This window comes from Methylibium sp. (assembly GCF_035762065.1).
GTDB lineage: Bacteria > Pseudomonadota > Gammaproteobacteria > Burkholderiales > Burkholderiaceae_C > Methylibium.
On the sequence record NZ_DASTPW010000050.1, the window covers coordinates 112,857 to 222,058 of the forward strand.

Annotated in this window: 107 protein-coding genes and 1 tRNA gene (2 of these 108 cut by a window edge); 50 read left to right on the forward strand and 58 right to left on the reverse strand. The window is 72.0% G+C overall.

The genetic code is table 11. From position 1 onward, the window contains the following. On the reverse strand, positions 1–188 hold the 5' end (the start) of the coding sequence (locus VFR90_RS15190) for a winged helix-turn-helix domain-containing protein (protein ID WP_326406991.1). The gene continues 214 nt to the left of window position 1, outside the view; 188 of the gene's 402 nt are visible here — the first part of the coding sequence; it begins with the start codon at positions 186–188; its stop codon lies off the left edge, out of view. Beyond that, positions 185–1,840: an FMN-binding glutamate synthase family protein gene (locus VFR90_RS15195; RefSeq protein ID WP_326406992.1), complete on the reverse strand. Its 1,656-nt coding sequence runs from the start codon at positions 1,838–1,840 to the stop codon at positions 185–187. Before VFR90_RS15195 ends, VFR90_RS15190 begins: the two co-directional genes overlap by 4 nt. Before the next feature lie 65 nt (positions 1,841–1,905). Here VFR90_RS15195 and VFR90_RS15200 point away from each other — a divergent pair, with 65 nt between their 5' ends. Then, positions 1,906–3,066, forward strand: a complete 1,161-nt coding sequence (locus VFR90_RS15200) for an RNA methyltransferase (protein ID WP_326406993.1) — start codon at positions 1,906–1,908, stop codon at positions 3,064–3,066. Here VFR90_RS15200 and VFR90_RS15205 read toward each other — a convergent pair. Continuing rightward, positions 3,039–4,304, reverse strand: coding sequence for a hypothetical protein (locus VFR90_RS15205; RefSeq protein ID WP_326406994.1), 1,266 nt, complete (start codon positions 4,302–4,304; stop codon positions 3,039–3,041). The two genes, VFR90_RS15200 and VFR90_RS15205, sit on opposite strands and share 28 nt — an antisense overlap. Before the next feature lie 280 nt (positions 4,305–4,584). Here VFR90_RS15205 and metX point away from each other — a divergent pair, with 280 nt between their 5' ends. The 3 genes from metX to VFR90_RS15220 all read left to right on the forward strand — a co-directional run bounded on the left by metX (position 4,585) and on the right by VFR90_RS15220 (position 7,759). Further along, positions 4,585–5,817, forward strand: a complete 1,233-nt coding sequence (gene metX / locus VFR90_RS15210) for a homoserine O-succinyltransferase MetX (protein ID WP_326406995.1) — start codon at positions 4,585–4,587, stop codon at positions 5,815–5,817. Next, on the forward strand, positions 5,814–6,404 hold the full coding sequence (gene metW / locus VFR90_RS15215) for a methionine biosynthesis protein MetW (protein WP_326406996.1): 591 nt from the start codon (positions 5,814–5,816) through the stop codon (positions 6,402–6,404). Before metX ends, metW begins: the two co-directional genes overlap by 4 nt. Positions 6,405–6,553: 149 nt before the next feature. Continuing rightward, on the forward strand, positions 6,554–7,759 hold the full coding sequence (locus VFR90_RS15220; protein WP_326406997.1) for a glycosyltransferase family 4 protein: 1,206 nt from the start codon (positions 6,554–6,556) through the stop codon (positions 7,757–7,759). A 3-nt stretch (positions 7,760–7,762) separates the two neighbouring features. Here VFR90_RS15220 and VFR90_RS15225 read toward each other — a convergent pair whose 3' ends face one another. Continuing rightward, positions 7,763–8,710: an AfsR/SARP family transcriptional regulator gene (locus tag VFR90_RS15225; RefSeq protein ID WP_326406998.1), complete on the reverse strand. Its 948-nt coding sequence runs from the start codon at positions 8,708–8,710 to the stop codon at positions 7,763–7,765. Positions 8,711–8,916: 206 nt separating this feature from the next. Between VFR90_RS15225 and VFR90_RS15230 the strand changes: the two genes are divergently transcribed. Further along, complete coding sequence (locus VFR90_RS15230; protein WP_326406999.1) at positions 8,917–12,507, forward strand: indolepyruvate ferredoxin oxidoreductase family protein; 3,591 nt, start codon at positions 8,917–8,919, stop codon at positions 12,505–12,507. Between the two features lie 10 nt (positions 12,508–12,517). Here the strand turns inward: VFR90_RS15230 and VFR90_RS15235 are convergent, their stop codons facing one another. Beyond that, positions 12,518–13,054, reverse strand: a complete 537-nt coding sequence (locus tag VFR90_RS15235; RefSeq protein ID WP_326407000.1) for an Lrp/AsnC family transcriptional regulator — start codon at positions 13,052–13,054, stop codon at positions 12,518–12,520. A gap of 129 nt (positions 13,055–13,183) precedes the next feature. Here VFR90_RS15235 and VFR90_RS15240 point away from each other — a divergent pair, with 129 nt between their 5' ends. Together VFR90_RS15240 and VFR90_RS15245 are read left to right on the forward strand one after the other, a co-directional pair. Continuing rightward, positions 13,184–14,035, forward strand: a complete 852-nt coding sequence (locus VFR90_RS15240) for an alpha/beta hydrolase (RefSeq protein WP_326407001.1) — start codon at positions 13,184–13,186, stop codon at positions 14,033–14,035. Positions 14,036–14,173: 138 nt separating this feature from the next. Continuing rightward, positions 14,174–14,986: an iron-containing redox enzyme family protein gene (locus VFR90_RS15245; RefSeq protein ID WP_326407002.1), complete on the forward strand. Its 813-nt coding sequence runs from the start codon at positions 14,174–14,176 to the stop codon at positions 14,984–14,986. A 39-nt stretch (positions 14,987–15,025) separates the two neighbouring features. Here the strand turns inward: VFR90_RS15245 and VFR90_RS15250 are convergent, their stop codons facing one another. The 3 genes from VFR90_RS15250 to VFR90_RS15260 all read right to left on the reverse strand — a co-directional run bounded on the left by VFR90_RS15250 (position 15,026) and on the right by VFR90_RS15260 (position 21,118). Beyond that, a complete protein-coding gene (locus tag VFR90_RS15250) occupies positions 15,026–16,489 on the reverse strand; it encodes an efflux transporter outer membrane subunit (protein ID WP_326407003.1) in 1,464 nt (487 codons plus the stop codon). Next, positions 16,482–19,763 (reverse strand): efflux RND transporter permease subunit, encoded by a 3,282-nt coding sequence (locus tag VFR90_RS15255; RefSeq protein WP_326407004.1) that lies wholly within the window; start codon positions 19,761–19,763, stop codon positions 16,482–16,484. The genes VFR90_RS15250 and VFR90_RS15255 overlap by 8 nt, the downstream gene beginning before the upstream one ends. A 140-nt stretch (positions 19,764–19,903) precedes the next feature. Beyond that, positions 19,904–21,118 (reverse strand): efflux RND transporter periplasmic adaptor subunit, encoded by a 1,215-nt coding sequence (locus VFR90_RS15260; protein ID WP_326407005.1) that lies wholly within the window; start codon positions 21,116–21,118, stop codon positions 19,904–19,906. 359 nt (positions 21,119–21,477) lie between these two features. On the opposite strand from VFR90_RS15260, the gene VFR90_RS15265 reads away from it, so the two are divergent. Beyond that, a complete protein-coding gene (locus tag VFR90_RS15265; RefSeq protein ID WP_326407006.1) occupies positions 21,478–23,016 on the forward strand; it encodes a M20 family metallopeptidase in 1,539 nt (512 codons plus the stop codon). 76 nt (positions 23,017–23,092) lie between these two features. Here the strand turns inward: VFR90_RS15265 and VFR90_RS15270 are convergent, their stop codons facing one another. From VFR90_RS15270 to VFR90_RS15310, 9 genes are all read right to left on the reverse strand, one after another. After that, positions 23,093–23,845, reverse strand: coding sequence for a 5'-methylthioadenosine/adenosylhomocysteine nucleosidase (locus VFR90_RS15270; RefSeq protein WP_326407007.1), 753 nt, complete (start codon positions 23,843–23,845; stop codon positions 23,093–23,095). Positions 23,846–23,897: 52 nt separating this feature from the next. Beyond that, positions 23,898–24,407: a hypothetical protein gene (locus VFR90_RS15275; RefSeq protein ID WP_326407008.1), complete on the reverse strand. Its 510-nt coding sequence runs from the start codon at positions 24,405–24,407 to the stop codon at positions 23,898–23,900. Between the two features lie 184 nt (positions 24,408–24,591). Beyond that, positions 24,592–26,271, reverse strand: a complete 1,680-nt coding sequence (locus VFR90_RS15280; protein WP_326407009.1) for a long-chain-fatty-acid--CoA ligase — start codon at positions 26,269–26,271, stop codon at positions 24,592–24,594. A gap of 96 nt (positions 26,272–26,367) precedes the next feature. Continuing rightward, a complete protein-coding gene (locus VFR90_RS15285; RefSeq protein ID WP_326407010.1) occupies positions 26,368–28,623 on the reverse strand; it encodes a TonB-dependent receptor in 2,256 nt (751 codons plus the stop codon). Positions 28,624–28,709: 86 nt separating this feature from the next. Beyond that, entirely contained in the window at positions 28,710–29,753 is a 1,044-nt protein-coding gene (locus VFR90_RS15290) for a purine-nucleoside phosphorylase (RefSeq protein ID WP_326407011.1), read from the reverse strand. Next, positions 29,750–30,817 (reverse strand): 5'-methylthioadenosine/S-adenosylhomocysteine nucleosidase, encoded by a 1,068-nt coding sequence (locus tag VFR90_RS15295; RefSeq protein WP_326407012.1) that lies wholly within the window; start codon positions 30,815–30,817, stop codon positions 29,750–29,752. Before VFR90_RS15295 ends, VFR90_RS15290 begins: the two co-directional genes overlap by 4 nt. A gap of 126 nt (positions 30,818–30,943) precedes the next feature. After that, on the reverse strand, positions 30,944–32,365 hold the full coding sequence (locus VFR90_RS15300) for an NAD(P)(+) transhydrogenase (Re/Si-specific) subunit beta (protein ID WP_326407013.1): 1,422 nt from the start codon (positions 32,363–32,365) through the stop codon (positions 30,944–30,946). Then, the gene (locus VFR90_RS15305; protein ID WP_326407014.1) at positions 32,365–32,685 is read right to left on the reverse strand and encodes an NAD(P) transhydrogenase subunit alpha part 2; all 321 of its coding nucleotides are present in this window, start codon (positions 32,683–32,685) and stop codon (positions 32,365–32,367) included. The genes VFR90_RS15300 and VFR90_RS15305 overlap by 1 nt, the downstream gene beginning before the upstream one ends. 67 nt (positions 32,686–32,752) lie before the next feature. Further along, entirely contained in the window at positions 32,753–33,871 is a 1,119-nt protein-coding gene (locus VFR90_RS15310; RefSeq protein ID WP_326407015.1) for a Re/Si-specific NAD(P)(+) transhydrogenase subunit alpha, read from the reverse strand. A 93-nt stretch (positions 33,872–33,964) separates the two neighbouring features. On the opposite strand from VFR90_RS15310, the gene VFR90_RS15315 reads away from it, so the two are divergent. Next, complete coding sequence (locus VFR90_RS15315; RefSeq protein WP_326407016.1) at positions 33,965–34,474, forward strand: NUDIX hydrolase; 510 nt, start codon at positions 33,965–33,967, stop codon at positions 34,472–34,474. Further along, positions 34,471–35,628 (forward strand): tRNA 2-thiouridine(34) synthase MnmA, encoded by a 1,158-nt coding sequence (gene mnmA, locus VFR90_RS15320; protein ID WP_326407017.1) that lies wholly within the window; start codon positions 34,471–34,473, stop codon positions 35,626–35,628. The genes VFR90_RS15315 and mnmA overlap by 4 nt, the downstream gene beginning before the upstream one ends. On the opposite strand, the gene VFR90_RS15325 is transcribed toward mnmA, so the two are convergent. From VFR90_RS15325 to lplT, 3 genes are all read right to left on the reverse strand, one after another. Then, a complete protein-coding gene (locus VFR90_RS15325; RefSeq protein WP_326407018.1) occupies positions 35,595–36,338 on the reverse strand; it encodes a CAP domain-containing protein in 744 nt (247 codons plus the stop codon). The genes mnmA and VFR90_RS15325 overlap by 34 nt on opposite strands. Before the next feature lie 91 nt (positions 36,339–36,429). After that, positions 36,430–37,335 (reverse strand): EamA family transporter, encoded by a 906-nt coding sequence (locus VFR90_RS15330; protein ID WP_326407019.1) that lies wholly within the window; start codon positions 37,333–37,335, stop codon positions 36,430–36,432. 132 nt (positions 37,336–37,467) lie between these two features. Then, positions 37,468–38,745: a lysophospholipid transporter LplT gene (lplT, locus tag VFR90_RS15335; RefSeq protein ID WP_326407020.1), complete on the reverse strand. Its 1,278-nt coding sequence runs from the start codon at positions 38,743–38,745 to the stop codon at positions 37,468–37,470. Between the two features lie 126 nt (positions 38,746–38,871). Between lplT and alr the strand changes: the two genes are divergently transcribed. From alr to VFR90_RS15375, 8 genes are read left to right on the forward strand one after another with little or no spacing between them, the layout of a single operon-like run. After that, positions 38,872–40,005, forward strand: a complete 1,134-nt coding sequence (gene alr, locus VFR90_RS15340) for an alanine racemase (protein ID WP_326407021.1) — start codon at positions 38,872–38,874, stop codon at positions 40,003–40,005. A 16-nt stretch (positions 40,006–40,021) separates the two neighbouring features. After that, complete coding sequence (locus VFR90_RS15345) at positions 40,022–40,423, forward strand: DUF2177 family protein (RefSeq protein WP_326407022.1); 402 nt, start codon at positions 40,022–40,024, stop codon at positions 40,421–40,423. Between the two features lie 10 nt (positions 40,424–40,433). Beyond that, positions 40,434–40,952, forward strand: a complete 519-nt coding sequence (locus tag VFR90_RS15350) for a hypothetical protein (RefSeq protein ID WP_326407023.1) — start codon at positions 40,434–40,436, stop codon at positions 40,950–40,952. 35 nt (positions 40,953–40,987) lie between these two features. Continuing rightward, entirely contained in the window at positions 40,988–41,479 is a 492-nt protein-coding gene (locus VFR90_RS15355) for an acyl-CoA thioesterase (protein ID WP_326407024.1), read from the forward strand. Then, positions 41,476–41,898: an alternative ribosome rescue aminoacyl-tRNA hydrolase ArfB gene (gene arfB / locus VFR90_RS15360; protein WP_326407025.1), complete on the forward strand. Its 423-nt coding sequence runs from the start codon at positions 41,476–41,478 to the stop codon at positions 41,896–41,898. The genes VFR90_RS15355 and arfB overlap by 4 nt, the downstream gene beginning before the upstream one ends. 48 nt (positions 41,899–41,946) lie before the next feature. Then, positions 41,947–43,317 carry a DNA repair protein RadA gene (gene radA, locus VFR90_RS15365; protein WP_326407026.1) on the forward strand — a complete coding sequence of 457 codons (1,371 nt, stop codon included), beginning with the start codon at positions 41,947–41,949 and terminating at the stop codon, positions 43,315–43,317. 1 nt (position 43,318) lies between these two features. Then, entirely contained in the window at positions 43,319–44,122 is an 804-nt protein-coding gene (locus VFR90_RS15370; protein ID WP_326407027.1) for a metallophosphoesterase family protein, read from the forward strand. A 2-nt stretch (positions 44,123–44,124) separates the two neighbouring features. Next, complete coding sequence (locus tag VFR90_RS15375) at positions 44,125–44,532, forward strand: hypothetical protein (protein ID WP_326407028.1); 408 nt, start codon at positions 44,125–44,127, stop codon at positions 44,530–44,532. A 36-nt stretch (positions 44,533–44,568) separates the two neighbouring features. Here the strand turns inward: VFR90_RS15375 and VFR90_RS15380 are convergent, their stop codons facing one another. From VFR90_RS15380 to VFR90_RS15420, 9 genes are all read right to left on the reverse strand, one after another. Further along, on the reverse strand, positions 44,569–44,952 hold the full coding sequence (locus tag VFR90_RS15380; RefSeq protein ID WP_326407029.1) for a hypothetical protein: 384 nt from the start codon (positions 44,950–44,952) through the stop codon (positions 44,569–44,571). A gap of 181 nt (positions 44,953–45,133) precedes the next feature. After that, a complete protein-coding gene (locus VFR90_RS15385) occupies positions 45,134–46,063 on the reverse strand; it encodes a vWA domain-containing protein (protein WP_326407030.1) in 930 nt (309 codons plus the stop codon). Beyond that, complete coding sequence (locus VFR90_RS15390; RefSeq protein WP_326407031.1) at positions 46,060–46,647, reverse strand: MxaK protein; 588 nt, start codon at positions 46,645–46,647, stop codon at positions 46,060–46,062. The genes VFR90_RS15385 and VFR90_RS15390 overlap by 4 nt, the downstream gene beginning before the upstream one ends. Continuing rightward, complete coding sequence (locus VFR90_RS15395) at positions 46,644–47,651, reverse strand: vWA domain-containing protein (protein WP_326407032.1); 1,008 nt, start codon at positions 47,649–47,651, stop codon at positions 46,644–46,646. Before VFR90_RS15395 ends, VFR90_RS15390 begins: the two co-directional genes overlap by 4 nt. A gap of 11 nt (positions 47,652–47,662) precedes the next feature. Beyond that, complete coding sequence (locus tag VFR90_RS15400; protein WP_326407033.1) at positions 47,663–48,511, reverse strand: calcium incorporation protein MxaA; 849 nt, start codon at positions 48,509–48,511, stop codon at positions 47,663–47,665. Continuing rightward, positions 48,508–49,389, reverse strand: a complete 882-nt coding sequence (locus VFR90_RS15405) for a DUF58 domain-containing protein (RefSeq protein WP_326407034.1) — start codon at positions 49,387–49,389, stop codon at positions 48,508–48,510. Before VFR90_RS15405 ends, VFR90_RS15400 begins: the two co-directional genes overlap by 4 nt. A 14-nt stretch (positions 49,390–49,403) precedes the next feature. Next, positions 49,404–50,423 carry an AAA family ATPase gene (locus VFR90_RS15410; RefSeq protein WP_326407035.1) on the reverse strand — a complete coding sequence of 340 codons (1,020 nt, stop codon included), beginning with the start codon at positions 50,421–50,423 and terminating at the stop codon, positions 49,404–49,406. A gap of 62 nt (positions 50,424–50,485) precedes the next feature. After that, a complete protein-coding gene (locus VFR90_RS15415) occupies positions 50,486–51,181 on the reverse strand; it encodes a response regulator (protein WP_326407036.1) in 696 nt (231 codons plus the stop codon). Continuing rightward, positions 51,178–52,584: a sensor histidine kinase gene (locus tag VFR90_RS15420; RefSeq protein ID WP_326407037.1), complete on the reverse strand. Its 1,407-nt coding sequence runs from the start codon at positions 52,582–52,584 to the stop codon at positions 51,178–51,180. Before VFR90_RS15420 ends, VFR90_RS15415 begins: the two co-directional genes overlap by 4 nt. 191 nt (positions 52,585–52,775) lie before the next feature. Between VFR90_RS15420 and VFR90_RS15425 the strand changes: the two genes are divergently transcribed. From VFR90_RS15425 to waaF, 3 genes are read left to right on the forward strand one after another with little or no spacing between them, the layout of a single operon-like run. Next, positions 52,776–53,705, forward strand: a complete 930-nt coding sequence (locus VFR90_RS15425; RefSeq protein ID WP_326407038.1) for a branched-chain amino acid transaminase — start codon at positions 52,776–52,778, stop codon at positions 53,703–53,705. 11 nt (positions 53,706–53,716) lie between these two features. After that, on the forward strand, positions 53,717–53,926 hold the full coding sequence (locus tag VFR90_RS15430) for a zinc-finger domain-containing protein (protein WP_326407039.1): 210 nt from the start codon (positions 53,717–53,719) through the stop codon (positions 53,924–53,926). Then, positions 53,923–55,047: a lipopolysaccharide heptosyltransferase II gene (gene waaF / locus VFR90_RS15435; RefSeq protein ID WP_326407040.1), complete on the forward strand. Its 1,125-nt coding sequence runs from the start codon at positions 53,923–53,925 to the stop codon at positions 55,045–55,047. The genes VFR90_RS15430 and waaF overlap by 4 nt, the downstream gene beginning before the upstream one ends. Here waaF and VFR90_RS15440 read toward each other — a convergent pair. From VFR90_RS15440 to VFR90_RS15450, 3 genes are all read right to left on the reverse strand, one after another. Further along, a complete protein-coding gene (locus VFR90_RS15440) occupies positions 55,035–55,592 on the reverse strand; it encodes a DUF3455 domain-containing protein (protein ID WP_326407041.1) in 558 nt (185 codons plus the stop codon). The two genes, waaF and VFR90_RS15440, sit on opposite strands and share 13 nt — an antisense overlap. Positions 55,593–55,690: 98 nt before the next feature. Further along, positions 55,691–56,401, reverse strand: coding sequence for an anti-sigma factor (locus tag VFR90_RS15445; RefSeq protein WP_326407042.1), 711 nt, complete (start codon positions 56,399–56,401; stop codon positions 55,691–55,693). A gap of 80 nt (positions 56,402–56,481) precedes the next feature. Continuing rightward, positions 56,482–57,105: a sigma-70 family RNA polymerase sigma factor gene (locus VFR90_RS15450; RefSeq protein WP_326407043.1), complete on the reverse strand. Its 624-nt coding sequence runs from the start codon at positions 57,103–57,105 to the stop codon at positions 56,482–56,484. A gap of 82 nt (positions 57,106–57,187) precedes the next feature. Between VFR90_RS15450 and VFR90_RS15455 the strand changes: the two genes are divergently transcribed. The 3 genes from VFR90_RS15455 to VFR90_RS15465 all read left to right on the forward strand — a co-directional run bounded on the left by VFR90_RS15455 (position 57,188) and on the right by VFR90_RS15465 (position 59,235). Then, positions 57,188–57,628, forward strand: a complete 441-nt coding sequence (locus VFR90_RS15455) for a YybH family protein (protein WP_326407044.1) — start codon at positions 57,188–57,190, stop codon at positions 57,626–57,628. Positions 57,629–57,694: 66 nt separating this feature from the next. After that, the gene (locus VFR90_RS15460; RefSeq protein WP_326407124.1) at positions 57,695–58,675 is read left to right on the forward strand and encodes a YheT family hydrolase; all 981 of its coding nucleotides are present in this window, start codon (positions 57,695–57,697) and stop codon (positions 58,673–58,675) included. Positions 58,676–58,710: 35 nt separating this feature from the next. After that, complete coding sequence (locus VFR90_RS15465; protein WP_326407045.1) at positions 58,711–59,235, forward strand: DUF2946 family protein; 525 nt, start codon at positions 58,711–58,713, stop codon at positions 59,233–59,235. Here VFR90_RS15465 and VFR90_RS15470 read toward each other — a convergent pair. Further along, the gene (locus VFR90_RS15470) at positions 59,232–59,798 is read right to left on the reverse strand and encodes a c-type cytochrome (protein WP_326407046.1); all 567 of its coding nucleotides are present in this window, start codon (positions 59,796–59,798) and stop codon (positions 59,232–59,234) included. The two genes, VFR90_RS15465 and VFR90_RS15470, sit on opposite strands and share 4 nt — an antisense overlap. Before the next feature lie 184 nt (positions 59,799–59,982). On the opposite strand from VFR90_RS15470, the gene VFR90_RS15475 reads away from it, so the two are divergent. Both VFR90_RS15475 and VFR90_RS15480 read left to right on the forward strand, forming a co-directional pair. Then, positions 59,983–60,058: transfer RNA gene (locus tag VFR90_RS15475), tRNA-Arg, on the forward strand. Positions 60,059–60,113: 55 nt separating this feature from the next. After that, positions 60,114–60,920 (forward strand): hydroxypyruvate isomerase family protein, encoded by an 807-nt coding sequence (locus tag VFR90_RS15480; RefSeq protein ID WP_326407047.1) that lies wholly within the window; start codon positions 60,114–60,116, stop codon positions 60,918–60,920. Here the strand turns inward: VFR90_RS15480 and VFR90_RS15485 are convergent. Further along, positions 60,905–61,447, reverse strand: a complete 543-nt coding sequence (locus VFR90_RS15485; RefSeq protein WP_326407048.1) for a DUF456 domain-containing protein — start codon at positions 61,445–61,447, stop codon at positions 60,905–60,907. The two genes, VFR90_RS15480 and VFR90_RS15485, sit on opposite strands and share 16 nt — an antisense overlap. A gap of 73 nt (positions 61,448–61,520) precedes the next feature. Next, positions 61,521–62,810 (reverse strand): bifunctional 4-carboxymuconolactone decarboxylase/3-oxoadipate enol-lactonase PcaCD, encoded by a 1,290-nt coding sequence (pcaCD, locus tag VFR90_RS15490; protein ID WP_326407049.1) that lies wholly within the window; start codon positions 62,808–62,810, stop codon positions 61,521–61,523. A 73-nt stretch (positions 62,811–62,883) separates the two neighbouring features. Here pcaCD and VFR90_RS15495 point away from each other — a divergent pair, with 73 nt between their 5' ends. Both VFR90_RS15495 and VFR90_RS15500 read left to right on the forward strand, forming a co-directional pair. Next, complete coding sequence (locus tag VFR90_RS15495) at positions 62,884–63,882, forward strand: septal ring lytic transglycosylase RlpA family protein (RefSeq protein WP_326407050.1); 999 nt, start codon at positions 62,884–62,886, stop codon at positions 63,880–63,882. Positions 63,883–63,884: 2 nt separating this feature from the next. Beyond that, positions 63,885–64,928 carry a metal-dependent hydrolase gene (locus VFR90_RS15500; RefSeq protein ID WP_326407051.1) on the forward strand — a complete coding sequence of 348 codons (1,044 nt, stop codon included), beginning with the start codon at positions 63,885–63,887 and terminating at the stop codon, positions 64,926–64,928. 164 nt (positions 64,929–65,092) lie between these two features. Here VFR90_RS15500 and VFR90_RS15505 read toward each other — a convergent pair whose 3' ends face one another. The 6 genes from VFR90_RS15505 to VFR90_RS15530 all read right to left on the reverse strand — a co-directional run bounded on the left by VFR90_RS15505 (position 65,093) and on the right by VFR90_RS15530 (position 70,964). After that, entirely contained in the window at positions 65,093–66,325 is a 1,233-nt protein-coding gene (locus VFR90_RS15505) for an ABC transporter permease (RefSeq protein WP_326407052.1), read from the reverse strand. A gap of 35 nt (positions 66,326–66,360) precedes the next feature. Further along, positions 66,361–67,092, reverse strand: coding sequence for an ABC transporter ATP-binding protein (locus tag VFR90_RS15510; RefSeq protein WP_326407053.1), 732 nt, complete (start codon positions 67,090–67,092; stop codon positions 66,361–66,363). After that, a complete protein-coding gene (locus VFR90_RS15515; RefSeq protein ID WP_326407054.1) occupies positions 67,085–68,458 on the reverse strand; it encodes an efflux RND transporter periplasmic adaptor subunit in 1,374 nt (457 codons plus the stop codon). The genes VFR90_RS15510 and VFR90_RS15515 overlap by 8 nt, the downstream gene beginning before the upstream one ends. After that, a complete protein-coding gene (locus VFR90_RS15520; protein WP_326407055.1) occupies positions 68,455–69,801 on the reverse strand; it encodes a TolC family protein in 1,347 nt (448 codons plus the stop codon). Before VFR90_RS15520 ends, VFR90_RS15515 begins: the two co-directional genes overlap by 4 nt. A 294-nt stretch (positions 69,802–70,095) precedes the next feature. Continuing rightward, positions 70,096–70,518, reverse strand: coding sequence for a hypothetical protein (locus VFR90_RS15525; protein WP_326407056.1), 423 nt, complete (start codon positions 70,516–70,518; stop codon positions 70,096–70,098). Beyond that, the gene (locus tag VFR90_RS15530) at positions 70,500–70,964 is read right to left on the reverse strand and encodes a hypothetical protein (protein WP_326407057.1); all 465 of its coding nucleotides are present in this window, start codon (positions 70,962–70,964) and stop codon (positions 70,500–70,502) included. Before VFR90_RS15530 ends, VFR90_RS15525 begins: the two co-directional genes overlap by 19 nt. A gap of 503 nt (positions 70,965–71,467) precedes the next feature. Here VFR90_RS15530 and VFR90_RS15535 point away from each other — a divergent pair. After that, positions 71,468–72,088 carry a hypothetical protein gene (locus VFR90_RS15535; protein WP_326407058.1) on the forward strand — a complete coding sequence of 207 codons (621 nt, stop codon included), beginning with the start codon at positions 71,468–71,470 and terminating at the stop codon, positions 72,086–72,088. A gap of 32 nt (positions 72,089–72,120) precedes the next feature. Here VFR90_RS15535 and VFR90_RS15540 read toward each other — a convergent pair whose 3' ends face one another. Beyond that, positions 72,121–72,582 (reverse strand): DUF3237 domain-containing protein, encoded by a 462-nt coding sequence (locus tag VFR90_RS15540; protein WP_326407059.1) that lies wholly within the window; start codon positions 72,580–72,582, stop codon positions 72,121–72,123. Between the two features lie 105 nt (positions 72,583–72,687). Between VFR90_RS15540 and VFR90_RS15545 the strand changes: the two genes are divergently transcribed. After that, entirely contained in the window at positions 72,688–73,491 is an 804-nt protein-coding gene (locus VFR90_RS15545; RefSeq protein WP_326407060.1) for a helix-turn-helix transcriptional regulator, read from the forward strand. Positions 73,492–73,580: 89 nt separating this feature from the next. Further along, positions 73,581–74,564, forward strand: coding sequence for a Bug family tripartite tricarboxylate transporter substrate binding protein (locus VFR90_RS15550; RefSeq protein ID WP_326407061.1), 984 nt, complete (start codon positions 73,581–73,583; stop codon positions 74,562–74,564). A gap of 105 nt (positions 74,565–74,669) precedes the next feature. On the opposite strand, the gene VFR90_RS15555 is transcribed toward VFR90_RS15550, so the two are convergent. Further along, on the reverse strand, positions 74,670–75,758 hold the full coding sequence (locus VFR90_RS15555; RefSeq protein ID WP_326407062.1) for an ATP-binding protein: 1,089 nt from the start codon (positions 75,756–75,758) through the stop codon (positions 74,670–74,672). 95 nt (positions 75,759–75,853) lie between these two features. Next, positions 75,854–77,416 (reverse strand): CoA-acylating methylmalonate-semialdehyde dehydrogenase, encoded by a 1,563-nt coding sequence (locus tag VFR90_RS15560; protein WP_414676544.1) that lies wholly within the window; start codon positions 77,414–77,416, stop codon positions 75,854–75,856. 107 nt (positions 77,417–77,523) lie between these two features. Between VFR90_RS15560 and VFR90_RS15565 the strand changes: the two genes are divergently transcribed. Further along, on the forward strand, positions 77,524–78,480 hold the full coding sequence (locus VFR90_RS15565; RefSeq protein WP_326407063.1) for a LysR family transcriptional regulator: 957 nt from the start codon (positions 77,524–77,526) through the stop codon (positions 78,478–78,480). 68 nt (positions 78,481–78,548) lie between these two features. Here the strand turns inward: VFR90_RS15565 and VFR90_RS15570 are convergent, their stop codons facing one another. The 4 genes from VFR90_RS15570 to VFR90_RS15585 are packed head-to-tail and all read right to left on the reverse strand — an operon-like array spanning position 78,549 to position 81,967. Beyond that, positions 78,549–79,640 (reverse strand): WD40/YVTN/BNR-like repeat-containing protein, encoded by a 1,092-nt coding sequence (locus VFR90_RS15570; protein WP_326407064.1) that lies wholly within the window; start codon positions 79,638–79,640, stop codon positions 78,549–78,551. A gap of 19 nt (positions 79,641–79,659) precedes the next feature. After that, a complete protein-coding gene (locus tag VFR90_RS15575) occupies positions 79,660–79,929 on the reverse strand; it encodes a MoaD/ThiS family protein (protein WP_326407065.1) in 270 nt (89 codons plus the stop codon). A 42-nt stretch (positions 79,930–79,971) separates the two neighbouring features. Next, the gene (locus VFR90_RS15580; protein ID WP_326407066.1) at positions 79,972–81,294 is read right to left on the reverse strand and encodes a D-amino acid dehydrogenase; all 1,323 of its coding nucleotides are present in this window, start codon (positions 81,292–81,294) and stop codon (positions 79,972–79,974) included. Between the two features lie 19 nt (positions 81,295–81,313). Further along, positions 81,314–81,967 carry a LysE/ArgO family amino acid transporter gene (locus tag VFR90_RS15585; protein ID WP_326407067.1) on the reverse strand — a complete coding sequence of 218 codons (654 nt, stop codon included), beginning with the start codon at positions 81,965–81,967 and terminating at the stop codon, positions 81,314–81,316. Positions 81,968–82,053: 86 nt separating this feature from the next. Between VFR90_RS15585 and VFR90_RS15590 the strand changes: the two genes are divergently transcribed. Together VFR90_RS15590 and VFR90_RS15595 are read left to right on the forward strand one after the other, a co-directional pair. Further along, positions 82,054–83,016, forward strand: coding sequence for a LysR family transcriptional regulator ArgP (locus VFR90_RS15590; RefSeq protein WP_326407068.1), 963 nt, complete (start codon positions 82,054–82,056; stop codon positions 83,014–83,016). Between the two features lie 23 nt (positions 83,017–83,039). After that, on the forward strand, positions 83,040–84,617 hold the full coding sequence (locus VFR90_RS15595) for an alkaline phosphatase D family protein (protein WP_326407069.1): 1,578 nt from the start codon (positions 83,040–83,042) through the stop codon (positions 84,615–84,617). Between the two features lie 379 nt (positions 84,618–84,996). Here the strand turns inward: VFR90_RS15595 and VFR90_RS15600 are convergent, their stop codons facing one another. Next, positions 84,997–85,941 carry an MBL fold metallo-hydrolase gene (locus VFR90_RS15600; RefSeq protein ID WP_326407070.1) on the reverse strand — a complete coding sequence of 315 codons (945 nt, stop codon included), beginning with the start codon at positions 85,939–85,941 and terminating at the stop codon, positions 84,997–84,999. Positions 85,942–86,020: 79 nt separating this feature from the next. Here VFR90_RS15600 and VFR90_RS15605 point away from each other — a divergent pair, with 79 nt between their 5' ends. From VFR90_RS15605 to VFR90_RS15645, 9 genes are all read left to right on the forward strand, one after another. After that, positions 86,021–86,578 carry an HNH endonuclease gene (locus VFR90_RS15605; protein WP_326407071.1) on the forward strand — a complete coding sequence of 186 codons (558 nt, stop codon included), beginning with the start codon at positions 86,021–86,023 and terminating at the stop codon, positions 86,576–86,578. A 66-nt stretch (positions 86,579–86,644) separates the two neighbouring features. Further along, positions 86,645–87,241, forward strand: a complete 597-nt coding sequence (locus VFR90_RS15610) for a DedA family protein (RefSeq protein WP_326407072.1) — start codon at positions 86,645–86,647, stop codon at positions 87,239–87,241. A gap of 198 nt (positions 87,242–87,439) precedes the next feature. Beyond that, a complete protein-coding gene (groES, locus tag VFR90_RS15615; RefSeq protein WP_326407073.1) occupies positions 87,440–87,730 on the forward strand; it encodes a co-chaperone GroES in 291 nt (96 codons plus the stop codon). Positions 87,731–87,855: 125 nt separating this feature from the next. After that, positions 87,856–89,502 carry a chaperonin GroEL gene (groL, locus tag VFR90_RS15620; protein ID WP_326407074.1) on the forward strand — a complete coding sequence of 549 codons (1,647 nt, stop codon included), beginning with the start codon at positions 87,856–87,858 and terminating at the stop codon, positions 89,500–89,502. Positions 89,503–89,770: 268 nt separating this feature from the next. Continuing rightward, entirely contained in the window at positions 89,771–91,330 is a 1,560-nt protein-coding gene (locus VFR90_RS15625; RefSeq protein ID WP_326407075.1) for a capsule assembly Wzi family protein, read from the forward strand. Between the two features lie 113 nt (positions 91,331–91,443). Beyond that, positions 91,444–92,301, forward strand: a complete 858-nt coding sequence (locus tag VFR90_RS15630) for a hypothetical protein (protein ID WP_326407076.1) — start codon at positions 91,444–91,446, stop codon at positions 92,299–92,301. A 173-nt stretch (positions 92,302–92,474) separates the two neighbouring features. After that, positions 92,475–94,643, forward strand: coding sequence for a TonB-dependent siderophore receptor (locus VFR90_RS15635; protein WP_326407077.1), 2,169 nt, complete (start codon positions 92,475–92,477; stop codon positions 94,641–94,643). Beyond that, the gene (locus VFR90_RS15640) at positions 94,631–95,185 is read left to right on the forward strand and encodes a sigma-70 family RNA polymerase sigma factor (RefSeq protein ID WP_326407078.1); all 555 of its coding nucleotides are present in this window, start codon (positions 94,631–94,633) and stop codon (positions 95,183–95,185) included. The genes VFR90_RS15635 and VFR90_RS15640 overlap by 13 nt, the downstream gene beginning before the upstream one ends. 39 nt (positions 95,186–95,224) lie before the next feature. Continuing rightward, positions 95,225–95,476 carry a FecR/PupR family sigma factor regulator gene (locus VFR90_RS15645; protein WP_326407079.1) on the forward strand — a complete coding sequence of 84 codons (252 nt, stop codon included), beginning with the start codon at positions 95,225–95,227 and terminating at the stop codon, positions 95,474–95,476. Between the two features lie 54 nt (positions 95,477–95,530). Here VFR90_RS15645 and VFR90_RS15650 read toward each other — a convergent pair whose 3' ends face one another. The 7 genes from VFR90_RS15650 to yihA all read right to left on the reverse strand — a co-directional run bounded on the left by VFR90_RS15650 (position 95,531) and on the right by yihA (position 102,887). Beyond that, positions 95,531–96,262, reverse strand: coding sequence for a (2Fe-2S)-binding protein (locus VFR90_RS15650; protein WP_326407080.1), 732 nt, complete (start codon positions 96,260–96,262; stop codon positions 95,531–95,533). Further along, complete coding sequence (locus VFR90_RS15655) at positions 96,259–98,115, reverse strand: IucA/IucC family protein (protein WP_326407081.1); 1,857 nt, start codon at positions 98,113–98,115, stop codon at positions 96,259–96,261. Before VFR90_RS15655 ends, VFR90_RS15650 begins: the two co-directional genes overlap by 4 nt. Then, complete coding sequence (locus VFR90_RS15660; protein ID WP_326407082.1) at positions 98,112–98,699, reverse strand: GNAT family N-acetyltransferase; 588 nt, start codon at positions 98,697–98,699, stop codon at positions 98,112–98,114. The genes VFR90_RS15655 and VFR90_RS15660 overlap by 4 nt, the downstream gene beginning before the upstream one ends. Then, positions 98,689–99,996, reverse strand: coding sequence for an MFS transporter (locus VFR90_RS15665; protein ID WP_326407126.1), 1,308 nt, complete (start codon positions 99,994–99,996; stop codon positions 98,689–98,691). Before VFR90_RS15665 ends, VFR90_RS15660 begins: the two co-directional genes overlap by 11 nt. Continuing rightward, the gene (locus tag VFR90_RS15670) at positions 99,885–101,189 is read right to left on the reverse strand and encodes a lysine N(6)-hydroxylase/L-ornithine N(5)-oxygenase family protein (protein WP_326407083.1); all 1,305 of its coding nucleotides are present in this window, start codon (positions 101,187–101,189) and stop codon (positions 99,885–99,887) included. Before VFR90_RS15670 ends, VFR90_RS15665 begins: the two co-directional genes overlap by 112 nt. A 100-nt stretch (positions 101,190–101,289) precedes the next feature. Further along, positions 101,290–102,183: an alpha/beta fold hydrolase gene (locus tag VFR90_RS15675; RefSeq protein ID WP_326407084.1), complete on the reverse strand. Its 894-nt coding sequence runs from the start codon at positions 102,181–102,183 to the stop codon at positions 101,290–101,292. Beyond that, positions 102,180–102,887 carry a ribosome biogenesis GTP-binding protein YihA/YsxC gene (yihA, locus tag VFR90_RS15680; RefSeq protein WP_414676545.1) on the reverse strand — a complete coding sequence of 236 codons (708 nt, stop codon included), beginning with the start codon at positions 102,885–102,887 and terminating at the stop codon, positions 102,180–102,182. Before yihA ends, VFR90_RS15675 begins: the two co-directional genes overlap by 4 nt. Before the next feature lie 54 nt (positions 102,888–102,941). Here yihA and VFR90_RS15685 point away from each other — a divergent pair, with 54 nt between their 5' ends. The 4 genes from VFR90_RS15685 to msrQ all read left to right on the forward strand — a co-directional run bounded on the left by VFR90_RS15685 (position 102,942) and on the right by msrQ (position 105,827). Next, positions 102,942–103,574 carry a c-type cytochrome gene (locus tag VFR90_RS15685; RefSeq protein ID WP_326407086.1) on the forward strand — a complete coding sequence of 211 codons (633 nt, stop codon included), beginning with the start codon at positions 102,942–102,944 and terminating at the stop codon, positions 103,572–103,574. 113 nt (positions 103,575–103,687) lie between these two features. After that, entirely contained in the window at positions 103,688–104,059 is a 372-nt protein-coding gene (locus VFR90_RS15690) for a hypothetical protein (protein WP_326407087.1), read from the forward strand. 110 nt (positions 104,060–104,169) lie between these two features. Next, positions 104,170–105,174 carry a protein-methionine-sulfoxide reductase catalytic subunit MsrP gene (msrP, locus tag VFR90_RS15695; RefSeq protein WP_326407088.1) on the forward strand — a complete coding sequence of 335 codons (1,005 nt, stop codon included), beginning with the start codon at positions 104,170–104,172 and terminating at the stop codon, positions 105,172–105,174. 65 nt (positions 105,175–105,239) lie between these two features. Next, complete coding sequence (gene msrQ, locus VFR90_RS15700; protein WP_326407127.1) at positions 105,240–105,827, forward strand: protein-methionine-sulfoxide reductase heme-binding subunit MsrQ; 588 nt, start codon at positions 105,240–105,242, stop codon at positions 105,825–105,827. Here msrQ and VFR90_RS15705 read toward each other — a convergent pair whose 3' ends face one another. Continuing rightward, positions 105,828–106,250, reverse strand: a complete 423-nt coding sequence (locus tag VFR90_RS15705; RefSeq protein ID WP_326407089.1) for an acyl-CoA thioesterase — start codon at positions 106,248–106,250, stop codon at positions 105,828–105,830. A gap of 48 nt (positions 106,251–106,298) precedes the next feature. Here VFR90_RS15705 and VFR90_RS15710 point away from each other — a divergent pair, with 48 nt between their 5' ends. Continuing rightward, positions 106,299–108,170 (forward strand): ABCB family ABC transporter ATP-binding protein/permease, encoded by a 1,872-nt coding sequence (locus tag VFR90_RS15710; RefSeq protein ID WP_326407090.1) that lies wholly within the window; start codon positions 106,299–106,301, stop codon positions 108,168–108,170. Positions 108,171–108,182: 12 nt separating this feature from the next. On the opposite strand, the gene VFR90_RS15715 is transcribed toward VFR90_RS15710, so the two are convergent. Next, positions 108,183–108,365, reverse strand: a complete 183-nt coding sequence (locus tag VFR90_RS15715; protein ID WP_326407091.1) for a hypothetical protein — start codon at positions 108,363–108,365, stop codon at positions 108,183–108,185. 180 nt (positions 108,366–108,545) lie between these two features. Between VFR90_RS15715 and VFR90_RS15720 the strand changes: the two genes are divergently transcribed. Together VFR90_RS15720 and VFR90_RS15725 are read left to right on the forward strand one after the other, a co-directional pair. Further along, a complete protein-coding gene (locus VFR90_RS15720; protein WP_326407092.1) occupies positions 108,546–109,103 on the forward strand; it encodes a YaeQ family protein in 558 nt (185 codons plus the stop codon). Positions 109,104–109,167: 64 nt separating this feature from the next. Next, positions 109,168–109,202, forward strand: the 5' end (the start) of a protein-coding gene (locus VFR90_RS15725) for a LysR family transcriptional regulator (protein ID WP_326407093.1). 928 nt of this gene lie beyond the right edge of the window; 35 of the gene's 963 nt are visible here — the first part of the coding sequence; its start codon is at positions 109,168–109,170; its stop codon lies off the right edge, out of view.

Below are 109,202 nucleotides of genomic sequence, written 5' to 3' on the forward strand. Positions count from 1 at the left end.
GCGCGCCGGTACGACATGCCCAGCGCGCGCGCCGCCCCGGCGATCGAGCCTTGCTCGCGCACGGCTTCGAGCAGATCGACCTTGCCGGGCCCGATCGGCACCACGTCGCCCAGGCTCACCCGCACCCGGAAGCGCAGCCGCGGCGGGCCGGCCTTCGCATGCGCGCCGGCGCGCGGCGGGGCGCTCACGGCGTCTGCAGCGCGAACGAGTGCGAGCTCGCGCGCGGCCAGTAGAGGCGGAAGACCTGCTGCGGCCAGTCGGCCGCGCCGCGCTCGGCGGCGAGCAGCTCGCCTTGCTCGACGAAGGGCAGCAGCGTCGACAGCAGCCGGACCTCGTGCTCGGCGGTGCGCTTGACGATGTGCGCCGCCGTGATGTCCTGCGGGTGCCCGAGCCCGGCGGCCTGCACCAGCTCCTTGAGCGCATGCAGCGTCTCGCGGTGGAACATGAAGACGCGGTCGGCCTTGGTCGGCACGACCAGCGCCTTCTGGCGCTGCGGGTCCTGCGTCGTCACGCCGGTCGGGCAGTGGCCGGTGTGGCAGGCCTGGGCCTGGATGCAGCCGAGCGCGAACATGAAGCCGCGCGCCGCGTTGCACCAGTCGGCGCCGAGCGCCATCAGCCGCGCGATGTCGAAGGCGCTGACCACCTTGCCGGCCGCGCCGAGCTTGACCCGTTCGCGCAGGCCCAGCCCGACCAGCGTGTTGTGCACCAGCAGCAGGCCCTCCTGCAGCGGCGCGCCGACATGGTCGGTGAATTCGAGCGGCGCGGCGCCGGTGCCGCCTTCGGTGCCGTCGATCACGATGAAGTCGGGCAGCAGCCGGGTCTCGCGCATCGCCTTCGCCAGCGCGAACCATTCCCAGGGGTGGCCGATGCACAGCTTGAAGCCGACCGGCTTGCCGCCCGAGAGCGTGCGCAGCTTCTCGATGAACTGCATCAGCTCGACGGGCGTGCGGAACGCCGAGTGGCTCGCCGGGCTCACGCAATCGACGCCGACCGGCACGCCGCGCGCCGCGGCGATCTCGGCGCTGACCTTCGGGCCGGGCAGCACGCCGCCGTGGCCGGGCTTCGCGCCCTGGCTCAGCTTGATCTCGATCATCTTCACTTGAGGGTCGCGCGCGTTGGCCGTGAAGCGCTCTTCGCTGAAGCTGCCGTCGAGGTTGCGACAGCCGAAGTAGCCCGAGCCGATCTCCCAGATCAGGTCGCCGCCGTGCTCGCGGTGGTGCGCGCTGATGCTGCCTTCGCCGGTGTCGTGCGCGAAATGGCCGCGCTGCGCGCCGAGGTTCAGCGCCCGGATCGCGTTGGCCGACAGCGCGCCGAAGCTCATCGCCGAGATGTTGAAGATCGACGCCGAGTACGGCTGGGTGCAGCTCGAATGCGTGCCGACGGTGATGCGGAAGTCGTGGTCGGCCAGCGTGGTGGGGGCGATCGAGTGGTTGAGCCATTCGAAGCCAACGGCGCCGACGTCGAGCTGCGTGCCGAAGGGGCGCTTGTCCGGCTCGCCCTTGGCGCGCTGGTAGACGAGGCTGCGTTGCTGGCGCGAGAACGGCGTGCGCTCCCGGTCGCTCTCGATGAAGTACTGGCGGATCTCGGGCCGGATGAACTCGAAGAAGAAGCGCAGGTGGCCGATCACCGGGTAGTTGCGCAGGATCGAGTGGCGGCTCTGGCGCAGATCGCGCACGCCGACGCCGACCAGCCCGGCGAACACGAACGTCGCGAGCGCGGCACCGAGGCCGCCGGCGATCGTCCAGACGAAGGCCGCGAGCAGCAGCCCCACCCCGGCGGCGAGCCAGGCGACGTAGCGCACCGGGAAGTGATCGTCCAGGCGCAGCAACCAGGCCTTCATCGTGCGCGTCCTTCTGCCGTACCGCGGCGGCGGCGATGCTAGTCGGCTGCCTACACTTTCGCGCGATGCCGTTCTCCATCGAAGCCCTGCGCCACCGCCTGCGCGCCCTCGGCGCCGGCCCGGGCCACGAAGCGAGCGTGCTGCGGCACTGGCTGCAGGCCAAGCCGCAGCTGCCGCGCAGCCCGCGCGAGGCGATCCTGCCGGCGCCGCTGCGGGCCGCCCTGCCGGCGATCGAAGCCGAGCTGGCCTCGCTTGCCCGCGTGCGCAGCGCACATCCGGCCGAGGACGGCGCCGAGCGCCTGCTGGTCCAGCTGGCCGACGGCGAGACGATTGAGAGCGTGCTGCTGCCCCCGACCGAGGGACGCGGCCCTGGCGGGCCGATGGGCGGGCTGTGCGTCTCCACACAGGTGGGCTGCGCGGTCGGCTGCGGCTTCTGCATGACCGGCCAGGGCGGCCTGCGCCGGCATCTGACGAGCGCCGAGATCGCCGCGCAGCTCGCCCTCGCGCGTGCGCGGCGCGCGGTGCGCAAGGTGGTGTTCATGGGCATGGGCGAGCCGGCGCACAACCTCGACGCGGTGCTCGAGGCGATCGAGGCGATGGGCACGGCCGGCGGCATCGGCCACAAGGAGCTGGTGTTCTCCACCGTCGGCGATCCGCGCGCGTTCGACCGGCTCGATGCGATCCCGCCCGGCCGTGTGCGGCCGGCGCTCGCGCTGTCGCTGCATTCGACGAACGCCGCGCGCCGCGCCGAGCTCCTGCCGCGCGCGCCGCAGCTCGAGCCGCAGGTGCTGGTCGATCGGGCCTGCGCCTATGCCGACGCGAGCGGCTACCCGCTGCAGGTTCAGTGGACGCTCATCGAGGGGGTGAACGACGGCGACGACGAGCTCGACGGCCTCGTGCGGCTGCTCGCGGGCCGCCGCGTGGTGCTGAACCTCATCCCGTACAACGCGGTGCCGGGCCTGGCTTTCGCGCGGCCACCGGCCGAGCGAGCCGCCGAGCTGGCGCGCCGTCTGCATCGCGCCGGCGTGCTGACCAAGCTGCGGCGCTCGGCCGGGCAGGACGTGGACGCCGGTTGCGGGCAGTTGCGCGCACGCAGCGACGTGGTGCGCATCGCGCGCACTGCGCGGCAAGCCGCCGCTGCGCACCCTGGCCGGCAGGACGGCCTCGCGCGCCCGGTGCACGAGGCTGCCGCCGACTCTCAGCGCGGCGGGGCCCGGTACCAGTAGCTCGCGTCGCTGGCGGCGGCGTAGTGCAGCGGGTTGCTGGTCGACGCCGCGGAGAAAGTGGCGGTGCAGCCGGCGATCGCGCCCGGGTTGCCGCGGAAGCTCCAGTACACCGGGCAGAACTGCTGCGCGACTTGCGCGCGGCAGGTGTCGAGGTCGGGCGGGCTGCTGTTCGCGTAGTGGTTGGAGACGAAGCTCCAGGCTTGCGCCTGCAGGCTCGCCGCGGCCGTCGCGCTCACGCCCGCGGGCACCGGCGCGCCGGCCGGCGAGCGCTGGTAGACGGCCGAGTAGGTCAGCAGCGCCGCGTAGTACATCGCGGTCGGCGTCAGGTGCACCGCGTCGCGGAACAGCCGGTTGACCGTCTCGCTGGTGTTCGCGCCGGTGATGCCGGCCACGTTGCCCTGCGTCGCGCGCTCGACCAGATCGGCCAGCGCCGCGCCAATCGGCAGCGCGGTGATGCGGTCGTTGCGGCGCTCGGCCGCCAGCGAGGTGTTGATCCGCGTCGCGATGCACTGCCAGGCCGGCGAGGCCGCGCGCTCATGGGCGATCCAGGCGCGCGGGTCGCTCTTGTCGTCGATCTCGGCCCAGGTCTCATAGAAGTAGGTACGCGCGGCGGCGTTGCCTTCGATCGCCCGCTCGTGGAAGTGCCGCAGGTTGCGCACCGTGTTCTCGTACTGCAGCGAGCCGAGCAGGTCGAAGCGTTCGGCGATCACCAGCGTGTCGTAGCGGTCGCCGCCGAGCGTCTGCGGGTTGCGCAGCTCGTCGATGACGTTCATGTTGCTGCCGTCGCGGTTCTTGCCGAGGCGGTAGCCGGAGAAGTCCCCCTGCGCCTCGGTGCGCACGCGGATCGGCGAGCCGAGCACGATCTGCTCGTTGTACTTGGCCGCGTTGCTGCCGATCAGGCCGTTGGCGATCAGCAGGACGTTGTCGCCGAGCGGGTTGTCGGCCAGGCTGTGGCCGGTGATGAAGAGGCGTGCGCTGCTCTTCGCGCTGCCCCAGGGCGCCGGCGCCGGCGTGGCGGCAGCGACAGGGGCAGGGGCAGGGGCAGGACCCGGCGCGGGCGCCGGGCCGGCGCCGGCCGGTGCGGGCGAGGGGGCGGCGCTGGCGGCTTCGGTGCCTGCGTCACCGCCGCCGCCGCCGCAGGCGCTGGCGCCGAGCAGTGCGACCAGCGCCATCAAGCCGCGCAGCCGGTGTCGCGCGTCGCGGCCTTGGCGTTCGAAGAGATCGGTGGAAGCTGCCACGGCGGCAGGCAGGGGGCAGGGACGGCACGTCATGGAACACCTCGGTCGCGAAAACGCCAGCCCAACGGCTCGGCAAGCCGCGTGCGCAAGCGGGGCGCGATGGCGCCGGGCAAGGGCCGGCCTCCTGCGACGCAAGTGCCCGCTACACTGCCGCCCGGCGCCGATTTGGACCGGCTTGCGGGCGCTGAATAAATGCTGCTAAGTGGGGCCCGACCACCTCGTCGCCCGGCCTCGCTGTGTTGAACGCGAGGCCGTGTCGTTTGTGCAGGACGGGCATGTCATGTCGGGATCGGTGGGCGTCGTCGCGCCGCAATCGCTGCTTCTGGGTGAGCCGCTGCCGCTGCAAAGCGGCGCGGTGCTGCGCGAGTGCACGCTGGTCTACGAGACCTACGGCCGGCTGAATGCCGAGCGCAGCAACGCGGTGCTGGTCTGCCATGCGCTGAACGCGAGCCACCACGTCGCCGGCCGCCACGAAGGCATCGAGAAGAGCGAAGGCTGGTGGGACAACCTCGTCGGGCCCGGCAAGCCGCTCGACACCGACCGCTTCTTCGTCGTTGGCGTCAACAACCCGGGCTCCTGCTTCGGCTCGACCGGCCCGACCCACCCGAACCCCGACCCGGCCGCCAACGGCCGGCTGTACGGCGCCGACTTCCCGGTCGTCACCGTCGAGGACTGGGTCGACGCGCAGGCGCGGCTGCTCGACGCGCTGGGCATCGCGCAACTCGCTGCGGTGATCGGCGGCAGCCTGGGCGGCATGCAGGCCTTGAGCTGGACGCTGCGGTATCCCGGGCGGGTGCGGCACGCGGTCGTGGTGGCCTCGGCGCCGAATCTTTCGGCACAGAACATCGCGTTCAACGAGGTGGCGCGCCGCGCGATCGTCACCGACCCCGACTTCCACGACGGCCACTTCTACGAGCACGGCACGCTGCCGCGCCGGGGCCTGCGGGTCGCCAGGATGATCGGCCACATCACCTACCTGAGCGACGACGCGATGGGCAGCAAGTTCGGCCGCCAGCGGCTGGCCGAGCAGCTCGCCTACAGCACGCAGGACATCGAGTTCCAAATCGAAAGCTACCTGCGCCACCAGGGCGACAAGTTCAGCGAGTACTTCGACGCCAACACCTACCTGCTGATCACCCGCGCGCTGGACTACTTCGATCCGGCGCGCGCGCACGGCGGCGACCTGGCGTGCGCGCTGGCGCCGGCAAGCGCGAAGTTCCTCGTGGTGAGCTTCACCACCGACTGGCGCTTCTCGCCCGAGCGCAGCCGCGAGATCGTTGCGGCGCTGCTCGCGAACCGGCGCGAGGTGAGCTACGCCGAGATCGACGCGCCGCACGGCCACGACGCCTTCCTGATGGACGACCCGCGCTACCACGGCGTCTTGCGCGCCTACTTCGAGCGCATTGCGCTCGAAGTAGGCGCTGTGCGCCGCGATGGCGCTCCTCTCCCCGCCCCTCTTCTCCAAGAGGAGAGGGCTCCAGTCAGTTCGGCGATCAAGGGCTTCGCACGATGAGCGAGCGCCGCGACCTCGAAGTGATCGCCTCGCTGGTGCCGCGGGGCTCGCGCGTGCTCGACCTCGGCTGCGGCGACGGCGCGCTGCTCGCGCTGCTGCGCGAGCAGCGCGGCTGCAGCGGCTACGGCGTCGAGCTCGACGACGCCAAGCTCGTCGAATGCGTGCGGCGCGGGCTGTCGGTGGTGCAGCTCAACCTCGAAGACGGCCTGGCAATTTTCGGCGACCGTGCCTTCGACGTCGTGATCCAGCTCGACACGCTGCAGAACCTGCGCCACCTCGCCGAGGTGCTCGACGAGACGGTGCGCGTCGGCCGCATCGGCATCGTCAGCTTCCCGAACTTCGCGCACTGGCCGAACCGGCTCGCGGTGAGCCTGGGGCGCATGCCGGTCACGAAGGCGCTGCCCTACCAGTGGTACGACACGCCCAACCTGCGCGTGGGCACCTTCGCCGACTTCGAGGTGCTCGCCCGCGCCCGGGGCCTGCGCGTGATCGACAGCTTCGGCCTGCGCGACGGCGTGCCGGTGCGGCGGTGGCCGAACCTGCTCGCGAGCACCGCGGTCTTCGTCGTCGAACGCGGCGCGGCATGAGTCGGCTGGCGTGACGCAGGCGGCGCGCGCCGCGTGCAACAAGTCCGCAAAGGCGCGCGCCGGCGCGTCCCGCGTCCCGGGGGTCGCGATCGATCGCGCGAAGCCGGCGGTTAGGCTTTCGCCATGACCCGCGCCGAGAGCCGAGCCCGATGGCCCCAACGATCGCCTACCTGCTCAACACCTACCCGCTGACCAGCACCACCTTCATCCGCCGCGAGATCGCGGCGCTGGAGGCCCGCGGCGTGCCGATCGCCCGCTATGCGGTGCGCCGCTGGGCCGAGCCGCTGGTCGAGCCGCGCGACATCGCCGACCAGCAGCGCACCCACTACCTGTTGAGCGGCAACGTCGCCGGGCTCGTCAAGGCCTTGTTCGCCGAGCTGCTGACCAACACGGCCGGCTTCGCGCGCGGCCTCAGGCTGTGGGCGCGGCTGTGCGCCAACCAGCGCGAGCTGTCGCCCCGCTTCGTCGCCTACCTGATGCAGGCCTGCTACTTCCGCCGGCGCTCGGCGGCCGACGGCATCGGCCACGTCCACGCGCACTTCTCGACCAACGCGACCGCGGTCGCGATGCTCGCCCACGCGATGGGCGGCGCGGGCTACAGCTTCACCGCGCACGGCCCCGACGAGTTCGTCGACCCGACGCCCAACAGCGTCGGCCTGAAGGTGCAGCGCGCGGCCTTCGTCGTCGCGATCTCGCAGTACTGCCGCACGCGGCTCGTGCTTGCGGCCGGCATGGCGAGCTGGCCGAAGATCGTCCTCGGCCGCTGCGGCCTCGCGCTCGACGACTTCCGCCCCGACTACCGCTTCGAGCCGGGCAGGCTCGACTTCGTCTGCGTCGGCCGGCTGTGTCCGCAGAAGGCGCAGGTGCTGATCCCGCCGGCGCTCGCCTTGCTGAAGGCCGAGTTCCCGGCGCTCAAGGTCCACTTCGTCGGCGGTGGCGAATCGCGCGCGGCGCTGGAGGCGGCGATCGCCGAGCACGGGGTGGCCGATCAGGTGGTGCTGCACGGCTGGCAGGGCAACGACCGCGTCAAGGAGCTGCTCGCCCACGGCCGCGCGCTGCTGCTGCCGAGCTTCGCCGAAGGCCTGCCGGTGGTGATCATGGAAGCGCTCGCGATGGGGCGGCCGGTGATCTCGACCTACATCGCCGGCATCCCGGAGCTGGTCGACGAAGGCTGCGGCTGGATCGTGCCGGCCGGTTCGGTGGAGGCCCTCGCCGACGCGCTGCGGGCCGCGGCGCGGGCGACGCCGGCCGAGCTGGAGGCGAAGGCGCGCGAGGGACGCGCTCGCGTCGAGCGGCAGCACGACGTGAACGAGCTCGCGCGGATCCTCGAGGCGCAGTTCGCCGCGCGCGCCTGAGCCTCAGCCGCCGCGCGCCTGCGCGAACAGGGCGCGGTACAGCGCGGTCGTCTGCGGGTGCGGCGCGACGCCCAGCGCGCCGCGTAGCGCCTGCACGCAGGCCCGGTACTGCCGCTCGACGCGCGCCGGCTGCGCGAGCCGCGCGTAGGAGCGCATCAGCAGCCGGTGCGCTTCCTCGGCGCAGCCGTCCAGCGCGAGCATGCGGTGCGCGTGCTCGATGCAGGCCGGCTCGTCGCGCGCGGCGAACCTCGACTCGGCCAGCGTGCGCAAGGCGAGGAGCGCGCGGTCGTTGAAGCGCTGGCGCAGCGGTTCCAGCCAGGCCTCGCCGCGTTCGGTGGCGACGAGCTCGCCGCGCGTCAGCGCGAGCGCGGCCGCGAGCGCCGCTTCCTGCGGCGCGCCGGGGCCGAGCGCCTGGGCCGCGTCGAGCGCGGCATCGAAGCATTCGGTGTCGAGCCAGATCGAAAGACCGGGCTTCAGCTCGACGATCCCGTCGGCGCAGCGCACCGCATCCAGCCCCAGCCCGCAGCCCTGCAGCAGCCGGCGCAGCCGGTGGATCGCGACGTGCAGGTTGTTGCGGGCGGCCTCGGGTTCGATCTCGGGCCAGAAGGTCTCGAGCACCGCCTGCCGCGTCGTCGGCCGCTCGCGATGCAGCAGCAGGTACTTGAGCAGCGATTTCGCGCGGCTCGCCGGCCAGTCCAGCACCGCGACGCCGCGCACCTGCAGCGCGAAGGGCCCGAGCAGCCGCGCCGCGAGATCGGCCTCGGCCTCGGCGGGCGCGATGCCGGCGGCTCCGCGCCGGTCGCCCTGCCGGCGAGAGGCGCGCATGCGGCGCTCGGGCGTGAGTAAGCCGCAGCCGCTTGCCGGCGAGAGCTCGCGCAGCGCAGCGCTGTCGGTGCGCGCCGGCGCTTGGTCGTCGCAGACGCGCGCGGCTTCGGGGCGGGCGGCAGACATGCAGCCCACCTTAGGCGACGCGCGCGGCGCCTGACCTCCGTCGAGCGTGGGAGCCAGCCACGATGCGAGGCCGATGCGTCCCTTCGGCGATGGACAGGCACCGGACGCCGCACCGGCGGCCGCGAAGAAAAAACCTCTCGGTTTCGGTACAAGCCCGCCCCGATTCGAGAAGAACTTTCGCGCGGCCCCGCCGCACCATCGGCCGCATGCCCGCCACCGCATGCGACGCGCCGCCGCTGCGCGCAAACGTCAGCCTCGCCGACAGTCTGTGGGCCGAGGCCGGCACCGTCTACCTGAGCGGGACCCAGGCGCTGGTGCGCCTGCTCGCCATGCAGCGCCAGCGCGACGCGCGTGCCGGCTTGAACACCAGCGGCTTCGTCAGCGGCTACCGCGGCTCGCCGCTGGGCATGGTCGACCAGGCGATCTGGAAGGCAGGCAAGCGGCTCGTCGAGTGCGGCGTGCGCTTCGTGCCCGCGATCAACGAGGAGCTCGCCGCGACGCAGGTGCTGGGCACCCAGCGTGTCGAGTCCGACCCGGAGCGCCAGGTCGAGGGCGTCTTCGCGATGTGGTACGGCAAGGGCCCGGGCGTCGACCGCGCCGGCGATGCCTTGAAGCACGGCAACGCCTACGGCTCGTCGCCGCACGGCGGGGTGCTGGTGGTCGCGGGCGACGACCACGGCTGCGTCTCGTCGTCGATGCCGCACCAGAGCGAGCACGCCTTCCAGGCCTGGCAGATGCCGATCGTCGCGCCCGCGAACATCGCCGAGATGCTGGAGTTCGGCCTCTACGGCTGGGCGCTGTCGCGCTACAGCGGCGCCTGGGTCGGCTTGACCGCGCTGTCGGAAGTGGTCGAGAGCGCCGGCACCGTCGATCTCGACGAGCTGCTGTGCCGCGCCGACGCCTGGCTCGACGCCGACGCGGTGCGTGCGGCGACCGGCCATGCCCCGCCGGCCGACGGCCTGCACATGCGCTGGCCCGACCTGCCTTCGCTGCGGCTCGAATCGCGGCTCGCCGACAAGCTGGCCGCCGTCGCCGCGTTCGCGCGGGTGAACCGCATCGATCGCGAGGTGATCGCGAGCCCGCAGGCGACGGTCGGCATCGTCACCTGCGGCAAGGCGCACCTCGATCTGCTCGAGGTGCTGCGGCGCCTGGAGATCGCGCCGGCGCTGCTCGCCGCGGCCGGCGTGCGGCTCTACAAGGTGGGCCTGAGCTTCCCGATCGAAACCGTGGGCCTCCAGCGCTTCGCGCGCGGGCTGGAGGAGATCCTCGTCGTCGAGGAGAAGGGCGCGATCGTCGAGACGCAGCTGCGCGACCTGTTCTACAACGCGCCGGCCGGGGCGCGGCCGGTGATCGTCGGCAAGCGCGACGCGCAAGGGCGCCCGTTCGTCTCCGCGCTCGGCGAGCTGCGGCCCTCGCGGCTGATCGAGCTGCTCGCGCGGTGGCTGGCGGATCACTTCCCGGCGAGCGCGCTGCTCGGCGATCCGCGCACGCGGGTGCGCGACTTCACGCTGCCCGAGCTGCTGTCCAACGACGCCGACGGCGTCAAGCGCCTGCCCTACTTCTGCGCCGGCTGCCCGCACAACACGTCCACGACGGTGCCCGAGGGCTCGAGCGCCCGCGCCGGCATCGGCTGCCACTTCATGGCGAACTGGATGGAGCGCAGCACCAGCGGCCTGATCCAGATGGGCGGCGAGGGCGTCGACTGGATCTCGCACGCGATGTTCACCGCGACGCCGCATGTGTTCCAGAACCTCGGCGACGGCACCTACTTCCACTCCGGCCACCTGGCGATCCGGCAGGCGGTCGCCGCGAAGGCGACGCTCACCTACAAGATCCTGTTCAACGACGCGGTCGCGATGACCGGCGGCCAGCCGGTCGACGGCGTCACCAGCGTCGATGCGATCGCGCGGCAGGTCGAGGCCGAAGGCGTCGTGCAGGTCGTCGTCGTCAGCGACGACATCGAGAAGTACCGCGGCCGGCGCGATCGCTTTCCCGCCGGCACGCGGTTCGAGCACCGCGACCGGCTCGACGCGGTGCAGCGCCGCCTGCGCGAGATGCCCGGCGTCACCGTGCTGATCTACGAGCAGACCTGCGCGGCCGAGAAGCGCCGGCGCCGCAAGAAGGGCGAGCTCGCCGATCCGCCGAGGCGCCTGTTCATCAACGAGGCCGTCTGCGAAGGCTGCGGCGACTGCACGGTGCAGAGCAACTGCGTCGCGGTGCTGCCGAAGGAGACGCCGCTCGGGCGCAAGCGGGAGATCGACCAGACCGCGTGCAACAAGGACTACGCCTGCGCGAAGGGCTTCTGCCCGAGCTTCGTCGGCGTCCGCGGTGCGGGCCTGCGGCGCAAGCTCGGCGCGCTGGGCGCGTCGAAGGACGCGCTGATGCGGCGTGTCGCGGCGCTGGCGCCGCCCGAAAAGCATCGATGGGACGGGCCCTGGGACCTGCTCGTCGCCGGCGTCGGCGGCACCGGCGTCGTCACCGTCGGCGCGGTGATCGCGATGGCGGCGCACCTCGAAGGCAAGGCCGCGAGCGTGCTCGACTTCATGGGCTTCGCGCAGAAGGGCGGCTCGGTCCTGAGCTTCGTGCGGCTGGCCGACGTGCCGTCGCGGCTGAACCAGGTGCGCATCGACACGCAGCAGGCCGACGCGATCCTCGCCTGCGACCTGGTCGTGGGCGCTTCGGCCGACGCGCTACAGACGGTGCGGCACGGCCGCACGCGCATCCTCGCCAACGTGCACGGCATCCCGGTCGCCGAATCGCTGCGCAACCCCGATGCGCAGCTGAAGCCCGAGGCGCTGCTCGCCAAGATGCGCTTCGCCGCCGGCGCCGAGCAGGTGCGGACCTTCGATGCGCAGGCGCTGGCGCTCGAATTCCTCGGCGACACCGTCACCGCCAACGTGCTCGCGATGGGCTGCGCGTGGCAGTGTGGCCTGGTGCCGCTGAGCCTGGCGGCCATGGAGGCCGCGATCCGGCTCAACGGCGTCGCGATCGACGCCAACCTGCTCGCGTTCTCGCTCGGCCGGCTGGCCGCGGGCGAGCCGGCCGCGCTCGACGCGCTGCGCGGCGCCGCCGCCGTCGTGCCCGCGCCCGAGACGCTCGACGCGCTGATCGCCCGCGCGATGCAGCACCTGAGCGGCTACCAGAACGCCGCGTGGGCCGCGCGCTTCGAGCGCACGGTGCGCCGCGTCGAGCGGCACGAGCGCGCGCTGCTCGCGGCCGGCGCGCCGCTGTCGCTAACCCCGGCGGTCGCACGCAGCCTGCTCAAGCTGATGGCCTACAAGGACGAGTACGAGGTCGCCCGGCTCTACACCGACGGGCGCTTCCGCCGCCGGCTCGAGGAGCAGTTCGACGGCCCGGTGAAGCTCGAATTCCACCTCGCGCCGCCGCTGCTCGCGCGCCCGAAGGACGGCCGGCCGCCGCGCAAGATGGTGTTCGGCGGCTGGATGCTCGGCGCGATGAAGTGGCTCGCGCGCGGCAAGGCGCTGCGCGGCACGCCGCTCGATCCCTTCGGCTACACCGAGGAGCGCCGGCTCGAACGTGCGCAGATCGTCCGGTACGAGGCGCTGATCGACACGCTGCTCGACGGCCTCGATGCCGACCGGCTGGGCCTCGCGACGCAGATCGCTGCGCTGGCGCAGCGCGTGCGCGGCTTCGGCCACGTGAAGATCGCGAACCTCGCGCTGGCGCGCACGCGCGAGGCCGAGCTGCTGCACCGCTTCGATCCGCAGCGCTTCGCGAAGCCGCAGGCGCCGGCCGCGGCCGGTCAGTTCAAGGGCATCGCGGTGGTCGGCGGCTGACCGGGGCGCCTCAGGTCTTCGGCGCGGGCCGGCGCCGCGGCAGCGGGCCCGCGCCGCCGGCGCCGCGCGGGATCAGGTCGTCGATCGGCAGCACCGAGGTCGACTTGACCTCGCGCAGCACGATGCTCGAATGCACGTGCGTGACCCCCGGCAGCCGCACGATCGTGCCCTGCAGCAGCCGCTCGAAGTGCTTGACGTCGGTGGCCAGCACGTTGAGCACGTAGTCGGTTTCGCCGGTGGTCGAGACGCAGCGCACGATGTTCGGGTCGGCCTTCACCGCGTCCTCGAAGCGCTGCACCACGTCGTCGCTGTGCTTCGCGAGGTTCACGCCGACCATCACGTTCAGCGCAAGCCCCACCTGCTCGGGATCGACGTGTGCGCTGTAGCCGGTGATGACCCCGGCTTCCTCCATCTCGCGGATGCGCTTCCAGCACGGCGTCGCCGACAGCCCGACCGCCTCCGACAGCTGCTGCACCGTCTGGCGCGAATCGCGCTGCAGCTCGATCAGCAGCTTCAGGCTGTAGGCGTCGAGGGCGGGCGGGTTCATCGGGTCTCCCGGGTCGGGCGGCGGTGCGGATCGGAAGGCTCGTTCATCGGGACGGCGGCAGGCTTCGGGCGGGCGGTCGATGCTAGCGAGCGCCGCTCTTCCGTCACGCGCGACGGCGACACTGCGCGCGTGCTGCACAGCGCCCCGCCCGCATCGCTCACCACCGCCGACGGCCTGCGGCTGCACCTGCGGCACTGGCCCTGCGAGACCGCGCGCGGCACCGTGCTGCTGGTGCACGGCCTCGGCGAGCACGCCGGCCGCTACGGGCACGTGGCGGCCGCGCTCGCGCAGGCCGGCTTCGAGACGGTCGCGCACGACCAGCGCGGCCACGGCCGCTCCGAAGGCGCCCGCGGCGACATCGCCCGGCCGCATGCGCTGCTCGACGACCTCGCGCGCGTGATCGACGCGCTGCGCGCGCGCCGCGACGGCCCGCTGCTGCTGCTTGGCCACAGCCTGGGCGGCGCGGTCGCCGCGCGCTTCGTCGCCGGCGCGCTCGAAGGGCCGGGGCCGGCCTGGGCTCGCAAGGTGGAGGCTCTGGTGCTGTCGTCGCCCGCGCTCGCCGCCGAGCTGCGGCCGACGCAGCGGCTGCTGCTCGCCTTCGGCAGCCGCTTCGCGCCGCATCTGGCGGCGAACAACGGGCTCGATCCGGCCTGGGTCAGCCGCGATCCGGCGGTGGTGGCGGCCTACCGGGCCGATGCGCTGGTGCACGACCGCATCACGCCGATGCTCGCGCGCTTCACGCTCGACGCCGGCGAACGGGTGCGCGCGGATGCGGCGCGCTGGCGCGTGCCGACGCTCCTGATGTGGGCTGGCGCCGACCGTTGCGTGCGTCCGGCCGGCAGCGCCGCGTTCGCGGCCGCGGCGCCGCTGGGCGTCGTCGCCGCCCGGCGCTTCGACGGCCTCGCCCACGAGCTCTTCAACGAGCCGGAGCGAGCCCGCGTGTTCGAGACGCTGGCCGACTGGCTGGCACGCCAGCGCTGATCCGGCAAGCGCGGTCACTCCGCGTTGGCCGAGCACGACAGCCTGTCAGGCTTGACAGGTGTGCGCCGACCGAGCGCTGGCTAAGGTGCGCTTCAACGCCGGCTAACCGATCGGCGTCAATCCCTAAAGGAGAGGATCGTGATCAGCGACGAGTTCATCCGCACCGGCGACCTGCAGGACATCGCCAGCTACCCCGCCTGGGCGCAGGACATGGTCGGGAGCTGCGCCGACGCCCGCGAGCGCGTCGCCAACCACGCGCTGTTCCACCACATGCGCGACGCCGAGCTCGACGCCAGCCAGGCCAGCACTTTCCTCGTCGGCGTCTGGCCGGTGATCGAGCAGTTCCCGCAGTACATGGCGCAGAACCTCCTGAAGGTGCAGTTCGGCCGCACGCGCGGCCACGACGAGGCGCGCCGCTACCTGATCCGCAACATCCGCGTCGAGCAGAACCACGCCGACCACTGGCTCGAATGGGCGCTGGCCAGCGGCGTCGAGCGCGAGGACCTGCTGCACGGCGAGGTGCCGGCCGAGACGCACGCGCTCGCGCACTGGTGCTGGCATACCTGCGAGCGCGACTCGCTGGCCGCCGGCATGGCCGCGACGAACTACGCGATCGAGGGCGTCACCGGCGACTGGTCGGCGCTGGTGTGCTCGAAGACCGACTACGAGCTGAGCTTCGACACCAGCGTGCGCGCCAAGGCGATGAAGTGGCTCAAGCTGCACGCCCGCTACGACGACGAGCACCCCTGGGAGGCGCTCGAGATCATCTGCAAGGTGATGGGCAGCAACCCGACGGTGCGCGGCGCGGCGCTCATCCGCTCGCGCGTCATCACGAGCTACGAGTACATGCGGCTGACGCTGGACCACTGCCTCGAAGCCCAGGAAGTGGTGTCGCGGCCGGCGCCGCTGATCTCGCTGGCGGACTACGCGCAGGAGCGCAAGCGCGCCTGAGGCCCGCGCCTACTCCCGCCTGCGCGGGCGTAGGCGCGCTCAGCGTGCTGCGAGCGCCGCGTCCGGCGCCGACCAGCCGCCGCCGAGCGCGCGATAGACGCCCACCAGCGAGGTCGCCGTCGCCACCCGCGCCTGCACGAGCTGGTCGCGCTGGCTCAGCACCTCGCGCTCGGCGTCGAGCACCACCAGGAAGTCGGTGACGCCGGCGTCGAAGCGCTTGCGGGCGAGGTCGGCGGCTTCCTCGGCGCTGCGGGCGGCGACATCGAGCTTGTCGGCGCGCTGCGCGTTGCGGTTGAAGCCGCTGAAGGCGCCTTCGGTCTCCTCGAGTGCGAGGGCGACCGTCTGCTCGTAGTTCGCCAGGCTCTGCTGCGCGCGCGCTTCCGTCGCGGCGATGCGCGAGCGGATCGCGCCCAGGTCGAACGGCGTCCAGGTGACGCCGACGCCGAGCGAGTAAATGCCCGATTCGCTCTTGCCGAGGTTGCCTGCGGTCGCCGCGTTCAGGCCGAGCAGGCCCGACAGCGACAGGCGCGGGAACAGCTCGGTCTTCGCGACGCCGATGCTGGCGGTGCTCGCCGCGAGCTGGCGTTCGGCCGAGATGACGTCGGGCCGGCGTTGCAGCCACTGCTCCGGCGTGCCCAGCGGCAGCGTCGCGAGGTCGGTCGCCGGCAGGCCGGGCATCGGCGCCGGCGTGCCGAGCTGCGCGAGCACCGCGCGCGGCGGCTGCGCGGTCAGCGTCGCCAGCCGGAACGCGGCGAGCTCGATGCCGCTCTGCAAGGCCGGCAGCTGGGCCTCGGTCGAGGCGACCAGCGCACTGGCACGCGCCACGTCGAGCTGCGTGCCGCGGCCGGCGTCGAGGCGCTTGCTGGTCAGATCGAAGGCCGAGCGCTGGTTGACCAGCCCCGCCTCGGTGACCTGCAGCCGCTGCTGCAGGCCGCGCAACTCGAGGTAGTTGCGCGCGACTTCGGCGGCGATCGAGGTGTGCGCCGCGTACAGGCCGGCCTCGCTCGCGCTCACCAGCGCCGCGGCAGCCTCGCTCTGCCGGCGGAAGCGGCCGAACAGGTCGAGCTCCCAGTTCGCGACGAAGCCGGCGTCGTAGACGGTACCGGTGCGCTCGCTGCGCGAGAAGCCGGGCTGCTGGGTGATCGGCGTGACCGAGCGCGTGACGCCGCCGGTCAGGCCCAGGCCCGGCCGCGCCGCGGCATCGGCCTCGCCCTGGTTTGCGCGCGCTTCCTGCAGGCGCGCCTGCGCGATGCGCACGTCGCCGTTCGCGGTGAGCGCGCGCTCGATCAGCCCGTTCAGCGCGGGATCGCCGAAGCCGCGCCAGAAGCTGGCGATGTCGGCCGAGGCCGGCTGCGCGTTGACCGCGCTCGCGCCGGCGTTGACGAAGCCGCTGCCGTCGAGCGTGCTCGCCGGGCGCTGGTAGTCGGGCCCGAGGGCGCAGCCCGCGAGCAGTGCCGCCGCCGCCAGGGCGGTGATCCGGAAGTCCATCGCCCGCTCAGACATCGCCGTCCCCCTTCACTTGCTGCCGCGGCGCGCTGCTCAGCGTGCCGCCACCGGTGCCCAGCGGCGGCTTCCTGGAAGCCTCGCGCTCGGCCTTGCCGCGTCGCAGCAGCATGTAGAACACGGGGGTCAGGAAGATGCCGAACAGCGTCACGCCGACCATCCCCGAGAACACCGCGATGCCCATCGCGCGGCGCATCTCGCTGCCGGCGCCGGAGCCGAGGATCAGCGGGATCACGCCGGCGCAGAACGCGATCGAGGTCATCAGGATCGGGCGCAGCCGCATGCGGCAGGCGTGCAGGATCGCGTCGCGCAGCTTCTCGCCGCGTTCCTCCAGCTCCTTCGCGAACTCGACGATCAGGATCGCGTTCTTGCACGCCAGGCCGACCAGCACCACCAGCGCCACCTGCGTGAAGATGTTCAGGTCGCCCGGCTGCATGAACGGCGGGAAGCTCGACAGCCACACGCCGAACAGCGCCGCGAGCACGCCCATCGGCACGATCAGCACGATCACCATCGGCAGGCTCCAGCTCTCGTACTGCGCGGCGAGCACCAGGATCACGAGCAGCACCGCGATCGACATCACCGCCGCGAGGATCGGCACGTCGATCGACGTGCCGGGCAGCGTGATGCTGCGCGTCAGCCGGTCCTGGTAGCTCAGCTCGGTCCATTCGTAGCTCATGCCGCGCGGCAGCGTCCGCTTGAGCAGCTGCTCGATCTCGGCCTCGGCCTGGCCGGACGAGAATCCCGGGTTCGCCGCGCCGTTGATGTCGGCCGAGGGGTAGCCGTTGTAGCGGGTGACCCGCGTCGGCCCGAAGGTCGGCTCCACCGTCATCAGCGCGCCGAGCGGCACCATCTCGCCGGCGCCGTTGCGCGTCTTCAGGCTGGTGATGGCGGCGGCGTCGGCGCGAAACGGCGCGTCGGCCTGCACGATGACCTGGTAGGTCTTGCCGAACTGGGTGAAGTCGTTGACGTAGAGCGAGCCGAGGTTGACCTGCATCGTGTCGTAGATGTCGGTCAGCGCGATGCCCATCTGCTTGGCGCGCGTGCGGTCGACGTTCGCGAACAGCTGCGGCACGTTGATGTCGTAGGTCGAGAACGGCGTGCCGATCGAGGACTGCGGGTTGCCGTAGACCTGCCCGAGCACCCCCCAGACGCTGCCGAACAGCGCCTGCTCGCCGAGGCCCGTGCGGTCCTGCACCTGGAGCTTGAAGCCGCCCGCGGTACCGACGCCGTCGACGCCCGGCGGCGGCACGACGAACATGCGCGCGCCCTGGATCTGCTGGATCGCGCCGTTGACCTGCCCGAGGATCGCGTCCTTGCTTAGCTGCGCCGAGGTGCGCTGCTCGAACGGCGCCAGGCCGAAGAACACGATGCCCTCGTTCGGCGCGGCCGAGAAGCCGGCGATCGACAGGCCCGGGAAGGCCACCGAATCGACGATGCCCGGCACCTTCAGCGCGATCTCGCTCATCTCGCGGATCACCTTGTCGGTGCGGTCGAGCGTGGCGCCGGCCGGCAGCTGCGCGATGCCGATCAGGTACTGCTTGTCGGGCGCCGGCACGAAGCCGGACGGGATGCGTGTGAACAGCAGCGCGGTCAGCGCGAGCAGCACCGCGTAGACGGCCATCGCGATCGTCTTGCGCCCGAGGATGCCGGCGACGCCGCGGCCGTAGCCGTCGCTGCGCCGCTTGAACCAGCCGTTGAACCAGCGGAAGAAGGGGCCGAAGAGCTTGTCCATGCCCTTCGTGAGCCGGTCCTTCGGCGCGTCGTGCGGCCGCAACAGCAGCGCCGAGAGCGCGGGCGACAGGGTCAGCGAGTTGAACGCCGAGATCACCGTGCTGATCGCGATCGTCACCGCGAACTGCTTGTAGAACTGGCCCGTCAGACCCGGCACGAAGGCCAGCGGCACGAACACCGCACAGAGGACAAGCGCGATCGCGATGATCGGCCCCGAGACCTCCTGCATCGCCTTGACCGTCGCGTCGTGCGCGGAGAGGCCGCTCTCGATGTTGCGCTCGACGTTCTCGACCACCACGATCGCGTCGTCGACCACGATGCCGATCGCGAGCACCAGGCCGAACAGCGTCAGCGTGTTGATCGAATAGCCGAGCAGCAGCAGGAAGGCGAAGGTGCCGACGATCGACACCGGCACCGCGAGCAGCGGGATGATCGACGCGCGCCAGGTCTGCAGGAAGACGATCACCACCAGCACGACCAGCAGCACCGCCTCGATCAGCGTCTCGACGACCTTCTCGATCGAGGTCTGCACGAAGCGCGTCGGGTCGTAGACGATCGAGTAGCCGACGCCGGGCGGGAAGTTGGCTTTCAGCCGCTCCATCGTCGCGCGCACGTCGTTCGACAAGGCCAGCGCGTTCGAGCCCGGCGCCTGGAAGATCGCGATCGCCGCGGCTTCCTTGTTGTTGAGCAGGCTGCGCAGCGAATAGGTGCCCGCCGAAAGCTCGACGCGGCCGAGGTCGCGGATGCGGATCAGCCCGCCGGTCGCCGGGTCGGTGCGCACGATGATGTCGGCGAACTCGCTCTCGCTGGTCAGGCGCCCCTGCGTGTTGACGGCGAGCTGGAACTCGGTGCCGGTCGGCGCCGGCGGCGCGCCGACGGTGCCGGCGGCGACCTGCGCGTTCTGCTCGCGGATCGATGCGATCACCTCGGCGGTGGTGATGCCGCGCGCGGCCAGCTTGCCCGGGTCGAGCCAGACGCGCATCGCGTAGTCGCCGGCGCCGAACAGCTGCACGCTGCCCATGCCGGAGAGGCGCAGCAGCTCGTCGCGCACGTTGAGCTGGCCGTAGTTGCGCAGGTAGAGCGCGTCGCGCGCGCCGTCGGTCGAGATCAGGTGCACGACCATCGTCAGGTTCGGCGTCGACTTCTCGGTCGTCACGCCGATCTGCCGCACGATCTCGGGCAGCCGCGGCAGCGCGCGGTTGATGCGGTTCTGCACCGCGGTCTCGGCGGCTTCCGGGCTGGTGCCGATCTTGAAGGTGACGGTCAGCGTCATGCTGCCGTCGGCGGTGCCCTGGCTGTCGAAGTACAGCAGGTTGTCGATGCCGTTGATCTGTTCCTCGAGCGGCGTGGCCACCGTCTCGGAGATCACGCGCGGGTTCGCGCCCGGGTACTGCGCGCGCACCACCACCTGCGGCGGCGCGACCTCGGGGTACTCCGAGATCGGCAGGTTGAAGATCGCCAGCAGGCCGGCGAGGAAGACCATGATCGACAGCACCGCGGCGAAGCGCGGGCGGTCGATGAAGAAGCGGGAGATGTCCATCGTGGGCCTCGGTAGACGGTCAGACGCGGCAGCCGGTGCGAAGCAAGGCAACCGGGTGGGCTTGGGCGAACGGTCGGACGCGACAGCCGCTGCGCAGCGAGGCACTCGCGGTCATGTCGGTGCAGACGGTGCGGGTCGGGTCAGCCCTTCGCTGCCGGCGCCCCGGCGCCCGGCCCACCTTGCCCCGGCGGCGGAAAGATCGGCCGGCCCTTGTCGTCCACCTTCAGCACCTGCGGTGCGACCGGCACGCCGGGCATGATCCGCTGCAGGCCGTCGACGACGACGTTCTCGCCGGCCTTCACGCCGGCACCCTGGCCGTTGGCGGCGGTGACCACGCGCATGCCGTCGTGCAGCGCGCCGAGCCTCACCTCGCGGAACTGCGGCTGCCCGTCGGCGCCGACGACGACCACCGTCTTCTTGCTCTGGTCGGTGCCGATCGCGCGCTCGGCGACCAGCGTCGCGCTGTAGGTCGCGCTGGTCGGCATCGTCAGCTTGATCGCGAGGCCGGGCGTGAACAGGCCCTTGGCGTTGTCGAAGCTCGCGCGCATGCGGATCGCGCCGGTCTGCGGGTTGAGGCGGTTGTCGATGAAGTCGAGCGTGCCCTCGTGCGGGAAGCCGGCGTCGGTCGCGAGCCCCATGCGCACCTTCGGCGCGGCCTTGTCGGTCGATCCGTCGCCGGTGGCCTTGATGCGCAGGAAGGTCTGCTCGCTGCTGTCGAAGTACGCATAGACCTTCGCGACGCCGGCGATCGTCGTCAGCGTCACCTGCTCGCTGACCAGGTTGCCCGCGGTCACGTTGGCGCGCGACGCGCGCCCGGCGATCGGCGCGCGCACCGCCGCGTAGCCGAGGTTCAGCCGGGCGACGCGCAACGCCGCCTCGGCCGCCTTGATGTCGGCCTGCGCGGTGCGCGAGCCCGAGGCGAGCTGGTCGGCCTCCTGCTTCGAGACCGCGCGCGAATCGAGCAGCTGCTGCGCGCGCGCGAGCTCGCTCTTCGCCAGTTCGGCGCGCGACTGCGCGGCCGCGAGCTGCGATTCGGCGCGCGCCACCTCGGCCGCGAACGGCTGCGGGTCGATCGTGAACAGCAGCTGGCCCTTGGTGACCATCGCGCCGTCGGTGAAGTGGACCTTGTCGATCGTGCCGCCGACGCGCGGCTTGAGCTCGACGTAGTCGGTCGCCTCCAGGCGGCCGCTGAACTCTTCGCTGTCGGCGATGCTGCGCTGCACGGCCGGCGCGACGCTGACCGGCGCCGCCTGCGGCGGGCCGCCCTGCGCGTCGGCGCGACCGCCGCAGCCGCCGAGCCAGGCGCTCGCGGTGACGCACAGCACCAGCGCGGCGGCGGAGGAGCCGCGGCTCAACGTCGGTCGAAGCGCCACGGCGGGCTGCCCCGGGCGCAGTGGATGCCGGACCTCCGGCAGGAATGGGGAGGCGGGAACTGCGCGCATGGAATGCCCTCTCTTGTTTGATCTTGGGGCCACCCGCCCGGTGAGGCGTGGCAGCTTCCCCGTCGCTCGCGGCAAGCGCGTGGCATGCCGGCGGCGCGGAGAAGCGGCGGATCTTAATGACTGGCTGGTCATCAATCGATGAACCCGCAGGTCAAACCCCGGTGTGCGGTAAGCCCATCGCATCCCGGCTTGCCGAGCGTCGCGAAGCGTGAGCAAGTCATGGCCCGAAGCGCCACCGCCGTCTAATGCAGGCGCAACGACAGGAGCCCCCGATGCACGCATCCGAAGCACCCGAAGCATCCGCCGCGCCGCTCGACGCCGCCGGCCTGCAGCACGACGTGAACCGCGCGTGGGACGAGCGCGTCGTCCCCGAACTGATCGACTACATCGCGGTGCCGGCGAAGAGCCCGATGTTCGATGCCGACTGGCACGCGCACGGGCACATCGACGCGGTCGTGCGGCGCGCGGCGCAGTGGGTCGAGTCGCGCGGGCTCGCGGGGCTGAAGCTCGAAGTCGTCCGGCTCGCCGATGTCGACGGCAAGCCGCGCACGCCGGTGATCTTCTTCGAGCTGCCCGCGACCATGCCGAACGGCAACGCGAGCGACGCACCGACCGTGCTGCTCTACGGCCACCTCGACAAGCAGCCCGAGTTCACCGGCTGGCGAGCCGACCTCGGGCCCTGGACGCCGAAGCTCGAAGGCGGCCTGCTGTACGGGCGCGGCGGCGCCGACGACGGCTATGCGATCTACGCGGCGGTCAGCGCGCTCGAAGCGCTCGATGCGCGCCGGGCGCCGCGGCCGCGCTGCGTCGGCCTGATCGAGACCTGCGAAGAATCCGGCTCGGGCGACCTGCCGGCCTACCTCGAGGCCTTGAAGACGCGGCTCGGCCGCGTCGGCCTCGTCGTGTGCCTTGATTCCGGTGCCGGCAACTACGACCAGCTCTGGCTCACCACCAGCCTGCGCGGCAATGTCACCGGCCGGCTCGAGGTGCAGGTGCTGACCGAGGGCGTGCACTCGGGCGATTCGAGCGGCGTCGTGCCGTCGAGCCTGCGCGTGCTGCGGCAGTTGCTCGACCGGCTCGAGGATCCGGCGAGCGGCCGGCTGCTGCCGCAGTCGCTGCATTGCGCGATCCCCGCCGAGCGCGTCGCGCAAGCGCGCGAGGCCGCGCGCGTGCTCGGCGACGAAGTCTGGAAGCGCTTCCCCTGGGCCTGCGGTGCCGATGGCGGCCCGGTGCTGCCCACCACCACCGATCCCACCGAAGCGCTGCTCAACCGCACCTGGCGCCCGACGCTCAGCGTCACCGGCGCCGCCGGCCTGCCGGCGCTCGCCGATGCGGGCAACGTTCTGCGGCCCTTCACCGCGTTCAAGCTGAGCCTGCGGCTGCCGCCGCTGGTCGATGGCCACGAGGCCGCGGTCGCGCTGAAGGCGCTGCTCGAAGACAACGCGCCCTACAACGCGAAGGTCAGCTTCGCGCCCGACGGCCGCGTCGGCGCCTGGGGCGCGAGCGGCTGGAACGCGCCGCCGATCGAGCCCTGGCTCGAGGACGCGCTGCAGTCCGCCTCGCGCGCCCACTACGGCACCGCCTGCGGCTACATCGGCCAGGGCGGCACGATCCCGTTGATGAGCCTGCTGCAGAAGGGCTTCCCGCACGCGCAGATGATGGTCTGCGGCGTGCTCGGCCCGAAGAGCAACGCCCACGGGCCGAACGAGTTCCTGCACGTGGGCTACGGCAAGCGGCTGACGGCGGCGGTCGCACAGGTCATCGCGGCGATGGGGGCTCGGCCGCTGCTCGCCGCGCAAGAGGCCGCATAACGCGGCCCGTCGCCGCGTTGGTCCTCGACGACGTCGAGGCGCGACTTCGCCGGTCCTCGGGTGGCCTCGCTGCGCGTCAGCCGACGGCCCGCCGCTTCAACCAGGTGCGCAGCACCGCGGCGGCCAGCGGCCCGGCGATCTCGTCGAGGAAGCGGGGGAAGTCGCGGTGCGCCGCGTCGTCGGCGCGGTCGGAGATGCAGCGCAGCACCGCGAACGGCACGTCGCAGTCGTGGCAGACCTGCGCGACCGCTGCGCCTTCCATCTCCACCGCCAGCGCATCCGGCAGCTCGGCGTGCAGCGCGGCGCTCTCGGTGGCGGTGGCGACGAAGCGGTCGCCGCTGACGACGAGGCCCTCGTGCAGCTTCGGCGCCTCGATGCCGAGCGCGGCGAATGACGCGGCCAGGCCGATGCGCTCGGCTTCGAGCGCGTCGCGCGCGGCCCGTGCGATTTCGTCGCCCAGTTCGGCATCGGTCGGAAAGCGCGCGCGGCCTGTCAGCGGCACCTCGTGGCGCGGGAACAGCGGCGAGGCGTCGAGGTCGTGCTGCAGCAATTCGCGCGCGACCACCACGTCGCCCACCGCGACGGGGCCTAGCCCGCCGGCCACACCGGTGAAGACCAGCGCCTCGGCGCCGTAGCGTTCGATCAGCAGCGTCGCCGTCGTCGCGGCCGCCACCTTGCCGATGCGCGACAGCGCGAGCACCACCTCGTGGCCTTCGAGACGGCCGACAACGAATTCGCGCCCGGCATGGTGTTCGAGCTGCGGCGCGTCGAGCGCCGCGATCAGCGCGCGCAGTTCCTGCGTGAGCGCTGCAACAAGGGCGAGGCGCATGGTCGTCGCTGCTCGATGAAGCGCCGGCGCAGCAAGGGCCCGGCGCGGCCCGTCAACCCATCAGCAGGGCGCGCCGCACCGCACGGGCGATGCCCTCGCCCTTGTGCTTCTCGACCTCGGCGACCAGGTCGAGCGCCACCTTCTGCAGTCCGGCGAGCCCGTCGGCCTTCTCGATCGCGAGCGCGAAGCGGTAGCTCTTCATCAGCCCGAGGTGCTCCTTCGCGAGCGAAGGCAGCAGCACGTAGAGCTCCTTGTAGGACAGCGAACTCACCGCGCCCAGCGGCGCGGGCATCGTCGGCACGTTGCCGCCGGAGCGCAGGTCGAGGGGCGCCGGCGCGGCGGCCGGCGCCGGCGGGGCCGCGCCGACCTGCGCGATCAGGCCGGCTTCGAACAGCGTGCTCAGGTCTTCGGCGGTGCAGCCGCGCACCATCGAGACCCATTCATGGCCGTCGCGGCTGCCGTCGATGATCAGCAGCAGGTTGCGCGCAGTGCGGGTGATCGCATGCACGCGCGCCTGGATCTCGGCGCGGCCCAGGTCGGTCTTGATGTAGCGGTCGCCCATGGGCCTGCGGTGCGCGAAGGGAAAACGGGGGAGAAGTCCGAACCATAGACCACCCGCCAGCCTTCACCGGGCTGACATGGCTCGGCGAAAGACGCCGCGGTGTGAAGGAAGCACGCGGGGCATCGTAGCGCTGCGCCGCAGCAACACAGGCCGGTGCCGCGGTGCCCGCGCGCGGTGCGGGGTGTCAGGGCTTGGGCGCGTCGCGCAGCTCGCGGCGCAGGATCTTGCCGACGTTGGTCTTGGGCAGCTCGCTGCGGAACTCGACCACCTTCGGCCGCTTGTAGCCGGTGAGGTGGCTCTCGCAGTACGCGCGCACCGCCGCTTCGGTGACGCCCTCGTCGCGCTTGACGATCACCAGCTTCACCGCTTCGCCGGCCTTCGCATCGGCGACGCCGACCGCGGCGCATTCGAGGATGCCGGGCATCTGCGTGACGACGTCCTCGACCTCGTTCGGATAGACGTTGAAGCCGCTGACCAGGATCATGTCCTTCTTGCGGTCGACGATCTTGAAGTAGCCGCGCTCGTCGACGATGCCGATGTCGCCCGAGCGGAAGAAGCCGTCGGCCGTCATGACCTTGGCGGTCTCGTCGGGGCGCTGCCAGTAGCCGGCCATCACCTGCGGGCCCTTGATGCAGATCTCGCCGGGCTGGCCCATCGGCACCTCCGCGCCTTCGTCGTCGAGCAGCTTCAGCTCGGTGTTGGGCAGCGGCAGGCCGATCGTGCCGCTGTAGGCGGTGCTGTCCACCGGGTTGCAGGTGGCCGACGGCGAGGTCTCGGAAAGTCCGTAGCCCTCGACGATCGGGCAGCCGGTCTTCTCCAGCCAGAGCTTCGCGGTGGCGCTTTGCACCGCCATGCCGCCGCCGACCGAGATCTTCAGATTGCTCCAGTCGACGGTGCCGAAATCGGCATGGTTGGCCATCGCGTTGAACAGCGTGTTGACCGCCGGGAAGCTGTGGAAGCGCTCGGTCGAGAGCGTCTTGAACACCGCGGGCAGGTCGCGCGGGTTCGGGATCAGGATGTTGCAGCCGCCCATGCGCATGCCCAGCATCATGTTCGTGTTGAAGCCGAAGATGTGATAGATCGGCAGCGCGCAGACGGTGTTGATCTGCTCGCCGGCCGGGATCTTCTTGAGCGCCGGCTGGTACCAGGCCTCCGACTGCAGGATGTTCGCGACGAGGTTGCGGTGCTTGAGCACCGCGCCCTTGCTGACGCCGGTGGTGCCGCCGGTGTACTGCAGCACCGCGATGTCGTCGGGCGTCGGCGCGGCCGAGGTGAAGCTCTTGCCGCGGCCCTGGGCCACCGCATCGTTGAAGCGCACCGCGCCGGGCAGGTCGAAGGCCGGCACCAGCTTCTTCACCTTGCGCACCACCGTGTTGACGATGAAGCTCTTCGGGAAGCCAAGCAGGTCGCCGAGCGCGGTGACGATCACCTTCTTCGTCGGCACCGCCGCATGGACCTGCTGGAGCACGCTCGCGAAGTTCTCGATGATCACGATCGCCTTCGAGCCCGAATCCTTCAGCTGGTGCTCGAGTTCGCGCGGCGTGTACAGCGGGTTGACGTTGACCACCACGTAGCCGGCGCGCAGGATCGCCGCGACCGCGATCGGGTACTGCGGCACGTTGGGCAGCATCACCGCGACGCGGTCGCCCTTCGCGAGGCCGAGCGTCTGCAGGTAGGCCGCGAACGCACGCGATTGCGCCTCGACCTCGGCGAAGCTGAACGCCTTGCCCATGTACTTGTAGGCCGGCTTCGCGCCGTACTTCCGGAAGCTCTCCTCGATCAGCGCGACCAGCGACGGGTATTGCTCGACGTCGATCTGCGCCGGCACACCGGCCGGGTAGTGCTTGAGCCAGAGGGGTTCCATGCAGCGCTCGCTTCTCCTGGGAGGAGCGGGCATTCTGGAGGCGGGCCTACAAGGCCCGACTCGGGGAATCCCATAGCCGCGGGCCCGCCCGGCCGCTCAGAACGACGCGCGCGCCTGCAGGCCGATCGTGCGCGGCTCGTTGATGAAGCCGGTGAGGTTGTTGAAGTCGATGCCGCCCGTCACCCGGACCTGGTTGGTGATGTTGCGCGCGAACAGCGCCGCCTCGTACTTGCCGTTGCCCCATACGTGGCCGAGGCGCAGGCCGCCTTCGGTCAGCGGCTTGCCGGTGAACTCGATCGATTCGTAGAGGGAGAAGTTGACCTTGCTGCGGTAGGCCCAGTCGGTGTAGACGTACCACTCGCCGGTGTCGGTCGGCACGCTGTAGCGCAGCGTGAAGTTCGCGGTGACCTTCGGCGCCTGCGGCAGCGGGTTGCCGTCGATCAGCGCGCGGCCGGCACCGTCGCGCGGGTCGGTCACGGTGCAGGCGGCACAGACGGCCACCGCGAGCGACGGGTCGTCGAGCTTCGTCTTGTTGTAGCTCGCGCCGAGCGTGGCGAGCAGGTTGTCGGTGAGGTAGGCCTGCAGGTCGAGCTCGAAGCCCTGGCCGACGCTCTTCTTCGCGTTGAGCAGCACGTTCGAATTGGTGCTGCCGCCCACCGCGGTGAGCTGCTGGTCCTTCACCTCGTAGCGGAACACGCCGAAGGCGACGCGTGCGCGGCGGTCGAAGAGCTCCGCCTTCACGCCGGCCTCGATCGAGGTGTTCGTCTCGGGCCCGGCGACCGACTGGTTGTTGAACGCGCCCGCGCCTTGCACGCTGGCGGCGCGAAAGCCGTTGGCGATGCGGCCGTAGAGGTTGACGGTGGGCGTCAGCGCGTAGCTCGCGCCGACATCCCAGCTGAGCTTGTCGTTGCTCGGGCTTGCCGAAAGCGGCCCGGCGGCCGCCAACGCGGCCAGCGTCGGCAGCGTGCCGAAGACGGCGCTGTTGTAGTCCTCGACGTTGAACTCGCGCTCGTCGTGCGTGAAGCGCAGGCCCGCGCGCAGCGTGAGCGACGAGGTGGCGGCGAGCTTGGCCGCGCCGAACACCGCGTAGGCGTCGTTCGTCTGCCGCACGCGCTGGTAGCCGTTCTGCGCGCCGCCGGCGAGCGAGTCGTAGCTGAAGCTCTCGATGCGGTAGTCCTCGTGGAAGAGGAACACGCCGGCCTGCCAGCTCAGCGGCCCGGCGTCGTTCGACTCGAGGCGGAACTCCTGCGTGAGCTGCTCGTGCTCGGGGATGCCGTCGGCCGTTTCGGAGGAAAACGGAATCAGCCCCGGCCCCGACGGCGGCGCGAACGCCGCGCCGAAGCCGCCGTCGATGTCGCCGCGGTTGAAGGTGTCCAGCGTCTCGTAGCCGGTGATCGAGTACAGCGCGAGATCGCCGAGCGCCAGCCGCAGCCGCGCGCTCGCGCCCTTCGTCTTCAGCGTCGACGCGTTCTGGCCGTCGATCGAGATCCGGTCTTCGTCGAAGTCGGGCACCAATTCGTTGCTGCCGGGCTGGATGATGTTGGCGCGGAAGAGTCGCGCCGAGCCCTTCAGGTCGCGCGCATGCGCGTTGAGCAGCGCGCTGAAGCCGGCGCCCGGCGCGTACAGCACTTGCGCGCGCAACGCCGTGTCGCGGTAGCCCTCGAGGTCCTGGGTCGGGCCGGCGTCGTAGGTGTTCTCGACCCAGTCGCTGCGGCGCTGGTCGAGGATGGACACGCGCGCGGCCCAGTCGCCGCCGAGCGGCACGTTGATCGCGCCCTCGGCGTTGCGCGTCGCGTGGGTGCCATACGAGAAGCTGCCGTAGCCCTCGAGCTTCTTCGCGTTCGGCTTGACCGAATCGAACTTCACCACGCCGCCCGGCGCGTTGCGGCCGAACAGCGTGCCCTGCGGGCCGCGCAGCACTTCGATCTGCTCGAGGTCGAACACCGGGAAGCCCTTGAGGATCGGGTTCTCCTGCACCACGTCGTCGTAGACCAGCGAGACCGGCTGCGAGGCATTGAGCCGGAAGTCGACGTTGCCGTAGCCGCGAATGTAGAAGCGCGGGAACGCGCGCCCGAACGACGATTCGATGTTGAGGCTCGGCACGCGGGCCGCCAGCGCGCGCACGTCCTGGCCGCCGGAGTTGATGACGTCGAGCTTCTCGCCCTTGAGCGTCGAGATCGAGCTCGGCACGTCCTGGATCGATTCGGCCCGGCGGTCCGCGGTGACGGTCACCGTCTCCAGCTTGCCGGCGTCGGGCGCCGCGGGTTGCTGCGCACGAGCCGTCGGCAGCGCCAGCGCCGCGAGGGCGGCCAGCGCGAGTCGATGACCGGTCGGGAGCACGGGACGGCGCATGAGCATTCCTTCGACGGTGTGACGATGGGCAGCGCGGTTCGCAAAGCCCATGCCACCCGCGTTCGGAGGCGGCGCGACGCGGCCGCTCAGGGCGGCGGCACGCCCTCGCGCCACAGCGGCCAGCGCGCGACGATGTCGCGCACCAGGGCACCGCCCACGCGCGCGAGGTTCTCGGTCGCGGGCGCGAAGCCGCCCGAGCCGCCGTTCGTCGAGGCGAGCAGCGAGGCCTGTGCGCTCTGCCCCGGATGAGGGCGGTCGAAGTTCGAGGCGGTGCGCAGCACCGCGAGGCGCTTCAGGTCGACGCGGCCTGCCGCGGCCGCGCGGGCCAGCGCGTTGGCGGTCGCGTTGTCTTCCTGCTGCGTGGTGCAGTAGGTCGCCTCGCCGTCGCTCAGCAGCTTCGTCCAGGCGCGCGCATGCGTGCCCAGACGGTGGCCGTGCCACCAGGTGTCGCCGGCCAGCGTGTCGCACTGGATCACCTGCGGCGGCCGGTTCGCCGGCGCCTTGCGGTACCTGGCGCGGTAGGCGCGGGCCTCGGGGGTGTCGGCCAGCGGCACGTCCCGGGTCAGGCGCAGCGCGGCCTGCAGCAGCGCTTCGTCGAGCCGGAAGGCTTCGGTCTGGTAATCGAACTTCGGCTTCTCGCCGGGCCGACGGGTCATCACGCCGAGGTAGCCGGTGGGCCAGTGGCCGGGCATCTCGCGCGCGTCGATCTCGTGGGCGATGCCGAAGTCGATCAGCCAGCGCGCCCACGCGGCCGAGCCGGTCGTGCCTTGCGCCGGATCGATGCCGGCGATGCCCGCGACGAGGAACCAGGTCCGGCGCAAGTCGAGCTTCGGATCGAGCGCGACCGCGAGCGTCGATGCCGCGGCGTTGGCGTGGCCCATGCCGACGACGACGAGGCAGACGCCGTCGGCATTGCAGCGCAGCGCCGGATGCTCGAGCAGCAGGCCCGGCACGGCGACCCGCTCGGTGAGCCCGAACGGCTCGATCCACGGCGTGGCCTCGGGCTCGAACATGCTGATGACGAGCACCTTGATCTCGCGCGCCGGGGCGGGCGCCGGCGCCTGCGCCTGCGCGCCGGAGGCGAAGGCGATCGACGCGGCCAAGGCGGCCAGCCGGCGGCGCGCGCTCATCGCTTCGCCGCGCGCGGCGCCGGCCGCGACGCCCGCCATGCCTCGAGGAAGGCCAGCGTCACCGCGGCCTCGTTGAACTCGGCGAGGCCGCTTGCGAACAGCGCGCCGACGTCCGCGTCGAAGCCCTCGGCGCCGGCCAGGTCGGACAGCGAGCGGAACGCGATGTAGGGCACGCCGTTCGCATGGGCGACGTGCGCGAGCGCCGCGGTCTCCATCTCGAAGGTCTGCGCCTGCAGCACCTCGTGCAGGTAGCTGCGGTAGGCCGCGTTCGCGAGGAACACCGGCGCCGACACGCCGCGCCCGCCGACCAGCAGGCGCGGCTGCCGCTTCACGCACATCGTCTCGTCGAGGCTGCCGTCGGGCCGTTTCGCCCGCGGGCCGCAGCGTTCGAGCTTCGGCTGCAGCGAGCGCGCGACTTCGAGCATGCGCGCATCGACCGGGAAGTCGAAGCGGAAGCCGCCGGCCGGCGCGTTCGCGGTGCTGAGCACGTAGGTCTCGCGCATGAACAGGCCGGTGTCGACCGGGCCCCCGGGCGTCGGCAGCACGAAGGGCGGCAGGGGCTGGCCGTCGGGGCCGGTCGCGAGCTTCAGGCCGAGGCAGCTCATGTCCTGCGGCTTGCCGCAGGGCGCGGGCAGCTTCGAGTCGGCGTTCCAGAACACCTCCATCGGCATCGCCCAGCGATCGGGCACCGTCACGTCGCCGACGTGGTTCTCGGGGTTCACGCCGCCGGCGATGCCGCTCATCACCAGCCGTTCGACGCGGAAGTGATCGAGCATCTGCTGCGTGACCATGGTCGCGTTCACGATGCTCACGCCGCTAAGCACGATCACCACCGGGTTGCCGCGCAGCACGCCGGTGGTGAAGCGCTTGCCGTGGATCGTGTGGCTGCGGCGCTGTCGCGTTTCGGCGACGAGGATGTCGGCCTCGGCGCCGAAGGCCGAGACGATGCCGATGCGGGGCGTGCAGTCGCCCGAGATGGCGGTGCAGCGCGCACCGGCCGCGTGCGCGGACAGGGCGAGGGCGAACCCGGACAGGGTCGCGGCAAAGCGGGGAAACAAGCGCACGGGGCCTCCTTCGACGACGGCAGCGAGGCGTGCAACGCCCGTGCCAGAGGCGCGTCTGCAAGAAGCGCGCGCCCGAACCGGCCGAGCCCCGCGCGGGCGGGGCTCGCCCGGAGGTGGGCGGGCGGCCTACTCCACCGCCTTCACCATCTCCTCGACCACCTTCTTCGCATCGCCGAAGACCATCATCGTCTTGTCCATGTAGAACAGCTCGTTGTCGAGGCCGGCGTAGCCCGCGGCCATCGAGCGCTTGTTGACGATGACGGTCTTGGCCTTGTAGGCCTCGAGGATCGGCATGCCGTAGATCGCGCTGCCCTTCTGCAGCGCGGCCGGGTTCACCACGTCGTTGGCACCCAGGATGATGGCGACGTCGGCCTGGCCGAACTCGCCGTTGATGTCTTCCATCTCGAAGACCTGGTCGTAGGGCACCTCGGCTTCGGCGAGCAGCACGTTCATGTGGCCGGGCATGCGGCCCGCGACCGGATGGATCGCGTACTTCACCGTCACGCCTTTCTCTGTCAGCTTGGCCGCAAGCTCCTTCACCGCATGCTGTGCGCGCGCGACGGCGAGGCCGTAGCCCGGGACGATCACCACGGTCTCGGCGTTGCCCATGATGAAGGCGGCGTCGTCGGCGCTGCCGCTCTTCACGTTGCGCTGCTGCTGCGCGCCGCCCGCGGCCGCGGCGGCCTCGCCGCCGAAGCCGCCGAGGATCACGTTGAAGAACGAGCGGTTCATCGCCTTGCACATGATGTAGCTCAGGATCGCGCCCGAGCTGCCCACCAGCGAGCCGGCGATGATCAGCATGCTGTTGTTCAGCGAGAAGCCGATGCCGGCCGCCGCCCAGCCCGAGTAGCTGTTGAGCATCGAGACGACCACCGGCATGTCGGCGCCGCCGATGGGGATGATCAGCGTCACGCCGATCACGAAGGCCAGAACGAGCAGCAGCGCGAGATCGATCTTCGCTTCGCTGACGGTGTAGCCGACGATGAAGAACAGCATCGCGAGTCCGAGCGCCGCGTTGAGCAGGTGCTGGCCCTTGAACACCACCGGCGCGCCCTGAAACAGCCGGAACTTGTAGGTGCCGGAGAGCTTGCCGAAGGCGATCACCGAGCCGCTGAAGGTGATGGCGCCGATCGCCGCGCCCAGCGCGAGTTCGAGCCGGTTGCCGGCGGGGATCGCGCCGCCGGGCGGCGTGATCCCGAAGGCCCAGGGCTCGACGGCCGCGGCGATCGCGATGAACACCGCCGCCAGGCCGATCATCGAGTGGAAGAACGCGACCAGCTCCGGCATCTTGGTCATTTCGACCGTCTTCGCGCGCCAGGCGCCGTAGGCACCGCCGGCGACCAGGCCCAGCAGCACCCAGCCGAGGCCCGTCGCCGATCCCGCCAGCTCGACGATCAGCGCCGCGGTGGTCAGCACCGCGATCGCCATGCCGGCCATGCCGAAGACGTTGCCGCGGATGGAAGTCGTCGGATGGCTCAGGCCCTTCAGGGCCTGGATGAAGCAGACGCTCGCGACGAGGTAGAGCAGGGTGACGAGGTTCATGCTCATCACTTCTTCTCCTCGACGGCCTTCGCGGGCCGGTCCTTCTTCCTGAACATCTCCAGCATCCGCCGCGTCACGAGGAAGCCGCCGAAGATGTTGACCGCGGCGAGCGCGACCGCGAGCACGCCCATCGTCTTGCCCAGTCCGGTGACCGTGAGCCCGGCGGCGAGCATCGCGCCGACGATCACGATCGCGCTGATCGCGTTCGTCACCGCCATCAGCGGCGTGTGCAGCGCCGGCGTCACCGTCCAGACGACGTGGTAGCCGACGTAGATCGCCAGCACGAAGATGATCAGGTTCATCAGGGTCGGGGAGACGGCGTCCATCAGCGGTCCTCGCGGGTGTCGTTCTTGATCGGTGCCGCGATCGAGGTGATCGCGCGGTCCTCGCGGGTCATGCTCGCAGCAGCTGGCCGTCGCGGCACATCAGGCAGGCCTTGACGATGTCGTCTTCGAGATCGATCTTCAGCGCGGCGGCGTCCTTCTCCAGCACGAGCTTGAGGAAGTCGAGCACGTTGCGCGCATAGAGGCTCGAGGCATCGGCCGCGACGAGCGCGGCGAGGTTGGTCTCGCCGACCAGCGTGACGCCGTGCTTCACCACCGTCTTGCCGGCCTCGGTGAGCGGGCAGTTGCCGCCGGCGGGGGCCGCCATGTCGACGATCACGCTGCCGGGCTTCATCGCCTTGACCATCTCCTCGGTCACCAGCACCGGCGCGGGACGCCCCGGAATCAGCGCGGTGGTGATGACGATGTCGGCCTGCGCGACGCGCTTGGCGACCTCGACCTTCTGCCGTTCGAGCCAGCTCGCAGGCATCGGCTTCGCGTAGCCGCCGACACCCTCGGCCGCTTCCTTTTCCTCGGCGGTCTCGTAGGGCACGTCGATGAACTTCGCGCCGAGCGATTCGACCTGCTCCTTGACCGAGGGCCGCACGTCGCTCGCCTCGATCACCGCGCCGAGGCGCTTCGCGGTCGCGATCGCCTGCAGGCCGGCGACGCCGACGCCGAGGATCACCACCCGCGCCGCCTTCACCGTGCCGGCCGCCGTCATGAGCATCGGGAAGATGCGCGGGTAGCGGTCCGCCGCGACCATCACCGCCTTGTAGCCGGCGAGGTTGGCCTGCGACGACAGCACGTCCATGCTCTGCGCGCGGGTGGTGCGCGGCGCGGCTTCGAGCGCGAAGGCGGTGAGCTTGGCGTCGGTCAGCGCTCGCAGGCCATCGCGGTCGAATGGGTTGAGCATGCCGACGAGCGCGGCGCCCGGCTTCATCTGCGCGCGCTCCGCGGCCGACGGCGAACGGACCTTCAACACCAGATCCGCGCCGAACGCGGCAGCCGCATCGCCGATCTGAGCGCCGGCGGCCTCGTAGGCCGCGTCGGTGGCGCTGGCGGCGAGGCCGGCCCCGCGTTGCACCACGATGGCGTGCCCCTGCGCGACGAGCTTCTTCGCGGTTTCGGGGGTGACCGCGACCCGGGTCTCGCCCGCGGCGGTTTCCGCCGGTACGCCGATGCGCATGCGCTCTCCTCGCTCGTTCTTGCTGTCGTTCGGGGCCGCGAGCTTATCGTGGCGCCGCGCGCGGCCGGCGAGGCACCCGGGATAATCCTGGGCATGACTTCGAAGCGCCGCTGGGCCCCGAGCGTGACCGTCGCCGCGGTGATCGAGCGCGACGGGCGCTTCCTGCTCGTCGAGGAGCACACGCCCGAGGGGCTGGTGCTGAACAACCCGGCCGGCCACCTCGATCCCGGCGAATCGCTGCTCGAGGCGGTGGTGCGCGAGGTGCTCGAGGAAACCGCCTGCCGCTTCGTGCCGAGCGCGCTGGTGGGCGTCTACATGTCGCGCTTCATCCGCAGCGCACGGCCGGGCCGCGAGCACGAGGACGTGACCTACCTGCGTTTCACGTATTGCGGCGCGGTCGGCGAGCCCGAGCCGGGCCGCGCGCTCGACGACGGCATCGTGCGCACCGTGTGGCTGGGCGCCGACGAGATGCGCGCCGAGGCGCGCCGGCTGCGCAGCCCGATGGTGCTGCGCGGCCTCGACGACTTCCTCGCGGGCCGGCGCCTGCCGCTCGATGCGGTCGTCACCGATCCGGGGCTCTACGACCCGGTCGAGCGGTCGTGAGCGCCGCCGCGTCGGACAAGCGGCGCATCGTCGTCGGCCTGAGCGGCGGCGTCGATTCCGCCGTCAGCGCCTGGCTCCTGAAGCAGCAGGGCCACGAGGTCGTCGGCCTGTTCATGAAGAACTGGGAGGACGATGACGACGACGAGCACTGCACGTCGCGCCAGGACTTCGTCGACGCGGCCAGCGTCGCCGACGTGATCGGCATCGAGATCGAGCACGTCAATTTCGCCGCCGACTACAAGGACCGCGTGTTCGCCGAGTTCCTGCGCGAGTACGCCGCGGGCCGCACGCCGAATCCCGACGTGCTGTGCAACGCCGAGATCAAGTTCAAGGCCTTCCTCGATCACGCGATGCGGCTCGGCGCCGAAGGCATCGCGACGGGGCATTACGCGAGGGTGCGCGAACGCGGGGGGCGCTTCGAACTTCTCAAGGGGCTGGACGCGAGCAAGGACCAGAGCTACTTCCTGCACCGCCTGAATCAGGCCCAGCTTTCGAAGACGCGCTTCCCGGTCGGCGAACTGCCGAAGGCCGAGGTGCGCCGCATCGCGGCCGAGATCGCGCTGCCGGTCGCGACCAAGCGCGACTCGACCGGCATCTGCTTCATCGGCGAACGGCCGTTCCGCGAGTTCCTGAACCGCTACCTGGCGCACACGCCGGGGCCGATCGTCGACGATCGCGGGCGCTCGCTCGGCGAGCACGTCGGCCTGAGCTTCTACACGCTGGGGCAGCGCAAGGGCATCGGCATCGGCGGCGTGAAGGAGCGCGAGGTGGGCGGGGAGCATGCGCCGTGGTTCGTCGCGCGCAAGGACCTCGAGCGCAACACGCTCGTCGTCGTGCAAGGGCACGGGCATCCGTGGCTGCGCTCGACGCGGCTCGTCGCCGAGGACCTGAGCTGGATCGCCGGCTCGCCGCCGGCCGACGGGCCCTACGCGGCGAAGGCACGCTACCGGCAGGCCGATGCGAACTGCGAGCTGCGCGGCGGCGCCGGCCGGATCGAGCTGCGCTTTCCCGACGAGCCGCAGTGGGCGGTGACGCCGGGGCAGTCGGCGGTGCTCTACGACGGCGAGGTCTGCCTGGGCGGGGGTGTGATCGCCGAAGCCCGCGGCATGGACGACGCGGCTCAGCGCGGCGCGGCGAGGTCCAGCGTCCAGTAGGTCCCGTAGCTGCTGGCGGTGTTGCGCGCGCAGGCCAGGCCCATCTGCTGGAAGCCGGGGTTCATCAGGTTCGCGCAGTGGCCTTCGCTGGCCATCCAGCCATCGACCACCTGCTGCACGGTGCCGTAGCCGGCGGCGATGTTCTCGCCGACCGAGCGCCACGTGTAGCCGGCGGCGGTGACGCGCGTGCCGAGCGTGCGGCCGTCGGCGCTGGTGTGGCTGAAGTAGTTGCGCGTCGCCATGTCGAGGCTGTGGCCGTAGCTGGCGTTCGCGAGCGCGGTGCTCCAGGTGAGCGCGCCGGTCGCCGCGAAGTTGCCGCGCGAGCCGCAGCTGGCGCCGGCGGCACGGCGGGCGTTGATCAGCCGCAGCGCGTCCGCCTGGAAGTTCGCCAGGCCGCAGCTGATGTCGGCGGCAGATACGGATGACGGGCTCGGCGCCGGCGCGGGGGACGGCGACGGCCCCGGTGCAGGCGACGGGCCCGGCGCCGGAGCAGGGCCGGGCGACGTGACGGGCGTCGGCGCGGGCGTCATCACCGGCGCTGGCGCGGCTGATGGCGCGGTTGACGGCGCCGGTGACGCGAGGGGCGCGGCCACGGCCTCGCTGCTGCCGCCGCTGCCGCCGCTGCCGCCGCCGCAGCCGGCGATCAACGCCGTCGCCATGCCGGCCAATGCCGCGAGCCGGGCGCCGCGGCCATCGTTTCGGGAAGTCATCGGCCGAGCTTGCCGGCGCGCCGCGGCCTCAGGATTGACAAAGTGCAAGCACATGCACGTCGCGGGGCAGGCGCCATGCCTCGCGCGCCGGTCAATGCGCCGGCGCCGGCTCCCAGGCCGACAGCGCGGCGGCTGCGAGGATCAGCGCGCCGCCCGCCAGCATCGCCGGCGTCAGCAGCTGGTCACCTAGCAGCACCGCCGAGACGGTCGCGAAGACGATCTCCGTGAGCATCACCACCGCGGTGACGTTCGCGCGCAGCCGCGCGGCGCCGTACTGCAACGCGAGGTTCGCGGCGAGGAAGGCGAACGCCAGGCCGACCGCCGGGAGCAACCACGCGGCCGTGGGCGCCGGCGGGCGCGGCACGCCGCCGGCCGCACCGATCAGCAGCGCGAGGCCACCGGCGACCAGCACGCCGCCGACGAACATCGCGAAGGCGCGCGCCTCGGCGGGGCGTGCGGCCTCGCGCTTGAGCATCACGTTGTTGAGCGCGAAGGCGAAGCCGCCGACGATGCCCAGCACTTCGGGCAGGCCCATCGACGCGAACGGGTTAGCCTCGGCCCACGGCCGGCCTTCGGGTTTCAGCACGATCACCGCGCCGGCCAGCGCCAGCAACATGCGCAGCAGCGCGAGGCGCGTGAGCCGCTCGTGCAGCAGCAGGCGCGCGAGCAGCACCGCCCACAGCGGCATCAGATAGAAAAGCAGCACCACGCGCACCACGTCGCCGATGCTCACCGCCCAGTTGAAGGCCGCGTTGGTGGTGCCGGCGCCAAGCGCCAGCACCCACAGCACCGGCATGCGCAGCAGCTGCCCGGGGGCGTGCGGCCAGCGCGCGACGATCACCGCGACCGTCAGCGCATACACCAGCGCCGTCGCCCACAGCGGATGCACGCCGAGCGCATGCAGATGCCGCAGCGGCCACCACGAGACGCCCCAGACGAAGGCATTGAGCAGCAGGCCGGCGACCGCGACCGACTCAAGCGACAAATGGCGGCCCAAGAAAGGCGCTTCTTTGGTGGCAAGGCGATCGGCGTGGCCCGGTGCCAGCCGAGCGGCCGCTGCGGATCCGGCTTCGCCGGTCCAGCAGCGGCGCCCCTTGAGGGGAGCGGCGAAGCCTCAACGGGGTGGTCGTCATCCGTGAGGATCGCTCCGCGCGATCGCGAGCAGGTGCTCGACTTCTTCCTTGTGCTGCACGCAGTTGCGCCGGTGCCAGCGCCCGATCAGCCACATCGCCCCGGCCACCGCGAGCCCGAAGATCGTGATGGCGCCGAAGGCCGACAGGCCCCATTTCGTCATGCCGGTGTAGAACGCGCCGAGGCCGAGGATGCAGGCCTGCTCGTTGAAGTTCTGCACCGCGATCGAGCGGCCGGCGCCCATCAGGTTGTGGCCGCGGTGCTGCAGCAGCGCGTTCATGGGCACGACGAGGAAGCCGCCGAGCGCGCCGAGCAGCATCATGAAGGGCGCCGCGACCCAGACGTCGCGGATGAACACCAACCCGATCATCAGCACGCCCATGCCGATGCCCAGCGGCACGACGCGCAAGGCCTGGTCGAGCCGCATCGACGAGGCCAGCACCGCGCCGACCGCGGTGCCGATCGCGACCACGCCGACCAGCGCCGAGGCCTGCGTCGTGCCGTAGCCGAGCGCCGCCGCGGCCCAGGCCAGCACGATGTAGCGCAGGTTGCCGCTGACGCCCCAGAACAGCGTGGTGGTGGCCAGCGAGATCTGGCCGAGCTTGTCGTTCCACAGCCGCGCGTTGCAGGCGGAGAAGTCGCGCACCAGCTCGACGGCGCTGGTCGAGAGCTTCTGCAGCGGCGCGTCGGTGCGCGGGATGTAGAGGTTGAACGCGGCAGCCACGACGTACAGCAGCGCGATCGCCGAGATCGCCGCTTCGGGCGCGCTGTCGATGCCGGTCGTCATGAACGGCAGGTCGATGCCGAGCAGCACCTGCGAGATGGCGCGGCCCACGAGCTGGCCGCCGAGCAGCACGCCGAGGATGATCGAGCCGATCGTGAGGCCCTCGATCCAGCCGTTGGCCTTGACGAGCTGCGAAGCCGGCAGCAGCTCGGTGAGGATGCCGTACTTGGCGGGGGAGTAGGCCGCGGCGCCGAGCCCGACCAGCGCATACGCGAGCAGCGGGTGCGTGCCGAACAGCATCAGCAGGCATCCGGCCACCTTGATCGTGTTCGAGACGAACATGACCTTGCCCTTGGGCACCGCGTCCGCGAAGGCGCCGACCAGCGGCGCGAGCACCACGTAAAACAGCGCGAACATCGGCACCAGCGCGGCGCGCTGCCATTCGGGCGAGCCCGAGGAGCGGAGCAGTTCGACGGCGGCGACGAAGAGCGCGTTGTCGGCCAGCGAGCTGAAGAACTGCGCCGACATGATGGTGTAGAAGCCTTTTTTCATCCGCCCGCCGACGCCGCGCCCGGATAGGCGCCGGCTGTGATCATGTCGGCGCGGAGGTTACAGCACGCCCTTTGCACGGTTGCCGGCCCGCAATCCCGGCCCGCGGGGCAGGGGCAAACTCGCGGCATGCCACGTCCGATCGAAGCGCTGATCCACGTCGATGCCCTTGCGCACAACCTCGCGCGCGCCCGCCGCGCAGCCGGTGACGCGCGCGTGTGGGCGGTGGTCAAGGCCAACGCCTACGGGCACGGCATCGAGCGCGCGTTCCCCGGCCTGCGGGGCGCCGACGGCTTCGCGCTGCTCGACCTGGCCGAGGCCGAACGGCTGCGCGCGCTCGACTGGCGCGGCCCGATCCTGCTGCTCGAAGGCGCGTTCGAGCCGCGCGACCTGGAGCTGTGCTCGCGGCTCGACCTCTGGCACGTGGTGCATTGCGATGCGCAGATCGACTGGCTCGCGCGCCACAAGACCCAGGCGCCGCAGCGCGTCTTCCTCAAGCTCAACAGCGGCATGAACCGCCTCGGATTCACGCCCGCGGCCTTCCGCGGCGCCTGGGCGCGGCTCGATGCGCTGCCGCAGGTCGGCGAGGTCTCGCTGATGACGCACTTCGCGAATGCCGACACGGCTGCCGACCCGGCGGCCGACGGCGAAGCCGGCATCGCGCGCCAGCTGGCGCTCTTCGAGCAGGCCACCGAAGGCCTGCCCGGCGAGCGCAGCCTCGCGAACAGCGCCGCCACGCTGCGCCACGCGGTCGCGGCCGACTGGGTGCGCGCCGGGATCATGGTCTACGGCTCGGCGCCCGACGCGCCCGTGCACGACCTTGCGCACTGGGACCTGCGCTGCGCGATGACGCTGCGCTCGAAGCTGATCGCGACGCAGAGCCTGTGTCGCGGCGACAGCGTCGGCTACGGCAGCCGCTTCACCGCCGAGCGGCCGATGCGCATCGGCGTCGTCGCCTGCGGCTACGCCGACGGCTACCCGCGCCATGCGCCGACCGGCGCGCCGGTGCTGGTCGAGGGCGTGCGCACGCGGCTGGTCGGGCGGGTGTCGATGGACATGGTCACCGTCGATCTGGAGCCGGTGCTCGCCGCCGGCATCGAAGCCGGGCTCGGCAGCGAAGTCACACTGTGGGGCGAAGGCCCGGGCGGTGCACGACTGCCGATCGACGACGTGGCGCTGTCCGCCGGCACCATCGGCTATGAATTGATGTGCGCGCTGGCGCCGCGGGTGCCGGTGCGGGTGGTCGAGCACAACCCTCTCTGACGCGAAAGGAAGTCGTATGCGCGTATGGATCGTGGCCTACCTCGCCGCGGCGGCGGTGATGCTGGTGCTCGACGTGGTCTGGCTCACGTCGGCGATCGGCTTCTACCGCGAGCGCATCGGCCACCTGATGGCCGACAACGTGCGGCTCGACGGCGCGATCGCTTTCTACCTGTTCTACCTGGCCGGCGTCGTCTACTTCGCGGTGCGTCCCGCGCTCGCGGAAGGCTCCTCGCGGCGCGCCGCGCAGCACGGCGCGGTGTTCGGCTTCATGGCCTACATGACCTACGACCTGACCAACCTCGCGACGCTGCGCGGCTTCCCGGTCTCGGTCGTGCTGGCCGACCTGGCCTGGGGCACGCTGCTGACCACCGTGGTCGCGCTGTCGTCCTACGCGGCGGCCCGCCGCGCGGGCCGATGATCGGCGGCCCATGAACGCGACCGCGCCGCACCCGCTCGCCGACGACGCCGCGCTGCGTCACTGCCGCCGCCTGGTGCGCCGGCAGGCGCTGAAGGCAGCCGGCGTGTCGGCGCTGCCGGTCGCCGGCGTCGATCTGTTCGTGAACGCCCACCTGCTGAAGAGCACGATCGACGAGATCAGCAGCGTGCACGGCCTCGCGCCGCAGCAGATCGCCGCGCTGCCACCGGCGCTGCGCACGCGCGTCGACGACCTCGCCGCCGAGGTCGGCAGCTACCTGATCGGGCGCGTGGTCACCCAGCAGGTGCTGTTCGGCGCGGTGCGCGCGCTCGGCGTGCGGCTGTCGGCGCAGCAGGCCGCGAAGCTGGCGCCGGTGGCCGGGCTCGCGGCCTCGGCGGCGCTGTCGGGCTGGATGTTCAAGCGGCTGTGCGACCGCCACATCGAACAATGCCGGCGCGTGCAGGCGGCGCTGCCGCGGCTGGCCGGCCCGCAGCACGAGGTGATCGACCTGCAGCCCGGCCTGCATCATTGAGGGCCCGCAGCCGCTGCCGCCGAACGCCCTCGACGATGAACGACGAACGCCCGAGCCACCGCCTTTCGATGACGGTGCTGATGACGCCGGACATGGCCAACTTCTCCGGCAACGTCCACGGCGGCACGATCCTGAAGCTGCTCGACCAGGTCGCCTACGCCTGCGCGAGCCGCTACGCGGCGCGCTACGTCGTCACGGTGTCGGTCGATCAGGTGACGTTCCGCGAGCCGATCCACGTCGGCGAACTGGTGACCTTCCTCGCGTCGGTCAACCTGACCGGCAGCTCGTCGATGGAGATCGGCATCCGCGTCGTCGCCGAGAACATCCGCACCCAGGTGCAGCGGCATGCGAACAGCTGCTACTTCACGATGGTCGCGGTCGGCGACGACGGCCGGCCCGCGCCGGTGCCGCCGCTGGTGCCGGCCGACGACGAAGCGCGCCGCCGTCAGGGCGAGGCCGCGCGTCGCAAGGCGCTGCGCCGCGAGCTCGACGAGCGCCGGCAGGCCATCAAGGCCGCCGGCGCGTGAGCGGCACGCCGCGCTCGCTGCGCGAGCGACTCGAAAGCGAGAGCGAGTTCACCGCGATCCGCGCGCAGGGTGCCGGCGGGCAGAACGTCAACAAGGTGTCGAGCGCGGTGCACCTGCGCTTCGACATCGTCGGCTCGCCGTCGCTGAGCGATCCGCACAAGGCGCGGCTGCTCGCGCTCGGCGACCAGCGCATCACCGACGACGGCGTCGTCGTGATCAAGGCGCAGGAGCAGCGCACGCAGGCGCGCAACCGCGAGGACGCGCTCGACCGCCTGCTCGCGCTGATCGAAAGCGTGAGCCGCCCGCCGAAGAAGCGCGTCGCGACGAAGCCCACACTCGCGTCGAAGAAGCGGCGGCTCGAAGGCAAGAGCCAGCGCGGGGCGATCAAGGCCGCGCGCCGCAGCCCGCCGGGCGACTGACGAGGGCACGCGCGCCGGCCTTCGCGAGCCCGCGACGAGAATGGCCCGATGGCCAAGGACAGGACCGTCTACACCTGCACCGAGTGCGGCGCCACGAGCGCCAAGTGGCTCGGCCGCTGCACGTCGTGCGGTGCCTGGAACACGCTGCAGGAATCGATCGCCGAGAGCAGCGGCGCCACGCGGCACCGCTTCGAGTCGGTGGTGAAGAGCCTGCCGGTCGCGACGCTGTCGGAGATCGAGGCGGGCGAGGTGGCGCGCACGCCAATCGGCATCGAGGAGCTGGACCGCGTGCTCGGCGGCGGCATCGTCGCGGGCGGCGTCGTGCTGATCGGTGGCGATCCGGGCATCGGCAAGAGCACGCTGCTGCTGCAGGCGGTGGAGGCCCTCTCCTCGCGGATGAAGGTGCTCTACGTGACCGGCGAGGAAAGCGGCGCGCAGGTCGCGCTGCGCGCGCGCCGGCTCGGGCTCGACGGCGCGCGGGTGCGCGTGCTCGCCGAGATCCAGCTCGAACGCATCCAGGCGACGATCGAGGCCGAAGCGCCCGCCTTCTGCGTGATCGACTCGATCCAGACGCTGTACTCCGACCAGCTCACCTCGGCGCCGGGCTCGGTCGCGCAGGTGCGCGAGTGCGCGGCGCAGCTGACGCGGCTCGCGAAGGCGAGCGGCACGACGATCGTGCTCGTCGGCCACGTCACCAAAGAGGGCGCGATCGCCGGCCCGCGCGTGCTGGAGCACATCGTCGACACGGTGCTGTACTTCGAGGGCGACACGCACTCCAGCTTCCGCCTCGTGCGCGCGATCAAGAACCGCTTCGGTGCGGTCAACGAGATCGGCGTGTTCGCGATGACCGAGCGCGGCCTCAAGGGCGTGAGCAACCCCAGCGCGATTTTTCTGTCCCAGCACGCGCAGCCGGTGCCGGGCTCGTGCGTGATGGTCACGCTCGAAGGCACGCGGCCGCTGCTGGTCGAGCTGCAGGCGCTGGTCGATGGCGGCGGGCCGAGCCCGCGGCGCCTGTCCGTCGGCCTCGACCGCGACCGGCTCGCGATGCTGCTCGCGGTGCTGCACCGCCACGCCGGCGTCGCGTGCATGGACCAGGACGTGTTCGTCAACGCCGTCGGCGGCGTGCGCATCGGCGAGCCGGCGGCCGACCTCGCGGTGATGCTCGCCATCCAGAGCAGCCTGCGCGGCAAGCCGCTGCCGCGCGGCTTCGTCGCCTTCGGCGAAGTCGGCCTCGCCGGCGAGGTGCGGCCCGCGCCGCGCGGGCAGGAGCGCCTGAAGGAAGCCGCGAAGCTCGGCTTCGGCGTCGCGCTGGTGCCGAAAGCCAATGCGCCGAAAGGCCGCAACGCGATCGAGGGCCTGACGATCCACGCGGTCGAGCGGGTCGAGGAGGCGATCGACGTGCTGCGCGGGCTGGGCTGAGATGCGCCTCGCCGTCGTCTCCGACATCCACGGCAACCTGCCCGCGCTCGACGCGGTGCTGGCCGAGATCGGCGCGCTGGGTGTCGACCGCATCGTCAACCTCGGCGACGTCGCCAGCGGCCCGCTGTGGCCGCGCGAGACGATCGAGCGGCTGATGCCGCTGGCCCTGCCGACGCTCGCCGGCAACCACGAGCGGCAGCTGCTCGCGCTCGGCACCGCGGTCGACCCCCGCGATCGCGGCAGCGACGCGCTCGCGGCACGCGCGCTCGGCGAGCCCGAGCGCGCCTGGCTGCGCACGCTGCCCAAGTCGCTGCGGCTTGCCGGCGGCGTCGCGGCCTGCCACGGCACGCCGTCGAGCGACTGCCGCTACCTGATGGAAACCGTGACCGACGACTTCGGCCGCGCCGGCTCGCTGGGCCTGCGCGCGGCCACCGAAGCCGAACTGCTCGAGCGCCTCGACGGCGCCGAGCCCGCCGCCGTGCTGCTGTGCGGCCACAGCCACCTGCCGCGCGTGCGGCGGCTCGGCGACGGCCGGCTGCTCGTCAACCCGGGCAGCGTCGGCCTGCCGGCCTACGACGACGAGCGGCCGCACCGGCACCACGTCGAGAACGGCGACGCGGCCGCGCGCTGGGCGCTGCTCGAGTCCGCCGGCGCCGGCTGGCGCGCCGAGCTGCGGGCGACCGCGTACGACGCCGAAGCCGCCGCGCGGCGCGCCGAGGCGCAGGGTCGCGGCGACTGGGCCGACGCGCTGCGCAGCGGCCGCGTCGGCCGCACCGAGGCCGCGGTGCTCGGCCGGGTGGCCTGACCATGGGCCATCACCCGGCGATCGGATGGGCGCTGGCGGCGCTGGCGCTGGTCGCCGGCTACGCGGGCTGGGGCGCGCGCGGGCTGGTGCTCGCGGTGACCGTCATCGTGTTCTGGCTGCTGCTGCAGTTCAACCGTGCGCTGCGAACGACGCGGCGGGCCGCGCAGGCGCCGATGGGCAGCGTCGCGAGCGCGGTGATGCTGCATGCGAAGCTGAAGCCCGGCCTGCGGCTCGCCGACGTCCTGCCGCTGGCCGGCAGCCTCGGCGAGCCGCTTGCGGGCGCCGGCGCGGCCGACGAGGAGCGCTACCGCTGGGCCGATGCCGGCGGGCGCGAGGTGCAGGTGGTGTTGCGGCGCGGCCGGGTGGTCTCGTGGACGCTCGACGGCCAGCCGGCCGGCCCGGCGGGTTAGCGGCTTCCTCGCTCGGCTGGAGCCGTGCGGACCGGCTCAGCGCCCGCTGCGGCGGTGCGCGACGAAGCCGACGACCCCGAGCGCGGCGAACAGCAGCCCGAGCAGGCTCGGGTCGCTGCCGATCGGGGCGGCCGCCGCGTTGGCGTCGAAGTCGCTCGAGGCCGGCAGGGCCGCCGAGGTGAACGATGGCGGATCGAGCGGGTAGGGCCGCGGCCAGGGGCTGGTCAGCACCGGCCTGACCGCCGCGGCACCGGTGGGGGCCGCGGCCAGCAGGATCGTGGCTTCATGACCGCCGGTGCGCAGCAGCGGCAGGACCTCCGTGCAGGCCGACGGCTTGGCGCCGGCTTCGCCGCAGGATTCGCGAGCCGCGTGCGCGGCGGCGGGCAGCAGCACGCCGGCGCAGACCAAGGCGACCGACAAGGCGCTCGCACGCACACGGCGCGACCGCGACGAGGCGCGCTTGCGCGTGCGGCGCATCGGCGCCGTGGGAAGGATTCGAGGGGTGCAGGACACGCTCCAAAGCTAGGCGGTCCGGGGTGACCGGGCAATCGCGGCCGGGGCCCCCACCCCCGGTTTCGGGGGTGGGGCTGTGGCGTGAGGATCACGCCCGTCGCCGCTTCGGTAACCACCGGTTCTCAGGGGCGAAGCGCCAGCCCAGCGTCAGCAGGCCCAGCAGCGCAGGAATCCAGCGCAAGTCGGTCTCGACGGCCTGCTTTTGCGCCAGTTGCGGATCGAGCATGGCTTGCGCGGCGCCGTCGAGCGAGGCGAGCCGCCGGTAGCCGACGCCCATCAGCTTGCCCAAGGCCTTGAGGTGCGGCTCGCGCAGCTCGGACAAGTGTTCATGCGCAGTGCCCGGCGCGCCGGGCCCGTAGCGCTGGACCACGTCGGCCGCCGCCCAGTAGCCGAGCGCACGGCCGTCGCGGTCGCTGCGCGGGATGCGCGCCGGCACGTCGCCGCCGACGCCGATCAGCCAGCCGCCGACCTCGCCCGGCGTGATGTCCTGGATCGGCGGCACCTCGCTGCCGCTGCGCAGCGGCGGGGCTTCCTGGCCGTCGGTGAAGAAGACGATGCGGGTGTGCGGCTCGATGCTGCGCGCGGTGCGCACCGCCCAGCTCAGGCCCTTGCCGACGTTGCTGGCGTTGGCCCAGCGCATGCGGCCGTCGATCTGCTCGAGCGAGGCGAGCAGGCCGTCGTAGTGCTCGCACACCTCCACCGGCATCAGCAGCGGCATCACCCGGTAGTCGGCGAACACGCCCCAGGCGACCTTGGATCCGCAGGGCAGGCGCCGCAGCGCCTCGCGGGCCGAAGCGCGGGCGAAGGCGAGGCGGCTCGCCGGGGCGCCGGCAAGCGTCTGGTCGGGGACGTCCATGCTCTGGGTGACGTCGAAGACGACCAGGTACTCGTAGGTCGGCCGCTGCAGCGTGACCGGCGGCAGCCCTACCGCGGCGGCGAGCAGCAGCACCGCCGCGGCGATCGAGCGCGAGCCGCGCTGCAGCAGCCGGCGGACGATGCGCGCCGGCAGGGCGCTCAAGGCAGGTCCCCCGGGTCCATGCCGCGCAGCATCACGTTGCGGCGCTCGACCGGCGTGTTGCTTTCCTCGGCGACGGCCTCCTGCTCCTCGGGCGCGAGCCGCAGCGCGCGCTCGAGGTTGTAGCGGGCGTCCCAGTCGTCGGGCGCGTCGCGCAGCAGTTCGCGCAGGCGCTGCTTGGCCAGCTCGACCAGCGGCGCCGTCTCGGGCGACATCTTCAGCGCCTCGGCCCCGCCGGCCGCGTCGCCGCCGTGCGCGAGCGCCTGGCGCAGGTGCATCGTGCCGAGGTTGTAAAGCGCGTGGCGGCCCACTTCGTCGAGGTTCCCGAGCTCGATCAGGCCGCTGTAGCTCTTGAACGCGGCATCGAAGCCGCCGGCCTTCGACAACGCGCCGGCGCGCGCGAGCCGCACCTCGCGCGCCGCGTCGCGCCAGCGGTCGGCCGCCGCCTCGGCCGGCGCCTGCGCTGCGCCGGCGATCTCCGCGTTGAGCCGCTTCGCCTGCTGCAGCCGCAGCCCCTGCACCGCCGCGACGGCCGCGGCCGCCAGCGCCACCGCGGCGAAGGCCGCGTGCATCGAGATCCGCTTCATGGGGTCGCCCGCCAGCTGGGCAGCTGCAGCGCGCGGCAGGCCAGCAGGCCCAGGCAGCTCAGCAGCGCGGCGATGAAGAAGCCGGCGCTGTGGTCGAGCCGCGGCACGCGCTCGCGGAACGACAGCGGGAAGTTCTGCTGCCGGTCGATCTCGGCCATCGCCTGCGCCATCGCCTGCGCGTCGTCGGTCTGGTAGAGGCGGTAGGGCGTCGCGAGCGTCTGGAAGTAGGTGTGCAGCGCGAGCTCCTCTTCCGAATCGAGCGTGCCGGCCCCGGGCTTCGTGAGGTCGGGCGAATTCGGGCCGCTGCGGATGTAGATCCAGTACAGCCCGATCCGGTGGCGCGCGAGCCCGGCGGCGATGCGCTGGCGCTGCGCCTCGTCGAGCTGCGCGCCGCCGTCGGAGACGACGATCACGATGCGGCTGCCCGAGTACGGACGCCGCTCGAACTGCTCGATCGCCGCGAGCAGCGCGCGGCCCATCAGCGTGTCGGGCAGGCCGCGGCCGACGCCGGTGGCCTGCAGGCCGGCCTGCACGGTGGCGTGGTCCTGGGTGAACGGCGCCACCAGCATCGAGGCGGTGCTGAAGGTCATCAGCGCGAAGCGGTCGTCGGGCCGCTTGGCCACGAAGTCGGCGAGCAGGCCGCGCACGACCGCGCTCTTGGTCGGCTTGCTGCCGTCGAACTGGCCGCCGGACTTCATGTCCTTGGCCATCAGGTTCGCGTCCATGCTGGAGCTGCGGTCCATCAGGATCAGGATCTCCGCGCCGCGGCCGGTGCGCAGCACCTCGGTGCCGCTGCGCCCGGGGCCGGCGAGGCCGATCACGGTGCCGGCGATCGCCAGCAGCGCGAACGCGCGCCACAGGAAGCCGGCGGCGCGGCCGACCGGGTCGGCCGGCAGCCAAGCGAGCGCCGAGAACACCAGCGTGTCGCTGCGCCGGCGCAGCAGCGGCAGCAGCGCCAGCGGCAGGAGCAGCAGCCAGGCGGGCTGGGCGAAGTCGAAGGGCATCGTGGATCCGTTCAGCGGCGGTGGCGGCGCTCGGCCTCGTGCAGCAGCCGGCTCAGCTCGCGCAGCGGGAAGGGCGAGGCGGCGGGCGCCTCGGCAAAGAAGCGCTCGCCGGAGTGGCGGAAGAAGCCTTCGAGTCGGTCCTGCAAGGCCTGCAGGTGCGGCGCGCGGCTCAGGAAGCGCCCGAGCGTCGCCGCATGCACCGCATGGCCGGCGGTCGCGTTGATCGCCTCGTGCAGCGCCAGCCAGGCTTGCGGCGCCGATTCGTCGAGCCGCCGCACGCGGCCCCAGGCGCGCGCGAACGGCAGGCGCTGCGCTTCGCGCCGGTTGCGCCACAGCCACCAGCCCAGCCACGCGAGCAGCACGCCGGCCAGGGCGAGCAGCGCGGCGCGCAGCTGGGCCTCGATCGCGGCCGTCGGCCGCGGCGCGACTTCGCGCTCGGGCCGCAGCCGCGTCAGCCCGCCCTGGCCGAAGGCCTCGGGCGGCGTCAGCGGTCCGAGGCTGACGGGCCACGCCGGCAGGCTCACCGCGCTGCCGTCGGCGCGCGCCAGGCTCAGCGCCGGCAGCGCCACCGCGGTCAGCGCGCGCGGCGCGTTGATCACCTGGTAGTCGACCGCGAGCCAGCGCCGGCCTTCGGCGTCGCGCTCGATGCGCGGCGCGCGCCGCTCGAACCACAGCCCGACGCGATCGGCCGGCGGCAGCGCCGCGGCGGCGAACTCCGGCGCGCCGGGCGCGAGCAGCACGCGCTGCGTCAGCACGTCGCCGAGCACGTGGCCGAAGCTGCGCGGCTGCTCGACGGTGTCGGCCGCGAACGCGCCCGAGCAGGCGATCGCCGCGGCCGCCAGCAGGCTCGGCCACTTCATGCGACGGCCTCCAGGACATGCCGCGTCAGCGCCTCGGCGTCGAAGCGGCCTTGCAGGTGGAAGGGCGGCATGTCGTGCGCGTCGAACAGCGCGTGCAGCGCGCGGCGGCGTTCGGCGACACCGTCGCTCCAGCGGCGGCGCAGCGATTCGCGCATCCACAGCGTGCGGCGCACGCCGGTCTCGGCGTCGCTGAGCGCGAGCAGCGTGCGCGCGGCCGGCGGCTCGACCTCCGCCTGGTCCCACACCACCATCGGCACCACGCGCGCCGGCGCCAGCTGCTGCAAGGCCGCGCCGAGCGGGTCGAGCGGCCAGTGGAAGTCGGACACGAGGAACACGAGCCCCTCGCGACCGGCGAGCCGCGCGAGCGTGCGCCCGAGCGCTGCGGCGGTGTGCTCGTGCGCGCGGTCGTGCTGGTGCGATGACTCGGTGCGGCACCCGCGCAGCGACTCGGCCATCGCGACGCCGGCGCCGCGGCTGTGGCGCGGCGGCACGAAGAGCTCGTCGCGCTCGGCGTGGTCGAAGGCGAGCAGACCGAAAGCGTCGCCGCTGCGAAAGGCGCTGGCGCCGAGCGCCTCGACGAAGTCCGCGACGACGTGCAGCTTCGGCCGCTCGGCGCCGAAGGCCATCGACGCCGACACGTCGACCACCGCGTGCACCGGCACGGCCGTGCGCTGGCGCTGCACGCGCACCTGCCATTCGCCCTGCACGTCGCGCAGGCTGGCGCGCAGGTCGATGCGGCGCGGGTCGGGATGGTCGAGCAGGCGCCGGTGCGCGGCGAACTCGATGCCGGTGCCGAGGCTGCGGCCGTGGTGCGCGCCCGGCCGTCGCCCGCCGAAGCGGCCGGGCAGCCGGTAATGGAACTCGTTGGCTTGCGACATGCCGTGGTGGTCCATCAGGGCGCGACGATCTTGTCGATGATCTTCTGCACCAGCGCCGGCGCCAGTTCGCCGCGCCGCAGCTCGTAGACCGGCGAGAAGAACACGCGATGCGCGAGCACCGACGGGAGCACCGCGTGCAGGTCGTCGGGCGTCAGGTGCGTGCGGCCTTCGAGCCAGGCGACGACGCGCGCCGCGCGCAGCAGCGCGCTCATGCCGCGCGGGCTGGCGCCGGCCAGCACGAGCCGCTTCATGTCGATGCCCTCGAGCTGCACGCCGAAGCGCAGCGGGTCCTCGCTGGCCTCCCACAGGTCAAGCACGTAGCGCTCGATCGCCTCGCTGGCACGCACCGACTGCTGGATCAGCGCGCCGACGGCATTGAGCTGGTCCCACGGCAGCAGCGCGGGCGGCACCCGGTCGATCAGCGCATCGGCGTCGTGGTACGCGGTGTCGAAGGCGAGCGCGCGGCGGACGGCGCGGTCGCCCGGCTTGCTCATGTTCAGCTCGAACATGAAGCGGTCGCGCGCGGCGGAGGCGAGCTCGAAGGTCTCTTCCTTCTCGACCTTGTTGCGGTCGGCGAACACCGTCATGTGCGGGAAGCGGTGCTCGCGGTTGAAGGCCGAGACGGTGCGCTCGGCCATCGCCCGCAGCAGCAGCGACTGCACCTGCGGCCGCGCGCGGTTGATCTCGTTGAAGAAGAAGGTGGTGAGCCGCTCGCCGTGGCGCAGCAGCGGGCCCGGGTCGATGCGCGGCTTGCCTTCGCCGTCGACGTAGGTGTGATAGACCATGTCGCCGGGCATCAGGTCGACGGTGCCCTCGACCCGTTCGAAGTCGCCGCCGATGCCGCGCGCGAAGGCGCGCAGCACGGTGGTCTTGCCGACGCCGACGTCGCCTTCGAGCAGCACGTGCCCGCGCGCGAACGTGGCGACGTTGATCAGGCGGATCGTCTGGGCCTGGCCGATCACGACGTCCTGGACGGCGCGTTCGAGCTTCAACGCGGTTTCGCGCCAGTCGGCAAGGCGGTGTTCGGTGCTCATGGGTGATTCGTCGTTGAAATGCTGATCGGGGCCGCGGCCCGTGCAGGGCGATCCATCCGCCTTCAATCGGCCATGCGCAGCGTCGGGACGGGAAACGGCAGCGCCGCGCGCAGGTCGTCCACCTGCACGAGACCGACGCTGAGAGCGAGCCACACGAGCTGCGCATCGGTCTGCGCGCCGGTCTTGTTCTTGATGCCGTAGTGGTAGTTGCGCACCGTCTTCTCGCTCAGGTTCAGTGCCGCGGCGATCGCGTCGATCGTGCAGCCGGAGGCGAGCATGCGCAGGATCTCGGTCTCGCGCGCGCCCAGCTCTTCGAGCAGCGCCATCGGATCGGCGAGCCGGTCGGCGGCGATGGCCTGCGCGGTGTCCTCGCTGAGCGCACGCTGGCCCGCGGCCACGGCGGCGACCGCGCGCACCAGCTCCCTGGGCCCGCTGCTCTTGGTCACGTAGCCCCAGGCTCCGGCCTCCAGCGCCTTGAGCGCGAGCGAGGCGCCGGCATGCATCGTGACGATGAGCACGCGCGCCTCGGCATCGCGCTGGCGGATGTGGCGCAGCGCGTCGAGCCCGCTCGCGCCCGGCAGCAGCATGTCCATCACGACCACGTCCGGCGCGTGCTCGCAATAGGCGGCGTAGGCCCCCGGGGCGTCGTCGGCCTCGGCGCAGACGCTGTAGCCGGGCTGGCGTTCGAGCAGCCGCCGGTAGCCCTCGCGCACGACCGGGTGGTCGTCGACGAGCAGGATCGACACCGCCGCCGTCATGCCGTGGCACCGGCGAACGCAGGTGCCGCCGGCGCCGCGCAGGGGATCACCGCCGTGACCCGGACGCCGCGCGCGTCGCGCTTCGCGCGCCCGATCGCGAGGCTGCCGCCGAGCGCGGCGATGCGCTCGCGCATGCCGGCGATGCCGTGGCCGCCTTCGCGCCCGAGCCGCGTCGCGTCGCCGCCCCCGTCGTCTTCGACCGTCACGGCCACGGCCGGCGCGCCGCCGCCGCTGCGCGCCACGCTCAGGCGCACGTCGCTCGGCATGCCGTGGCGCGCGGCGTTCGTCAGGCACTCCTGGGCGATGCGGTAGACGTCGATCGCGACCTCGCGCGGCAGCGTGGCGATCTCGCCGTTCACGTCGAGGCGGAAGACCGAGCGTGTCGGGGTGCGCAGGTTGTGCTCGCCGACGAGCTGGCGCAGGCTCGCCTCCAGCCCGATCTCCGCGATGTCCTGCGTGCGCAGCCGCACGAGCGTGCTGCGCAGCGTCTTCATCATGCGTTCCTGCGCGCGGCCGATGGCTCGCGCCTCGTCGGCGATGTCGTCGCGGCCTTCGGGCACGCCGGCCTCGATGGACGCTGCGAGCGCCGCGGTCGCGGTGAGGCACTGGCCGAACTCGTCGTGGAGATCGCGCGCCAGCGCGCGGCGCTCGGCTTCCTGCACTTCCAGCAGGCGCGTGGTGAGCGCGGCGCGCTCGGCCTGCGTGGTGGCGAGCTGGCCCGCCAGTGCGTTCACCGCCGAGCCGATGCGCGCGAACTCGGCGACTCGGAACGCCGGCAGGCGCGAGCCGAGCTGGCCGTGTTCGAGCTTGCGCAGGCCTTCGACGATGGCGCGGGTGGGCTTGAGCGTGCGCCCGATCATCGCGGCCGCGAGCACCGCGATGCCGCAGGCCAGGCCCGCGGCGATCACCACCACCAGCGACACCAGCTGCCAGGCTTGGCGGATCGCCGCGCCGCGGTCGGGCGCGTGCAGCGCGTGGCCGAGCGACGCATCGCGCTCGAACAGCGGGCGGCGCAGCGCGACCTGTGGCGGGAAAAGCGCCTCGTAGGCCGCGACGAACCAGCCCGGCGCCGCGCGCCCGAGCGCGGCCGTCTGGCTGCACAAGGTTCGCGGCGCCTCGCCTTGCAGCGCGAAGGTGACGCACACGCCGGGCGAGATCAGGTTCAAGGTCGCGAACGACTGCCATTCGGGCGCCGCTGTGTTCAACGCCGTGCGCCCGCGGCCGCGCCACAGCTGCTCTTGCCAGTAGAGGGCGCCCAGGTGCCGGCCGACGCGGTCGGCCGAGGCCTCGGTTTCGCGCTCGATCGCAGCGTGCGCGTCGACCACCACCCACGCGGCCGTGCCCGCGAGGCACAGCGCCGCGATGCCGAACAGGCGGATCACCATCAGGGGCAGCAACTTCATCGGCGGGCCTTCGTGCGTATGGGGGGCGACTGTCGGCGCTGCGGCACCGAGCCGGCAAGGGCGCAGGCCCACCTCGGGCAATTTGCCCAAGCGCGCCGCGCGAGACCGGGCCGCGCTTGCCGCTTTGCGGCGGGCTCGGGAGGTAGGCGGCTCGTAGAATCCGCCGCCTCGAAACTGGCCGAGGAACTGCGATGTCGATGTCCGATCGTGACGGCAAGATCTGGATGGACGGTCGCATGGTCGAGTGGCGCGACGCGCGGATCCACGTGCTGAGCCACACGCTGCACTACGGCTGCGGCGCCTTCGAGGGCGTGCGGGCCTACAAGACCGAACGGGGCACCGCGATCTTCCGGCTGCGCGAGCACACCGAGCGCCTCTTCAACAGCGCCAAGATCCTGCGCATGAAGATCCCGTTCACGCCCGAGCAGGTGATGCAGGCCCAGTGCGACGTGATCGTGCAGAACCGGCTGGAATCCGGCTACCTGCGCCCGCTCACCTGGATCGGCGACCAGAAGCTCGGCGTCAGCCCGAAGGGCAACACGATCCACCTGATGGTCGCGGCCTGGCCCTGGGGCGCCTACCTCGGCGAGGAAGGCCTGAAGCGCGGCATCCGCGTGAAGACCAGCAGCTACACCCGCCACCACGTGAACATCACGATGACGCAGGCGAAGGCGGTGTCGAACTACACCAACTCCATCCTCGCGAACATGGAAGCCACCGACGACGGCTACGACGAGGCGCTGCTGCTCGACGCCTCGGGCTTCGTCAGCGAAGGCGCGGGCGAGAACTTGTTCGTCGTCAAGGGCGGCGTGATCTACACGCCCGACCTGTCGGCCGGCGCGCTCAATGGCATCACCCGCAACACGGTGTTCGCGATCTGCGCGGACCTCGGCCTGAAGCTGGTCGAAAAGCGCATCACCCGCGACGAGGTCTACATCGCCGACGAAGCCTTCTTCACCGGCACCGCGGCGGAGGTCACGCCGATCCGCGAGCTCGACCGCATCGAGATCGGCGCGGGTTCGCGCGGCCCGATCACCGAGAAGATCCAGTCCGCCTTCTTCGACATCGTGCTCGGCCGCAACCCCAAGTACGCGGGCTGGCTGACGCCGGTGGCGCAGTGAAGGCGGCTTCGATGCACAAGCCGGCGAGCGGCGAGGCGGTCGTCGAAGTGACAGCGGCGGATCTGCGCGGCGGCGCCGTGTTCTGCCCGAATCCGAAGATGCCGCTGTGGAGCAACCATCCGCGCATCTTCCTGCGGCTGAACGACGAGGGCCGCTGCAAGTGCCCGTACTGCGGCACCGTCTACCGCCTCGCCGCCGGCGAAAAGCTGGCGTCGCATTGAAGACGCGCTCGCTCGTTGTCGCGCCGCAGTGGATCGGCGACGCGGTGATGGCCGAGCCGATGCTCGCCGCGCTCGCCGCGCGCGGCGAGGTGCTGACGGTGGCCGCGCTGCCCTGGGTCGCGCCGGTGCTGCGCGCGATGCCGCAGGTCGCGGACATCGTCACCATGCCCTTCGAGCACGGCCGGCTCGACCTGCGCGGCCGCCTGGCGACCGCCCGCACGCTGCGCGGCCGCTTCGACGCCGCCTACGTGCTGCCGAACACGCTCAAGTCCGCGCTTGTCCCGTGGCTCGCGCGCATCCCGCGGCGCGTCGGCTACCAGGGCGAGGGCCGCATCGGGCTGCTCGACGAGCGACTGCCGAACCCGATCGGCAAGCCGCCGATGGTCGGCTTCTACGGCGCGCTGGCCGGCGGCGTGGCGGCCGACGCACGGCCGCAGTTGCGGCTCGACGGCGCCGTGGTCGATGCCGCGCTCGCGCGCCACGGTGTCGAAGCGCGGCGCTACTGGGTCTACGCGCCGGGCGCCGAATACGGCGGCGCGAAGCGCTGGCCGCCCGAGCACTACGCCGAGCTCGCGCGGACCATGCACGCGCGCGACGGCCTGCCGATCCTGCTGCTGGGCTCGGCCAAGGAAGCCGAGATCGGCGAGCGCATCGCCGCGCTCGCCCCGGGCGCCTGCCGCGTGCTGGCGGGCCGCACCTCGCTCGACGACGCGATGGCGCTGATCGCCGCCGCGCGCGGTGCCGCCAGCAACGATTCGGGGTTGATGCACGTGGCGGCCGGCTTCGGCGTGCCGCAGGTCGCGCTGTTCGGCTCGACCAGCCCCCAGCACACGCCGCCGCTCAACCCGCATGCGCGCGTGCTGTGGTTGAAGACGATGCGCGGCGCGACGCCGCTCGACTGCCAGCCCTGCTTCGACCGCGAGTGCCGCTTCGGGCACCTGCTGTGTCTGAAGTCGATCGAGCCTGCGATCGCCGACGAAGCTCTGGAACAAAGCGTCGCCTGTGCGAACCGCCTCCCCGGCAACCGCCGCGGATCCGGCTTCGCCGGTCCGCCAGCGGCGCCCCCTGGATGGGGAGCGGCGTCAAGCCGCAACGGGGCTGGCTCGCATCACTTGCCGTAGAAGACGTAGTCCGCGGCGTAGGTGACGATCTTCTTCTCGCCCTTGTTGCCGTCGGCGCACGGTGTCGCCGGCGCCACGCCACCGACGGTCTTCAGGCGCTGGATGTAGCTCACGCCCTGCATCGCGCCGGCGCCGGTGGCCGGGTCGGCCTTGACCAATTGCAACGGGATCGAGCCCGGCGTGCCGGTGTTCGGCGCGACGGCGACCTGCTTCGCGGTGACGCGCGAGCCGTCGTTCGAGACCCAGGTCGCCGGCGGGCCGAAGTAGCTGCCGACATCCTTGCCGCTCGCGTCCTTCAGCTTCGCGGCCGGGCCGACGAAGACCCACTCGTACTGGCCGGCCATGTCCTTCTTCTCGCGGCATTCGTAGGTGATCTGGCCGGCGTCGGTGGTCGTCCACAGCTTCTGCGTCTCGCCGGCCGGCACGCGCACGGCCTCGGGCAGTGCGGCGTTGTCCACCTTCATCGGCGACATCATCGGCGTGCTCGTGCAGGCGCCCAGCACGAGGGCAAGGGCGGTCGAGGTGATCGGAAGGGCAAAGCGCATCGGGTGCTCCTGTTGATGGGGTCGAACGGAGGGCCGCAAGCCCTCCCGTCGCCCACTACGGAGCACGGCGCCCGCGCGGATGCAGGCGGCAAGAAAAATCAGATCTGCAGCTTGCCGACCGAGACGACCGGGCCGGTGGGCCCGCCGGTCGGCGAGCCGCCGGCCGGCTCGAGCGTCACCGCGAACGCGGCGGTGCCCTGCAGCAGCTGGGCGCGCTGCACGACGGTCGCCTGCTCGCCCGAGACCAGCCCCAGCGAACGCGGCGCGCCCTGCGACGGCACGGCCCACAGCTCCAGCGCGCGGCCGGCGCCGGGCGCGATGTCGTGGATCGGCCGGACCACCAGCGTGCGCCCGTCGGCCGACACCGCCGCCGCGAAGCCGGCCTGCAGCACGCTCGCGGCTTCCGGGTTTGGCGCGATCACGACGACGATCGGCGCCGCGGACACCACGGCCGGCTTCGGCTGCGCGAGCAGCAGCGCGAAGCCCAGCGCCGCGACGGTCGCGACCGCCGACACGCCGCGCCACAGCGCGAGCCGCTGCCACAGGCCGGCCGGTGGCGTCGCCGACGCGTTCGAGGGCTCGCCGAACAGCCGCTGCTGCAGCCGCGCCCACACCGCCGCGGAAGGCTCGACCGGCCGCACGGCGGCTGCCAGCGGCATCAGCTTCGCCTGCCAGCCCGCGACCGCGGCGCGCAGCACCGGGTGCGCCGGCAGCAGGGCCTCGAAGCGCCGACGCGCGGCGCCGCGCAGCGTGCCGAGCACGTACTCGCCCGAAAGGCGGTCGGCGAGGGCGGGGCGGCCGTAGTCCATGTCAGCGCCGCCCGGACGCCCGAAGGCGCGGCAACGGCCCCTCGGGAGGCGATGAACGAAGCGAGCTTGGCGGCTTCATGTCAGACGGCGCCGTTGCGCTCCAGGCAGCTCTTCAACGCGATGAGGCCGCGCCGCACCCAGCTCTTCACCGTGCCGAGCGGCTGCTTGAGGTGCTCGGCCACCTCGGCATGCGACAGACCCTGGAAGAAGGCCAGCGCGAGGCTCTGCTGCTGCTCGCCCGAGAGCGCGCCGATGCAGCCGCGCAGCGCGCGGGCATCGTCCGCATCGGCCAGCCTTTCAAAGGGGCCGGCGTTCGGGGAAGCCAGATGGTCGAGCATGTCCGTTTCGTCGTCGTCGCCCAGGCCGCCGGCATTGCTGACCGTGGTCGGCTCGGCCTGGCGGCGGCGCAGGCTGTCGATCGCGCGGTTGCGCGCGATGCTGGTCAACCAGGTGAGCGGTTGGCTCAGCGTGGCGTCGAAGCCCTGGGCCGCGCGCCAGACGCTGACGTACACCTCTTGCAGCACGTCTTCCGCCTGGGCTCGGTCCTTCTGGATACGCAGCACCACGCCGAGCAGATGCGCGCTGGTGGCGTCGTAGAGCGTGCCGAAAGCTGCACGGTCGCCGAGCGCGACGCGGCTCATCACCGCCGCAAGCTCGCGGCTCTTGTCGCTCCAATCGGTGGTGGGCTTGGCTGGATGGGCCATAGGGCGGCGGATTCTAGGAGTCGATTCCTCGGCGTCGCGCCTGGGGTGTTGCCGGAGGGCGGTGCCTAGAATCCGCGCCTCCATGCCGCCGAAGCCTAGTGCTCCACCGTCGTCGCCCGACGACATCGAGGCCCAGTTCTACGAGGCCTTGCAGCAGGCCGACATCGACAAGCTGATGTCCGTGTGGGCCGACGACGAGGAAGTTGCGTGCGTGCATCCGGGCGGGCCGCGCATGGTGGGCGCGGGCGCCATCCGCGCGGCCTTCGAGGCGATCTTCGCGAACGGCGCGATCGACGTCGAACCCGAGAAGGTGCGGCGCCTGCGCACGCATGCGAGCGCGGTGCACCACGTGCTCGAGCGCGTGCAGGTCACCAGCGACCAGGGCCTGCAGAAGGCCTACGCGATCGTCACCAACGTCTACATCCTGGGGCCCCAGGGTTGGCGCATGGTGCTGCACCACGCGAGCCCCGGCATGGCGCGCGAGCTGCAGGAAATCTCCGAAGCGCCCTCGACGCTGCACTGAACCGTGGACGGCTCGGCAGGGACGCCCGCCGGCGTCGAGACGCGGCCGGGTGGCGCAGCGGCGCCGGTGCGTGTCGGCCAGCGCTGGCCGACGCCGTGGTGGCTGCCCGGCGGCAACGCGCAGACGATCTGGCCGGCGCTGTTCGCGCGCGACCGGCGCGGCGCGCCGACCCGCTGGCTGCGCGAGCGCTGGGCCAGCCCCGACGGCGACTTCATCGACGTCGACCACCTGGATGCGAACGCGCCCGAAGGCGCACCGCAGCTCGTGCTGTTCCACGGCCTCGAGGGCTCGTCGGCGAGCCACTACGCGCACGCCTTCGCGAGCCTCGCGAGCGAGCGCGGCTGGCGCCTCGCGCTGCCGCACTTCCGGGGCTGCTCGGGCGAGCTGAACCGTGCGCCGCGCGCCTACCACTCGGGCGATTTCGAAGAGATCGGCTGGGTGCTCACGCGCTTGCGGGCCACGTCGGCCGCGCCGGTGTTCGCCTGCGGCGTCTCGCTCGGCGGCAATGCGCTGATGCGCTGGGCCGAGGAGGCCGGCGCAGGCGCGGCGCGCATCGCGCAGTCGCTCTGCGCGATCTCGGCGCCGCTCGACCTGGCGGCCGCCGGCCATGCGATCACCCGCGGCTTCAACCACCTCGTCTACGACCGGATGTTCCTCGCGACGATGAAGCCGAAGGCGCTTGCCAAGCTCGCGCAGCACCCGGGGCTGTTCGATCGCGAACGGCTCATCGCGGCGCGCGACCTCTACGCCTTCGACGACGTCTTCACCGCGCCGCTGCACGGCTATCGCGGCGTCGACGATTACTGGGCGCGCGCCTCGGCCAAGCCGCGGCTCGCGGATGTGCGCATCCCGGCGCTGCTGATCAACGCGCGCAACGATCCCTTCGTGCCGGCGTCGAGCCTGCCGCGGCCGGGCGAGGTCGGCGCGCACGTGCGGCTGTGGCAGCCGGCGACCGGCGGTCACGTGGGATTCGCGAGCGGCGGCTGGCCCGGCGAGGTGCTGGCGATGCCCGAAGCGGTGCTCGACTGGCTCGCATCTCCGTGCTGAGCGCGCAGGTTTCGCGGCCTTCGACAATCGCCGCGATGGACGATCTCGTTGTCGCGGCACTCCAGAAATGGCCGAACGTGCCGGCCTGTCGCGGCTGGCTCGGGCTCGACGCGCGCGGCGACTGGTACATGCGCGACGAGCGCATCCAGGCCGCCGGCGCCTTCCCGCACCCGAAGGGCAGCCGCATCGAGCACGACAAGCTGATCGACTTCATCGCGCGCAACTACGGCGTCGATGCCGACGGCGCCTGGTTCTTCCAGAACGGGCCGCAGCGGGTCTACGTCGAGCTCGAGGCCGCGCCCTGGGTCTGGCGGCTGCGGACCGACGGCGCGCAGCCGACGATCACCAGCCACACCGGCCGCGCCGCGCGCTTCGAGTCGGCCTGGCTCGACGACGCCGACCGGCTGTTCCTCGCGACCGACCTCGGCCTCGGTATCGTGCACAGCATGGACATGCACGAGGCGGCCGCGGCCGTCGAGGCCGGCGCGTGGCGCCCGCAGGCGGCGCGTTTCGCGCAGCTGCCGGCGCGCTTCGGCTACCGGCTCAGCCCGGCGAGCTAATTCGCGGCGGCCGAAGCGGCGGGCGCCGGCGCGGCCGGCTTCGGCTCGGCGAGCTTGCCGCCGCTGCCGTTGGCCAAGTGGACCACCGCGCGGCCGATCTCGAAGTCGCTGAAGTCGCCGCCGCCCTGCGGGCCCATTGCGCCCTTGCCCTTGAGCGCGGAGTTGAGCAGCGTCTCGTAGCCCTGCGCGATGCGCGGTGCCCAGGCCGCGGTGTCGCCGAGCTTCGGCGCACCGGCGACGCCGGCCGCGTGGCAGGCGGCGCACTGGGCGGCATAGACCTCGGCGCCGGCCTTCATCGAGGTGACGTCGCTCGCGTCCTTCACGACCACGCTGCCGACCGGCGCCAGGCGCGCGGCGATCGCCTTGTCGGTGAATTCGTCGCTGCCGGCCGCCGGCTTGGTCGAGGAGCCGACATAGCCGGCCAGCAGCACGATCACCGCGATCGGGATCACGAACGAGAAGACGACCGCCAGCACCAGCTGCTTCGGCGTGCGGATCGGGCCTTCGTGGTTGGGCTCCGGATCCCCGTGCGCAGGGGCGTGCTTCGATGCGGCGTCGCTCATGAAATCCTCGGAAAAGCGGGTGGCGGGCTGCCTGGGCGCGGCGCCGGCGGTGCGCTGTTGAAGCGGGTTGCCGGCCGCGTTTTTGGAGGCGGCGGAGTATACGAGTCGCCTCCCGCGCGGCTTCGGATGCGCGGTGCCGAAGCGCCTCTCGCGCAAGAGGGCGGCGATAGAATCGCGGCTCGTCGCGTCCGTAGCTCAATGGATAGAGTACTGCCCTCCGAAGGCAGGGGTTGCTGGTTCGATCCCAGCCGGGCGCGCCAACCTCCTCGCCTCACGTTCGACCGCCCGCAGCACTGAGGCCCGCGGCTTCGACGCATGCCGCGCTTCGCCGCCAACCTCTCGACGCTCTACCCCGAGCACGCCTTCCTCGATCGCGCCGAGGCCGCGGCGCGCGACGGCTTCGCGGCGGTCGAATGCCAGTTCCCCTACGAGCACGGGATCGAGCGCTTCCGCGAGCGTCTCGACGCGACGCGGCTTTCGCTGGTGCTGCTGAACGCGCCGGCCGGCGACTGGCCGCGCGGCGAGCGCGGCTTCGCCGCGGTGCCCGGCCGCGAGGCGGAATTCCGGCGCAGCGTCGAGCAGGGCATGGACGCCTGCGAACGCCTCGGCAGCCCGCGCCTGCACCTGCTCGCCGGCTGCCGTGCGCAGGGGTTCGACGCGGCGGCGCACGCCGCCTGGCAGGCGACCTACCTCGCGAATCTGGAATGGGCCGCGCGCCGCGCGGAAGGCCGCGGGCTCACGCTGCTGATCGAGCCGCTGAACCCGCGCGACGTCCCGGGCTACTTTCTCAGCCGGCAGGACCATGCGCACGCGATCGTCGCGGCCGTGGGCGCCGCGCACCTGCAGGTGCAGATGGACCTCTACCACTGCGCCCTCGTCGAGGGCGACCTTGCCGCCCAACTTGCCCGCTGGCTGCCCGGCGGCCGCGTCGGCCATCTGCAGATCGCGGGCGTCCCCGCCCGCCAGGAGCCGGATCGGGGCGAGGTGGACTTCGGCGGGCTGTTCGAGCGCATCGACGCGCTCGGCTGGGCCGGCTGGGTCGGCTGCGAGTACCGGCCGCGCGCGGGCACCTCGGAAGGTCTGGTCTGGCGCGAACGGCTGGGGGCTCAGCGCCAGAGGTAGGCGACGACGAAGACGCCGACCATCACGAACACCAGCGCGATCTTCACCGCGGTGCCGACGATGATGCCGATCCAGGTCGCGGTGCCGACCTTCAGGGCCTGCGAGGTCGTGCCGCCCTGCAGCGCGCCGGGCTGGTGGCGCAGCGCGTACAGCTCGCCGGCGACCGCGCCGACGAAGGGCATGAACAGCACGCCGACCAGCCCCATGAACAGGCCGAGCACCGTGCCGAGCGCCGCGCCGATCAGCGCCCAGCGGCTCGCACCGACCTTCTTCGCGCCGAGCAGCGCGGCGACGTAGTCGGTCGCCCAGGCCAGCAGCGCCAGCACGGCGATCACGCCGAGCGACCAGCCGCCCACGCGCTCGAACCCGTCGATCCACGCGCCCAGGAGGAGCCCGGCCAGCACCAGCAGCGTGCCCGGCAGCACCGGCAGGACCGTGCCGGCCAGGCCGGTCAGCACCAGCAGGATGGAAAGCGTCCACCACAGCGCGGCGGGCACCGCGGGCATCAGGGTCGTGAGTGCGTCCATGGCGACCGAGGATAGCGGCGGGCCGTGGCAGCAGCCCGAAGCTTGCCGCGATCGAGCGCAACGCGCAGCGCGCTCAGCGCGGCACCGCTGCGGCGACCTCGGCGGCGAAGCGCTCGATCAGCGCGCTGAACGCCGCTGGCTGCTCCAGCGCCGAAAGGTGCGCGACATCGGCCATCAGCTCCAGCCGCGCGCCGGCGATCCGCGCCGCGATCGCCTGCGACATCGCCGGCGGCGTGCCCGCATCGGCCGCGCCGGCGATCACCAGCGTCGGCACACGGATGCCGTCCAGGCGGTCGAGCGCATCGTGCTCGCGCACCGCGTGGCCGGCTGCGACGTAGGCGCGCGCGTCGTTGCTGACGATGCGCCGCCGCCAGCGCGCGACCTCGGCCGGCCGCTCGCGCCGGAAGGCTTCGGAGAACCAGCGCGCCATCGTGCCGTCGGCGATCGTTTCGAGCCCGCCGGACTCGATCGCCGCGATGCGTTGCAGCCACGCCTCGCGGCCGGCCTCGTCGAAGCGCGCGCTCGAATTCGCGATCACGAGCGCGGCCAGCCGCTGCGGCGCGCGCAGCGCCAGCTCCTGCCCGACCATGCCGCCGAGCGACAGGCCGACCCAGAGCACCGGGCCGAACGCCAGCTCGTCGAGCAGCGCGGCGGCGTCGTCGGTCAGCTGCGCCATCGTGTACGGCCCCGGCGGCGCGGCCGAGTCGCCGTGGCCGCGGTGGTCGTAGCAGACGACGCGGTGCGTGGCTGCGAGCCGGTTCGCGACCGCGTCCCACATGCTCGCATCGGCGCCGAGCGCGTGGCTGAAGACGATCGTGCCGGCCGCGCGGCCGCTGCGCGCCTCGCGCACCGTGCAGTGCAGCGCCGGCTCGCCACGGCTCTTGCGGCTGCGGCCGCAGCCGGGATGGCCGGACTCGCCGGCCGGCTGCAGCGGCAGCTCGTGGCCGAGCTCGCGCAGCAGCCTGGCCGCGATCGCCATGCCGGTGTTCGCGGCCGGCACGCCGGCATAGACGGCCGCCTGGATCAGCAGCTCCCTGACTTCGTCGGGCGTCAGGGCGCTTGCGGCATCGTCGCCTGCGCCCAGGCTCGCGCCCGAGCCGCCGGCGAGCGCGGCGCGCAGGTGCAGCTCGAACTCTTCCCAGCGCCCGAGCGCGCAGGTGATCGCGAGCACGATCACGCGCCGCGTCTTCGCCGCAAGCCCCGGCCGGCCCCAGACCTCGTGCCAGGCATAGCGGGTGATGAAGTTCTGGAAGTCGGCGTTGAAGGCGGTCGACTGCGTCGTCGAGCGATCGACCCAGGCGTCGCCCAGCATCGCGCGGCGGTTGCGCAGGCCGCGTTCGTAGTCGTGGTCGTGGGCGTCCATGGCGGCGTTCGGTGGGTATCGCGGGGAGTCGCGATGATGCGCGTCGAAACATCGCGCGCGCAGGCGCTGCGCTATGGTCGCGCCCACCATGCGGCAGGGCCCCGGCTTCGGCACCGACGTGCGTCGCGCGATCGCGGCGGGCGCAGCCGTTGCCGCCGCGCTGCTCGCCGGCTGCAGCCTCGCGCCGAAGAACGACGGCCCGCCCGAGCAGGCGCCGCCCGGCGCGGTCGCGATCCCCGACGCCGAGCCGCGCATCGAGCCGATCAAGCCCGGCGGCGCCAACAAGCCCTACGAAGTGCTGGGCCAGAGCTACACGCCGATCGCACGCGACGCGCCGCTGCGCGAGAAGGGCATCGCCTCCTGGTACGGCCGCAAGTTCCACGGCCGCAAGACCGCCAGCGGCGAGCTCTACGACATGCACGCGATGACCGCGGCGCACAAGACGATGCCGCTGCCCAGCTACGCCCGCGTGCGCAATCCGGCGAACGGGCGCGAGGTGATCGTCCGCGTCAACGACCGCGGCCCCTTCGTCGCCGGCCGCGTGATCGACCTGAGCTACGCGGCGGCGGTCAAGCTGGGCGTGCAGCGCGGCATCGCGCCGGTCGAGCTGGAGCGCATCACCTTCGACGAGATCCGCAGCGGCGCGTGGCGGCGTGAAGGGGCCGGGGCCGCCGCGGCGCCGGCGGCGGCAGCCGTGCCCGCCGGCACGACGGCGCCGCAGCCGGAGCCGACGCCGCCCGCCGTCGCGCAGGAGGTCGCGCTCGCCGTGCCGGTGGCAGCTGCCGCACCCGCGGCCGAGGCGAGCCCCGCCGTGAGCCGCGCCGCCTCCAACGCGGCGCGCGGCTGGTGGGTCCAGCTCGGCGCCTTCCGCGAGCGCAGCGGCGCCGAAGGCTTCCGGCAGCGCGTCGCCGGCGAGCTCGACTGGATCGCGCCGCTGCTTGCGCTGATGGACGAGCGCCCGCTGTGGCGGCTGCAGGCGGGGCCCTTCCCGTCGCGCGACGATGCGCAGTCGGCCGCGCAGCGCCTGCGCGAGGCGCTGCAGCTCACCCCCTTGATCGTCGAGCGGCGCTGAACGTGGATTCGGTTTCGCAGTTCGTGCTCGGCGCCGCCTGCGCGGTCGCGGTGATGGGCCGGCGCACGGCGGTGTGGAAGGCCGCGCTCGCCGGCGGCGTGGCCGGCACGCTGCCCGACCTCGACGTGTTCATCGACCACGGCGACGCGATCGCCAACATGACGATGCACCGCGCGAACAGCCACTCGCTGTTCTGGCTCACGCTCGCCGCGCCGCTGGCCGGCGGCCTCGTGGCGTGGCTCGCGCGGCAGCGGGCGCTGTGGCGGCGCTGGTCGGTCGCGCTCGGCCTCGCGCTGGTCACGCATCCGCTGCTCGATGCGATGACGGTCTACGGCACCCAGCTGCTGCAACCGTTCAGCGAGCACCCGTTCGCGGTCGGCAGCATCTTCATCATCGACCCGCTGTACACGCTGCCGTTGCTGGCCGGGCTGATCGGCGAGCTGGCCGTGCGGGCGCCGCGGCGCGCGCTGCGCTGGAACGCCGCCGGCTTGCTGCTGTCGACCGCCTATCTCGGCTGGAGCGTCGCCGCGCAGCAGTGGGCGCGCGAGCAGGCGCTGGCCGCGCTGCCCGATCGCGGCGCCGGCCGCGCGGTGCTGGTGACGCCGGCGCCGTTCAACACGCTGCTGTGGCGCGTGGTCGCGATGCGGCCCGACGGCTACGACGAGGGCTACGTCTCGCTGCTCGACCGGCGGGCGGCCGGCGAGCCGATCCGCTTCGTGTTCCAGCCGACCGGCACCGCCCGGCTCGCGCCGGCCCTCGACACGCTGCCGTCCTTCCAGCGCATGGCGTGGTTCTCACGCGGCTTCTACGCGGTCGACGAACGGCCGTCGCAGCGGGCAGGCGGCGCACCGCGCGCCGTGCTGAGTGACCTGCGCATGGGGCAGGCGCCGCACTTCGTCTTCGCCTTCGAGATCGCCGAGCGCGGCGCCGACGGCCGCTGGCAAGCGGTGGTGGCGCGCAACATCGGCGGCCGCGGCGACCTCTCCACCGCTTGGCCGTGGCTCTGGCGGCGCGCGCTGGGCCAGCCGCTGCCGCCGCCCGGCTGAGGCCCCGCCTGCGCGTGCTGCCGGGCGCCGCGACGCTTGCATCGTTCGGCGGCCACCGAGACCCCGGTTTCCCGAGGGCTCGCGGGGGAGCATGCGACCGACGGGGTCGGCCGCAGCGGCACGACCGCTCGACGATCACGGCGTCGTGCCCGCTCGCCTTTTGCTCATGCGCCTTGCAAGGCATCCACCGGGTCCTCGCGCGAGGCCCGCAGCGCGGGGTAGACACCCGCCGAGACGCCGATCACCAGCGAGATCGCCAACGCCGACGCGATGCTGCCGGCGGAGAGCACGAAGGGCAGTTGCGTCAGCCATGCGGCGCCCGCCGCGGCCAGCAAACCCACGACGATGCCGAGTGCGCCGCCGGCCATCGACAGGAGCGTGCTTTCCATCAGAAATTGCAAAACGATGTCGGTGTCTTCGGCACCGACGGCGAGGCGGATACCGATCTCCCGCCGCCGTTCGACCACCGCCACGAGCATGATGTTCAGGATCCCCAGCCCGCCGACGAACAGTGAAATGCTGCTCAACGCCGTCAGGAACCGCGTGTAGGTCGCAGCTTGCCGGCGCCGCAGCTCGATGATCTTTTGCGACGTCGTCGTCTGCACCTGGCGGCCTTCCTGCCTCAAGCGGTCTTCCAAGGTCCTGGCGAACGCCGGTGGCGACACGTCCGGCCGCACTCGCATCGCAAAGGACTGCTCGCGATCGAACTGCGGCAGGCGGGCGGCGGCGGACACCGAGACGAAGATGCTGGCATCGATCCGCACCGGAACGGTCGTTTCGGAGTTGCCGGCCGCGGACAACACGCCGGCCACATGGAAGGTGGTGCCGCAAAACGAGAGGGCTGCGCCGGGTTGCGTCGCGACGCCCGCGGCTTGCAGTTGCCGATCGACCTCGTGTCCGAGCACCACCCAAAGCGCCTTCTTGTCCAGATCGTGAAGGAAGCGGCCCCGCGCGACCTTGACCCCGAGGATGTGCTGCATGTCGGGCCGAACGGCCACCACCGGCGTGGCGGAACCGCCCTGTCGGCCTCCTGCAGCGGCTGGCTCGCACAACACCGGCATCAGTTCGGAGCCCAACTCGACCTCGGGCAGCGCCAGGACGTCGTGCAATGCCAGCAGCGGCCGGAGCGGGACATGTGGTTTTGGGGGCGCACGCGCAACGGGCGCGCCCAGGTGTTCGAAGCCCGGTCCCTGCCAGACGCGCACATGGACGACTTGCGTGCCCATCGCGTCGAACTCGGCCAGTGCCTGCCGCTCGACGCTTTTGCCGATGCTGATCAGCGCCACCACGGCCGCCACGCCCACCACGATGCCCAGCAGGGCGAGCGATGCGCGCTCCCGCGCGGTGCCGAGGCCCTGGAGCGCGAACAAGCCGGCCGATCGCCAGCGCTGGACCACCGCCGGACCGCATCGGCCACCGCGCCGCGCCATGGTCAGGCGGTCGCCGCGGCGTCCGGGCGTCGATCCGCCTGGATGCGGCCGTCGCGCATCTGCACGCAGCGCGGGAAGCGCGCGGCCACCGCGGCGTCATGCGTGATCATGACCACCGTGATGCCATGCGCCAGGTTGAGCTCCTCGATCAACGAAAGGATGCGCTGGCCATTGCCGGTGTCGAGTGCACCGGTGGGCTCGTCGGCCAGCAGCAGGCGCGGCGTGCGCACGATCGCACGGGCGATCGCCACGCGCTGGCGCTCGCCGCCCGAGAGCTGCGCGGGGCGGTGCGCGTGCCGGTCGGCCAGCCCGACGTCGTCCAGTGCACGTCGGGCCCGATGCTCGATCTGATCGAGCGGCAGCTGGGCGTAGTGCATCGGCAGGGCGACGTTCTCCAGTGCCGTCAGGTTGGGCAGCAGATGGAAATGCTGGAAGATGAAGCCGATCTTGCGGTTTCGAAGCTGCGCGCGCGCCCGGTTGCCCAAGGCGCCGACATCTTGTCCGTCAAACCCGTAGAGGCCCTGGGTGGGTCGGTCCAGCAGCCCGAGCACATGGAGCAGCGTCGATTTGCCCGAGCCCGACGGCCCCAGCACGGCGACCCGCTCGCCTGCCATCACGTCGAGCGACACCCCGGCCAGCGCATGCACGCATTCGCCCCCGACCAGGTAGGTCCGGTGCAGGCCGCTCAACGCGAGCAGCGGCGTTGCCGCAAGCGTGGTGCGCGAGTCATTCATCCGTCGGACGGCTCACGCCCGGAAGGGCCGGCGGGCCGTCTGCGACGGACGGAACCTCGGCGGGGCGCGGCAGCCAGACCTCGTCGCCCGGCTCCAGGCCCGTCACCACTTCGACCTGGTCGACCAGCGTCTTGCCCAGCTCGATCCTGACCTGCCCGGCCGGGCCGCCCGCCTGGCCCCGCCGCATCACGTGGGCGCTGCCATCGGCGCCACGCGACACCGCGGGAAGCGGCACCAGCAGGGCGGTCCGGCCTGCTTCCGGATGGATCCGCAGGCCCACGCCCATGCCGATGCGCAAGGCGGACCGTGCCTGCGGCGCGATGTCCCGGATCACCACCTGCACGTCGAACACGGCTGCGCGGCTGCTCCCTTCGCCCGGCGCCGTGTTCTTGCGGGCTTGCGACGAGATGTGCAGCAGCTCGCCCGTCAGGGACACGTCGGGATTGGCGTTGAGCACCACCTCGACCGTCAAGCCTGTCTTCACCCGCAGGATGTCGTATTCGTCCAGCCCGGCCCGCACCATGAACGTCGAGGTGTCGCCGATCGTCAGCAAGGTCTCCCGCGGGGTTACGAACGAGCCGACTTCCGGCTCCTTGGGCACGCCGCCATCCGAGCCTGCCGCGGCCGCCGGCAGCGACACCACGCCGGCGATCGGTGCCGCGATGCGGGCCTGACCCAGCTTCGTGCGCAGGTCCGCGAGCTTGCTGACCCGGTTGTCGTGTTCGAGCCGGGCCAACCGGTGCTGCTCGGCGCTGCCTTTTTCACGCGCCGCGGTCAGCGCGCTCTCGCCGTTGACCACCTGCGATTGCGCGCCGAGCAGCTCGCTCTGCACCGATTCCAGCTCGTTGCGCGCAACGATCCCCTGTTCGAACAAGGCCTGCGTCTCGGACTGACGTCGCTGCGCGGCCTCGAGCGCCGCCCGGCTGCTGCCCAGCTGACGCTGCGCCGCGAGGAAATCGGCGCCGGTCTCCCACTGGATCACCTGATTCAACGCCTGCTGCGCGCGGATCACGGCGGCCTCGGCATCGCGCAATTCAGTCAACAAGTCGACGCTGGACAGGGCCAGCAGCAACGCACCCTGCTCGACACGGTCGCCCGGGCGAACGGCCTTCGCGACGATCCTCCCGTCGAACGGCGCGGTGATGTTCACCGACGCGCCGGGTTCGAGCTGGCCGTCCAGCACGATGGCCTGGCTGGTTTCGCCGACCTGCAGTGCCACCCACTGGCCGTCGGCGGAGCCGACACCTGCAGGTCGCCCGACGATCACGACCGCCGCGACCAGCGCGCCCAGCAACAAGGCCGCGCCCAACAGCCGCGCGCGCCGTGCGGAAGCGCGCGCACCCACGCGCTGCAACACATGCTTCATGGCAACGATCCCGGCAGCAGCTCGGGAACCCACTGCGCGAGTATTTGCCCGGTCACGCGCTGCAGTTGGACGCGCGCGCGCGGCACGGCCAACTGGGCGTCGGCCGACACCGCCTGGGCTCGCTTCAGCGCGTCCTGGGCGGCCGACAGTTCGAAGGTGGTGCTGCGGCCGGCCTTGAGCTTCTGCAGTTCGACACCCAGCCGCTGCTCGGCAAGCGCCAGCGCCTGGCCCGCAAGCTCGCGCTGGAGCTTTGCGAAGCGCAGGTCACGCAGGGCGCTGCCCACTTGGTTGGCGACGGCCGAGCGCAGATCCTGCAGGAACCACTCGGCCTTCTGCAGCCCGACTCGGGCTCGCGAGAGCTGAAGCTGCAGCGGCGCGCGGTCCAGGGTGGCGGTGAAGCGCAAGCCGATCGACACACCGTAGCCTGATCTCTGCACGCCCGCGTCGGTCAACTCCGGCTTGAGAACGGGCTGCACCCCGGCGACCAGATCCACCTGCGGCAGCTTCTCGTTGCGGGCCTGCGTGATGGCGGTGCGTGCCAAGTTGACCGCCAGTTCGGCAACCTCGAGATCCTCGCGACTGTCTTGCGCCTGCGCGAGCAAGGCGTGTTCGGGCTCATCCGGGACGTCCCGGTCCGGCAAGCCCTCCCCCAGTTCCAGTTGCGCGGTGGGCGCCATCGCAGCCACGGGCCCCAGCAGTTCCAGCAGCTTTCGCTTGACGGCGTCCGCGGCATTTCGCTCCTGTGCAAGGGCAAGCTCGTTCTGCGCGATGTCGAACTCGGCCTGCAGCAAATCGCGCTGAGCCAGGCGCCCGGCCCGATACAGCGCCTCGTTGACCTCCAGGACTTGCCGGCTTTGCTGCAAGGAAAGCACCGCCAATTCAACCTGCGCATCCACTTGCTTGGCGTCGTGGTACGCAAGCACGACCGCGGCCACGGTCTCGCTCAGGAACTGCCGGTACTGGAGGCGGTTGACGGCATCCGTCAGACGCGCGTTCTCCAAGGCCAACGACGCGACGCTGGCATTGCCCTTGAGCAAGGGCTGCACCACGCGCAGGACGGTCTGGAGCGCTTGTTGGCCGCCCGACGCGCCGCGCAGCACCTGGCTGCGCGTCAGCTCGACTTGGGCGCCCGAAGCCAGCCTCCACGTCGAGCCGGCCGCCACGGTCGACACGGAAGAGCGGCTCTCGGCAGAACGTTCGATCTGTCCACCCAACGAATACTTCGGCTCGAACTCCGTCTCCGCGATCGCCAATTCCTGGCGTTGGAGCCCGCGGTCCAGCTGGCTCGCCCGCACAGCATGGCTCTGCTCGAGCGCCAACTGCAAGGCCGTCGCCAAGCTCAAGGGGCGAGGCAAGCGAGGCGTGCTCGAGTCCTGCCCAGACGCGGGCGACCCGTTGGAAGAAGCGCTCGGCACTTGTGCCTGGGCCGCGCAGAACGGCAGCCAAAGCGCTGCACACCCCGCAGCCAACCGGACGATCAAATGCATTCCACCGATTCGAAGAGGCACGGACGACCGAAGCGCAAGCGTTCCGTCGACCGGCCAAGCCATCAGGGCGGGCTTTCCCCGTCCCCGTGACGATCGATGCCCTGGCGATCTCTTGAGCTCATGCGCTCGAATATCCGCCGGCGCGAGGGCTCAATCTAGCTTTGCATACCAGTATTTGTTGTTGTCGGACGTGGGAAGCCACCATCGTTTCGCGTACTCCCTGCCGGCGCAGTCGCGCCGGCCGTAGTAGGAGATGGAAAACCAATAGTCCTTGTTGACGCTGAAATTGGTTTTGATATCTTGACGGCCGACCAAGTTGTAGCACCGTCTCCCATGATCCCGATTGTTGTGGACGAGGATCGAGTAGGGCGAGGCCGAACCGACGTCCACGTAAAGCAGGTGGATCCCCGCGCGTGGGTAGTCGGCATGGGCGTGATGCGCGAAGGCCAAGCCAGCGCCGACGGCCAGCATAGCCAGCGACTTCTTGGTAAGGGTCTTCATTTTCTGCTTTCTGAATTTTTCGTACGGGCGGCGGATATCCGCCGCCCCTTCTTCTAGTTCCCCATAACCCATTGTCTGTTGTTCATGAAGACGTACCAGTACTTGTTCTTGTCGAAGGACGGGGTCGAATGGATCCACCAGCGCTTGCCGCCCCCGCAATTATTGGAGTCCTTGTAGGCGCTGACGTCGAACAGGAACCCGTCTCGAACCTTGAACTGCGTCTTGAGCTCCCGTCCGGAATAATCGCGGCCCAGTACGTAGCATCTCGACCCGCCGCCGTCGCTGTTGATGATCCGCACCGATCGAGGCGTCACGTGCAGGTTGTTCATGTTGACGTAGGCATAGTGCTTGTCCTTGTCTCTTGCCTGGTTGGAAGCGCAATGAGTGTTGTTGCAGCTGTTCGTGAGGTTTGCCTGCGCGGGAATCGAGCCCAGTGCCGTCCACATCGAAATGCCGATGGCGAACATCTTCAGAAGCTTGCTTCGAGCGAGGCCCATTGCCGTTTGCATGATTTTCATCTGGTGTGTCTCCGGTGATTGTAAGAAATTCGTGTCCGACGTGATTGGTGTTCTGTTATCTTTTGTCTCCGAAAAATGCCGAACTGCAAGGGCTCTGGATGATTATTGGCGGTATGCCTTGGCGTGGCCGGATGCTAGGCAGATCGATGCCGGCAAAATGGAAAACAACACCGGTTCGATGGAATGCACGCGACTTCCGCGGGTAAACACCACGGCGGTCACCGCTTGGTCTGCGCGGCGCCAGCATGGCTACCGCACGCGATAGAGGGTTCTGGCGGTCAAACCCACGAGCTGCGTTCAATGGACGCTCACGCCCCTGTTTCGTGGGCACCGCCCGAGAGTTGCAGAAGTTGTTTGGCCGGCGCCGTCGGAGGCGGCCTCTGATGTAGGCCGTCTCCGACCTGCATGCGCGCGCCCCGACGATTCGCTTGGGCGGGGGCGCGATCTAAGGTTGCATTTCGCCCGCCAAGCCGGCGGGCCAAACCGTCGAAAGGAATCGACCGATGAGCAAGCTCTCCTTCTCGCTCAGCGCGCTCGCCGCCGCGTGTGCGCTGGCCACCGGCGCTCGTGCGCAGACCGTGGAGGTCCTCCCGCCCGCGGCGCAGCCCACCGCGCCCGCGCAGTCCACGATGCCGGCGCGCATCACGCCCGCTGCCGGCGCCCGGGCGCCCGGCGCGGTTGCGTTGCCGGACGCCTCCGGCGCAACGACCACCGCGGGCGGCGTGCCGGCCGGCGCGCAGCCGATCCCCGCGCAAGGCCTGCAGCGCCCGGGCGGCGACGGCATGCCGCCGGCACCGAAGCTGCAGCGCGCCGGCTCGATCGAATACATGAGCGGTGGTGCCGGCTTCGAGGCGCGCGAGGTGATCGAAGGCGCGACCCGCTTGAACGTCGACAACGTCTTCAGCGGCAAGGGCGGTCAGTACGTCGTCGCCGAGAAAGTGATGGTGCGCGGCCCCGATGGCACGACGACCGAGATCCGCAATGCCGGCCCGCTGCTGTCGATGGCGCTGCCGCCGGGCCGGTACACGATCGAGGCGATGGTCGAAGGCCGGATGCAGAAGAAGACGATCAACGTCGCGCAGCAGCCGGTCAAGCTGAACTGGAACTGGGCGAACGCCTCCTGATCCGCGCCGGCCTCGGCCGGCGCATGCCCGCTTCAGCCGATGCGGTGGACCTCGAGCTCCACCGCGTCGGCGCTGCGCGTGCCGCTTGCGAGCGCGAGCGTGCGGTTCAAGTGCAGCCAGGCCGGCGCGCCGGTCTGGAAGCGCATCAGCGTGCGGAAAAAGTAGTCGGCCGGCGCGACCGCCTCACCGCGCGCAAGCCGGGCCATCGCTTCCGGCGGGCCGTGGCGCAGCCCTTCGCTGATGATCTCGATGCGGCCGCCGTCGTCCGCCCGCAGCACGTAGTGCGCGGCGATCTCCAGCACGCCGTCGCGCCGCAGCACTTGCCAGTCGACGCCGCCCGGCTCGATCGCGCCGTTCAAGGCGGGCCCCTCGGCGGTGCCGCCGAGCAGCGGCACGTAGCGGCGTTCGCCGATCGGCGCGGCCCCCAGGCTCACCAGCGGGCCGACCTCGCAACGGATGCGGGCCATGAAATGCAGCGAAAGCGGAGCGTCCATCGTGCCGATGCTAGGCAGCGGCGGTGCCTTCCGGTGTCGTCTCACAGGACGACAGCCCGGGCCGCCACCGATGGCGGGCGCCGAGGCGCCGCCTAGCATCGGGCGGTGCGAGCCGCCCCGTTCTCCACCGAGCCCGTGGCCTTCGAGGCGCCGCCGCAGCGCGCGCTCGCCGCGCTGATCGCGACGATCGGCGCGGCCCGCTTTGCCGACACCGCGCTCGCCGCGCTGAACCACGGCGGCGTGCGCGCCGCTTCTTGGGCGGTCTACGAGCTGCGGCCCGCGGCGGCGCCGGTGCTGCACCTGTCGGCCAGCCTCGGCGTCGAGGACACCACCCGCGAGTGCTTCCGCGTCTACCGCGAATCGCTGTACCGCGCCGACCGCAGCTTCGCGACCGCGGGCGGCGCGCCCGAGCAAGCGCACCTGCTGCACCTGCGCGCCGACGAACTCCGCAACGCCGACCACCGCGACGCGATCTACCGCCGGCACCGCATCGGCGCGCGGCTGTCGGTCGCGCGCCGGCGGGCCGACGGCGCGCTGCTCGCGGTCAACCTCTACCGGCACGAGGTGCAGGGCACGGGCGGTTTCGCGGCCGGCGAAATCGACGCCTTCGCCGGCGTGGCCGGCGCGGTGCTGGCGGCGGTCGATCGACACATCGAGCTGCGCGACGGCGCGGCGCTGCCGGCGGCGCCCCCGGCGCGCGAGGCGCTGGCGCGGCGCTGCCCGGCGCTGACGCCGCGCGAGCTCGACCTCTGCGAACGCCTGCTGCGCGGCTGGAGCTACGACGGCATCGCCGCCGACCTCGCGCTGAGCCTGCCGACGGTCAAGACCTACCGGCGGCGCGCCTTCGAGCGCCTGGGCATCCACTTCAAGAGCGAGCTGTTCGCGCTGATGAGCGGCGCGCCGCACTGACGGCCGGCACCGCGCTGTCGTCTTTTGGGACGACAGGCGCCGGCCGGCGCGCCGCGCAAACTGCCGCGTCGCTCGCCGGAAGGATCCGCATGACCACGCTCCCGCGCCGCCATCTCGCGGCCTCGATGCTCGCCGCGGCGCTCTTTGTCGCGCTCCCGGCCATCGCTCAGGCGCAGTACCCGGAACGCGGCCTCAAGCTCGTCGTCGGCTTCCCGCCGGGCAGCGGCCCCGACGTGGTCGCGCGCACGCTCGGCCAGAAGCTCGGCGAGGCGCTGAAGCAGCCGCTGGTCGTCGACAACCGTGCCGGCGCCGGCGGCCAGATCGGTGCGCAGGCGGTCGCCAAGAGCGCGCCCGACGGCTACACGCTGCTGCTCGGCGAGGTCGGCTCGATCAGCATCGCGCCGGCCGTGTACTCGAAGCTGCCCTACGACCCGGCGAAGGAGCTGGTCGCGGTGGCGCAGGTCGCACGCGCCGACTTCGTGCTGGTGGTGCCGCAGGCCTCGCCGGCGCAGTCGGTGGCCGATCTGGTCAAGTCCGCGAAGGCGAGGAACGACCGGCTCAACATGGCCACCTTCGGCGCCGGCACGCCGGGCCACTTCGGCGCCGAACTGCTCGCGGGTCTGGCCGGCTTCGCCGTCGAGCCGGTGCACTACCGCGCGACCGGCGATGCGGTCACCGCGCTGATCGCCGGCGACGTGCAGGGCGCGCTGCTGAGCACCGCGCTCGCCGCGCCGCAGGTCAAGGCCGGGAAGATGCGCGCGCTCGCGACGACCGCGCCGGCCCGCTCGGCGCTGCTGCCCGAGGTGCCGACCTTCGCCGAGGCCGGCCTGCCGAAGATGGACGTCTCGGCCTGGTTCGCGGTGCTCGCGCCGGCCGCGACGCCGCCGGCGGTGCTCGACCTGCTCGGCCGCGAGGTGGTGGCCGCGGTGCAGTCGGCCGAGGTCGGGCCGAAGCTGCAGGAGGCCGGCTTCGCGGTGGATCCGCGCGGGCGTGCGGCGACCGAGGCCCTGCTCAAGTCCGAGGCGGCGCGCTGGGCTCAGCTCGTGAAGGCCGTTGGATTCAGAGGCGACTGACGCGCCAGCCGAACCGGCCGCGCCGGCCGCCGCAGATCCGGCTTGGCCGGGCCGCCAGCGGCGCCCCCTCGAGGGGGCGCGGCGAAGCCGCAACGGGGGTGGGCCTCAAGCTCGCCACGGCTGCTTGTAGAGGTGCTCGAGTTCGAGCCGCAGGCGCAGGAAGCGCGACTGCGCTTCGAGCTGCCGCGCATGCCGGCGCAGCTGCAGTTCGCGCCAGGTGCGCAGCGAGCGCAGCGCGCCGGCGGTGTCGCCGAGCCGGCTGCGCACCGCATGGCGCTGCTCGTGCAGGCCGAGGTGGCTCTGCCACTCGTGGCCTTCGTCGAGGGCGGCCTGCAGCTGGTCGAGCGTCGCGTCGGCGCGTGCGTCGTCGCCGGTGGCGGCCTGGGCCTGCGCGAGCAGAAGCCGCAGCCGGCGTGCGTGGCCGCGCAGGTCGTGGGCGAGCGCGCGCGCCAGCGCGGCTTCGAGCACCGGCAGCGCCTCGTGCGGCTCGCCGCGCAGCAGCGCCGCTTCCGCCTCGTGCACGCCGGTGAAGGCGGCGAGCCGGCTGTCGTGGCGCTCGGCTGCGAGTTGGCGGGTGCGCGCGGTGCTGACGGTGGCCGCGGCGACCTGCGCGAGGCAGGCCGCTTCGTCGCCGCTCTCGCGCAGCAGCCGCGCGGCCTGCAGGCAGACCGACGCATGGTTGGTGCAGACGGTCGCCTCCAGCGGCGCGGCGTCGGGCAGCGCGCGCAGATGGCCGGCCGCCTCGGCCAGCAGCCGCAGCGCGGCCCAGGGGTCGCCGATCAGCGCGAGGCACAGCGCCGCGGTGCCGCGCGCGCGCACGTGGTTGGTCAGCGACGCGGTGCGCGCGCCGTGCGCGTGCAGGAGGCGCAGCGCTTCGAGCGCGTCGCCGTAGTGGCCCAGCTCGCCGTGCACCACCACCGCGACGGCCAGCAGGTCGAAGCGCTCGGGCGCCTGGCCGCTGACGCCGAGCAGCTGCGCGACCGGCTCGAGCAGCTCGCGCGCCTGGCCGTATTCCCCGAGCCGGTAGGCCGCCTGAGCGGCAAGCTGGCCGGCATGGCCGCGCGCCTGGAGGTCGCCCTCGCGATCGAGCCACAGCCCGCGCGCCTCGCCGAGCGCCTGCGCGTAGCGGCCCGCGGCGTAGCTGGCCCGCGCCAGGTCGAGCGGGTTCGCTGGATGGGCCGGGTCATCGCTCACCGAACGATTTTGTGCCTGCGATGCGGGTGGTTGAAAGCGTCTCGCGGCCGTTGCGGTCTTCGTGAAGGCGCTCCGGGCCCGGGGGTCGAGGCCCGCTATGTGGAGGTCGGCATCGCGAACTCGGCCCCCTTGGGCGTGCCGGACTCGCGGTGGTCGGGCCAGCGCTGCATCACGGACTTCTGCCGCGTGTAGAAGCGCACCCCTTCCTCGCCGTAGGCATGCAGGTCGCCGAACAGGCTGCGCTTCCAGCCGCCGAAGCCGTGCCAGGCCATCGGCACTGGAATCGGCACGTTGATGCCGACCATGCCGACCTCGACGCGCCGCGAGAAGTCGCGCGCGACATGGCCGTCGCGGGTGAAGCAGGCGACGCCGTTGGCGTACTCGTGGCCGTTGACCAGCGCCAGCGCCTCGGCGAAGTCCTTCACCCGCACGCAGCAGAGCACCGGGCCGAAGATCTCCTCGCGGTAGATGCGCATCGACGGCTTGACGTGATCGAACAGCGTGCCGCCGAGGAAGAAGCCCTGCTCGCGGCCCGCGACGCGCAGGCCGCGGCCGTCGGCCCGCAGCGTCGCGCCCTCGGCGATGCCAAGCTCGATGTAGCCCTCGATCCGCGCCTTCGCCTCGGCCGTGACGATCGGTCCCATCTCGGCGTCGAGCGCCATGCCGTCGTTCACCCGCAGCGTCTTCGCGCGCTCGGCGAGCCTGGAGACGATCTGCTCGGCCACGTCGCCGACCAGCACCGCGACGCTGATCGCCATGCAGCGCTCGCCGGCCGAGCCGTAGGCCGCGCCGACCAGCGCGTCGACCGCCTGGTCGAGGTCGGCATCCGGCATCACGACAAGGTGGTTCTTCGCGCCGCCCAGCGCCTGCACGCGCTTGCCGTTCGCGGCGCCCGTCGCGTAGATGGACTGCGCGATCGGCGTCGAGCCGACGAAGCTCAGCGCCTTCACGTCGGGGTGGTGCAGCAGCGCGTCGACCGCGAGCTTGTCGCCCTGCACGACGTTGAACACGCCGTCGGGCAGGCCCGCGCGCTTCAGCAGCTCGGCGAGCGCCAGGCTCGGCGACGGATCGCGCTCGCTGGGCTTCAGCACGAAGGTGTTGCCGCAGGCCAGCGCGACCGGGAACATCCACATCGGCACCATCACCGGGAAGTTGAACGGCGTGACGCCTGCGACCACGCCGAGCGGCTGGCGCAGCACCCAGTTGTCGATGCCGGTGCCCACCTGGTCGGTGAAGTCCGTCTTCAGCAGCTGGGGCGCGCCGCAGGCGAACTCGACGATCTCGATGCCGCGCGTCACCTCGCCCTGCGCATCGGTGAAGACCTTGCCGTGCTCGGCGGTGATCATCGCGGCGAGCTCGTCGCGGTGCTCGTTCAGCAGCTGCAGGAACTTGTTCAGCACGCGCGCGCGCTTCAGCGGCGAGGCCTCGGTCCAGGCCGGCAACGCGGCCTGCGCGGCAGCGACCGCCTCGTTCACTTCGTCGGCCGAAGCCAGCGCGACCTGCCGCGCGATGCTGCCGCTCGCCGGGTTCCACACGGGCTGGCTGCGCCCACTCCTGCCGGGCCGGGCGTGGCCGGCGATGAAGTGGCCGGCCTCGGCCGCGGCGGTGAACGGCGTCATGGCGGACGCCGTGGCGGGGATCGATTCGGCTGCGCCCATGGCCGGCTCCTGGAGTTCGTCGGGACGGCGCACCTTAGGTCGCGCGGCGCGGCTTGACCAGCCGCCCGCCCTGACTTCATTGTTCGGTCCGGTGAACAATCTCCGGCATGAGCACCGACCCTTCGACCCGCACCGCCGCCGCGCCGCCCTGGGCGCAGGTGCACCTGCTCGGCGTGCTGGCGCAGAGCCACAGCTTCACCCGCGCGGCCGAGCGGCTGGGGTTGTCGAAGGCGGCGGTCAGCCAGCGCGTCGCCGACCTGGAACGCGCGGTCGGCGTGCCGCTGGTGGCGCGCACCACGCGCAGCGTGCGGCTCACGCCGGCCGGCCAGCAGCTGGTGGACGAGACCGCCGCCAGCTTCGCGCAGATCGAGCAGAGCCTGCACGGCGTGCGCGACCTCGCCGCGCAGCCGCACGGGCTGGTGCGGGTCACCGCGCCGGTGGCGTTCGGCCGCCAGCAGCTGGCGCCGCGGCTCGGCGGTTTCCTGCGCGCCTGGCCGAAGATCCGCATCGAGCTGGAGCTGTCGGACCGCTTCGTGAACCTGCCGCACGAGGGCTTCGATCTCGCGGTGCGCCATGTCAGCCAGCCGCCCGAGCAGCACGTCGCCTGGAAGCTGTGCGCGACGCGCACGGTGCTCGTCGCCTCTGCGGCCTACCTGAAGCGCCGCGGCCGGCCGCTGCACCCCGCGGAACTGAGCGGGCACGACTGCCTGCCCTACCTGCGCCAGGGCGCGGCGGTGTGGCCGTTCGAGCAGATCAAGCCGGTGCGCGGCGCCGAGCCCGAGCGGCTGCGCGTCGCGGTCGCGGGGCCGCTGCGCGCGAACAACTCGGAGGTGCTGCGCGAGGCGCTGCTCGCCGGCCTGGGCATCGGCCTGCTGCCCGACTTCAGCGTCGGCTCGGCGCTGGCGTCGGGCAAGCTGGTCGAGCTGCTGCCCGGCTGGCGGCCGCATGGCTTCTTCGGCGACGCGATCCACGCGCTGCGGCCGTCCGCGCCGCGGGTGCCGAAGGCGGTGCGCGCGCTGGTGGCGCACTTGCGCGAATCGTTGGCGGGCGGCTTCGACGGCTGAGGGGCCTGCGCGGCGGCGGGCTGCGGGCGCGCACCGCGAGCCGGGGCGGCGACCGGCCGGCGGGCCGCTCAGCCGAAGGCCAGCGCCGCCACCGGCGGCAGATGGTTCGACAGCGTGCGCCATGCGTCGCCTGCGCTTTCGCTGAGCCAGGCGTTGCCGGTGGTGGAGGCCATCGCGAGGCGCTCGCCGCTCGCGTCGACGACGAGCGCGTGGCGGTAGACGAGGTCGTAGCCGGGGGCCGCCGGCAGGCCGCGGGTGAGGGTCTCGAAGCTCGTGCCGCCGTCGCGCGTGCGGGTGACGGCGAGCTGGCCGTCGACCGGCACGCGGCGCTCGTCCTTCACCGCCGGCACGAACCACGCGGTGAGCGGGTCGCGCGGATGCGCCGCGGCCGCGAAGCCGAAGGTCGACGGGCCGGCGCGCTCGATCTCGCGCCAGCTTCGCGCGCCGTCGCGGCTGACGAAGATGCCGTTGTGATGCTGGGCCCACAGCGTGTCGGGCGCACCGGCGCACTGCACGACGCGGTGCGGGTCCTGCGCGTTCTCGTCGAAGGCCTGCTCGGGCGGCATGTAGGCCGCGCGCATGCCGCTGGCGCGGATCGCCCAGCTCGCGCCGCCGTCTTCCGTCTGCCAGACGCCGCCGGTGGACACGCCGACGGTGACGCGGCGGCTCGCGCGTGGATCGACCAGCACGCTGTGGATGCCGGGCCAGTCGTAGCCGCCGCCGCCCCAGGCGAGCCGCTCGGCGCGCAGCCACAGCGATTCGACGAGCTGCCAGCTCGCGCCGTGGTCGCGCGAACGGAACAGCCCGCCCGGAAGCGTTCCGGCCCACAGCAGGCCCGGTTCGTCGGCGCCGCCGGCCGCCAGCGACCAGATCAGCTTCAGGTCCCAGGGATGCGGGTCGTCCTGCAAGCCTTCGGGCTTGACCGGGTAGGCGGGCGCGGCGACCTCCTGCCAGCTGCCGCCGCCGTCGTCGCTGCGATGCAGCTTGCAGCCGAAATGGCCCAGGTTGAGCGCGGCATAGACCCGGCCGTCGCGCGGATCGACCAGCACTTGGCTGACCGGATCGCCGAGGAAGTGCACGTCGTGCGGGGCCCAACCGGCCGCGCCCCGCATCCACCGCAGCAGGCCCTTGCGGGTCGCGATCCAGAGGGTGTCGCCCATGCCCGTCTCCTTGGAAGGATCAGCCGCCCGTCAGCGCCTGCAGCACGTGGACTTCGGCGTTCGCGGCGAGCGGCTCGGCGAGCGTGCGGCGGTCGAGCACGCGCCGGCCGTCGATGAAGACCGCGACGTGCTGGCGCAGGCCGCCCTGGTCGTCGAGGATGTAGCCGCGCGCGCGCGGGTTGACCGCGAAGACCTGCGCCAGCGCCTCGCCGAGCGTCGCGGCCTCGACCTGCTGGCGCGGGCACTCGACGTGGCGCTGCAGGTGCGAGGTGAAGGTCACGGTCGCCATGGTTTCGGCCACTGGAGCGCAGCCGATTCTGCGCGCCGCGATTCAGGCGGCGAGGCCTTGCCGCAGCGCCGCGCTCGGCTTGCCGCGCGGCTCGCCGAGGAAGTCGAAGGCGAGCGCCGGGCGCTCGCCGCTGACGAGTTCGGCGATCGCGCGACCCGAGCCGGCGCCGTGGGTCCAGCCGAGCGTGCCGTGGCCGGCGTTGATCCACAGCCGGCCGAGCTTGCTGCGGCCGATGAGCGGGACGTTGCTCGGCGTGCTCGGGCGCAGCCCGGCCCAGAAGTTGGGCTCGGTGGTGTCGGCGACGCCCGGGAAGATCTGCTCGTAGCGCTTGACGAGTGCGGCGCAGCGCACGCGGGCGGTCGCGCCTTCGAGGCCGCAGTCGTAGCCGGAGAGCTCGGCCGTGCCGGCGATGCGCACGCGGTCGCCCAGGCGCGAGATCGCGATCTTGCGGGCGTCGTCGATCATGCTCACGACGCTCGCGCGCTCGGGCTGCAGCAGCTTCAAGGTGGCCGAGTAGCCCTTGGCCGGGTAGATGTTCAAGTGCACGCCGATCGAGCGCAGCAGCGGCGCGGTGTGCGCGCCGAGCGCGGCGACGAAGGCGTCGCCGCCGACGCGCAGCGCGGCACCGCCGTCAAGGTCGCGCAGCCGCACCGCGTCGAGCGCGCCGCCGGAGGTGTCGAAGCCCTCGATCGCGTGCCGCCACAGGAAGCGCACGCCGCGCGCCTCACAGCGCCTCGCCAGCGCCTGCGTGAACACGCGCGCATCGCCGGATTCGTCGCTCGGCGTGTAGATGCCGCCGGCAATCTGCGGCGCGTGCGTGGCAAGTGCCGGCTCGATCGCGAGCACCTCGGCGCGGCTCAGCACGCGGCGATCGACGCCGTGCCGGCGCATCAGCTCGGCACCCGCGGCGCCCGTGTCCAGGTCCGCCTGGCTGCCGAAGAAGTGGAGGATGCCGCGCTCGAGCCGCTGGTGGTCGATGCCGGTGGCCGCGACCATCTGCTTGAGCGTCTCGTGGCTGTAGCGGCCCAGCGCGACCAGCTGCGCGACGTTGCGCTCGAAGGCGCCGTCGGTGCACTGCGTGAGGAAGCTCAAGCCCCAGAGCCACTGCCAGGGGTCGAGCCTCGGGCGGAACAGCAGCGGCGAGTCGTCGCGCGCCAGCCACTTCAGCACCTTCAGCGGCGCGTCGGGGTGGGCCCAGGGCTCGCAGAAGCTGACCGAGATCTGCGCGCCGTTGGCGAAGCTGGTTTCCAGCGCGGCGTCGCTCTGGCGGTCGACCACGGTGACGTCGTGCCCGCGTTCGGCCAGGTGCCAGGCGGTCGAGACGCCGAGGATGCCGGCACCGAGGACGACGACGTTCTTCTTCATCGGGGACTCCGCACGAGGATCAGGACGGCAGCGCGAGCGGCGTGCGCGCGAGCTGCCAGGCCAGCGCCCACATCGACAGCGCGACGCTCGCGTCGATCGCGCGCCACACCCGCGGGCTGCGCAGCCAGGGTGCGATCGAGCGCGCGCCGAAGCCCAGCAGCGAGAACCAGGCCAGCGAGGCCGCGCCCACGCCGAACAGGAAATGCAGCCGCGCCGCGCCGGCGTGCTGCGCGCCGACCGCACCGACGAGAACGACGGTGTCGAGGTAGACGTGCGGGTTGAGCCAGGTCGCGGCCAGCACCGGCAGCAGCGCGCTGCCGGTGGCGAGCTTCGACGCGCCGCCCGCCAGCGCCAGCCCGCCGCGCTGGGCACGCCGCGCGGCCAGGCCGCCGTAGACGGCGAGGAAGGCGACGCCGCCCCAGCGCAGCGCCTCGAGCAGCCCCGGCTGCGCCGCGACCAGCGCGCCGAGGCCGAACACGCCGAGCGCGCTCAAAAGCCAGTCGGACGCGGTGCACACCGCGACCAGCGGCGCGACCGGCTGGCCGCTCGCGCCCTGGCGCAGCAGCAGCAGGTTTTGCGCGCCGATGGCGACGATCAACCCCGCCATCAGCAACGCGCCCTGCAGCGCCGCGGTGAAGAACGCGGGATCGAGGGACGGGCTCGGTGCGGGCATCGGGCGATGGTTCCACGCCCCGTGCCGCCGTCCAAGGGCCATTCGAATTCGTCGGCCTACATTAGTCGCGCTCATCTTCGGCCCGCATGCAGGACCTCGACCCCGCCGCCCTCGACTGCCTCGCCGCGCTGGCCGACGAAGGCAGCTTCGAGCGCGCGGCGCAGCGCTTGTCGATCACGCAGTCGGCGGTGTCGCAGCGGCTGCGCGGGCTGGAGCAGGCGGTCGGGCAGCTCCTGGTGGTGCGCTCGCGGCCGCTGCGGCTGACCGAGCCCGGCAAGCTGCTGCTGCGCGCCGCGCGCCAGTGGCAGGCGCTGCGCGCCGACGTCGCGCGCGAACTCGGCGAGAGCCTGCGCGCGCAGGCGCGGCTGGCCATCGCGGTGAACGCCGACAGCCTCGCCACCTGGGTGCTGCCGGCGCTCGACGGCGTGGTGCAGCAAGGGCTGGCGGATGCGGCCCGGGACGGCCTCGGCCTCGAGCTCGTCGTCGACGACCAGGACTTCACCCACGAGTGGCTGCGCCAGGGCCAGGTGCTCGGCTGCGTCTCCACGGTCAGCAAGCCGCTGCGCGGCTGCACGCTGACGGCACTCGGCGCGATGCGCTACATCGCGGTCGCAAGCCCCGGCTTCGTCGAACGGCGGCTCGGCGGCGATGCCGCGGGCGGGCTCGACGCGCACAACTTCGCCGCGATGCCCTTCATCGTCTTCAACCGCAAGGACGACATGCAGGCGCTTTGGGTCGAGCGCGCCTTCGGCGTCCGCAAGCCGCGGCTCGACGAGCGCTACGTGCCGTCGTCCGAGGCCTATGTGCGCGCGGTGGCGATGGGCTGGGGCATCGGCGTGGTGCCCGAGCTGCAGGTGCGCGAGGCGCTCGCCCGCGGCGAGCTGCTGGCGTTGCGGCCGGAGGTGGGCGTCGAGGTGGCGCTGCACTGGCATCAGTGGAAGCTCGGTGCGCAGGCGGCGGCCGGCGCCGATGCCCGACCGGCGTCGGCCGCGCTGGACCGCGTCGGCGCGGCGCTGGTCGCCGGGGCACGGCGCGCGCTGGGGCCTTAGAACCGCTCGGCACAATCGCGCCGATGCTGCGTCGCGACTTTCTGGTGACCGCGGGTCGCCAGGCCGCGGCCCTCGCGCTCGGTGCCTTGTTCGCCCGCCGCGTCGGCGGCGACTCGACGGTGATCGAGCGCTACAGCGCCTGGGACGACCCCTTCAAGCTCGGCGTCGCCAGCGGCATGCCGGGGCCCGACAGCGTCGTGCTGTGGACGCGGCTGGCACCGCGCCCGCGCGAGCCGCTCGGCGGCCTGCCCGATGCGCCGGTGCCGGTGCGCTGGGAGCTGGCCGAGGACGAGCATTTCTCGAAGGGCTTCCGCACCGGCGAGACGCTTGCGCGGCCCGAGCACGCGCACAGCGTGCACGTCGAGGTCGAGGGCCTGGCGAGCGACCGCCGCTGGTTCTATCGCTTCCACGCGGGTGCGGCGACCAGCCCGCTCGGGCGCACCCGCACCGCGCCGGCGGCCGACGCGCCCGCCGGCCGGCTGCGGCTCGCGCTCGCCTCGTGCCAGCACTACGAGCAGGGCGAGTTCGCGGTGCATCGGGAGATCGCCGAGCGCGACCTCGACCTCGTGCTGTTCGTCGGCGACTACATCTACGAGTCGAGCAATCCGCGCCTGCTGGTGCGCGCGCACGAGGCGCTGCGCCCGCTCGATCTGGCCGCCTACCGCCAGCGCCACGTCACCTACAAGTTGGACGCGAACCTGCGCGCCTGCCATGCCGCGCACCCTTGGCTGCTGACCTGGGACGACCACGAGGTCGAGAACGACTACGCCGGGCTCGCGCCGGCCGATGTAAAGGCCTCGGCCGAGGACTTCGCGTCGACGCGCGCCGCCGCCTACAAGGCCTATTTCGAGCACCTGCCGGTGTCGCCGAAGCTGCTCGGCGATGCGCGCAGCCCGCGCATCCACGCGCAGCACCGCTGGGGCCGGCTGGCCGAGCTGTGGACGCTCGATGGCCGCCAGTACAAGAACCCGCAGGCCTGCAACGCGCCGGGCCGCGCCGGCGGCCGCGTGCTCGGCGCCTGCGCGGAGCTCGACGACGCGGGCCGCACGATGCTCGGCGCCGAGCAGGAGGCCTGGATCGCCGCGCAGCTCGCGGCGAGCGAACGGCCGTGGCGCCTGATCGGCCAGGGCACGCAGATCGCGCGTGGCGGCATCGAGACGCCGCTCGGCCGCAGCATCTTCAGCGACGGCTGGGACGGTTATCCGCATGCGCGGCAGCGGCTGCTCGCGGCGATCGCCGCGAGCGCGGCGCGCGGCGGCAACGTCGTCTGCCTCGGCGGCGACGTGCACCGGCACGTCGTCGCCGCGCTCCGCGCCGAGGCGGACGACGAGCGCACGCCGATCGTCGCGGCCGAACTGGTCACGACCTCGGTGACGTCGCGCGGCCTGTCCGAGAACACCGCCGCGCTGCTGCGCCGGCAGAACGCCGATCTGCTGCATGCGCGCGGCGACGAGCGCGGCTATGTCGCGATCGAGCTGACGCCGCAACGGCTGCAGGCCGACCTGCGCGCCACCGCGTTCCCGGTCGTGGCCGACGCGAAGCTGCACAGCCAGGCGAAGTACGTCGTCGAGGCCGGCCAGCCCAAGCCGCAGCGCGACTGAGGCGCGCGCCGCGGCCCAGCAATTGATCGACGAAGCCCGCGCTGTTCCGCCGTTTCGGCGGCCGGGCGCCCCCGCAGACTGACGCCATGGCACTCGGCACGACCTGGCAACGATGGATGCGGCGCCTGCGCCTCGCGCGCCGGTCGCCGCACCGCGTGCCGGCCGCGAAGCCCCTGCCCGACCCGGCGGACTGCGGGACGGCCTGGGGTCTGGAACTGACGGTGCCGAAGCCGCCGGGCCGCCCGCAAGGCCCGCGACGCCGCTGAGCCGCACCGGCATCGACCTCGGCTGACGGGCGTGCGATGCAGGCCGGCCGCCGGCCTCGCACGCGCGCCACTCGCGCCTCGGCGGCGGATCACGCGCCGCAGTTAGTCGCGCCTCACGCGGCGTCGATCACCCGCCCGTCCTGCTCCCGCAAGGCGCCCGAACCCACCAGCTCGCCGAGCAGTTGCTCGCCCCAGGCCCGCGGGCTCGGCGCGGCCGCCGGCCCGATGCGCCGCCAGACGGTCAGCAGCAGCGGCGTCGCCGCCACCCAGTCGAGCAGCGCTTCGCGTTCCATCGCGCGCTCCTCCATCAAGTGATACTTGACCAGCACCCGGGCCGCATGGCGTGCGTGCCGCAGCGGCTCGGCGCGCCAGAGCGCAAGCCGCTGACGGGCGCGGGCGAGCGCGTCGGCCACGTCGTCGAAGGGCGCACCGTGGCCGGGGATCACGAGCACCGGCTCGAGCCGCTCGATCGCGTCGAGCGCCGCCGCCGCCTCGTCGAAGGCCTCGGCGCCCTCCAGCTCGGGGAAGACGACGCCGAAGCCGTTGCGCCAGAGCGCGTCGGCCGAGATCAGCACGCCGTGCCGCGCGTCGAACAGCATCACCGCGTCGGGGTCGTGGCCGCGCGCTTCGATCACGTCCCAGCGGCGCCCGCCCACCGCGACCGGCCGGTCGGGCTCCAGCCGGCCTCGCGCCGCGAAGCGCGGGCAGCGCTGGCCGGTCGAGCGGTAGCTCAGGCGCGCTTCGTCCCAGGTGTTCACCGCGTCGAAGCTGCCGGCCGGCACGTCGACCGGCAGGCCGGGAAACGCCGCCTGCAGCGCGGCGTTGCCGCCGCAATGGTCGGAGTGCAGGTGCGTGTTGACGATGCGCGCGAGCGGCTCGTCGCCCAGGGCGCGCCGCACCAGCGCGACGGTCTGCTCAGCGTGGGTGCAGTGGCTGCTGTCGACCAGCGTGGCGCCTTCGTCGCGATCGGCGCCGTGCAGCAGCACGTCGTTCGACGACAGCCAGCCGCGCTCGAACACCGTGAGGCCCTGCAGTCCGGGATGCCGCGTCGCGTCCATGCGAGGCGACTCTAGCGCTCGCCCTGTCTTGAGAGCTTCGCGAGCGCTGCACTATCCTCCGCCGCGAGGAGTTTGGTGCATGGACGTGCTGCAACTCGACATCTCCGGCCGACCGCAGGCCTGGATCTCCGCGAAGGAAGCCGCGGTGCTCTACGCGAGCGACGGCGTCGCGTGGACGCTCGGCGACGCGCAACTGGTGCTGCGCGGCGGCATCCAGCGGCGCACCGGGCTGCAGTCGCGCATCGAGGTGCATTCGATCATCGCGGTGCGCGGCAGCGTCCCGAGCCGCGCGTGGCGGCAGACGCCGGCGCTGTCGAACCCGAAGCTGTTCTCGCGCGACCGCCACGTCTGTGCGTACTGCGGCGGCCGTTTCGACTTCGACGAACTGACCCGCGAGCACATCCAGCCCACCTCGCGCGGCGGGCTCGACAGCTGGATGAACTGCATCACCGCCTGCCGGTCGTGCAACGGCCACAAGGGCAACCGCACGCCGGAGGAGGCACGCATGAGCCTGCTGTACCTGCCTTACGTGCCGAGCCTGCACGAGGACATGATCCTGCGCGGGCGCCGCATCCTGATTGACCAGATGGAGTTCCTGCTCGCGAGCGTGCCGCGCTCGAGCCGCCTGCACGGCTGACGCCGGCGCGCGGCCGCGCCGGCGTCCGAGCCCGGCCGGCGCGGATCGTGCCGCGAAGCTCTCACCATGGCCGACTGGATCGTTTCCTTCATCGAGCAATACGGCTACCTCGGCATCGCGGCGTTGATGCTCGCCGAGAACCTGTTTCCGCCGATTCCTTCCGAACTCATCATGCCGTTCGCGGGCTTCGTCGCGGCCCGCGGCGATCTGAGCCTGGCCGGGGTGATCGGTGCCGGCGTCGTCGGCACGGTGGTCGGCGCGCTGCCCTGGTACGGCGCGGGGCGGGCGGTGGGCAGCGAGCGGCTCGAGCGCTGGGCCGAGCGGCACGGGCGCTGGCTCACCGTCTCGGCCGAGGACCTGCGCCGGGCCGAGCGATGGTTCGAGCGCCATGGCGCCGCGGCCGTCGCCTTCGGCCGGCTGGTGCCGGCGGTGCGCAGCGTCATCTCGGCACCCGCGGGCGTGGCGCGCATGCCGCTGCACCGCTTCCTGGTCTGGACGACCGCCGGCAGCGCCGTCTGGGTCACCGTCCTGACCACGCTGGGCCTGATGCTCGAGGGCCGCTACGAGCAGGTCGAGCACTGGCTGAACCCGGTGGCCACCGGCGTCGTGCTGCTGGCGGGCGCGGTCTACCTGTTCCGGCTGCTGCGCGCGCGGCGCGGCTGAGCGCTCGGTGCGCATCGCCGCGCATGCCCCTTGAAACGTCAAGACCGGCCCCTATACTCTCGGCTACTAGCACTCCTTGACGTGGAGTGCTAACGGCGCGAGACCGGTTCCACCGGCCGCGGCCGGATCTTCGCGGCGGCGCCTCTCGAGCGCCGCCTCGTTTTCGTCGGACCCTCAATCGCCTCTGAAGGAGAAGCCATGAAACTTCGCCCCTTGCACGACCGCGTGATCGTCAAGCGCCTCGAACAGGAAACCAAGACCGCCTCCGGCATCGTCATCCCCGACAACGCCGCCGAGAAGCCCGATCAGGGCGAAGTGCTGGCGGTCGGCCCGGGCAAGCGCAACGAGAAGGGCGATTTCGTGGCCTTGAACGTCAAGGTCGGTGACCGCGTGCTGTTCGGCAAGTACAGCGGCCAGGCCGTCAAGGTCGATGGCGACGAACTGATGGTGATGCGCGAGGAAGACCTCTTCGCGGTCGTCGACAAGTGAACGCCTGGTAATTCACTGTCGTCGCGCAGGCTGACTTCGCGCAGCGAGGTCGAGGCCCGATAGGCCGGCCTGCGACACAAGCAATCACCGGCGCAAGCCGGTCAACCCAATCTCGGAGAAATCACATGGCAGCAAAAGACGTGGTGTTCGGCGGCGACGCCCGCGCGCGCATGGTCGAAGGCGTGAACATCCTGGCCAACGCGGTCAAGGTCACGCTCGGCCCGAAGGGCCGCAACGTGGTGCTCGAGCGCAGCTTCGGCGCGCCCACCGTCACCAAGGACGGTGTTTCGGTCGCCAAGGAGATCGAGCTCAAGGACAAGCTCCAGAACATGGGCGCCCAGATGGTCAAGGAAGTCGCCTCCAAGACCAGCGACAACGCCGGTGACGGCACGACCACCGCGACCGTGCTGGCCCAGGCCATCGTGCGCGAGGGCATGAAGTACGTGGCCGCCGGCATGAATCCGATGGACCTGAAGCGCGGCATCGACAAGGCTGTGACGGCGCTCGTCGAGCAGTTGAAGAAGGCTTCGAAGGCGACGACGACCAGCAAGGAGATCGCCCAGGTCGGCTCGATCTCGGCGAACTCCGACGAGTCGATCGGCAAGATCATTGCCGACGCGATGGACAAGGTCGGCAAGGAAGGCGTGATCACCGTCGAGGACGGCAAGTCGCTCGACAACGAGCTCGAAGTCGTCGAGGGCATGCAGTTCGACCGCGGCTACCTGTCGCCCTACTTCATCAACAACCCCGACAAGCAGAGCGCGATCCTCGACAACCCGTTCGTGCTGCTGTTCGACAAGAAGATCAGCAACATCCGCGACCTGCTGCCCACGCTGGAGCAGGTGGCGAAGGCCGGCCGTCCGCTGCTGATCATTGCCGAGGAAGTCGAAGGCGAAGCGCTCGCGACGCTGGTCGTGAACACGATCCGCGGCATCCTGAAGGTCGTCGCCGTCAAGGCGCCGGGCTTCGGTGACCGTCGCAAGGCGATGCTCGAAGACATCGCGATCCTCACCGGCGGCAAGGTGATCGCCGAAGAGGTCGGCCTGACGCTCGAGAAGGTCACGCTGGCCGACCTGGGCCAGGCCAAGCGCGTCGAGGTCGGCAAGGAGAACACCACGATCATCGACGGTGCCGGCGCCGCGGCCGACATCGAGGCGCGCGTCAAGCAGGTGCGCATCCAGATCGAGGAAGCCACCAGCGACTACGACCGCGAGAAGCTGCAGGAGCGCGTGGCCAAGCTGGCCGGCGGCGTGGCGCTGATCAAGGTCGGTGCCGCGACCGAGGTCGAGATGAAGGAGAAGAAGGCCCGCGTCGAGGACGCGCTGCACGCCACCCGTGCCGCCGTCGAGGAGGGCATCGTCGCCGGTGGCGGCGTGGCGCTGCTGCGCGCCAAGCAGGCCGCGGGCACCATCAAGGGCGACAACCCCGACCAGGACGCCGGCATCAAGCTGGTGCTCAAGGCGATCGAGTCGCCGCTGCGCGAGATCGTCTACAACGCCGGCGGCGAAGCCAGCGTGGTGGTCAACGCGGTGCTGGCCGGCACGGGCAACTACGGCTTCAATGCCGCGAACGACACCTACGGCGACATGATCGAGATGGGCATCCTCGATCCGACCAAGGTGACGCGCACCGCACTGCAGAACGCGGCCTCGGTCGCCTCGCTGATGCTGACGACCGAAGCGATGATCGCCGAAGCCCCCAAGGAAGACGCCCCGGCGATGCCCGGCGGCGGCATGGGCGGGATGGGTGGCATGGGCGGCATGGACATGTGACGTCCGCGGGCCGGCTCCGGCCGGCCCACTGCTCCACCGAAGGGCCGCGCGAGCGGCCCTTTTTTGTTGGCGCTTCGCGACCACGGGAACGGCGCTTGCCGCCATGGCCCGCGGCGCCGATGCCCGGGCTTCGCCGGTCGAGCGCCGGCCCTGGGCCAGAATGCCTCGCACTTCGAGCGGCGCTTGGGGCCATCGGCCAGGGCCGCATTCCGAGCGGCCCTCGCGCGTCGCGCCCAGCTGCCCGACACCCGTCTCGGGCTCGATCCGGATGCCTTCAAACAACAAGCTCGCCTCCAGGAAGCTCGCGCTTCTTCTTGTCGCTTCGATCGCTTCGACGATCCCCGTTGCCGCGCAGGCCGCGGCGCCGGTGCTGATCGACGGCGCTGAGTTCGGCTTGCGCGACGACCTCGCCTGGCTCGCCGACCGCGGCCGCATCGGCCTGGGCCTCACCACCTGGCCGCAGCCGCTGGGCGTCATCGAAAAGGCGCTGGATCGCGTGCGGGCCGACGAGCTCGAGGAAGCCGATCGCGACGCACTCGCGCGTGCGCGCAGCGCCTTGCAGCGGCTGCGCGGCGGCGCCGCGGTCGGCGCGAAGCTCAACACCGCGCGCCATCCGTCGGCCGGCGGCGACGGCGTCGCGCGCGGCCGCGCCGAGGGCTACGCGCAGATCGCGGGCACCGGCTTGAGCACCGATCCGGCCGAAGCCGAAGGCGCCTCGACCGCCTGGCGGCTGCGCGCCCGGGCGAGCGAGGGCAGGCTGGCGCGCGATCCTTCGCCGCTCGGGCTGGACGGCAGCTACCTCGCCTGGGGCGGCGATGCGGCGGTGCTGAGCCTCGGCGCGCTCGACCGCTGGTGGGGCGGCGGCCGAACCACCGGCACGCTGCTGACCGACGCGGCCGCGCCGGTGCCGACGCTGTCGCTGCGCCGGGGCAACGAGGACGCGCCGAGCTGGCCCTGGCTCGCGTGGATCGGTCCATGGAGCTACGAGCTGTCGATCGGCCGCATGACGCACTACCAGCCGCGCGGCACGAACCTGATCGGCATGCGGCTCGTCGCGCGGCCGATCGAGGGCCTGGAGATCGGCGCCGGCCGCATGATCTATTGGGGCGGCTCGGGCCGTTCGCGCAGCGCCGGATCGCTGGCCGACGCGGTGCTGGGCCGCTCGAACATCGACGACCCCGCGCTGCAGGGCGACGACCCGAGCAACGAGGTGGCCGGCGTCGATCTGCGCTACACGCACGCGTTTCGCGGCTTCAGCCTCGGCGGGCACATGCAGCTGGCCGGCGAGGACGAGGCCGGCTACTTCCCGAGCAAGCAGTTCGCCACCGTCGGCCTGCAGCTCAAGCATGCGAGCGAGCGCTGGCGCTTCGACTGGTCGCTCGAAGGCACCGACACGCGGCTGAGCTCGCTGTTCGGCCTCGACCGCCAGCGCGGCCTGTCCGCCTACCAGCACTTCAGCTACACCCAGGGCCACTACCACCAGGGCCTGCCGGTCGGCGCCGCCGTCGGCGGCGGCGGCACGCAGGCGACGCTGATGCTCGGGCTGGTGCCGGTGGCCGCGCCGGACGAACGCCGCTACGAGCTGCGCCTGTGGCAGGCGGAGGTGTCGCGCAACGGATTCGAGCCGATCAACGCGGCCTACGGCGTGCCGGGAACGATCCACGGCGCGCTGGTGCAGGCCTCGGGCGAATGGCGCGCGACCAGCCAGCGGCTGCGCTGGAACCTCGGTGTCTCGGTGCAGGACCGCGGCGGTGACGGCGGCGTCGAGCCGGGACGGCGCCGCGCCGGGCTGGTCGGCTCGATTGAGCTGCCGCTGGGCGGGCGCTGATCTCCCACGCCCGGCGGAGCCGGGCCGTCGCCGTGCTGCGCAACGAGGGATCGGCAAGCGTCACGTTGGTCTGAGACATTCGCGCCCGCCATGGCTTGACGATGGGGCACGCGATGACCGACTTCCGATTCGACTTCAGCTTTCCGCGCGAGGTGCGCCGCGCCGCCGCACGCAAGCTGCTGCGCGCCTCGGACGGCGACACGCCGGTGATCGAGCAGCCGATCCGCATGGTCTCGGTCGACACGCCCGAGAAAGCCGGCTACGCCGGCCGCGCCGAGCTTGCGCAAGCCAAGCTCGACACCTGCCGCGAGCGCCTCGCCGGCGACTTCTACAAGGCGCTGCCGAAGGGCTTGCGCGGCTACCTCGCCGACAAGCTCGACGCCGAGGCCGCCGCCCGCCACATCGAAGCGGGCGAGCGCGCCGGCGCCTTCTTCGACGCGATGCTCGAAGAGCGCCTGACGCGGCCCGACGGCCGCAAGCGCCGCGTCGCCACCATCCCCACCGGCCAGATCATCGACAGCTACTCGCGCCTGCTCGCCTACCTCGCGCCGTACTTCGACGCCAACGAGCTGCCGCCCAAGGACGACCCGCGCCGGCGCACGTTCAACCTCGACATGGTCGCCGCCGGCTGGGCCGCCTTCTTCCCGCTCTACCCGAGCCTGCCGGGCAATGCCGAGCTGGCGTTGATCTGCAGCGACGCCGAGACGGCCTGGAAAAAGAAGCGCGGCGCCTGGAAGGACTTCGGCCGCTCGCTGCTGCTCGGCTACGAGTACCGGATGTGCATCAAGCTCGGCACCGCGAAGACCGCGAAGGCCGGCCTTGACGAAGCCTTCCAGCGCAGCTGCGTCGATCTGCGCTCGATGAAGGACCTGGGTCCGCACGGCTTCTGGCAGATCGCGCCGCCGTACCGGCTGTGGTACTGGCTTGAAGACCGGGCGCAGGCGCGACGCGATCTCGGGCTCGGCGCCTAGCCGGGCCGAGGCCGGCCGGCAAAGCCTTGCCGCACAGCGCTTAGGGACTCTGCTCGATGAGAGTCGTTCGCATCTAGACTGGCTTCCAGCTACCCAAAAGGCCGCGCAATCCTCGCGTGGCGGTCGGCGCTCGAGGCGTTGCCGGCCGACCCACCACCCGAGGAGTCTTCGCCTTGCGATCGACCGCGCGCCGCGCCATCCCTTCCCGTCTTCATTCGATCGCCTGCGCCTGCGTCTGCCTGGGCGCCGCAGGCGGCACGGCCCAGGCCCAGCAAGGCGGTGCCGCGCCGCCCGACGCGGCCGCATCGGCTTCCGAGCCCGCGGCCAGGCTGCCGGCGATCACCGTCACCGGGCGCCGCGCCGGCGAGGCCGAGGCCTACGGCGCCGGCGCCTCCAGCACCGCGACACGGCTCGAGCTGAAGCTGCGCGAGACGCCGCAGTCGATCAGCGTCGTGCCGCGCGCGCTGATCGACGACTTCGTGCTGAACGACGTGAACGACCTGCTCGCCAGCGTCACCGGCGTCAGCGTCGAGCGCGTCGAGCCGGATCGCACCTACTTCTCGGTGCGCGGCTTCGAGGTGTCGAACTTCCAGATCGACGGCGTCGGCCTGCCCTTCGCCACCGGCGACCAGATCGGCAACCTCGACACCGCGCCGTACGAGCGGGTGGAGGTGCTGCGCGGCGCGAACGGGCTGCTGTCGTCGACCGGCAACCCTTCGGCCACCGTCAATTTCGTGCGCAAGCGCCCGAGCCGCGAGTTGAAGGCGAGCGCGGCCCTGGGCTTCGGCTCCTGGGGCCGGCGCCGCGTCGATGCCGACGTCGGCGGCGCACTCGACGCCGGCGGCAGCGTGCGCGGCCGCCTGAGCGCCGCGGCGCAGGACGGCGACAGCTACCTCGACCGCTACGCGCTTTCGAAGCGGCTGGTTGCCGGCATCGTGGAGGTCGACCTCGCGCCGGGCAGCATGCTCGCGCTCGGCCATGCGCGGCAGCACAACCGGCCCACCGGCGTGATGTGGGGGACGCTGCCGCTGTACGACAGCAGCGGCGCGCCGACCCGCTACCCGACCGAGGCCAGCTCGGCGCCGCCGTGGAGCTTCTGGAACAGCGACGACACCCAGACCTTCGCCGAACTGAGCCAGCGCCTGGGCGCCGGGTGGGAGGCCAAGGCGGTGTTGACCCACCGCGAGCTGAAGTCGGACGCCGAGCTGTTCTTCGTCACCGGCCAGCCCGATGCGCTCACGCGCGACGGCCTCGCGAGCTTCCCGTCGAAGTACGGCAGCAAGGAGACGCAGAAGATCGTCGACCTGCAGCTCGCCGGCCCCTTCACGCTGGCCGGGCGCCGGCACCGGCTGGTGCTCGGCGTGAACGCCGGGCGCAGCGACAACGCGCTTCGCTCCAGCAACGACGACGGCGGCCTTCCCCTGTCCGAGGCCGAGATGCTCGCCGGCAGCTTTCCGCGCCCGGCCTTCGATCAGGGCGTGACGGGCCAGGCCGACTTCTCGAACCGGCGCAGCTCGCTGTATGGGGTTGCACGCTTCGAGCTCGCCGACGCGCTGCACCTGATGACCGGCGCCAACCTCACCCGCGCCACCAGCCGTGGCACGAGCTACGGCGTCGCGCACGACTACGCCGAGACGAAGCTCACGCCCTATGCCGGCGTGACCTGGGACCTCGACGCCCACCACACGCTGTACGGCAGCTACGGCGCCATCTTCAATCCGCAGACGCAGATCGACGCGGCGGGCAACGTGCTCGCGCCCATCGAAGGCAGCAACGCCGAGCTGGGCGTCAAGGGCGAATGGATGGACGGCCGGCTGAACGGCTCCTTCGCGCTGTTCCGCGTGCGGCAGGACAACACCGCCGAGGCGCTGCCCTTCGACGCAGCGCTGGGCCGGACGGCCTACCGCGGCATCGACGCCACCGCCACCGGCTTCGAGCTCGACGTCGCCGGCACGCCGGCGCCCGGCTGGCAGCTCGGCGGCGGCTACACGCAGATGCGCATCGAGGACCCCGACGGCGCCGCGACGCGCACCTACGTGCCGCGCAGGACGCTGCGCCTGACCACCAGCTTGCGGCTGCCCTTCGTCGAAGCTTTGAAGCTCGGCGCCAGCCTGCGCTGGCAGAGCCGCATCGAGCGCCGCGACGGCGCGGTGGTCACGCGGCAGGGCGCCTACGGGCTGCTCGACCTCGTCGCGACCTACGACTTCTCGCGCCGGTGGAGCCTGAGCGCGAAGATCGAGAACGCGACCGACAAGCGCCACCTCAACAGCCTGATGTGGCCCGACCAGGCCTTCTACGGCGCGCCCCGCAGCGGCTGGCTGAGCCTGCGATGGACGTACTGAGCGCGCCGGGCGGCGGCACGCTCGAGGTCCGCCGCGATGCGGGCGACCGCTGGAGCGAGGTCTTCGCCGTCCACCGCACGCAGCTCGCGCGCGCGGCGCGGCGCGTCGTCGGCGATGCCCACCTCGCCGAAGACCTGGTGCACGACGCCTACCTGCGCATCGCCGAGGGCCCGCAGGCGCGCGACGCGCCGGAGCAGCCGCTGTCGTATGCCCATCGGGTGGTGCGCAACCTCGCGCTCGACCGCTGCCGCCGCGACGCGCTCGAGTCCCGCCTGTTCGAACCCGAGGACGCCGGCGCGGCCGTCGCCGCGCCCTCGGCGCATTCGCCCGAGACGATGGCGATCGACCGCCACCAGCTCGCGTGCGTCGCCGGGGCGCTGCGCGCGCTGCCCGAACGCACGCGCCGCGCCTTCGAGCTCTACCGGCTCGAAGGGCGCACGCAGCGCGACATCGGCGTCGAGCTCGGCGTGTCGGCGGCCACCGTCAACGCGCTGATCCGCGAGGCGCTCGAACACTGCCGCGCCGCGGTGCGCGCGCGCTGAGCCGCTGCCTACACTTTCGCCCTCCGTGCTGGAGGGGCGATGGCCGACGAGCCGACGAACGAAGCGATCGAGCAGGAAGCCATCGGCTGGGTGATGGCCTTGCACGACGCGCCGCCGAACGATCCGGCCTTGCGCGAGGCGCTGGCGCAATGGCTCGCGCGCGGGCCGGCGCAGCGCGCGGCCTATGCCGAGGCCCGGCGCGTGTGGCTGCTCACCGGGCTGCTGCCGCCGGCGGATCGGGCCGACGACCTGCCGCAAGCCCCGGCCACGTCGCCCCAGCGGCTGCCTTGAGCCGCGCCCTCCTCGAGCAGGTCGGCTCACGCGCGACCGCGCAGGGCGGCTTCGTCATCGCCGTGCGTTCAGGCAGGCGATGCGTTCGGGCAGCGGGCGCCGCGGGCAGGTCGCGCAGCGCTGGGCGTCGCGGCAGCGGAAGTCCAGGCAGCAGACCTTGCGCTCCAGCCCCAGCGCTTCGTCGCCCGCGCAGTCGCGGTAGCTGAAGAAACCGCTTTCGCCGTGCAGGGCCAGCGCGTCGAGCCATCGGGCGCCGACGGCGCGGGTGCGCGCCGCCGTCCAGCGCCGCCGCCGGCGCAGCGCGAGCACCGCGGCGAGCACGCAGTCGGCGCAGGTGCGCCGGGCCGCCTTGGCGTGCAAGGGCGCGCAGGCCTGCCAGCGCGGCAGCAGGGTGGCGATGCCCGCGGCGGCCTGCGCGGCGGCCGTGCGCAGGCGCTCGGCTTCGCCGGCCGCCGGCGTGGCGTGCGCGGCCCAGCGGTAGCCCTGCACCTCGCCGTCGGCCGCGACGCCGATCGACAGTCGATCGAGATCGACCCGCGTGCGGCCCGCATGCACCGCGAACACCGCGAGGTACAGCGGCTGCCACACCAGCCGGCCCCAGCCGCGCAGCGCCGCGAAGGCCGCGCCGGCTTCGGGATGCCGCGTCGCTCCGTGGCCGCGCACCGCGGCGAGCCGCTCGGTCGCATGCCATGGCGGCGCCGCGGCCCCGGCCTCGACGACGCGACCCTGCCACCCCGGCACGAGCCGCGCCGCCTCGGCCACCAGCGCGGCCAGCGGCGGCGTCATGCCGGCGACGCGGCGCCGCGCGCGGTTGCGGCCTCGCGGCGCGGCGGCCGGAAGCGGGCGATCGGGTTCGGCAGCCGGCCCGCCATCTTCAGGCTCGACGCCGGATCGGCGAGGTTGACCATCTGGCGGTTGTCGGCGAGCTGCAGGCGGTTCAGGCAGGAATGCAGGAAGTCGTCGGCGAACAGGTCGTGCGCCTCGAACTTGCGGCGGTACTGCGGCTGCGCGCGCTGGTAGTCGATCACGCACTCGGCGACGAGGCGCCAGAAGTCGTCTTCCTCGCAAAGCTCGGCATCGACCAGCGTCTGGCTCAGGAAGCGGAAGAAGCCGTCGAACACGTCGATGAAGATCGCGAGCAGCTTGAACTCGTGCGGCACCTCGACCGCGAGACGCTCGATGCCGGCCGGCAGCTGCGCCTGCTTGTCGAGGATCGCCGACTCCTCGGCGATGTCCTTCATGAGCACGCGCACCGGCACGTGGTCGGCCATCACCAGGATCAGGTTCTCGCCGTGCGGCATGAACACCAGGTCGTGCGCGTAGAAGCAGTGCAGCAGCGGCGCGAGGTAGGCGCGCAGGTAGCGGCGCAGCCAGGCCTGCGCATCGAGCCCCGAGCGCCGCACCAGCGCGCTCAGCAGCGCGCGTCCGTCGCGGTCCACGTGCAGCAGCGCGGCCATCGTCATCGGCCGCTCGCCGCGCTGCAGGCGCGGCAGCGGGCTCTCGCGCCACAGGCACGAGAGCATCTTCTTGTAGGGGCTGTCGGTCGTGATCGCCGCTTCGTAGTGGCGGTGGCGGAAGCCGATCGAGGCGACCTCGCGCAGGATCGAGAAGCCGTGCTCGCGCAGGACGGCGTCGCCCTCGACGAGGCCGTGGATCCATTCGTTGATCGCCGGCGTACCCGCCATGTAGCGCGGCGACAGGCCGCGCATGAAGCCCATGTTGAGGATCGCCAGCGAGGTCTTGACGTAGTGGCGCGTCGGGCGGTCGAGGTTGAAGTAGGTGCGGATCGACTGCTGCGGCTGGTAGAGGTCCTCGCCGTGGCCGAGGCAGACGATGTCGCGCTGCGCGACGTGCGCCGCGAACGCGATCGACAGCTTCTCGAACCATTGCCACGGATGCGCCGGCATGAACAGGTAGTCGGCCTCGTCGAGGCCCAGGCGCTGCAGGTCGGCCGCGAAGCGCCGGCGCAGCGGGCGGCCCAGCTCCTCGTCCATCAGCGCGTCGTAGCTCAGCGTGGACAGGCTCGCGAAGTGCGCGTGCTCGCGCCGCACCGCCAGCCAGACGAGGCGCAGGCCGCGCCCCGCCTCGGGCGCGTAGGCGCGGTAGTCCTCGGCGTCGAAGCCGAGCCGGCCGTTGTTCGCGACGAAGCCCGGGTGGCCCTCGCTCATCGCGTGCTCGAAAGTCTGGAAGTCCATCGCCTCGGCCAGCATCGCGCTCGTCGGCTTGTCCGCGCGCTGCTTGAAGGCCGCGCCGTAGAGCGTGCTGCTGAGCTCGTCGAGGTACACCGGCAGCAGCTCGGCGCGCAGGCCGAGTCGCTCCTTGAAGTCGATCACGAAGTCGAGCGCGTCCGGCTCGCGGACCTCGCCGCGCACGCGCCGCTCGATCGACGCCAGGTCGATGCGCCAGTGGCGCAGCGCCATCGCCTGCGCCTCGAAGCGGTAGCTGGCGTCTGGCCCGGCGTCGAGCGACCAGCGCTGCCAGCCACGGCGTGCGGCCGGGCCGAGCGACTGCGGCACGAGCAGCAGCTCGTGCGAGAACTCGGCGATCGCCTTGCGCACCAGCAGGCGGTTGACCCGCGCCCAGACGCCGGGCTCCAGGTGGGCGGCCGCCTCGGCGGGCGAAGACAGGCAAGCGTTCATTCGACGATCTCCTCGGTTCGGGACAGGACGAAGCGCTCGCGCGTGCAGAAGGCCAGCGCGGCGCGCTTCCCGGACAGCTGCACCGCGCGGTCGTAGACGAAGCCGACCGCGCGGTTGAGCGCGTGCACCTTGGCGTTGCGCACATCAGGCTCCACGACGACGCGCTTGGCATGCAGGCGCTCGAAGATGAAGCGCATCAGCGCGTCGAACACCCGGCGCGTGAAGCCGTGCACGGGCACGTCCGGCGGGCCGACGAAGACGTGCATGCCGACGTCTCCGGCGCGCACCGGGTAGTGCCGTGCCAGCTCGTCGTGCGCCGGGTCGTAGCACTCGAGCACGAAGGCCGGGCGCCCGCGCCACAGGCCGACGCAGGCGAGCGCATGCGGGCTGCGCGCGAGCGCGAGGTAGGCCTCGCGGACCTCGTGCTCGCCCTTGTGCTGCATGCCCCAGAAGCCCGCGTGCGGCAGCGTGAACCAGTGGTGCATCCAGGCGGCGTCGGCCGCGGGGTCGAGCGCGCGGATGCGCAGCTCGCCGCAGACGAAGGGCGTGGCGTCGAGCGCGCCGGCGTGCAGCTCAAGCGGCATGGCGGCCACCGGCAAGGGGCAAGGCGGCCGGCGCGCGATCGGGCAGCAGCAGCCGTTCGAGCAGCGCGCTCGCCGCGAAGCCGGCGACGGCGACCGCGAAGGTGATCGCGAGGCCGTGCCGCTCGACCAGCGCGCCCGCGGCGAACGACGCTAGCAGCACGCCGAAGTTCTGGAAGAAGTTGAAGACGCTGAAGTCGCGCGCGTAGCGCTCGGGCGCGCTCAGGCGAAACAGCAGCACCTCCAGCTTCACGACCAGCTGGAACAGGGCCCAGCCGAACAGCACGCGGCCGAGCAGCACGGCCCACCATGCCGGCCCGGCCTGCAGCAGCAGCCCGGCCGCGCCGAGCAGCAGGTTGGGGAACACCGCGTCGGGCAGCCGGCGGCCGCGCGCGCGCAGGCGCTGGTTGACGACCAGCGCGGCCAGCGCCACGCCGCCCGGGATCGCGAAGACGAGGCCGGCGACGAGCTGATCGCCCGAGCCCGACACCGCCGCCCAGTGAAGCGAGAAGAACGGGCGGATCAGGTAGGCGCTGAAGTCGAACAGCATCACCAGCGCGCACAGCGGCAGCACGCGCCGCCACCGGCCGGTGTCGCGCGAGGCCGGCGCCTCGGGCGCGGCGGCCGGCTCGGCCGCCGCGGCGTGGCCGCCGCGCAGCAGCCAGCCGCACACCGCCATCTGCGCGAAGTCGCCGGCCGCCATCAGGCCCACGCAGGCGGCCGGCCCGGCGTGCTGCATCACGTGGCCGCCGGCGCCCGCCGCGAGGATGCCGCCGACGTGCACCACCACCGACAGCAGGCCGATCGTGTGCGCATGCGTCGCCGGCGGCTGCATGCGCATCAGGTAGGGGTACATCAGCAGGTAGCTGCTCTTGCACATGAACATCGGGATCGTCAGCAGCCAGTAGCCGAGCACGTCGTCGGCGAGGCCGCTGGCCAGGCACAGCGTGCCGGCCGCACCCTGCGTGAAGAGCAGCAGCCGCAGCGTGTCGATGCGCCGCGCGAGCCGGGCCCACAGCGGCAGCGTGCACATCACCGCGATCGAGATCGCCGCGACGTAGGCGCCGACGTGCAAGGCGCTCGTCACGCCGTAGCGGCGCTCGAAGAACTGCGGATAGAAGGCGATCAGCACCGCGTCGCTCACCACCGCGCAGGCCGACATCGCGACGATCGCGGTGCGCAGTGGCTTCACGCGGGCAGCTCCTCGAACACGCCGTCGGCGCGCGGCGCGAAATCCTGCAGCGCGGTGCGCGTCTCGACCCGGTAGTGCTCCACCCCGGTGAGCGCGCGGATGATGCAGGCGTTGCGGTGGCAGGCCAGGCCGAGATCGGGGTTGGTCGCGCCGTGGCTGTGGAAGCCGGCGTTCTGCACGAAGATCTCGCGGCCTTCGAGGTCCACCGCGTAGTTGCGCTGCTGGCGGTAGCGGCCGAGCGCGTCCCAGGCGATGCGGTGCCGGATGCCTTCGATGAAGCCGGGTGGGCTCGGCGCGTAGCCGGTCGCGAAGATCAGGCCCTCGGCGCGGTGGCGATAGCGTCGGCCCAGTTCGGTGTGCACGAACTCCAGCTCGTGGCCTTCGGCGCTGCGGCGGCAGGCGTGCAGCGCCATGTTGGGCAGCAGCCGCGTGCGGCCCTGCAGCTCGTCGCGGCGCTCGTCGAGCTGTTCGTACAGCGCGTCGATCAGCTGGCCGTTGATGCCGTTGTAGATGCTCTTCTGGCCGTCGAGCACGCGCTGCTTCGAAGCGTCGGGCAGGCCGTGGAAATGCTCGGCGTAGTCCGGCGAGATCAGCTCCAGCGCGAGCTTGGCGTTTTCCATCTGGAAGAAGCGCGGCGAGCGCGTCACCCAGTGGAGGCTGTAGCCGTGGCGGTCGATGTCCTGCAGCAGGTCGCGGTAGATCTCGGCCGCGCTCTGGCCGCTGCCGACGATGGTGATCGAGCGCCGGCTCTGCAGCGCTTGCTTGTGCGCGAGGTAGTCGGCGCTGTGCAGGTAGGGGCCGCCGTCGGTGCAGCACGCGGGCAGGCGCGGCGAGGCGCCGATGCCGATCACCAGGCGCCGCGCGGCGTGCTCGAAGCCGCGGCCGCTGCGCAGGTCGCGCCCGGCCACGCGGTACACGCCGTCCTGCGGCTCGTGCGTGATGCCGGTGACCTCGTGGCCGAAGCGCACGCTGTCGAGCTGGGCCGCGGCCCACTGGCCGTAGCGGTTGAAGTCCTGCCGCGTCAGGTAGAAGTTCTCGCGCACGTAGCAGGCGTAGATGCGGCCCTGCTGCTTGCAGTAGTTGAGGTAGCTGAAGCGGCTGGTCGGATCGGCCAGCGAGACGAGATCGGCGAGGAAGGGGTTCTGCAGCGTGCAGCGCGCGAGCAGCATGCCGGGGTGCCAGGCGAAGCGCTCGTTGCGTTCGAGGAAGAGGCCGCGGTGGTCCTTCAGCGGTGCCATCAGGCAGGCGAGGCCCAGGTTGAACGGGCCCAGCCCGACCGCGACGAAGTCGTGGATCTGCATCGAGTCCTCTGCGCGAAGCGCGCGCATCGGTCGATGCGCGCTCCTCGGAGAAGACGAGCGAGCGGCGGCGCTGTTCAGCCCGGCGCGTCGGCCGGCCGCGTCAAAGCGCGGCGTCGATCTCGGCGATCACCCGCTCGGGCTGCTCGTGGACGATCCAGTGCGTGGCGCCCGCGACGCGCACCCGCTTCATCCGCGGCACCCAGCGTTCGAGCCCTTCGACCAGCTTCAACGGCAGCGCGGTGTCGGCGTCGCCCCAGATCACCGTCGTGGGCAGCTGCACCGTCATCTGCGCGTCGGTCAGCGTGACCCCGGCGGCGCCGGGATCGGCCGGCGTCGGCGGGCGCAGCGGCGAGGCGCGGTAGTAGGCGAGCATCGGCTCGAGTCCCTTCGACCAGACCTCGGCATAGCGCGCGCGCAGCGCCGGCGTGAGCCAGGCATCGCCGCCCATGCGCAGGAAGAAGTCGAACAGGCGGCGAAAACCGTCTTCGGCGAGCAGCGCGGCCGCGTCGTCGCGGCACAGGAAGTTCATGTATCGGCTGGCCGCCTGCTGCGCCGGGTCGTCGCGCAGGTCGCGCAGGAAGGGCCCGGGGTGTGGGGAATTGACCACCACGAGGCGCCGCACGAGCTCGGGCCGGTGGATCGCCGCCATCCACGCGACCGCGCCGCCCCAGTCATGGGCGACGACGGCGGCCAGGCGATCGGCACGGCCGCCGGTCGCCTCGACGATCAGCGCCTCCAGGTCCTGCACCAGCCACTTCACCCGGTAGGCCGAGGTTGCGGCCGGCGCCGACGAGCCCGCGTAGCCGCGCAGGTTGGGCGCCACGCAGCGAAAGCGCGGCGCGAAATGCGCCAGCAGCGGCTCCCAGACGAAGGCCGCTTCGGGAAAGCCGTGCAGAAAGACGAGCACCGGCGCGTCGACGGCGCCCGCAAGGTGGCAATCGAGCGTGATGCCGTGCGGCAACGCGATCGCGCGGCGCTCGATCGCAGCGTTCATGCGATCCGCGGCGCCGCCTGCACCCAGCCGTGCAGCAGCCCGGCGGCATCGCCGAGGCCGCGGCGGCTCAGCGCGGAGAACAGGCTCAGGTTCAGGTCGGCCTCGTCGGTGGCGAGCGCGCCGAGCGCCGCCTGCGCCTTGGCCACCGCGGCGTCGGCTTCGCGGCGGCTCAGCTTGTCGGCCTTGGTCAGCAGCAGCAGCAGCTTGACCTCGCCGTTGCGCAGGCGCGGCGCGATGAAGTCGAGCAAGCGCTGGTCGAGGTCGGTGATGCCCAGGCGCGAATCCACGAGCAGCACCACCCCCGAGAGGCTGCGGCGCAGCTCCAGGTAGCGCGCCATTACCTGCTGCCAGCGCAGCTTCGCGCCGCGCGCGACCGCGGCGTAGCCGTAGCCGGGCAGGTCGGCCCAGAGCGCGTCGTGCGCGTCCTTCGGGCCGAGCGCGAACAGGTTGATGTGCTGGGTGCGGCCCGGCGTCTTCGACGCGAACGCGAGCCGCCGCTGCTGGGCGAGCACGTTGATCGCCGTGGACTTGCCGGCGTTGCTGCGGCCGACGAAGGCGATCTCGGGCAGCTCGGTGGGCGGCAGCTGGTCGAGCTGGGCGGCGGTGGTGAGGAAGCGCGCGGTGTGGGTCCAGGCCAACGCGAGCTTGGCCGCATCGGCCTCGCGCGTGGTTTCGGGGGTCACGGCGGGAGCGGTCGCGGTCATCGTGCATTGTAAAATTTCGGGCTGCCTCGCCCACTCGATACCTTCGCGCACGCCATGAAGTCCGCCCTTTCGAAGTCCTCGGTCTTGCTCGCGCTGGCCGCCGTGCTGGCCGGCCCCGCACTCGCACAGGAAGCCAAGGCGCCTGCCGCGCCGGACCTGAAGAAGGGCGAGGCCACCGCCACCGCGGTCTGCGGCGCCTGCCATGCCATCGACGGCTCGCGTGGCGCGCCGGCCAACCCGATCCTGCAGGGCCAGCATCCGGAATACCTTGTCAAGCAGCTGAGCGAATACAAGGCCGGCAAGCGCAAGAACGCGATCATGCAGGGCATCGCCGCGACGCTGTCGGACGACGACATGCGCAACGTCGCCGCCTTCTACGCGAGCAAGCAGGCCAAGCCCGGCAACGCCAAGGACAAGGCGGCGGCCCAGCTGGGCGAGCAGATCTACCGCGGCGGCATCGCCGACAAGGCGGTGGCCGCCTGCGCCGGCTGCCACAGCCCGAACGGCGTGGGCATCCCCTCGCAGTACCCGCGGCTGGCCGGCCAGCATGCCGACTACACCGCGGCCCAGCTCCTCGCCTACCGCGACGGCGTGCGCAACAACAGCGCGCAGATGGTCGCGATCGCCGCCAAGCTCTCCGACAAGGAGATCAAGGCGCTCGCCGACTACGTCGCCGGCCTGCGTTGACCGTCGCAGGCCGCGCTTTGGCGCGGCGCGACGTGAAGACCTGCCGCGCCGGGCGGTCTTGCTGAGGTTTCCGGCCCGAAGGCGTCGCGTCGCGCGCCTACAGTGACACGGCCATGCCCCATGTCGTCCGCAACCCGCAAGGCCAGATCGTCTCGCTGCACCGCGAGCCGGTGCCCGGCTCCGACTGGCTGCCCGCCGACGATGCCGCGGTGCGCGGCTTCCTCGGCGAGGCCGGGCCGCCGGCGGCGACGCAGGATGGTTTCCGCCAGCTCGACGCCGACCTCGTCCGGGTGATCGAGGACGTGGTCGACGTGCTGATCTCGCGTCAGGTGATCCGCATCACCGACCTGCCGGCCGAGGCCCAGGACAAGCTGTTCGCCCGCAAGAGCTTTCGCGAGCGGCTGCCGGCGCGCGCGCTGCGCCTGTTCGAGAGCGATGCCGCGCCCGACAGCGGCGTGATCCCGACCGACTTCGGCGGACTCTGAAGCGGCCGCGCATGCGCGCGGCTCGGGTCTGTAAGTTCGTCGCGCCTGCGCCGACGCACAGGAACTCGCGTTCGACGCCTGCTTCGAACCGGGCCGCACCAGGAGCCGTCATGCCGATTCCCCAACGCCGCCGTGCCGGCTTCGATCATCCGGTTGCCAGCGAGATCACGCCGCGCGCGCTCTACGAGGGCCGGCGCGATTTCCTTCGGCAGCTCGCCGCCGGCGGCGCCGGCCTCGGCCTCGCGGCCTGGGCGCAGCGCGAGGCGCTCGCGCAGGTCGCCGTGCCCGCGCCGGGCAAGCTTCCGGCGCTCGCGAGCCAGCGCAGCACCGTCGCCGGCGCGGTGACGGGCGAGAAGCTCACGCCCTACGCCGACGTCACCAGCTACAACAACTACTACGAGTTCGGCACCGACAAGGCCGCGCCGGCGCAGCGCGCGCAATCCCTGCAGACGCGACCGTGGACGGTCGCGATCGAGGGCGAGGTGAGAAAGCCGCAGGTGATCGGCATCGACGAGCTGCTCAAGCTGAGCGCGATGGAGGAGCGCATCTACCGGCTGCGGTGCGTCGAAGGCTGGTCGATGGTGATCCCGTGGATCGGCTTCTCGCTCGCCGAGCTGATCAAGCGCGTCGAGCCGACCGGCAACGCCAGGTTCGTCGAATTCCACACGCTGGCCGATCCGAAGCAGATGCCGGGCCTGCGCTCGAGCGTGCTCGACTGGCCTTACGTCGAAGGCCTGCGCCTGGACGAGGCGATGCACCCGCTGACGCTGCTCGCCTTCGGCCAGTACGGCGAGGTGATGCCCAAGCAGATGGGCGCGCCGGTGAGGCTGGTCGTGCCCTGGAAGTACGGCTTCAAGAGCGCGAAGTCCATCGTCAGGATCCGCTTCGTCGAGAAGCAGCCCGCGACCGCCTGGCAGAAGGCCGCGGCGCAGGAGTACGGCTTCTATTCGAACGTCAACCCGAAGGTCGACCACCCGCGCTGGAGCCAGGCCACCGAGCGCCGCATCGGCGAGGACGGCATCTTCCAGAAGAAGCGCGCGACGCTGATGTTCAACGGCTACGAGGCCCAGGTCGGGCAGCTGTACGCCGGGCTGGACCTCGCCAAGAACTACTGATGGGCACGTCCGGCATCGCGCTGCCCGCGAAGCCGCCGCGTGCAGCTGCCCGCAGGCCGTGGCTGATGCGGCGGTGGGTCAAGCCGCTGGTGTTTGTCGTGAGCCTGCTGCCCTTCGCATGGTTGTTCTATGGCGCGTTCGCGAACACCCTGGGCGCCAACCCGGCCGAGGCGCTGATTCGCGCGACCGGCGACTGGACGCTGCGCTTCCTGTGCCTGACCCTCGCCATCACGCCGTTGCGTATCTGGACGAAGCAGCCGGCGCTTGCGCGGCTGCGCCGCATGCTGGGCCTGTTCGCCTTCTTCTACGCGGTGCTGCACTTCCTCTGCTACGCCTGGCTGGACATGGGCTTCGAGCTGCAGGCGATCGTGAGCGACATCCCCAAGCGCCCGTTCGCGCTGGTCGGCTTCGCGGCGCTGCTGCTGATGATTCCGCTGGCGGCCACCTCGTTCAACCGCGCGATCAAGGCGCTCGGCGCCGCGCGCTGGCAGGCGCTGCACAAGACCGTGTATGCCGTCGTGCTGCTCGGCCTCTTGCACTTCTTCTGGATGAAGGCCGGCAAGAACGACTTCGGCGAGTGGTCGATCTACGCCGCGGTGATTGCGGTGCTGCTCGGCTGGCGGCTCAAGCGGCGGTTCTGGCCGGCGGCCTGATCAGCGGGGGATCTCGCGCGGCTGGCCCTGCCGGTCGATCGCGACGTAGGTGACCTGCGCCTCGGTCACCTTGACCTTCACCGGCTCGGCCGGATTGCGCTCGGCATGCACCTCGACCCGCACCGTCACCGACGTGCGGCCGATGCGCTCGACGCGTGCGTAGAAGCTGAGCAGGTCGCCGACGGACACCGGCTGCTTGAAAACGAACTCCTTGACCGCCACCGTCGCGATACGGCCCTTCGCGATGCGCGCCGGCAGCACCGCGCCGGCGAGGTCCACCTGGGCCATGATCCAGCCGCCAAAGATGTCGCCGTTGTGGTTGGCGTCGGCCGGCATCGGCACCACGCGCAGCACCAGCGCCATGCCTTCGGGCGGCTCGGCATCGAGCAGGCGGGAGTGGCGCGCGAGGTCGTCGTCGTTCATGGGCGTGGCGCTGCGGCGCGCGTAAGTCGGAAGTGCAGGTCGATTCTCATGCGTCGTAGCGAAACCCTGAACCAGCCACCTCCGACGGCAACGGCCGCCGCGGCGCCGCGATCCGACTGGGCCACGCTGGCGAAGCTGCTGCCCTATCTGTGGGCCTACAAGGGCCGCGTGCTGCTGGCGCTCGGCTGCCTGGTGGCGGCGAAGGCGGCGAACGTCGGCGTGCCGCTGCTGCTGAAGCAGCTGGTCGATGCGATGTCGATCCCGCTCGGCGACCCGCGCGCGGTGCTGGTCGTGCCGGCCGGCCTGCTGCTCGCCTACGGCGCGCTGCGTCTTTCCACCTCGCTGTTCACCGAGCTGCGCGAGCTGGTCTTCGCGAAGGCGACCGAGGGCGCGTCGCGTTCGATCGCGCTGCAGGTCTTCGAGCACCTGCATTCCTTGAGCCTGCGCTTCCACCTCGAACGCCAGACCGGCGGCATGACGCGCGACATCGAACGCGGCACGCGCGGCGTGCAGTCGCTGATCTCGTATTCGCTCTACAGCATCCTGCCGACGCTGATCGAGGTCGGCCTGGTGCTCGGCATCCTCGCGGTGAAGTTCGATGCGGCGTTTGCCTGGATCACGCTCGCCGCGCTGGTCGTCTACATCGGCTTCACGGTGATCGTGACCGAGTGGCGCACCCAGTTCCGCAAGACGATGAACGAGCTGGACTCGAACTCGCACAGCAAGGCGATCGACTCGCTGCTGAACTACGAAACGGTCAAGTACTTCAACAACGAAGCCTTCGAGGCCAAGCGCTTCGACGAAAGCCTCGACAAGCTGAAGCGCGCCAAGCTCAAGAGCCAGACCACGCTTTCGCTGCTGAACACCGGCCAGCAGCTGCTGATCGCGCTCGCGCTGATCGCGATGCTGTGGCGCGCGACCGAGGGCGTCGTCGCCGGCCGCATGACGCTGGGCGACCTGGTGATGATCAACGCCTTCATGATCCAGCTGTACATCCCGCTGAACTTCCTCGGCGTGATCTACCGGGAAATCAAGCAGGCGCTGACCGACCTCGACAAGATGTTCGTGCTGCTCGAACGCGAGCGCGAGGTGCGCGACGCGCCCGAGGCCGTGGCGCTGCACGCCGACGCGCCGCCGGTCGTGCGCTTCGAGAACGTGGGCTTCGCGTACGAGCCGTCGCGGCAGATCCTCGACGGCGTGACTTTCGAGATCCCCGCGGGCCACACCGTCGCGGTGGTCGGTGCCTCGGGCGCCGGCAAGAGCACGCTCGCACGGCTGCTCTACCGCTTCTACGACGTGAACACCGGCCGCATCACCGTCGCCGGCCACGACATCCGCCAACTCACGCAGGCCAGCCTGCGCCGCTCGATCGGCATCGTCCCGCAGGACACCGTGCTGTTCAACGACACGGTCGCCTACAACATCGGCTACGGCCGGCCCGGCGCGACGCGCGAGGAGATCGAGGCCGCGGCGCGCGCGGCCCGCATCCACGACTTCATCGCCTCGACGCCCAAGGGCTACGAGACGGCCGTCGGCGAGCGCGGTCTCAAGCTCAGCGGCGGCGAGAAGCAGCGCGTCGCGATCGCGCGCACGCTGCTGAAGAACCCGCCGATCGTCATCTTCGACGAGGCGACGTCGGCGCTCGACTCGGCCAACGAGCGCGCCATCCAGGAGGAGCTGAAGACCGCCGCGCGCAACAAGACTGCGCTGGTCATCGCGCACCGGCTGTCGACCGTGGTCGATGCCGATCGGATCCTAGTGATGGACAAGGGCCGCATCGTCGAGCGCGGCACGCATGCCGAACTGCTTGCGGCCGGCGGCCGCTACGCCGAGATGTGGAACCTGCAGCGCAGCGGCGCGGAGAACGCGGAGGCCGACGCGAACACCGCGGCCGCGCGCCTCGATCCGGCGGCAGCCTGACGGTCGCCCGGATCAGCCTTCGGCGGGCGGTGCGGCCGGCGGCAGGCCGGCGGCCGCGTCGTTGGGCGTCGGCTCGGCGGCTTCGCTGCCGTCGTCCGGCTTGCCTTCGGCCTTGCGCTTGAGCTTTTCTTCCTTCTTGCGCTTCTTGGCCAGCTCGCGCTGGCGCTTTTCGTACGAGTAGTTCGGTGTGGCCAATCAGCCCTCCTGAAGACACGCGGTGCTTCTCGAGCGAAGCGGCGGGTCATGGTAACGCCCGGCCTTCGGCGAACGGGGAGGCCGCGCGCTCGCGTGGGTCTTGTCGGGCGCGGGTTCCCGGCCGCCGCGATCGGCACCACGGCCCGCCATGCCAGACTCGCCCGCCCTACGCGAGCGACCATGGCCCTTCGATCCACCATCTTCAAAGCCGAGCTGCAGATCGCCGACATGGATCGCAGCCACTACGCGAGCCATGCGCTCACGCTCGCGCAGCACCCGTCGGAGAACGACGAACGGCTGATGTTGCGGCTGCTGGCTTACGCGCTGCATGCGGTGAGCGAAGACGACGAAGCCCCGCTCGCCTTTGCCAACGCGATGACCGACATGGACGAGCCCGACCTTTGGCGCCGCAACCTGGTCGGCGAGATCGAGTTGTGGATCGACGTCGGCCAGCCGGACGAGAAATGGCTGCGCAAGGCCAGCCACCGCTCTCGCGAGGTCGTGCTGTATCTGTACGGCCGCAGCGGCGGGCTGTGGTGGCAGCAGAACGCGCAGGCGCTCGCAAAGTTCGCCAACCTGCGCGTACGTCAGGTTCCGGCCGAAGCCAGCGCGGCCCTCGCCGCGCTGGCCGCGCGCACGATGCGCCTGCAGTGCACGGTGCAGGACGGCCAGGTCTGGCTCGGCAACGGCGAGACCAGCGTGGCGCTCGAGCCCGTCACCTTGAAGGAGCCGGCCTGAGCCCCCGCGCTTCAGGGAAGCTGCTGAAGCCTCGCGCACGGGGCGCTCACTACACTGCCGCCCCGTGGACACCAAGTGGCTCGAAGACTTCGTGAGCCT

Excerpts from the sequence above, each read along its gene's own strand:
- VFR90_RS15275 (WP_326407008.1), bottom strand. The coding sequence starts at position 24,407 with ATGGGCGACCGCTACATCAAGACCGACCTGGGCCGCGCCGAGATCCAG.
- lplT (WP_326407020.1), bottom strand. The coding sequence starts at position 38,745 with ATGAAAAAAGGCTTCTACACCATCATGTCGGCGCAGTTCTTCAGCTCG.
- VFR90_RS15645 (WP_326407079.1), top strand. The coding sequence starts at position 95,225 with ATGGCCGACGAGCCGACGAACGAAGCGATCGAGCAGGAAGCCATCGGC.
- VFR90_RS15585 (WP_326407067.1), bottom strand. The coding sequence starts at position 81,967 with ATGCCCGCACCGAGCCCGTCCCTCGATCCCGCGTTCTTCACCGCGGCG.
- VFR90_RS15200 (WP_326406993.1), top strand. The coding sequence starts at position 1,906 with ATGCCGTTCTCCATCGAAGCCCTGCGCCACCGCCTGCGCGCCCTCGGC.
- VFR90_RS15305 (WP_326407014.1), bottom strand. The coding sequence starts at position 32,685 with ATGGACGCCGTCTCCCCGACCCTGATGAACCTGATCATCTTCGTGCTG.
- VFR90_RS15420 (WP_326407037.1), bottom strand. The coding sequence starts at position 52,584 with ATGAAGTTGCTGCCCCTGATGGTGATCCGCCTGTTCGGCATCGCGGCG.
- VFR90_RS15625 (WP_326407075.1), top strand. The coding sequence starts at position 89,771 with ATGCCTTCAAACAACAAGCTCGCCTCCAGGAAGCTCGCGCTTCTTCTT.
- VFR90_RS15675 (WP_326407084.1), bottom strand. The coding sequence starts at position 102,183 with ATGAACGCTGCGATCGAGCGCCGCGCGATCGCGTTGCCGCACGGCATC.
- VFR90_RS15650 (WP_326407080.1), bottom strand. The coding sequence starts at position 96,262 with ATGACGCCGCCGCTGGCCGCGCTGGTGGCCGAGGCGGCGCGGCTCGTG.
- VFR90_RS15310 (WP_326407015.1), bottom strand. The coding sequence starts at position 33,871 with ATGCGCATCGGCGTACCGGCGGAAACCGCCGCGGGCGAGACCCGGGTC.
- groL (WP_326407074.1), top strand. The coding sequence starts at position 87,856 with ATGGCAGCAAAAGACGTGGTGTTCGGCGGCGACGCCCGCGCGCGCATG.
- VFR90_RS15300 (WP_326407013.1), bottom strand. The coding sequence starts at position 32,365 with ATGAGCATGAACCTCGTCACCCTGCTCTACCTCGTCGCGAGCGTCTGC.
- VFR90_RS15405 (WP_326407034.1), bottom strand. The coding sequence starts at position 49,389 with ATGTCGCAAGCCAACGAGTTCCATTACCGGCTGCCCGGCCGCTTCGGC.
- metX (WP_326406995.1), top strand. The coding sequence starts at position 4,585 with ATGTCGGGATCGGTGGGCGTCGTCGCGCCGCAATCGCTGCTTCTGGGT.
- VFR90_RS15575 (WP_326407065.1), bottom strand. The coding sequence starts at position 79,929 with ATGGCGACCGTGACCTTCACCTCGCACCTGCAGCGCCACGTCGAGTGC.
- VFR90_RS15685 (WP_326407086.1), top strand. The coding sequence starts at position 102,942 with ATGAAGTCCGCCCTTTCGAAGTCCTCGGTCTTGCTCGCGCTGGCCGCC.
- radA (WP_326407026.1), top strand. The coding sequence starts at position 41,947 with ATGGCCAAGGACAGGACCGTCTACACCTGCACCGAGTGCGGCGCCACG.
- VFR90_RS15670 (WP_326407083.1), bottom strand. The coding sequence starts at position 101,189 with ATGCAGATCCACGACTTCGTCGCGGTCGGGCTGGGCCCGTTCAACCTG.
- VFR90_RS15690 (WP_326407087.1), top strand. The coding sequence starts at position 103,688 with ATGCCCCATGTCGTCCGCAACCCGCAAGGCCAGATCGTCTCGCTGCAC.
- VFR90_RS15595 (WP_326407069.1), top strand. The coding sequence starts at position 83,040 with ATGCTGCGTCGCGACTTTCTGGTGACCGCGGGTCGCCAGGCCGCGGCC.
- VFR90_RS15580 (WP_326407066.1), bottom strand. The coding sequence starts at position 81,294 with ATGAAGAAGAACGTCGTCGTCCTCGGTGCCGGCATCCTCGGCGTCTCG.
- VFR90_RS15410 (WP_326407035.1), bottom strand. The coding sequence starts at position 50,423 with ATGAGCACCGAACACCGCCTTGCCGACTGGCGCGAAACCGCGTTGAAG.
- VFR90_RS15485 (WP_326407048.1), bottom strand. The coding sequence starts at position 61,447 with ATGGACGCACTCACGACCCTGATGCCCGCGGTGCCCGCCGCGCTGTGG.
- VFR90_RS15480 (WP_326407047.1), top strand. The coding sequence starts at position 60,114 with ATGCCGCGCTTCGCCGCCAACCTCTCGACGCTCTACCCCGAGCACGCC.
- VFR90_RS15560 (WP_414676544.1), bottom strand. The coding sequence starts at position 77,416 with ATGGGCGCAGCCGAATCGATCCCCGCCACGGCGTCCGCCATGACGCCG.
- VFR90_RS15600 (WP_326407070.1), bottom strand. The coding sequence starts at position 85,941 with ATGGACGCGACGCGGCATCCCGGACTGCAGGGCCTCACGGTGTTCGAG.
- msrP (WP_326407088.1), top strand. The coding sequence starts at position 104,170 with ATGCCGATTCCCCAACGCCGCCGTGCCGGCTTCGATCATCCGGTTGCC.
- VFR90_RS15655 (WP_326407081.1), bottom strand. The coding sequence starts at position 98,115 with ATGAACGCTTGCCTGTCTTCGCCCGCCGAGGCGGCCGCCCACCTGGAG.
- VFR90_RS15425 (WP_326407038.1), top strand. The coding sequence starts at position 52,776 with ATGTCGATGTCCGATCGTGACGGCAAGATCTGGATGGACGGTCGCATG.
- VFR90_RS15465 (WP_326407045.1), top strand. The coding sequence starts at position 58,711 with ATGGACGATCTCGTTGTCGCGGCACTCCAGAAATGGCCGAACGTGCCG.
- VFR90_RS15565 (WP_326407063.1), top strand. The coding sequence starts at position 77,524 with ATGAGCACCGACCCTTCGACCCGCACCGCCGCCGCGCCGCCCTGGGCG.
- yihA (WP_414676545.1), bottom strand. The coding sequence starts at position 102,887 with ATGACCGCGACCGCTCCCGCCGTGACCCCCGAAACCACGCGCGAGGCC.
- VFR90_RS15400 (WP_326407033.1), bottom strand. The coding sequence starts at position 48,511 with ATGAAGTGGCCGAGCCTGCTGGCGGCCGCGGCGATCGCCTGCTCGGGC.
- VFR90_RS15570 (WP_326407064.1), bottom strand. The coding sequence starts at position 79,640 with ATGGGCGACACCCTCTGGATCGCGACCCGCAAGGGCCTGCTGCGGTGG.
- metW (WP_326406996.1), top strand. The coding sequence starts at position 5,814 with ATGAGCGAGCGCCGCGACCTCGAAGTGATCGCCTCGCTGGTGCCGCGG.
- VFR90_RS15355 (WP_326407024.1), top strand. The coding sequence starts at position 40,988 with ATGAACGACGAACGCCCGAGCCACCGCCTTTCGATGACGGTGCTGATG.
- VFR90_RS15430 (WP_326407039.1), top strand. The coding sequence starts at position 53,717 with ATGCACAAGCCGGCGAGCGGCGAGGCGGTCGTCGAAGTGACAGCGGCG.
- VFR90_RS15265 (WP_326407006.1), top strand. The coding sequence starts at position 21,478 with ATGCACGCATCCGAAGCACCCGAAGCATCCGCCGCGCCGCTCGACGCC.
- VFR90_RS15660 (WP_326407082.1), bottom strand. The coding sequence starts at position 98,699 with ATGCCGCTTGAGCTGCACGCCGGCGCGCTCGACGCCACGCCCTTCGTC.
- VFR90_RS15630 (WP_326407076.1), top strand. The coding sequence starts at position 91,444 with ATGACCGACTTCCGATTCGACTTCAGCTTTCCGCGCGAGGTGCGCCGC.
- groES (WP_326407073.1), top strand. The coding sequence starts at position 87,440 with ATGAAACTTCGCCCCTTGCACGACCGCGTGATCGTCAAGCGCCTCGAA.
- pcaCD (WP_326407049.1), bottom strand. The coding sequence starts at position 62,810 with ATGGACGCCCACGACCACGACTACGAACGCGGCCTGCGCAACCGCCGC.
- VFR90_RS15720 (WP_326407092.1), top strand. The coding sequence starts at position 108,546 with ATGGCCCTTCGATCCACCATCTTCAAAGCCGAGCTGCAGATCGCCGAC.
- VFR90_RS15440 (WP_326407041.1), bottom strand. The coding sequence starts at position 55,592 with ATGCGCTTTGCCCTTCCGATCACCTCGACCGCCCTTGCCCTCGTGCTG.
- VFR90_RS15285 (WP_326407010.1), bottom strand. The coding sequence starts at position 28,623 with ATGCGCCGTCCCGTGCTCCCGACCGGTCATCGACTCGCGCTGGCCGCC.
- VFR90_RS15705 (WP_326407089.1), bottom strand. The coding sequence starts at position 106,250 with ATGAACGACGACGACCTCGCGCGCCACTCCCGCCTGCTCGATGCCGAG.
- VFR90_RS15535 (WP_326407058.1), top strand. The coding sequence starts at position 71,468 with ATGAGCAAGCTCTCCTTCTCGCTCAGCGCGCTCGCCGCCGCGTGTGCG.
- VFR90_RS15610 (WP_326407072.1), top strand. The coding sequence starts at position 86,645 with ATGGCCGACTGGATCGTTTCCTTCATCGAGCAATACGGCTACCTCGGC.
- VFR90_RS15525 (WP_326407056.1), bottom strand. The coding sequence starts at position 70,518 with ATGGGTTATGGGGAACTAGAAGAAGGGGCGGCGGATATCCGCCGCCCG.
- alr (WP_326407021.1), top strand. The coding sequence starts at position 38,872 with ATGCCACGTCCGATCGAAGCGCTGATCCACGTCGATGCCCTTGCGCAC.
- VFR90_RS15345 (WP_326407022.1), top strand. The coding sequence starts at position 40,022 with ATGCGCGTATGGATCGTGGCCTACCTCGCCGCGGCGGCGGTGATGCTG.
- VFR90_RS15590 (WP_326407068.1), top strand. The coding sequence starts at position 82,054 with ATGCAGGACCTCGACCCCGCCGCCCTCGACTGCCTCGCCGCGCTGGCC.
- VFR90_RS15515 (WP_326407054.1), bottom strand. The coding sequence starts at position 68,458 with ATGAAGCATGTGTTGCAGCGCGTGGGTGCGCGCGCTTCCGCACGGCGC.
- VFR90_RS15270 (WP_326407007.1), bottom strand. The coding sequence starts at position 23,845 with ATGCGCCTCGCCCTTGTTGCAGCGCTCACGCAGGAACTGCGCGCGCTG.
- VFR90_RS15640 (WP_326407078.1), top strand. The coding sequence starts at position 94,631 with ATGGACGTACTGAGCGCGCCGGGCGGCGGCACGCTCGAGGTCCGCCGC.
- VFR90_RS15315 (WP_326407016.1), top strand. The coding sequence starts at position 33,965 with ATGACTTCGAAGCGCCGCTGGGCCCCGAGCGTGACCGTCGCCGCGGTG.
- VFR90_RS15255 (WP_326407004.1), bottom strand. The coding sequence starts at position 19,763 with ATGGACATCTCCCGCTTCTTCATCGACCGCCCGCGCTTCGCCGCGGTG.
- VFR90_RS15710 (WP_326407090.1), top strand. The coding sequence starts at position 106,299 with ATGCGTCGTAGCGAAACCCTGAACCAGCCACCTCCGACGGCAACGGCC.
- VFR90_RS15550 (WP_326407061.1), top strand. The coding sequence starts at position 73,581 with ATGACCACGCTCCCGCGCCGCCATCTCGCGGCCTCGATGCTCGCCGCG.
- VFR90_RS15530 (WP_326407057.1), bottom strand. The coding sequence starts at position 70,964 with ATGAAAATCATGCAAACGGCAATGGGCCTCGCTCGAAGCAAGCTTCTG.
- VFR90_RS15220 (WP_326406997.1), top strand. The coding sequence starts at position 6,554 with ATGGCCCCAACGATCGCCTACCTGCTCAACACCTACCCGCTGACCAGC.
- VFR90_RS15390 (WP_326407031.1), bottom strand. The coding sequence starts at position 46,647 with ATGAAGCGGATCTCGATGCACGCGGCCTTCGCCGCGGTGGCGCTGGCG.
- VFR90_RS15370 (WP_326407027.1), top strand. The coding sequence starts at position 43,319 with ATGCGCCTCGCCGTCGTCTCCGACATCCACGGCAACCTGCCCGCGCTC.
- VFR90_RS15195 (WP_326406992.1), bottom strand. The coding sequence starts at position 1,840 with ATGAAGGCCTGGTTGCTGCGCCTGGACGATCACTTCCCGGTGCGCTAC.
- VFR90_RS15445 (WP_326407042.1), bottom strand. The coding sequence starts at position 56,401 with ATGGACTACGGCCGCCCCGCCCTCGCCGACCGCCTTTCGGGCGAGTAC.
- VFR90_RS15495 (WP_326407050.1), top strand. The coding sequence starts at position 62,884 with ATGGTCGCGCCCACCATGCGGCAGGGCCCCGGCTTCGGCACCGACGTG.
- VFR90_RS15415 (WP_326407036.1), bottom strand. The coding sequence starts at position 51,181 with ATGACGGCGGCGGTGTCGATCCTGCTCGTCGACGACCACCCGGTCGTG.
- VFR90_RS15455 (WP_326407044.1), top strand. The coding sequence starts at position 57,188 with ATGCCGCCGAAGCCTAGTGCTCCACCGTCGTCGCCCGACGACATCGAG.
- VFR90_RS15375 (WP_326407028.1), top strand. The coding sequence starts at position 44,125 with ATGGGCCATCACCCGGCGATCGGATGGGCGCTGGCGGCGCTGGCGCTG.
- VFR90_RS15470 (WP_326407046.1), bottom strand. The coding sequence starts at position 59,798 with ATGAGCGACGCCGCATCGAAGCACGCCCCTGCGCACGGGGATCCGGAG.
- VFR90_RS15250 (WP_326407003.1), bottom strand. The coding sequence starts at position 16,489 with ATGTCTGAGCGGGCGATGGACTTCCGGATCACCGCCCTGGCGGCGGCG.
- VFR90_RS15450 (WP_326407043.1), bottom strand. The coding sequence starts at position 57,105 with ATGGCCCATCCAGCCAAGCCCACCACCGATTGGAGCGACAAGAGCCGC.
- VFR90_RS15280 (WP_326407009.1), bottom strand. The coding sequence starts at position 26,271 with ATGGAACCCCTCTGGCTCAAGCACTACCCGGCCGGTGTGCCGGCGCAG.
- VFR90_RS15350 (WP_326407023.1), top strand. The coding sequence starts at position 40,434 with ATGAACGCGACCGCGCCGCACCCGCTCGCCGACGACGCCGCGCTGCGT.
- VFR90_RS15510 (WP_326407053.1), bottom strand. The coding sequence starts at position 67,092 with ATGAATGACTCGCGCACCACGCTTGCGGCAACGCCGCTGCTCGCGTTG.
- VFR90_RS15605 (WP_326407071.1), top strand. The coding sequence starts at position 86,021 with ATGGACGTGCTGCAACTCGACATCTCCGGCCGACCGCAGGCCTGGATC.
- VFR90_RS15235 (WP_326407000.1), bottom strand. The coding sequence starts at position 13,054 with ATGAACCCGCCCGCCCTCGACGCCTACAGCCTGAAGCTGCTGATCGAG.
- VFR90_RS15395 (WP_326407032.1), bottom strand. The coding sequence starts at position 47,651 with ATGCCCTTCGACTTCGCCCAGCCCGCCTGGCTGCTGCTCCTGCCGCTG.
- msrQ (WP_326407127.1), top strand. The coding sequence starts at position 105,240 with ATGCGGCGGTGGGTCAAGCCGCTGGTGTTTGTCGTGAGCCTGCTGCCC.
- VFR90_RS15225 (WP_326406998.1), bottom strand. The coding sequence starts at position 8,710 with ATGTCTGCCGCCCGCCCCGAAGCCGCGCGCGTCTGCGACGACCAAGCG.
- VFR90_RS15230 (WP_326406999.1), top strand. The coding sequence starts at position 8,917 with ATGCCCGCCACCGCATGCGACGCGCCGCCGCTGCGCGCAAACGTCAGC.
- VFR90_RS15540 (WP_326407059.1), bottom strand. The coding sequence starts at position 72,582 with ATGGACGCTCCGCTTTCGCTGCATTTCATGGCCCGCATCCGTTGCGAG.
- VFR90_RS15325 (WP_326407018.1), bottom strand. The coding sequence starts at position 36,338 with ATGACTTCCCGAAACGATGGCCGCGGCGCCCGGCTCGCGGCATTGGCC.
- VFR90_RS15290 (WP_326407011.1), bottom strand. The coding sequence starts at position 29,753 with ATGAGCGCGCGCCGCCGGCTGGCCGCCTTGGCCGCGTCGATCGCCTTC.